Source organism: Methylorubrum rhodesianum, assembly GCF_014199985.1.
Taxonomy (GTDB): Bacteria; Pseudomonadota; Alphaproteobacteria; order Rhizobiales; family Beijerinckiaceae; genus Methylobacterium; species Methylobacterium rhodesianum.
The window spans coordinates 1-107,068 of sequence record NZ_JACHOS010000021.1; the positions used below are offsets into that span (position 1 = coordinate 1).

The window sequence follows — 107,068 nt, forward strand, 5'->3', positions numbered from 1 at the left end:
ATCACGGCCGCCGCGCGGGCATCCTCGGCGCCGATGACGATGCGGTCGGGGCGCTTGAAGTCGCCGATGGCGGCGCCCTCGCGCAGGAATTCGGGATTGGAGGCGACGCCGACATCGAGGTCGGGGCGGGCCTCGCGCAGGATGCGCTCGACCTCGTCGCCGGTGCCGACCGGCACGGTCGACTTGGTGACGACCACGGCATAGCCGGTGAGCGCCTCGGCGATCTCACGTGCCGCGGCGTAGACGTAGGAGAGGTCGGCAAAGCCGTCGCCGCGGCGGGACGGCGTGCCGACGGCGATGAACACGGCCTGGGCCTGCGCGACGGCGGGCTTGAGATCGGTGGAGAAGGCCAGCCGCCTCTGGCGGACGTTTTCGGCCACCAGGGTGTCGAGGCCGGGCTCGTAGATCGGCATGCGGCCCTCGTTGAGGGCGGCGATCTTGTCCGGATCCTTGTCGATGCAGACGACCTCGTGGCCGAAATCGGCCAGGCAGGCGCCCGAGACCAAGCCGACATAGCCCGAGCCTATCATCGCGATGCGCATCGATGTCCCCGCTCGGCCGACCGGATCAGGTCCGGTTTGTTGCGGTGCAGTGTAGCCCGGTTCGAGGCCTGCGCAAACCGGCGCCCCGCGCGGCGGTCGCGCGGTGGTCGCTGGAGGGCGATCTACAGCCGGTAATGCGCCGCGGCCCGGGAAAAATTCGGATTGTAGTACGGGTCGGCCCGCAGGACCGGCTCCCAACGCTCGCGCATCACCCGCGACTCGGCCTCGAAGCGGGCGCACTTCTCCGGGGTGTCCTCGGCGCCCCGGCTCTTCGATTCGTGGTGGACGAGGCGGGCATGCGGCGTCCAGACGATGCGGTACCCCGCCGCGCGGATCCTGAGGCACAGATCCACGTCGTTGAAGGCGACCGCCAGATGCGCGGCGTCGAAGCCGCCGACCTCGGAGAAGACGTCGGCCCGCGTCGCGAGGCAGGCGCCGGTCACCGCCGAAGCCTCCTGCGAGAGCATCATCCGCGCGAAGTAGCCCGGCGCGTCGCCCGGCAGGCCGAGATGGCTGTGGCCGGCGATGCCGCCGATGCCGAGGACGATCCCGCCGTGCTGGATCGTGCCGTCGGGGTAGAGGAGTTTCGCGCCGACCGCGCCGATCTCCGGGTCGCTCGCGATCGCGGCGAGTTCGGTGAGCCAGCCCGGCTCCAGCACCTCGATGTCGTTGTTGAGGAACAGAAGGATCGATCCCCGCGCCGCCGCCGCGCCGCGATTCGACAGATCGGAGAAGTTGAACGGACCCGGCGCGGACAGCACGCGCAGGCGCGGCTCTGCGGCGTAGCGCGCGAACAGATCCCGCGTCGCCGGCTCGGTGCTGCCGTTGTCGACGACGACGACGTCGAGCGCCGGGTAGTCGGTGCGCGCGAACAGCCCGTCGAGGACGACGCCGAGCAGTTCCGCCCGGTCGCGGGTCGGAATCACGACCGAGACGAGGGGCGGCGGTTCCGGCAGGGGGCGCACCAGCCGGTTGAATCCCTGCTCTCCGCGCTCGGCCCGGGCGCCCCGGCGCGAAGCCACCTCGGCGAGCGCCCGCAGGCGGGCATCCTCGGCCCGCGCGAGCGCCCGGTCGGAGAAGGTGCCGGAGCCGGCCGCCGCCCGCCAGTGATAGAGAACCTTGGGGAGGTGGCGCACGCGGGCGCGGTCGAGCCCCTCGGTCAGGCGCAGAAGCAGGTCGTGATCCTGGCTTCCCTCGAAGCCGGGCCGTAGGCCGCCGAGCCGGCGCAGCGTCTCCGTGCGGACCACGCAGAGATGGTTCACGTAGTTCTGGGCCCACAGCAGCTCGCGGTCGTAGCCCGCCTTGAAATGCGGCTCGAAGCGGCGGCCGCGGCCGTCGACCTTGTCCTCGTCGGTGTAGATCAGCTCCAGGTCCGGGTCGGCCCGCACCGCCGCGGCCACCTCGAACAGGGCGTTCTCGGCGAGGAGGTCGTCGTGGTCGAGGAAGGCGGCGTAGGCGCCGCTCGCGAGGCTCAGGGCCTCGTTGGTCGCGCGGGCGATGTGGCCGTTCTCCGGCCGGCGTACGCAGCGGATGCGCGGCTCCTCGCGCGCGTGGCGGGCGATCAGCCGCGGGATGCGCGGATCGGTGGAGGCGTCGTCGGCGATGCAGAGTTCCCAGGCCGGGTAGATCTGGCTGCGCACCGAGCGGATCGCCGCCTCCAGCACGCGCGGATCGGGATCGTGCACGGGCATCAGGACGGAGATGAGCGGGCGCGCCTCCCAGCCCGCGATCTCGGCGCGGATCCGCGCGCGCTCCGCCGTCGTGAGCCGGTCGAACCGCGCGATCCAGGCGGCGTAGCCGGTCTCGGCCCGGTGCGCGAGCGCGCGCGCGATCATCCCGCGGGCGCGGACCTTCAGCCCGAGGACGCGCCAGTAGACCGCTTGCGCGGTCAGGCCGGGCTGGCGCAGGCCGGCCCGCGCGACGATTCCGAGACGTCCGCGGCGGGCGATCGTGATGGCATGCAGCCGGAAGGGGTCGGTCCGCGACAGGGCCGTCAGACGCAAGGTCGCGACATCCGACGGCAGCCGGCCGGTCCAGGCGAAGGCGTCGCCGCCGAGCGGCTCCTCGACCAGCGCCACGCTCGCACCGTCGCCCGAGACCGCGCTGAGGAGGGCGCGGGCAATGCCGCCGCTGCCGGCATCGCGCCACGTCACGCTGACCCAGGCACCGCCGAGGCCGGCGCCGGCAAGATCGATGCGCAAGTCGGCTCCGTCCGCGCCCGTCGCCGGCAGCGGACGGCCTGCGAGCGTCGGCTCGAGCGGCGACGTGAGCCTCGCCTGGGGCCCGGCCCGCTCCGCCATCGCCGCTCAGGCCTCCCAGTTCTTCGAGACGGATGCCCGCACCGCGTCGCTCAGCACCGTATCGTAGACGACCATGTCGCGGGCGAACCGCATCCCGCGCAGCAGCTCGGCGAGCGCCAGCGTCTCGTTCGGGATCGGCAGCGGCAGCGGTAGCGGGGCCTCGATCCCGATATGGTGGAACACCGAGGCCATGAAGGCCTCGAAGTAGTCGCGGTGGCCGACGACGTCGATGCGCGACAGAACCTCGACGGCGATGATGGAACTGCCCGGCATCAGCCGGTCCTCCGGCACGTGGGTGCTGAGCTGGCGGGTCAGGGGGTTGTAGAGCAGGTGATAGGCCGGCTCCGGCATCATCCGGAACAGCCGCTTCAGGCTCTTCACGTCGGTGAAATCGTAATCGAGAGTGAAGGCCGCCGCCTCGACGAGGTTGCCGAGGCGCCATTGCTGGTCCGCGTTGGCGGCGATGCTCGCCCGCTCGCGCAGCCAGTACAGGCGGCTGGCCAACTCCACGAAGGGATCGTGGACGAGCAGCATGGTGAGCGCGCCGCTCTGGACGAAGTGCCCCTCGTAGCGCGGGAAGATGATCGAACCGGCCATCAGGCAGGAATCGAGCGTCACGGTGTCGAACATCGCCCGCAGGATCTCGTCCGGAAACCGGCCGATCCCGAAATACGATTGCCGGAAATAGGGGTAGAGCGCGGTCTGGATCACCGTCTCCGGGCGGATATGCCCGTTGAGCAGGATGACCTTCTTGTCGGTCAGGCCCTCGCGCGGCAGCCGCCGGTAGATCAGCACGTTGGTGTCGACGTCGTAGATCTCGAGCCGCTCGATTCCGGCCAGACCCGGCACGTCGGTCTCGCGGATCTCGAAATGGCACTGGCCGGTCGCGTGCCAGCCGAACTTGATGAAGTTCGGGTCGGAGTGGATCGCGGAGACCTCCGCCACCCGGCGGCCCTCGATGCAGACGGAGACCCGGCTGATCGCCTGCGGGTTGTCCGGCACCACCCAGCCCCGGATCACGTCGCCCTCGTCGGACGATAGGAGAAACCGCATCCTTGCTTGCCGTCCTCGGTCCCGTGCCGGTCCGTACGCTCGGTCTGTGCCACCCTGTGCGCCGGCCGCGCGCGCCTCGTCGAGACGTCATGAGGCCGCCGTGCCGGCGCCGGAGCGGCGACCCTACGTTCCGCCGCGCTGTCTTAGCCGATTTTTGCCGCTCGGGTGCAATGGGGACGCCGTCGCGCGGGCGGCGCCCCGCGCCTTTCGACGAATGGTGTCAGATTCCGCCAAGGTCCCGCTTGCGGAGCCGGCCGGCACCGGCTATAGCCGCGGCCTCGCAGGACGCCGGGGCCACCCGGAAGACCTGCCGGGGCGCGTAGCTCAGCGGGAGAGCACTACCTTGACATGGTAGGGGTCACAGGTTCGATCCCTGTCGCGCCCACCATCTCCGCCAGACGCAGATGGACGATGAGACCAAGGCTCCGGAGACGGGGCCTTTTTCTTTGTCCGAATTCTTTTCTGAACGACTCGCCGGTTCGTGCGTGGCTGCCGCGCCGACGCGGCCGAGCGCCCCGCGTCGGACGAGGGGCCCGGGCCTGAGCCCGCCGGCAGCCCGCTTCCAAAAAGGAAAGCCCCACCGTTTCCGGCGGGGCTCTCCGAACCTCGGTCTCCGGTCCCGGGGGACCGGAGGGGCATGATCAGGCGTGGGCGAGGGCCGCGTTCGGCACCGCCGCGTTGTTGTTGAGGTGGTGCTGCTTCAGCATCGGCCGCAGGACGGCCACCGCCAGCGCCGCCGCGATCAGGTCCATCGTCGCCACGGTGTAGAGCACCGTCGACCAGGTACCCGTCGCCTGCATGATCAGGTTGCCGACCGGCACGAACAGCGCGGCGAAACCCTTGGCGCAGTAGAGGACGCCGTAGATCTTGCCGATGTGCTTCGAGCCGAAGGTGTCCGCGGCGGTGGCGCTGAACAGCGAGTACACTTCGCCCCAGGCCAGGAACACGATGCCGGACAGGATCACGAAGGCCCAGGGGTTGGAGCCGAAGTAACCCAGCGCCACGATGCCGATGCCTTCCATCGCGAAGGCGATGAACATCGTCTTCTCGCGGCCGATCCGGTCGGAGATCCAGCCGAACAGCGGACGCGAGATGCCGTTCATGACGCGGTCGAGCATCAGGGCGAAGGGCAGCGCCGCCATGGCGAAGAAGTACAGGTTCACCTGGAAGTTCTTCACGCCGAGGTCGGTCGCGATGACGCCGAGCTGCGCCACGGCCATCAGGCCGCCGGTCACCGTGCAGGTGAACATGAGCAGCATGACGTAGAAGACCGGCGTGCGCAGGGCCTCACCGAGGGTGTAGTCGCGGCGGGTCTGCAGAACCTTGGTCGAGAACTTGACCTCGTCCTTGGCCGGCGAGCGCATGAACAGGGAGGCCAGGATGATGACCGAGCCCTGGATCAGGCCGAAGGTGAAGAAGGCCTGGGCGTAGCTGCCGGCATCGATCATCTTGGCGATCGGGATGATCGTCAGCGCCGAGCCCGCGCCGTAGCCGCCCGCGGTGAGACCGACGGCGAGGCCGCGCTTGTCCGGGAACCACTTCAGGGCGTTGTTGATGCAGGTGGCGTAGACGCAGCCGACGCCGATGCCGCCGAGGACGGAGCCGAGATAGAACCCGCTCAGCGAGGTCGCGTAGGAGTTCACGACCCAGGCCGCGCCGGTCATCAGACCGCCGAACATCACGACACGGCTCGGGCCGTACTTGTCGATGAAGTAGCCCTCGATCGGGGTCAGCCAGGTCTGGACGACGACGAAGATCGTGAAGGCGACCTGGATCGCGGCGCGATCCCAGCCGAAGGTTTTCTGAATTTCAGGGACGAACAGGGTCCAGGCGTACTGAATGTTGGCCGCAGCCACCATGCAGACGACACCAAGGACAATTTGAAGCCATCGGTTCGACGATACGACCGGTTGATCCGGGGCAGTAGACGATAGTGCCATGAGCGTGCTCCCTCGTGCCTGCACAGACGTGAAGGCTTGTTGTGTAGGTTAGGCGTGTTGCTCTTGAGAAGCGTCAGTGCAGGGTTGTTGCGATTCCTTCCTCTGCCGGTCGGATCCGAGGGCCGGTCTCCTCCCAGGCATTGGTATGCATTATTTGGTATGCCAGGCATGCAGGCAAGCGAAATAATGCCCAATCTGACACGAAAGTGAGGGAGCGAAAGGATGAAACGCTGGAACCCCACGGAAATCTGCCTCGACGGCCGGCGAAATCCGCCGAACGGCGGCAGGCCAACGGCGCCCTCGGTGCGGCCAAGCCGTGGCCGAGCGGAAGACCCCTTCGCGACGGCGTCTTCGGGTCGTCTTCCAGACAGCTTCGCCGGATGGTGAGGCCCGGGCACCGTTACGCTCGAACTGCGATGAAATAGTCACATCTCGAGCGATTCGTCTTCCCGGGGTTGATCGTCTCGGCGCACTCGCTCGCGCGCCCGGTCAGGCGCCGATCTTGCTTGGCCGCGCGGCGGGAGCGGACGCCAAGGCGCCGCAGCATATCGTCCCGCAGCAAATCACCTCGACAGGGCGGCCGATCCTTGCATCCTGTCGGGCGAGGCCAAGGAGCCAGTCGATGCCCTATCGCCACACCGTCGGTCCCAGAACCCACGTCTTCGCCGATCTGGCGACGCTGATGGCGAAGGCGACCCCGGTGCGCTCCGGCGACTGCCTGGCGGGCATCGCCGCCGAATCGGCCGAGGAGAACATGGCCGCGCGCTGGTGCCTCGCCGAGGTGCCGCTCAGGGAGATCCTGTCGCGTCCGCTGATTCCCTACGAGGAGGACGACGTCACCCGCCTGATTCTCGACGACCACAACGAGACGGCTTTTGCCGAGATCGCCGGTCTGACGGTCGGGGATTTCCGCGAGTTCCTGCTCACGGCCTCGTCCGAGACCCTGGCGCGTATTGCGCCGGGCGTGACGCCGGAGATCGCCGCGGCGGTGAGCAAGATCATGCGCAATCAGGATCTGATCCTGGTCGCCCGCAAGTGCCGGGTGGTCACGCGGTTTCGCAACACGATCGGCCTGCCCGGGACGCTCGCGGTGCGGCTCCAGCCCAACCATCCGACCGATGATCCGGCGGGCGTCACCGCCTCGATCCTCGACGGTCTCGCCTATGGCTGCGGCGATGCGGTGATCGGCATCAACCCGGTCTCCGATTCGATCCAGACCATGGCCAGCCTGCTCAGCCTGTTCGACAGCATCATCGGCCGACTGGAAATTCCGACCCAGGCCTGCGTGCTCACCCACGTCACCACCACGCTCGATGCGATGAATCGCGGCCTGCCGGTCGATCTGGTGTTCCAGTCGATCGCGGGGACGCAGCGGGCCAATGCCAGCTTCGGCGTCACGCTGCCGATCCTGCAGGAGGCGCATGAGGCGGCGCTCGCGCTCAAGCGCGGCACGCTCGGCGACAACGTGATGTATTTCGAGACCGGCCAGGGTTCGGCGCTCTCGGCCGACGCCCATCACGGCATCGACCAGCAGACCCTGGAGGCGCGCGCCTACGCCGTCGCCCGGCGCTACCGGCCGCTCCTGGTCAACACCGTGGTCGGCTTCATCGGCCCGGAATATCTCTACAACGGCAAGGAGATCATCCGCGCCGGGCTGGAAGATCATTTCTGCGGCAAGCTGATGGGCGTGCCGCTCGGGGTCGACGTCTGCTACACCAACCATGCCGAGGCCGATCAGGACGACATGGACACGCTGCTGACCCTGCTCGGGGCGGCGGGCTGCACCTACGTGATGGGCATTCCCGGTGCCGACGACGTGATGCTGAACTACCAGTCCACCTCCTTCCACGATCAGCTCTACATCCGTGAGGTGCTGGGCCTGAGGCGGGCGCCCGAATTCGAGGAATGGCTCGCCCGGATCGGTCTCACCGACGCGAACGGCGCGCTTCTGCCCGGCGGGGCCGAGGCCCGCCTGCTCACCGCCGCCCCGGAGCTGGCCGCATGAGCACGCAGACCGATCCCCTCTGGCAGCGGCTCGCCCGCCTCACCCCCGCCCGGATCGGCCTCGGCCGCGCCGGCGCCGGCCTGCCGACCCGCGAGGTGCTGAAGTTCGGTCTCGCCCACGCCCAGGCGCGCGACGCCGTCCACACGCCGATGGATGCCGCCGCGATCGCGGAGGCCGTCGAGGCTCTGGGCTGGCCGACCGTGACCGTGACCTCCGGCGCGGAGGACCGCGCGACCTATCTGCGCCGCCCCGATTACGGGCGCCGCCTCTCGCCGGAGAGCCTGAAGGCCCTCTCCGATTCCGCGGACGGGCCCGTCGACCTCGCTCTGGTCGTCGCCGACGGCCTCTCGGCCCGCGCGGTCCACGAGGGCGCGGCCGCGCTGCTCGCCGCCTTCAAGCCCCATGCCGAGCGGGCCGGCTGGCGCCTCGCTCCGGTGACCATCGCTACGCAGGCCCGGGTCGCGCTGGGGGACATGGCCGGGGCTGCACTGCGGGCCCGCGCGGTGGTGGTGGTGATCGGCGAGCGCCCCGGCCTGTCCTCGCCCGACAGCCTCGGCCTCTACGTCACCTTCGATCCCAGGCCCGGGCGCTCGGATGCGGAGCGAAACTGTATCTCGAACGTCCGCCCGGCGGGCCTCAGTTTCGAGCTCGCCGCGTTCAAGCTGGACTGGCTGCTGACCCAGGCCTTTTCCCGCGGGCTGACGGGCGTCAACCTGAAGGACGAGAGCGACCGCCTGATCGAGGCGAGCGTCCCCGATCCTGTGATTCCCCCGCGCTGAACCCGTTCGACGCGGCGCAACGGCCTCACTGCGATGCAAGGCATCGGTCCTGGCAATATTGCCGGCGGCGGGTCCTAGGTGTCGATCTAAGCCGTCGCCGCGGATACTGATCCGGCGCGTTGATCGTGGCCGTCGCCGCACCGGCAGATCTCGCATTGCAGGGGCGAGGACATCCGGAATTTCGGCCGGGAAAATCACCCCCTCGCGGGACCGCGGGAGGGTGAATGCACGTTGACCGTGCAAAGTCTTCCCGAAGCCGGCCTAAGCTCGGCTGTTGCGGTCCCGACACACCGCGAAAGCAACCTGACTTTGCCTTGAGCTGTGCCTTTGAGCGCCGCAATCCCACCATAAACCGGGACGACTTCCGGGGTCGCGGTAAACGCTGTCGCTCCAACGCCTTACCGCGGAGTTTCGAGGGCGTCGAAGGACGTTTTTCCGCGCGAAGCCGTAGCGGGCGGCGCGGCCTCGGGGGCGTAACGGGACCGGGGCACGAGATCAGCGATGGACGCGCGTCAGACCGATAAGTCGAAGCTGCCGAGTCGGCACGTGACGGAAGGCCCCGAGCGCGCGCCGCACCGCTCGTACCTCTACGCCATGGGCCTGACCACCGAGCAGATCCATCAGCCGCTGGTCGGCGTCGCCTCGTGCTGGAACGAGGCCGCGCCCTGCAACATCTCGCTGATGCGCCAGGCCCAGGCCGTGAAGAAGGGCGTCGCCGCCGCCCACGGCACCCCGCGCGAGTTCTGCACCATCACCGTCACCGATGGCATCGCCATGGGGCACGGCGGCATGCGCGCCTCGCTGCCGTCGCGCGAGGTCATCGCCGACTCGGTGGAGCTGACCATCCGCGGCCATTCCTACGACGCCCTGGTCGGCTTGGCCGGCTGCGACAAATCCTTGCCCGGCATGATGATGGCGATGGTGCGCCTCAACGTGCCCTCGATCTTCATCTACGGCGGCTCGATCCTGCCCGGATCCTTCCGCGGCCGGCCGGTCACCGTGCAGGACCTGTTCGAGGCGGTCGGCAAGGTCGCCGTCGGCGACATGAGCCTCGATGACCTCGACGAGCTGGAGCGGGTCGCCTGCCCCTCGGCCGGGGCCTGCGGTGCGCAGTTCACCGCCAACACCATGGCCACCGTCTCCGAGGCGATCGGCCTCGCGCTGCCCTACTCGGCCGGCGCGCCCGCCCCTTACGAGATCCGCGACCAATTCTGCGCCGCCGCCGGCGAGAAGGTGATGGAGCTGATCGCCAAGAACATCCGCCCGCGCGACATCGTCACCCGCAAGGCGCTCGAGAACGCCGCCGCGACGGTGGCGGCCTCCGGCGGCTCGACCAACGCGGCCCTGCACCTGCCGGCGATCGCGCACGAGTGCGGCATCGAGTTCACCCTGTTCGACGTCGCCGAGATCTTCCGCAAGACACCCTACATCGCCGACCTGAAGCCCGGCGGGCGGTATGTGGCCAAGGACATGTTCGAGGTCGGCGGCATCCCGCTGCTGATGAAGACCCTGCTCGACCACGGTTTTCTGCACGGCGATTGCCTGACGGTGACCGGCCGCACGATCGCGGAAAACCTCGCCAAGGTCGCCTGGAACCCGGATCAGGACGTGGTGCGCCCGGCCGATCAGCCCATCACCGTCACCGGCGGCGTGGTCGGCCTCAAGGGCAACCTCGCACCCGAGGGGGCGATCGTGAAGGTCGCCGGAATGCCGGCGGAAAGCCAGGTCTTCACCGGCCCGGCCCGCGTGTTCGACGGCGAGGAGGCCTGTTTCGAGGCGGTGCAGAACCGCACCTACAAGCCCGGTGAAGTTCTGGTCATCCGCTACGAGGGCCCGAAGGGAGGCCCCGGCATGCGCGAGATGCTCTCGACCACCGCCGCCCTCTACGGCCAGGGCATGGGCGACAAGGTGGCGCTCATCACCGACGGGCGCTTCTCCGGCGCGACCCGCGGCTTCTGCGTCGGACATGTCGGCCCCGAGGCCGCCATCGGCGGACCGATCGGTCTGCTGCGCGACGGCGACATTATCACGCTCGACGCGATCAAGGGCACGCTCGACGTGGCGCTCTCCGACGAGGAGCTCGCCCAGCGCCGGGCCGCGTGGACGCCGCGGGGCAATTCCGCGACCTCCGGTTACCTCTGGAAATATGCGCAGACCGTCGGGCCTGCGGTGAACGGCGCCGTGACCCATCCGGGCGGCGCCAGGGAGACGCAGAGCTATGCCGATATCTAGGACCGTCCCTTTCCGGCCCGAGCGGCCGGCCGGGGTCGATCTAGGTCGGCTCCGCGCGGGTCTGCTCGCTGGATTTCTGGGGTTTTCGCTCGCGATCGCCGCCGTCGATCCCGGCACGGCGCTCGACGCGACCGCGCGCACGCCGGTCCCCGAGAAGGGCTACCGATCGGGCCGCGACGCCCTGCGCTCGGGCGTGCGCGACTACAACGCGGGCGACAAGCAGGGCGCCGTCCGCGCACTCGAATACGCCGCCGACCAGGGCCAGACCCTGGCGCTGTGGAAGCTCGGCCGCATGTACGCGGACGGCGACGGCGTGCCCCACGACGACCTCAAGGCGTTCGAGTACTTCTCGCGCATCGCCGACGACAACACCGACGACTCGCCCGACACCCCGAATTCCGGCGTGGTGGCGAGCGCCTTCAACGCGCTCGGCACCTACTTCCTCGAGGGGATCAAGGGCACTTACGTGCGCCCGAACGCCGAGCGCGCCTACGACATGTTCAACTACGCGGCGTCGTATTTCGGCGACCCCAACGCGCAGTACAACCTCGCCCGGCTCTACCTCGACGGCACCGGCGTCGAGCAGGATCCGCGCAAGGCCGCGCGCTGGTTCAACCTCGCCGCCGAGAAGGGACATCGCCCGGCCCAGGCGCTACTCGGCGACATGCTCGTCAACGGCACCGGCGTGCAGCGCCAGACCGTCAAGGGTCTGACATGGCTCGCCATCGCCCGCACCGGCGCTCAGGGCGCGGCGGACAGCTGGATCGTCAATCTCTACGACAAGGCCTGGGCCTCGGCGAGCGAGGCCGACCGGGCGGACGCGATGGCGCAGGCCCAGTCGTTGCCCACGGGCTCGACCCGGCGGCGGCGCTGAGGCAACCGCCCCGACGCGGGAAATTCCCGGCACGTCTATGGTCGGCGGGCGCGCGCGGGTGTAGATTTACGCCCGTGAATCCGATGAAGAAGCGTGCTCGCACAACAGGCCGTATCCGTGCCCGCCGCCTTGCCTTAGGCGGCGGATCGCGAGAGCGTGTCCGTCGGCGTCCCGAGTATCAGGCGATCGAACAGTCCGTGCAGGACACCGGTATCGTGACGCTTGTCTCGGAACAGACTTTCGACTCCCTGCTCACACTCCTCGACAAACCGCCCGAGGTCTCGGACGAACTCCGGCGCGAGGTGGCGCAGCGGCGCTGGAAATAACTGCCGGACGGTGGATCGTCACGGCGTGCGCAGCAAGGCCGCGATCGTCGCCATCGGCACCGCCATCCGAACGGTGTCCTCACCGGCATCGCTGATCGGGACGAACCCGTAATGAGCGTAGAGCCGTCGCGCCTTCTCGCCGACGGCATCGACGCTGACGAGGGCTCCACCGCGATGCTCGTGCGCAACGACTATGCGACTGAGCGCTGCCAGCATCAAATCGCGTCCAAAGCCGCGTCCTTGAACGCGGCGATCGACGGCGAGGCGCGCGATGAGCCAAGCGGGGATGGCCAGCGGTGTTCCGTGGGGGCGGAGCCTTCGGGGCAGTTCGGCCCGGACAACGACGCTCGGAGCCAAGCCGAAGAACGCCCCCACTTGCAACGTCCCTGTCAGAGTAGCGACGAAAACCCGTGTGAGACCCTGCCGATCGTTGGCGAGCCCTCGCTCCCGCAACCATAAAGCCTGTCCGCGTTGATCGGCCGGCCCCGCATCGAAGCCGGACACCAGATGGTGTCCGCTCAGGCGTTCAAGCTCGCCGAGTTCCATCAATCATCTCCGAGAGCAAGCGCGCCGCTACCTCTGATGGGAGCTCAATCACCCGTCGCTCAGCTCAACCGTCACCGGCACGTGGTCCGACGGCTTTTCCAGCCCGCGCAGATGCCGCTGCACCGAGGCCGAGACGAGGCGGTCGGCAGCCTGGGGTGAGAGCAGCAGGTGGTCGATGCGGATGCCCTGATTCCGGGGCCAGCAGCCGGCCTGATAGTCCCAGAAGGTGTAGAGGCCGGCGCTCGGTTCACAGGCGCGTAAGCCATCGGTGAAACCTTCGGCGAGCAGCGCGCGGAAGGCCCGGCGGGTCTCGGGCAGGAACAGCGCGTCCTGCGTCCAAGCGGTCGGGTCGGCGGCGTCCTCGGGCTCGGGGATGACGTTGAAGTCGCCCGCCAGCACCAGCGCCTCCTCGGTCGCCATCAGGGCGCGAGCATGCGCCCGCAGACGGGCCATGAAGGCGAGCTTGTAGCTGTATTTCGGCCCCGGGGCCGGGTTGCCGTTGGGCAGGTAGATCGAGGCGATCCGCACCGGTGCCGTGCCCTCGCCATGCACCAGCGCCTCGATGTAGCGGGCCTGCTCGTCCTCGGCGTCGCCGGGCAGGCCGCGCAGGAGTTGCGTGTACTGAAGCGGCGCGCGCACCAGCAGGGCGACGCCGTTATAGGCCTTCTGCCCCAGCGTCTCGACCGCGTAGCCCGCCGCCTCGATCTCCGCGCGGGGAAAGGACGCGTCCTGGCATTTCAACTCCTGCAGGCAGACCACGTCGGGCTTGGCCTCGTCGAGGAAGCCCAGCAGGTGACCGACCCGCTGCTTGATCGAATTGACGTTCCAGGTGGTGATCCGCATGGGGCGCTGGGCTCGGCCGGAAGAAGGCTTCGTCATCGGGCCTTCGCGCGGCCCTGGCAAGGCGGCGGCGAGGGGAGATCACCAATGGACGCGTCGTGGTTCGAGCCGGTGCGGGCCTATTGCGAGCGCGGTGACCCTGGCTTCTGGGCCGAACCGGTCAATGCGCTGACCAACGCCGCCTTCCCCATCGCGGCCGGGCTCGCGGCACGGCGCGCCCGTGGCGACGGCGCGGTCCTGGCGCTCGCCGCCGTGACCGTCGTGGTGGGGATCGGCTCGTTCCTGTTCCACACCCTGGCCAACCGCTGGTCGATGCTGGCGGACGTGATCCCGATCGCCGTCTTCATCTATGGCTATTTTGCCCTCGCCATGGCCCGCTTCTTCGGCTTCCGGCCGGCGGCGGCGACCGCGCTCACGCTGGCTTTCGCCGCCCTCAGCTTCGGCCTGACGCCGGCCCTCGACGCCCTGACCGGGCGCTCCGTCTCGGCCCTCACCAACGGCTCGATCGATTACGCCCCGGCGATCCTGGCGCTCCTCGGCGTCGGCCTCGCGCTCCTGAGGCGGGCACCCGGCACCGCCCGTTCCGTGCTCGCCACCGCCGGGATCTTTCTCGTCTCGCTGACCTTCCGCACGGTCGATGCCGGCATCTGCGCCCGCCTGCCGCTCGGCACGCATTTCCTCTGGCACGTTCTCAACGCGTTGGTGCTCTACCGCTTGTTGCTCGCAGCGACCCGGTTCCGAGCCTGAGACGAGATCCGGGATCGCAAAGGGATCATCCCTCTGCCGGGGTGCCGGGGCGGAGCCCCGGCCTCCTTCCAGGGCTCCGCCCTGGACCCGCGAAAGGGCAAGCCCTTTCGAAACCACGATGTCAGCCGCCGATTCCGCGCGCCTTCAGGCTGTCGCCGATCTCCTCCAGGGCGGTCGGATCCTCGATGGTCGGGGGCATGGAGAAATCCTCGCCGTCGGCGATGCGCTTCATCGTGCCGCGCAGGATCTTCCCCGAGCGCGTCTTCGGCAGGCGCCCCACGGTCACCGCGAGCTTGAACGCGGCCACGGGGCCGATCTCGTCGCGCACCCGGGCGATCAGCTCGCGCTCGATCGTCTCCGCATCCCGGGCGACGCCTGCCTTCAGCACCACGAAGCCGCAGGGCGCCTCGCCCTTCAGCGAATCGCGGATGCCGATCACCGCGCATTCGGCGACGTCCGGGTGGGACGCGAGCACCGCCTCCATGCCGCCGGTGGAGAGGCGGTGGCCGGCGACGTTGATGATGTCGTCGGTGCGGCCCAGCACCGTGACGTAACCGTCCGCGTCCACCACGCCCGCATCGGAGGTGTCGTAGTAGCCGGGGAAAGTGGAGAGGTAGCTCTGGCGAAAGCGCTCATCCGAGCCCCACAGGGTCGGCAGGCAGCCCGGCGGCAGCGGCAGCTTGAGGGCGATGGTGCCCATCGTGCCGGGAGGGACCGGCTTGCCGGATTCGTCGAGCACGTGGAGGTCGTAGCCCGGCATCGGCTTGGCGGTGGAGCCGTACTTCACCGGCAACCGCTCGATACCGAGAGGATTGCCGGCGATCGCCCAGCCGGTCTCGGTCTGCCACCAATGGTCGATCACCGGCCGGTCCAGCGCCCGCTCGGCCCAGGCGACCGAATCCGGGTCGGCCCGCTCGCCGGCCAGGAACAGGGCGCGCAGCCGGGACAGATCGTAGCCGCCGATCCGCTCGGCCCGCGGGTCCTCTTTCTTGATCGCGCGCAGAGCCGTGGGCGCGGTGAACAGGGTGCTGACGCCGTGTTCACCGGCGACCCGCCAGAAGGCGCCGGCATCGGGCGTGCCGACCGGCTTGCCCTCGTAGAGCACCGTGGTGCAGCCGTGCAGGAGCGGTGCGTAGACGATGTAGGAGTGGCCCACCACCCAACCGATATCGGAGGCGCAGAAATACACCTCGCCGGGGCGTACGCCGTAGAGATTGGCCATCGACCACGCGAGCGCGACGCAGTAGCCGCCGCTGTCGCGCACCACGCCCTTGGGCCGCCCGGTCGTGCCCGAGGTATAGAGAATGTAGAGCGGGTCGGTCGCCGCCACCGGCACCGGCTCGGCCCGGTGCCCCGCCCGCCGCGCCCGCGCCACGCTCTCCGCCCAGTCCCGGTCGCGGCCCTCGACCAAGCCGGCCTCCTCTTGCGGCCGCTGCAGGATCAGGCAGGCGTCCGGCTTGTGGCTGGAGCGGGCGATGGCGGCATCGAGCAGCGGCTTGTAGGCGACGATGCGGCTCGGCTCGATGCCGCAGGAGGCGGCCAGGATCACCTTCGGTGCCGCGTCCTCGATGCGCGCGGCGAGTTCGTTGGCGGCGAAGCCTCCGAACACCACCGAGTGGATCGCCCCGATCCGGGCACAGGCCAGCATGCCGAACAGGGCTTCGGGCACCATCGGCATGTAGATCACGACGCGGTCGCCCTTGCCCACGCCGAGATCGGCGAGGATGCCGGCGAGCACGGCCACCTCGTCGTGCAGATCCCGATAGGTGATCGTGCGCTTCGTGCCGGTGACGGGCGAATCGTGAATGATCGCGGCCTGGTCGGCCCGGCCTCCCTCGGCGTGCCGGTCGACGGCATTGCGGCAGACATTGAGCCGGGCATCCGGGAACCAGCGGCCGTAGACGCCCTGCTCGGCATCGAAGGCGCGGCTCGGCGCGGCGTCCCAGTCGATGGCCGCTGCGGCCTTCAGCCAGAATCCTTCCCGGTCCGCGAGGGAGGCGGCGTGGATGGCGGCGTAGACACCGTCAGGGGGCGGGGTGACGGACATCGGCGTTTCCTCGTGCGACCGGTTGGTCCGGCCCGTTCGAGGGCGATGATAGCGCGGAATTCCTCGCCGCGCGCCGCTCCGACAGCAGAACCGCCGCGCTGGTGTCCCAGGCGGCGGTGACGTCATCGTCCGAGTCGGGAGAGGAAGTGGAGCCGGCGGCGTCTCCCGGGGCGAGGCCGGCCGGGGCGCCGCTAGTGGAGGGTGTCTCCGCGCAGGCGCTCGATTTCGTCCTTGAGGTGCAGTTTCTTACGCTTGAGTTCGGCGATGCGGAGGTCGTCGCTGGCGAGGGACTGCATCGCGTCGTGAAGCTCGCGTTCCAGGGCTTCGTGCTTGGCGGCGAGCTGGCTCAAATGCGTCTGCAAGGACATGAGGTGTCGCTCCTGTCACTGTTTCGGACGCGGGGTAGACTGGCACAGGATGGCGGGCGTGTCGAAGCCATTCGGCGGCAAAATGGATCTGTGCGTAACAAGGTGATTTCAAATCTTCAGGAGGGCGGGCGAAGTGACGGCCGGAGCTAACCTTGGCCGTCGTCAGCTCCGACAGGGCGGGAGAACCGGCCCGCGCGCCTTGCCCCGGGGTCGGGCTTGACGCATGGTCGCCCCGGTCAAGACCGGTGATGTGTTTCGAGCAATGATGGCGGACGAGGTTGCCAACGATGCGGTCGCGGATCCGGCCGGGGAACTCAGTCGGTTGCGGGAAGAGCACCGGGATCTCGACGAGGCCATCGAGGCGCTGAAGCTCAGCGTCGCCGTCGATCAGCTCCAGTTGCAGCGGCTCAAGAAGCGCAAGTTGGTTCTGCGCGACCGGATCACCCATCTCGAAGACCAGATCACGCCGGACATCATCGCATAGAAAGAGGCCGGGAAGGGTTCTCCCGCCCGACCTCGGGCCCGCGATGCTCGCCGGCGTTTATGATGTGCGACAAACTATTTGGCGAGATAGGCCGAGACGCTCGACACACGGGTTCCGACCATCCGGACCGCCTTGCGCAGGCGTTCGTCGGAGACCTGGAGCAGGTCGGCCCAGTGTTTGCGGGTGGTGCTGTCGTGAATATCGATATGGGTGGAGTTGCGGGCGCGCGTGGTCTGGTCCGCGGAGGACATTTGAGGGCTCGCTGAGGTAAGGGGTCCGGCCGTCGATGGCCGTTTCCTGCACAACGTGGTCGGTCGATTTTGGCTCCGGCCGATGAGGCGAGAATCCGAAGGATTTTTGCCCGCCGGGAGCGGCCCTCTGGACCCGTCTCAACACCTCGCGTGACGGGCTGCCTTGCCGGGGTGCTGCGGCCCCTGTTATTCGGCCCTCTCGCGGGCTGACAGGCCCGCTCCCTCGTAATGGGCCAGACGACGATGACGGGATCGCCCCCGGTCGCGATCATCATGGGAAGCCAGTCGGACTGGGGGACCATGCGCAATGCCGCCGAGACGCTCGACGCGCTCGGCATCGCCTATGACGCCCGCATCGTGTCGGCCCACCGCACCCCGGACCGGCTCGTCGCCTTCGCCAAGGGCGCCCGCGAGGCCGGCTTCAAGGTGGTGATCGCGGGCGCGGGCGGGGCGGCGCACCTGCCCGGGATGACGGCGGCGATGACGCCGCTGCCGGTCTTCGGCGTGCCGGTCGAGTCGAAGGCCCTCTCGGGGCACGACAGCCTGCTCTCCATCGTGCAGATGCCCGCCGGCATTCCCGTCGGCACGCTGGCGATCGGCCGGGCCGGTGCCGTCAACGCCGCCCTGCTCGCCGCCGCCGTCCTGGCCCTCACCGATGCGGACCTCGCCGGGCGGCTCGATGCCTGGCGCGCCCGCCAGACCGAATCCGTCGCCGAGCGTCCGGACCCCTCCCAAGCCTGACAACGACACGAATCGCCATGGCCTCTTCCCCCTCCACGCCGAACGTCCGGCCCGGCGGCACCCTCGGCATCGTCGGCGGCGGCCAGCTCGGCCGCATGATCGCGCTGGCGGCCGCCAATTACGGCCTCAAGGTCCACATCTACGCTCCCGACGCCGACAGCCCGGCCTTCGACGTGGCCCACGCCCACACGCTCGCGCCCTACGACGACGCGGCGGCGCTCGCCGCCTTCGCCGATGCCTGCGACGTGGTCACCTACGAGTTCGAGAACATCCCCCACGCCACCGCCGCTGTGCTGGCCGAGCACGCGACCCTGCATCCGAGCGCGACGGCGCTGCTCACCACGCAGGACCGTCTCTCGGAAAAGGATTTCGTCAGTTCGCTCGGCATCCCGACGGCGCCCTACCGGGCGGTCGATTCGGCCGAGGACCTCGCGCGGGCGCTGGAGGCGCTCGGCCGTCCCGCCGTGCTGAAGACGCGGCGCTTCGGTTACGACGGCAAGGGCCAGCGCATGATCCGCGAGGGCGACGACGCGGCCGCCCTGCTGGCGGAGTTCAAGGGTGTGCCCTGCATCCTCGAAGGGTTCGTGCCGTTCGAGCGCGAGATTTCCGTGGTCGCCGCCCGCGGCCCCGACGGAGCGTTCGCGGCCTACGACCCCTGCGCCAACGAGCACCGCGACCACATCCTCGCCTTCACCCGCGTGCCCGCCCCGGGGCTGACGCGCGCGACCGGCGACGCGGCGGTGGCCATCGCCCGCGCCATCGCCGAGGCTCTGGACTATGTCGGCGTGCTGGCGGTCGAGATGTTCGAGATCGCCGGGCCGGAAGGCGCCGCCCGCCTCGTCGTCAACGAGATCGCGCCGCGGGTTCACAATTCCGGGCACTGGACGATCGAGGGCGCGCTGACCTCGCAATTCGCGCAGACCGTGCGCGCCGTCTGCGGCTGGCCGCTGGGCGACACCGCCCGCACCGGCGGCATGGCGGTGGAGATGGAAAATCTCATCGGCGCCCAAGCCGATGAATGGGCCGGCCTGCTCGCCGAGCCGGGCGCCCATCTCCACCTCTACGGCAAGGCCGAGGCCCGTCCCGGCCGCAAGATGGGCCACGTCACCCGGCTCATCTCGCCCGGCTCATCTCACCCGGCCTAAGCTTGAGCATTCGATCTGTCGCCTCGCCGCAACAGCAAACCACAGTCGAGCGCCGTTCGAAGCCCTCCGTGAAAGCGTGAGGACGGGGGCCACACCTTCGCCACATCCCGAGGTTTCAGCGGAGAGGACGGGGCGTCCGCGCAAGCACCGTGCGTGTTCTCCGGCTTCCCGCCGGACGAGCCCGCCCGCGCTTTCCGGATTCGTCTCGGAAAATCTCCGCCTCGAGGCACGGCCCGCGCCGGCGAGGCGGATGTTTTGCGAGAACGTTTAAGCGCCCATTCACCGTGTTGCGGCAGCGTGCGCGACGGGATGATCCGGGCCCTTCAGGGGCCGCCGCGGAGATCCGGACGAGCGGGCGCGGGGGAGAACGTGAAGATGATCGGGATGACGCTGGACGGACGCAAGGCGAGGCGGATCGGTGCCCTCGTGCTGACCGCCGCGGCGCTAGCCGGCTGCGAGACCTACGGCAGCGCGACGGCTCCGCGCCAGTTCGCGGTGCTGGAGACCGACACCACGGGCGCCACCAACGTCAACATCGCCTCGCTCAGCGACGTGATCTCGCGCAACCCGTCGGATGCGGGCGCCTACGTCACCCGCGGCGCAGCCTATGCCCGCTCGGGCCAGTTCGGCGAGGCGATCTCCGACTTCTCGAAGGCGATCCAGCTCGACCCGAACTCGGCCTCGGCCTACAACAACCGGGCGCTGGCCTACCGCCAGACCGGCCGCAACGATGCGGCGATGCAGGATTTCTCGAAGGCGATCGCCACCGATCCGAACTTCTCCGCCGCCTATATCGGCCGAGCGAACCTGGAGCGCGCGCAGGGCGACCTCAACGGGGCGCTCAACGACCTCAACGTCGCGATACGCCTCGCCCCCGAATCGGCCGAGGCCTACCATGCCCGCGGCCTCGTGCGGCAGAAGCAGGGGCAGAACCCGGAGGCCATCGGCGACTTCGCGGCGGCCATCGACCGAAACCCCTTCGTCGCCGCGCCCTACGCCGCCCGCGGCCAGAGCCTGATCTCGCTCGGCCAGTACGACAAGGCGATCGAGGATTTCAACGCGGCGCTGAACGTCAACTCCAAGGATGCCGCGTCCTGGGCCAATCGCGGCCTCGCCTACGAGAAGACCAACCGCCGCAAGGAGGCGAGCGAGAGCTACCAGCAGGCCGCCCGCCTCGATCCCAACAACGCCGTGGCCAAGCAGGGCGTCGGCCGCATGCAGGGCGGCCTTTTCTAGGGCATCGCTTCCTCGGACATCGTCTCCAGGGCTTCTTGGGGCCGCCATCCGGCCCGCTGCGCGGGGCGGGCTGCCGGAGGGCTGGGCGCCGGGTTCCGGCGCAGGCGCAACCGCGCTCCGGTTGCGGGCAACTTGAAATCTGTGAAGAGGCTTATCCGGACGGCCTTTCCCGCACTATACTCCCAGTTCCGACGCGATCACGAACGGGTCGGGGGAGGGTAGGCCCATGCCGGATGGATCCGAACTGCTCAACGGAAGACGCGTCCTCGTCGTCGAGGACGAGTACTTCATCGCCGACGACATGCGGCGCGTGTTCGAGGAAAACGGGGCTCAGGTGATCGGCCCCGTGGGCAGCATCGACGATGCCCTGGCGATCATCGACGAGACCCCGCGCATCGACGGCGCCGTGCTCGACATCAACCTGCGCGAGGTCATGGTCTTTCCCGTCGCCGATGCGCTCAGAGCACGCGGCGTGCCGTTCGTCTTCGCCACCGGCTATGAGGAGAACGCCGTTCCCAAGCGTCTGCGGGACGCGATCCACTGCGAGAAGCCGATCGAGCCGGTTCGCCTCGCCAAGGCGCTGTTCGGCCGGCCGGTCGCCTGCTGAGGCGGACGGCGGGCCGGGGCGATCAGCCCGAGCCCGGCGCGCTCTCTAGCCGGCGGTGTTCGCAGGCGATGCGGCGGACCGTGCCGGTGTTCGAGCGGTAGACCACGGTTTCCGTCTCGATCAGGCCGGGGCGGAATCGCACGCCCGAGAGCAGCGCCCCCGTGGTCACGCCGGTGGCCGCGACGATGACGTCGCCGCGGGCCATGTCGTGCATGTCGTATTTCCGGTTCGGGTCGGTGATGCCCATCTTGGCCGCCCGCGCCCGCTTGTCGGCGGAATCGAGGATCAGCCGGCCCTGCATCTGGCCGCCGATGCAGCGTAGCGCGCTCGCCGCGATGACGCCCTCGGGGGCGGCGCCCGTGCCCATGTAGATGTCGACGCCGGTCTCGTCGGGCTTGGTGCAGTGGATGATCGCGGCGATGTCGCCGTCCGAGATCAGGCGGATGCCGGCGCCGGTATCGCGCACGGCGGCGATCAGGTCCATGTGGCGGGGCCGGTCGAGGATGATCGCGGTGATGCCCGAGGGCTCGACGCCCTTGGCGCGGGCGAGCGAGGCGATGTTCTTGGCCGGACTCCAGTCGAGATCGACCGTGCCGGGCGGGTAGCCGGGGCCGATGGCGATCTTCTGCATGTACACGTCGGGCGCCGCGAGCAGCGAGCCGCGCTCGGCCAGCGCCATCACGGCGATGGCGCCCGGCATATCCTTGGCACAGAGCGTGGTGCCCTCCAGAGGATCGACCGCGATGTCCACGGAGGGGCCGCGACCGGTGCCGACGCGCTCGCCGATGAACAGCATCGGCGCCTCGTCGCGCTCGCCCTCGCCGATCACCACGCTGCCCTCGATCGGCAGCGCCATCAGCTCCGTGCGCATGGCGTCGACGGCGGCCTGATCGGCCTCCTTCTCGCGGCCGTGCCCCCGCAGGCGGGCCGCGGCGATGGCGGCCGCCTCGGTCACCCGCACGAGTTCGAGCGTCAGGCCCCGCGCCGTGGGATCGCTGAAGATCCCGGTATTGACCGCCGACATCGCGCTCCGTTCCTTATCCCCGGGGCCCGGCCTGTTCTCGGCCGGTGCCGATTGCCGTCCATCGCCCCGGCCGCGCTCGGGAGCATGCGGGACGAGACGCGGGGTCATGACATTTCGTTCCTGCCGGAACGGTATTTCCGGCAGAATCCTGCAGGAAAAAGAGGTCGGCGCCCCGATTATTCGCGTTCGATCCGGATCAGCTGCGGCGCCTCGGCGAGCAAACCGTCGCGGTCGATGGCGGCCAGCGCCTTCCGCACGTTGCCCTCGGTGGCGGCGTAGGTGATCAGTACCAGCGGCACCGGCTGGCCGGACAGGCCCTGCGGGTCGCTGGAGGCGGCCTTGGCGGAGCGGCGCTGGACGATGCTCTCGATCGAGATGTTGGCCTCCGCCATCCGGGTGGCGACGCCGGCCGCGACGCCGGTACGGTCGTGCACGGTGAGCCGGATGTAGTAGCCGCCCTCGTGGCGCTGCATCTCGACCCGTCGGGGCGGCGCGAGGCGGGCCACCGGCTGGCCGAAGGTCGGGCGAACAAGGCCGAACGCGACATCGGTGATGTCGGCGACGACGGCCGAGGCCGTGGCCGCCCCGCCGGCGCCGGGGCCGATCAGGGTCAGTTCGCCGACGGCGTCGGCATCGACGGTGACGGCGTTGGTCACGCCCATCACCTGGGCGATCGCGGACGCCTTCGGCACCATGGTCGGGTGCACGCGCTGCTCGATACCCTCGTCGGTCGCCTGGGCGACGCCGAGGAGCTTGATGCGGTAGCCGAGTTCGTCGGCCATGGTGAGGTCGAGGGGCTGGATCGCCGAGATGCCCTCGACGGACACGCCCTCGGCGTCGATCTCCACGCCGAAGGCGAGGCTCGTGAGGATGGCGAGCTTGTGGGCTGTGTCGAATCCCTCGACGTCGAAGGTCGGGTCGGCCTCGGCATAGCCCAGCGCCTGCGCGTCCTTGAGGCAGGCCTCGAAGGTCAGCCCTTCCGCCTCCATGCGGCTGAGGATGTAGTTGCAGGTGCCGTTGAGGATTCCGTAGACGCGGCTGATCGCGTTACCGGACAGCCCCTCGCGGATCGCCTTGATCACCGGGATGCCGCCCGCCACCGACGCCTCGTAGGCGAGCGCCACGCCGCGCTCCTCGGCCATGCGGGCGAGCGCCGCGCCGTGGTGGGCGAGCAGCGCCTTGTTGGCGGTCACGACATGCTTGCCGGCGCCGAGCGCCGCCTCGACCGCCGCCTTGGCCGCGCCCTCCGAGCCGCCGACGAGTTCGACGAAGACGTCGATCTCGCCCGAGCGCGCCAACTCGACCGGGTCGTCGAACCAGTGCAGGCCGGAGAGGTCCACGCCGCGGTCGCGGCTCCGGTCGCGGGCGGAGACGGCGGTGACGGCGATCGTGCGCCCGGTCGCGGCGGTGAGCGCCTCGGCGCGGCGGGCGACCATGCGCAGGACGGAGGCACCGACCGTGCCGAGCCCCGCAATGCCGAGGCGAAGGGTCTGCGTCATGGAAGTTCGCACCGTAATGGACGTTGGCACCGGACCTGTTCCGGAACGCCGCCCGACGATCGACGCGGACCGAAGACCGCCTGGGCGGCGGTTTTGCGAGGGGCGCGGGGACACGTCCGGAACGGCGCGCACTTCTGCAACGATTTGGGGCCGGTGCGCAAGGAAACGGGGCGGAAGGACCCCTCGGCAGCCGTGGCCCGACGCCCGCCGAGGACGGTCGGCGGGATCGGTCCTGCCGAAGATCGGCCTCAAATCGCGCGCTCTTCTCTGTCGCTTGGCACCGCCACGCTCGAGCGCCGGGCTCGGCGGCGATGCCGGCAGCGATGCGATGGCGCCGTAAGGCGCGATTTTCGAGGAGATTCGACGATGAGGGGCATCCTTCTCGGCGGCGTGGTCGCGGGCGCGATGGCGCTCGGCGCGGCGCCCGCCGCCCAGGCAAGGGATGGTATCGGTCCGGGCGGCGCGGCCGCCCTCGGCGTGCTCGGCGGCCTCGCGGTCGGCGGAGCGATCGCGGCCGCCAACGATCCGTATTACCCGGGCAAGCCGGTCTACCGGGCGCCGCCGCCGCCGGTCTATGTCGAGGGCCCGATCTGCCATTTCGAGCGCCGTGAAACCATCGATCCCTACGGCGACATCTACGTCCGGCGCGTCCGCGTCTGCGAGTAACGTCGACCTCCCTCTCCGCTCCGCGGGGAGGGAGCACGAACCGCGATCTCAGCGCGGCTGCAGGCTGTCGACCACCTGGCGGAACAGCGGCAGCATCTGCTCCCGCTGGTCGGCGCGGGTGACGCCGACGGCGCGGATGTAGCCGTCCGGGTTGAAGCGGATCGTCTGCGAGACCACCACCGGCTGGCTCGACGGGATGTCGATGGCGCGGGCCACGATCTCGTGCCAGTCGACGCCGTTCTGGCGGTAGTTCTGCGAGCGCTCGATGACGAACTCCTTCATCGTCTGGTTCGCGTAGAGGGAGGCGCGGGCGAAGCCGTCGCGCTGCTCCTGAGGGGTCGCCTGCTGTACCGCCTGGGCGACGACGAGGATCGGCTGTTCCAAGTTGGAGACCTGATCGCGCGGGCCGAGCGTCAGCAGAACGGAATTGCCCGCCAGCGCCCGCACCGGGCGGAAGCCCGCGAGATCGCCGATGCGGAAGGGCAGAGCGGCGACCTGATCGTCGAGGCTCAGCGCCCCGCGGATGCGCACGCCCGTGAGCATGCCGCGCATGGTCTCGTCGGTCTCGGCGCCGACGGCGGCCTGGGCGATGATGATGCCGGTCACTTCCGTCGCGCCGACGATCAGGAGCCACTTGCGCGCGGCGGGCATGCCCTGGCCGTCGGCAGGCGTCGGCTCGCCGGTGAACAGCACGCCCTCGGCGCCGCCATCGAGCGTGACCGGTTCACGGCTCTGGACGACGAGGCCCTGCGTCTTGAGATTTTCGTCGGTGAAGCTCTGCTTGAGTTCCGGATAGGCGCCGGCCGGCAGTTCGACCACGGAGAGCATCGCGCCGCCGCCGATCCGCTCGAAGCCGGTGAAGCGCTTCGAGGGCACCATGTCCGAGGGGGGCTTGAAGCCGAAGCGGGAGCTCGGAGGAAAGACAGCCTCCTCGGCGCGCGCCGGCGATGGGGGAAGGAACACGGCCCCCGCCAGCACCGCCGCCGCGAGGAAGGCGGCACGCCCGCGGGAGAACAGACGCAACGGCATCACAGGTTGTCTCCGAAGAGCCTTTCTCGGCTGGGGCTCATTCGCGATGGGTCGTCCGCCGCGGATATCCTGTCAAGCGCGGCCGAGTGCCGAACGCCGCGCCGGGATCACCGCCCGCGCCAGCGCCGCCATTGCCGCTCGATCCAGCGGGCGGACTTCTCCATCGGCACCTTGAGGCCGGGCACGTCCTGGGCCAGCAGCGCGAGGCCGAGCGGCAGCATCCACAGGCCCAGCACCGGTAGGATCGAGAAGATGCCGCCGAGGATCAGCAGGATCGCGGCCAGCAGCCGTACGGGAAAGCGCGCCGGCTCGCGCAGCCACCGGACCGCGCGCTGCGCCCAGTCGGGCAGTTTTTCGCTGGCGCGGTCGACCCGCTCGTCCCAGTCGCGCGCCGTGACCGGCGCCGGGCCCTGGGTTTCGGCGCGCTTGCCGGTCTGTGTGACTGGCGTCTGTGTGGCTCGGACTTGTTCCATGGCGTGCGGGTTCTCCATCCTCTCAGAATGAGGATGGGGACCGAAAGGTTCGCCGGCAGTCGCTCGTCCGGTCGCTCGCCCTGCCGGTCACCCGGCGATGAACAATCCGGCGATGGCCGCGCTGGTGAGGTTCGACAGGGTGCCCGCCAGGATCGCCCGCAGGCCGAACCGGGCGATCTCGGGCCGGCGCTCGGGGGCGAGGCTGGTGAAGCTCGCCAGCTGGATCGCCACCGAGGTGAGGTTGGCGAAGCCGCACAGCGCGAAGCACAGGATCGCGCCCGTGCGCGGGTCGAGGGTGCCGGCCTTCAGGGTCGGCGAGAGGCTGGCATAGGCCAGGAACTCGTTGAAGGCGATCTTCTGGCCGATGGCCCCGCCCACGAGGGTCGCCTGCTCCCACGGCACGCCGAGGAGCCAGGCCAGCGGCGCCAGCACGATGCCGAGGATGCCCTCGATCGAGAGGCCGGTGAAGCCGAACACGCCGCCGGCCCAGCCGATCGCCGCGTTCACGAGGGCGATCAGTCCGACGAAGGCGATCAGCATCGCCCCGACGGCGACCGCGACGCCGAGGCCCTTCTGCGTGCCGTCGGCGGCGGCCTCGATCAGGTTGGCCGCGCGCGCCTCGCCGAACTCGACCTGCGTGGTGACGATCCGTGTCGGCTCGGTCGAGGGGACGAGGATCTTGGCGTAGAGCAGGCCGCCGGGGATCGCCATGAACGAGGCGGCGAGGAGATAGGGCATCGGCACGCCGAGCGCGGCGTAGCCGGCGAGGATGGAGCCGGCGGTCGAAGCCGCTCCGCTCGTCATCACGGCGAACAGTTCGGCTCCGGTGAGCGTCGCAAGGAAGGGGCGGAGCGCCACGGCGATCTCGCTCTGCCCGATGAAGATGGTGATGACCGCCGAGAACGATTCGATGGCCGAGGTGCCGAGCACCTTTCGCAGGCCGGCGCCGAGGAAGCGTGCCAGCGCCTGCATCACCCCGAGATGGTAGAGCACGCCGATCAGCGCGGAGACGTAGAGGATCTGCGGCAGGACCCTCAAGGCGAGGATGAAGCCCGAGCCGCCGAACAGCTCGAACATCCGCGGCTCGACGAGGCCGCCGAACAGGAAGGCGGTGCCCCGGTCCCCGAAGGAGAGCACGGTGGTGACGCCATCCGCCACCGCGCCGAGGGCCGCCTGCCCGGCGGGCACGAACAGCATCAGCGCGCCGATCCCGACTTGAAGCGCCAGGGCGGCGAGCACCATTCGCGGACGGATCGCCCGCCGGTTCACCGAGAACAGCCACGCCACGGCGAGCAGCAGGGCCAGGCTGGCGCCGGCATGGAACAACCTGTCGAGCATGCTTTTCGCACCGGCCGAGGAGAGAACGTGGCGCCCGGCCGGATGCGTGATCCGGGCCAGGGCGGCAAGGGAGGCCGGCCGCGGCGCCGGTTCAGGCGAAACGCCAGACCGAGGAGCGCTTGATCTCGGCATCTTCCAGCGCCCGCGTGACGGGCACTTCGTAGGTCGCGACCGCGACGAGCCGCTCGCGGGGCAGGTAGGAGCGGCCGGGATCGCCGATCAGGACGGTGCGCCCGCGTCCGTGCAGGTCGCCGAGCCAGCCGCCGACCGCGGCGGCGAGGTCGCGCTCGTAGAAGATGTCGGCGGCGAGCACGCACTCGGCGTCGGAGCCGATCAGGTCGCTGCCGTCCGCGGTGATCCGCGCGGCCACGCCGTTGGCCGCGGCGTTGAGCGGGATCGCGTGCAGCGCGAACGGGTCGAGATCGCTGGCGGTGACATGGGCCGCGCCGGCCATCGCCGCGGCGATGGCGACGAGGCCCGAGCCGGAGGCGAAATCGACCACCCGCCGCCCCGCCACCGTCGCAGGGTTGTCGAGGATGTAGCGGGCGAGCGCCTGTCCGCCGGCCCAGGCGAAGGCCCAGAACGGCGGCGGCAGTCCGATCGCCTCCAGCTCCTCCTCGGTCTTCTGCCACAGCGCGGTGGCCTCGTCGGCGACGTGCAGCACGATCTCGGGGGCGTGCGGCACCGGCCGCAGCGCCGTTTGCTCGCGGATGAAGCGGGCGGGGTCGCGCGTCGGCGCGCCGGGATTTGCCAAGTCAGGCCTCATTTGGCATTGATACTTCGTCATTCGCCGAAGATGATTGACATGGACGAAAATAATCTGATCATATTTTCCGCCCGGCCATTAAACCTCGAGGAATATAAGATTTTCCAGGAATTGTCCTGGAAAAGATATCGGGATGCGGTGGGAGCTCGACGCATTTTGCATTCGAGAACCGGAGCAATCGGAACCGGTTTCGTCATCTTGATCTGCTTGACGGTGGGAATGAGCGAGTTCTTTCTCGTCAGACCTCTTGAGCTCATCGGTTTTGATGGGAGCGTGGCTGTCAGCGGGGCATGGGTAATCGCGACGACCTTGTTCCTGTTCGTGTCCGGGGCGTCGTCGCAATGGGAGAATCTGCGCATTTTGGCCTCCCAAGCCGCCGAGACCGAGTGGGCCGCTCAAATGAGGATGGCGTGGACGGGCGCACGAATCGATCACCGCGGCATTACCGTCGAGGGCTCCCATGCCACCGTCTTCCAGGCTTGGCCGGTTCTGACGGGTGTGCACTCCGAGGGCGGATTGCTCCTTTTCGAGAGCGATGGCGCGATCCTGATCGCTCTGCCCGAAGCCGCGATACCGGCCGGCGAGCGCGATCGGATCGTCGACTATTGCGCGGCCCGCATTGATCGGACGCGTCAGGCCAGTAGCTCCGCGTAGAGCCCCGCCACCGTCTCGGCGACGGCCGCTTCCGTGTAGCCCCCCTCGAGGATCCGCGCCCGCGCCGCCGCGCCCATCCGCGCGACGAGCGCCGGATCGGCGGCGAGCCGGGTCAGCGCGGCGGCGAGCGCGGCGGCGTCGCCCGGCGGCATGAGCAGCCCCTCGATACCGTCGCGCACGAGGTCGCGGCAGCCCGGCACGTCGCTGGTGAGGATCGCCCGGCCGCAAGCCGCCGCCTCCAGCAGGGTGCGCGGCAACCCCTCGCCCCCGCGGGAGGGCAGGGCACCGACATGGTGGACGGCGAAGGCGCCGGCCACGTCCCCGGTCGGCCCGTGCCACGTCACGCCGTCGTGCGACCAATTCCGCAGGGTCGCCTCCGGGATCGCCCGGCGGTTCGAGGGGTCGGGCGCGCCGTAGAGCGAGAGTTCCACCGCCGCGCCTCCGGCGCGGGCCTGCCGCACCCCCTCGACGGCGACGTCGATGCCCTTCGACCACAGCATCCGCGCCACGATCGCGACCCTGAGCGGCGCCGGCGGCGGCAGGGGACGGGGGGCGAAGGCCTCGGGATCGACGCCCGCGCCGCCGACCAGGGTGACGGCGGTGTCGGACGGGTCGAGGCCGAGCGCGCGGGCATCGTCCGGGTTCTCGAACAGGAAGCGGGTCTGCCGGCTCGCCAGCGGGCCGCGGATCAGACCTTTCAGCGCCAGCCGCGAGAGCCGTCCGGTCGCGTCCTCGCGCGCGCCGAGCAGGCCGAGGCCGGTCAGCGCGAAGACGCGGCGGGGAATGCCGGCCATCGCCGCCGCCGTGCCGCCGACGAGGATGCCGCGCAGCGCGACGCAGTGGACGATATCGGCGCTCAGGGCCTTGAGGATGCCCGAGAGCTGGCCTGCCGCGTAGCCCGCGGCCATCGGGTTGAGGCTGGAGCGCTCCGCCTCCAGCGGCACGACGCGGATGCCGGCCGCCTCGATCACGGCGCGGTGCGCGCGCACCCGCGTCACCACCGCGACCGAGAGCCCCATCCGCAGGGCGGCGCGGGCCATCGGCAGGAAGTGCGAGGCGAAGAACCAGTCCTCGGTCACCACGAAGACGAGGCGCTTGCCGGCCAGGCTTTGGCCGGAACGGGATTGGGCTGAGGCGGTCATCCTGCGGGGCCATAGCACGGGGGGCGTTGCGGAACAGCGCCGGCTTCAATCCGGTTGTTGCCCCACGGATCAGGGAGGGCGTCATGCTGTCGGACGAGGTCGGAGCCGGCGTGGTCGATCCCCGCGAGGCCGCGCGGGAGGCCGGCCTGCGCTACGTGGACGATTCCAAGCCCGGCCTGCGGCGCAAGCGCAACGGCAAGGGCTTCCGCTACATCGATCCGAAGGGCGCCGCGGTCCGCGACCCGGACGAGATCGCGCGGCTCAAAAGCCTCGCCATCCCGCCGGCCTACACGGATGTGTGGATCTGCCCCCATCCGAACGGCCACATCCAGGCGACCGGGCGCGACGAGAAGGGGCGCAAGCAGTACCGCTACCATCCCCGCTTCCGTGAGGCGCGGGAGGCCTCGAAGTTCCATCGCATCATGGCCTTCGCCGAGGCGCTGCCCGGCATTCGTCAGCGCATCGACGCCGATATGGGCAAGCGCGGCCTGCCGCGCGAAAAGGTGCTCGCCACCGTGGTCCACCTGCTGGAGACCACGCTGATCCGCGTCGGCAACGACGATTACGCCCGCTCCAACAAGAGCTACGGCCTCACCACGCTACGCGACCCGCACGTGAAGATCGCCGGCTCCGAGATGCGCTTCCGCTTCAAGGGGAAGAGCGGCAAGGAATGGTCGGTCTCGATGCGCGACCGGCGCGTCGCCAAGATCGTCAAGGCCTGCCAGGACCTGCCGGGCCAGGAGCTGTTCCAGTATCTCGACGAGGATGGCGAGCGGCGCGACGTCACCTCCTCCGACGTCAACGCGTATCTTCGCGAGATCACGGGCGAGGATTTCACGGCGAAGGATTTCCGCACCTGGGCCGGCACGGTCCTCGCCGCCCTGGCGTTGCAGGAGTTCGAGGCGTTCGACAACGCGGCCAAGGCCAAGAAGAACCTTCGCGCGGCGATCGAGTCGGTATCGTCCCGGCTCGGCAACACGCCGACGATCTGCCGCAAGTGCTACATCCACCCGCAGATCCTCGACTGCTACCTTGAAGGCGGCATGCTCCTGCAGGTGAAGGAAGCGGTCGAGGGCGAACTCAAGAACGGCCTCGATGCGCTGCGCCCGGAGGAGGCGGCGGTGCTGAGCCTGCTGCGGGGTCGGCTGGAGCGGGCGGCGGAGGCGGCCGGGGCCGATTCCGACAGCCCGGGCGGCACGGCGCGAATCGAGCCGCCGCGTCAGACCGGAGGCCGCCGGGCGAAGGGTTCCGCCGCCAAGGCACCCGGCACGAAGCGCAGCGCCGGAGGCCGCCGGGCGGCGTGAACCGGTGTCGGGATCCGATCAGGCCCCGCTTTGGACGATGGCGCCGTACCAGCCCAGCCCGCGATAGGTCTCGTATCCCGGTGTCCGGTGGAAGGCCGTCACGGCGCCCGTCCGGGCATCGCGCACGAGACCGCTCTCCCGCCCGTGCAGGTCCGCGGTGAGCGTCTCGGTGAGGATGCCTCGACCATCGGAAGCGGCGAGGATGCGGTTCTGGGCATCCACCAGGACCACCCGGGTGCGCGCCCGGTCCTCCTGCGCGATCCGCACGCCCTCGACGATGGCCTTCGCCTGGGATTCCCAGTCGAAATGGATCGCCAGCACGCCGCAGGCCGGTCCGCCATCCGCCGCGTAGATCCCGGCGGCATAGGTCGCCACCTGGGCGCCGCCGAGCTGCCCCTCGCGGCGGACGTCGCCGGCAACGTAATCGTCGCCGCCGCGAAGACGGATCGCATCCCGGAACCACGTCTCGCCCGCGACGCTGCGCCCGCGCACGCCCGGGTAGCGGGCAGGCCGGCCATTGGCGAGGACGGTCCCGTCGCGGCCGCACAGCCAGAGATCGAGATAGACGGTGTAGGCCGACAGGATCACCCTGAGCCGCTGCGCCGCGTGGTCGGCGACGGCCGCGCCGTCCCCGTTCGGCCGGGCGGCGCAGGCCACCACGGCGGCATCGGTGGCCCACCAGCGCACGTCGCAGGTCCGCTCGTAGAGGTTGCGGTCGATCAGCTCGATGGCGTTGAGGGCGAGATCGACCAGGCGCTCCCCTTCCGCCTTCGCCGTCATCGCATCGACACCGTGCTGCAGTTCGGCGATCCGCGTCGTCAGCCCGACCTCCAGTTCCTGCGCCAGCGCCTCGATCTCGGCGCCGATGCCGCGCACCTCCTGCGCCACCACCGAGAAGCCGCGCCCGTGCTCCCCGGCGCGGGCCGCCTCGATCAGGGCGTTGAGGGCGAGCATCTTCGCCTGGGCGGTGATCTGCCGGATGCGTCCGACCCGGTCCTGGGCGATGCGCCCGACTTCCCGGGTCAGGTCCGCGATGGTCGTCGGCCCGCCATCCGGCTGTTGCGCGACCGCGCCGTGCAACGGGGAGGGAACTGGTGCTGGTGCCGTCATGGCGGTGACCCGGTCTGCGTGTGGGCCATTGTTCTGATTTCAAGATTAACATAGGTGTAATAAGGCGCTCTCCCATGTCGAAGGCACGCTCGCCGGAAAGCCGCGTCCGTCGACGAGCCACCCGCCAGGGTCCGGCGACGAACCCCGTCGCGGCGGCCGGCGCGGCCCCGTCGCGACGCGACGGCTCGCCGCGATTGCCCGGCGCCGCGAACCGCGGCCCGGAACTCCGGTTGAGGAAAGTGACCGCTGTAGCCTACGCTGCCGCGCGAGACCCGCTGCCGCGCTCGGATCGCGGCCCCTCTACGGTCAGGAAGGCGATGCGATGGAACTTGATGCCCTGATGCTCTCGCGCATCCAGTTCGGCTTCACGATGGCCTTCCACATCATCTTTCCGGCCTTCACCATCGGCCTCGCCGCCTTCCTCGTGCGGCTGGAGGCGCAGTGGCTGTGGACGCGGAACCCGATGTACCGGGTGCTCTACCGCTTCTGGGTGAAGGCCTTCGCCGTCTCCTTCGGCCTCGGCGTCGTCTCGGGGATCGTGATGAGCTACCAACTCGGCACGAACTGGTCGCGCTACTCCGACTTCACCGGCAACGTGCTCGGTCCGCTGATCCAGTACGAGGTCATCACCGCCTTCTTTCTCGAAGCAGGCTTCCTCGGAATCATGCTGTTCGGCTGGGACCGGGTCGGCGACCGGCTGCACTTCCTGGCGACCTGCATGGTGTCGCTCGGCACGCTGATCTCGGCCTTCTGGATCCTGTCCGCCAATTCCTGGATGCAGACGCCGGCGGGCTTCACGATCGAGAACGGCCGGGCGGTCGCCACCGATTGGTGGCAGGTCATCTTCAATCCGAGCTTCCCGATCCGCTACGCGCACATGGTGCTCGGCTGCTTCCTCACCACCGCCTTCGCGGTCGCCGGAATGGCCGCCTGGATGATCCTGCGCGCCCGCAAGGAGCCGCCGGCGAAGGTGCAGGGCGCGCGGGTCTCGCTCTCCATGGCCCTGTGGTTCGCGCTGATCTTCACGCCGATCCAGATCTTCGTCGGCGACACCCACGGCCTCGGGGTGCTCAAGCACCAGCCGACCAAGCTCGCGGCGATCGAGGCGAACTGGGACACCCAGGCCAACATGCCGCTGCTGCTGTTCGCGATCCCGAACATGGAGGCCGAGCGCAACGATTTCGAGATCGGCATCCCGAAGCTCGGCTCGTTCATCCTGACCCACGACTTCTCCGGCGTGGTCCCGGGCCTGAAGGACGTGACGCCGGACAAGCGCCCGCCGGTCTGGCCGGTCTTCTACTCGTTCCGCGCCATGGTCGCGATCGGCATGGCCATGCTGCTGCTGAGCCTGTGGAGCCTGTACCTGCGCTGGAAGGGAACGCTGTTCACGAATCGCGTCTTCCTCACCTGCGCCATGCTGATGACGCCGTCCGGCTTCGGCGCGGTGATCTTCGGCTGGTTCACCGCCGAGATCGGGCGCCAGCCCTACATCGTCTACGGTCAGCTCAAGACGGCGGACGCCCACTCCCCGCTCACCGCACAGGCGGTGACGACCTCGCTGATCGCCTTCATCGTCGCCTACGCGATCATCTTCGGCTTCGGCAGCTACTACCTGGCCAAGCTCCTGCGCAAAGGCCCCGAACCGTTCGAACCGTCGGTGCCGGGCGAGGATGTCGGCCGCAAGCCCAAGCGGCCACTCTCGGCGGTGGACGAGCGGCTGGAGGCGCGGACGGTCTGATCCCCGGCTCGTTCGACCCCGTCGCGATGGCGGGGGCGGGCTCGCTCAGCCGGAGATCCCGTCTCAGGCCCGGGCGGCGAGGGGGGCGTGGCGGGCGGGGCCGCGCGGCGTCTCGGTGTCGAGCACCGGAGCGAGGCCGAGCTGCCGGGCGAGCGTGACGAGATCCTTCAGGCGTCCGGTCTGCGTCTTGCGGCGCAGGTTCAGCCGGTGGGTCTCGACCGTCCGCACGCTCAGCGAGAGCCGGCGGGCAACTTCCTTGTTGCTGAAGCCGGCACTGAGGAAGCGCAGAACCTCCGCCTCGCGCGGCGTGAGGCCGACGGCCGGATCCTCGGCCGCGTCTCGGGAGGCCGCCGCCGGGGCCGGCCGTGCCCCCGTGGCGAGGGTGATCACGCTGGCGCAGACCTCTTCCGCCGGAGTGCCCGTGCCGACGAAGGCGTCGGCGCCGGCCGCGATCAGCCGGTTCATCGCCGATGCGTCGAGGGTCCGGACCACGGCCAGCACCCGCAGCCAGGGCCGTCCCTCGCGCAAGGCCGTGATCCGGGTGCAGCCGACCTCCGCCCGGGCCCCGTCCACCGGGACCAGGGCCACCGCCGGCCTCGGGCCGCCCCGAACGAGGTCGTCCTCGTCGATCGTGCGCAGGGATGGTGCGTGCTCCAGCCCCGCCCGCAACCGGTCGTCCAGCCCGGCCGGCTCATCGACGATCAACAGCTCGACGGCCCGGCCGGCGGTGTGGCTGACGGTGTGATTGACGGCTTGACTCATGCCGCTCCCCTCTCGTCCCGCCGCAGAACGGTGCGGCTCGTGCGGAGGAGGAAGAACAAGAGTCGTTCCAGCGGCTTAGGGGGCGATTCGGGTGCCGAACCGTCCCCCTGCGGCGCCGCCAGGCCGCCGGCGTCCCGCTTCGGGACGGCCGGGAGCGGGCCGTTTCCCGTTGCGGTGCGGTCGCGAGGACCGGTCGCGCGGGTCGGCGTCTCAGCCCGCCCGGGCGAGGACGAGATCGGTCATCGCCGAGACCACGCGGTTGCGCCCGGTCGTCTTGGCCTCGTACAGGGCGATGTCCGCCCGCTTCAGGAGGCCCTCGACGGTCTCGCCCTCGGACCACTCGCTGACGCCGAAGCTGCAGGTGAGCCGCACCGGCCCCTTGGGCGAGCGGATGAGGAGGTCGGAGGCCTTGAGCCGCAGGCGGGCGGCGATCGTCTCGGCATCCGCGAGGCGCTGGCCGGGAAGCGCCACCGCGAATTCCTCGCCGCCCAGGCGCCCGGCAATGCCCTCGGCCTCGAGCAGACCGGCCACCGCCTTGATCGCCGCGTCGCCGACGTCGTGCCCGTGCTCGTCGTTGATGCGCTTGAAATGGTCGATGTCGAGGAGGACGGCGCAGAGATGCCCGAAGGAGCCGGTCCTCTGGGCGGCCTCGCGCGTGCGGTGCAGGAAGGCGCGGCGGTTGAGAAGGCCGGTGAGCGGATCGGTCTCGGCGAGCCGGATCAGTTCGCCCTGCAGGGTGGTGAGGCGCTCGGCCGCCCGCAGGCGGGCCTGCAGTTCCTCGGCGCCCGGCGGCTTGTCGATGAAGTCGTCGGCGCCGCTGTCCAGCGCCTCGGCGAGGTTGCGGGCGTTGCGGGCCGAGGACATGGCGATGATCGAGAGCGGGCGGCTCGACTCGGCCAGCAGACGGGCCGACCAGCACAGCTCCAGCCCGCTGAGCGGCCGGACCTCCAGGCTGGTGATCAGGGCGCGGACCTTCGGCGTGTCGGTGACGTAGGCGAGGGCCTCGGCGGAATCGGTGAACTGCGTCACCACATGTCCGCGCGGTTCGAGCATGCCGGCCACGATCCGCAGAACGACGCGACTCGAATCCACGATGACGATGTGCACGGCGCTGGCCCCCCTGAACGAGGGAGATTGTGCGCAAGACAAGTTAAGGGGCCGTCTAGAGCGGCGGTCCGGCCGGCGGTCGCGGAGGCGCCGGCTCGCCGCCCGACCGGATTAGCGGGCGCGGGCGGGCACCCGGACCGAGACCACCTGCGCGCCGCCCTCACCCTCGGAGCGGGGGGCCGGATCGGTCCAGATTCCCTTGGGATCCTTCGACAGAACGCGGGCGCCGGGCCGCCGGAGCGCGGGGCGGGCGCCGACCGAGCCCTGGCGCTCGATCACGGTGAGCGTCGGGCGCGCGGCGGGGGCGTCACGGATGCCGGCGACGGTGGGAACGCCGTAGGTGCCGTAGCCCCAGGCCGGCGGCACGATCCGGCTCGTGCTGGGAAGCCGCGTGAACGGAGCGCCGACATAGGAGCCCTCGACCAGCGGACCGGCGAAGCGGTACCCGCCATCGCCGTACCCGTAGGTGGATGCGTAGGTGGACCCGTACGGGTCGGCGGCAGCGGCCGAGGCGCCGAGGACCATCAGGGTGGCGAGACCGGCTCGGGCGAGGATGGTATGCGGGGGGCGGCGCATGGATCGAGGCTTCTCCGGTGGCGCATTCCGAGGGGCGCGATTCGAGTCGTGAAAGCGGCCGCGCCCATGCTCGTTCCACCCGCCCTCGTCCCGCCAGCCGATGCAGAGTGCTGAGACGGGTGCCGTGCCGGCCGGTGCCGGGTCAGCGGCAGATCGTGACGCGACGGACGATCCAGCCTTCCCCCTCGATCCACAGGCGACGGCGCTGCTTGTTGCAGTTGGCGCTGTCCTCCTCGCTGTCCGAGGCCGTGGCCGTCTGGGAGACCTGGGTCGCCTCCGCCATCTGCGTGGCGCTGCGGCCGGCGGGCGGAGCGGCGAGGGCGGGCCCTGCCGTCAAGCCGATCAGGACGAGGCCGAACGCGGCCGCGGCGGTGGGATGCGCGATCATGGTATCCTGCCCGCGCGCCGTGGCGGGCGCGCTTCAACGGTTCAGCTGGAGCGGCCGGTGGCCCGCCGTGCAGGCGCCGCCGCATTTGCATCAACAATCCCCAACGTGGCCATTGGGTTTCGCGCGACCTTCCGGAAAACGGCGAAAATTTGTCAGTCGCCCGCGGTATTGCCTGCGGCGCTCGGGCGCGATCTCGCCGGCTCAGGCCGATGCTTGCGAGAAAGGTGCAAAGAGTTGTACTGGCACACCGAGCGAAAAAACGCCGCTTCGTCGCTGGGAACTGGTCCGATCTTCTTGTTAGGAACGTTTCTAAGCTGCGATTTGCATTAGAATATTAGGACGGCGTGACCAGTATTCGCGATGCTCGCGAGGAGCTGTGTCGCCGTTGAGGCAGACAATCCGCCGGGATGCCCGTCCCGCGGATCGAAACGGGAGCAATCGGATGGCGGACGGATCGACGTTCGTGCAGGCTTTCATCATCCTGTTCCGCGAGGGACTGGAAGCTCTGCTGGTGATCGCGGCGCTCGCCGCCTTCCTTCGCCGCGCGAATGCGGCGGAGCGGATCGCGCCGGTCTATATGGGCGCGCTCGCCGCCGTCGTCGCCAGCGTGGTCATGGCGTGGGTGTTCGCGACCTTCTACGACGGCAACCACAGCGACCTGTTCGAGGCCGGAGTGATGCTCGCGGCCGCGGTGCTGCTGTTCTACATGAGCGGCTGGATGTTCCTCCGCCAGGATCCGAAGGCGTGGCAGGCCGATCTCAACCGGCTCGCCGAGCGGGCCCTCGGGGCGGGCACCGTGCTGTCCCTGGCCGGCATCGCCTTCCTCGCGGTGTTCCGCGAGGGCGCCGAGACGATCCTGTTCGTCCACGCACTCGCCAAATCCGGCAGCGGATTCGACGCCTCGCTCCTGAGCGGCCTCGCGGCGGCGGCGCTGGCGCTGGTGGCGATGTTCGTGGCGATGCAGTGGCTGGCCCTGCGCCTGCCGCTGCGCCCGATGTTCATCGTCACTTCCGCCTTCCTGTTCTTCATGGGCCTGCGGATGGTCGGCGAGGCGTTCCAGGAGCTGCAGGAACAGGCGCTGATCCCCTTCACCACCGAGGGCGTGCCCGCCTTCGTGTCCGACTGGGGCCTCAGCAACGGCAGTTGGGAGGCGCTCGGCACCCAGCTCGTGATCCTGGCCGTGGCCGTGGCCGCCGCCCTGGTCAGCCTCACGCGCAAAGGCGCCAAGGAGTCCCGCGAGGGCCGTCCGGTCTCGGCCGCCTCCTGATCCGCGAACCGGCGCCCGCTCCGAAGCGGGCGCCGCGCATCGAGCGGGCGGACCGGGGCGCCCGGGCTGGGCGAGCGGTGTCCCCGGTCAGAATTCCGGCCGCTTCCCGTCGAACAGGTCGACCACGGGCTCGAAGGCCCGCGCCTCCTCCTCGATCATCCGCGAAATGATCGTCCACGAGCCGCCCGCGAGGCCTGCGCCCATCCTGCCGAAGGCGTTGCGGCCGTGAACGAGGACGCGTTCCGGAGCGGCAGAGATGGCGCCCTCGACGTAACGGATCTTCATGGCCCGCCCTCAGGTTTTGAGGCGGGACTTGATCCGGTAGGTCAGCCCGTCGCGCACGTCGCGGTAGCCGTCGAGGCGCTGCTCGCGGGTGCCGTCCTGCACCAGGGTCGGATCCGGCGTCGGCCAGTACTCGACATCCGCCGCGAGGGTGTGGGTCAGTTCGAGCGCCCGGTGGTGGGCCTCCGGCGACAGAGTGATGATCAGGTCGAAGTTCAGCCCCTCCCAATCCTCGAGCTGCTCGATGGTGCGCGGCTTGTGGCGGGAGGCGTCGATGCCGATCTCGTCCAGAGCCGCGATCATGAACGGGTCGCTCGGCTCGCCCGAACGCACGCCGGCCGACTGCACGTAGGTGGACTTGCCGAAATAGTGGCGCGCGATCGCCTCCGCCGCCAGCGAGCGCACCGCGTTGAAGTTGCACATGAACAGGACGGATTGAACCCGCCGCTTCTTCGGCCCGGCCCCCGGGATGGCGTCGTCCGTCATGCCCTGCCTGAGAGCATGGTCCCGAGGAGAGGGCGCCGGCCGGTCGGAAAAGTCGATGCAGACACCGTGCCCTCTCGCGAAACGCCCCCGCCCCCTCGCGCCGATGCACCACGGATCGGGCGTTTCGTGACGTGCTCCTGCACACGCTGATATAGGACCGCTCCGGACTTCCCGAAAGCGCATCGTTTTGCCGAGCGCATCGCCCCTCGGCAGGATGCTGCCGTACCCCTCGGCCCGCCCTCAGCGAATTCGGCGGGCCGCTGCGGGGTGGCGGATCCGGGCACGGGTCCAGGATATCGTCTCAGCGCGTTCGCGACGAACCGGCGTCCCCTTCGTCGAAAGGCGCTCTACCCCTTCCAGTGCAGAGCGAAGATCAGGGTGAACAGGCGCCGCGCCGTGTCGTGGTCGAGATCGACCTTGCCCTCGAGGCGCTGCCGCAGGAGTTCGGAGGCCTCGTTGTGCAGGCCGCGTCGGCCCATGTCGATCGCCTCGATCTGCGTCGGCGAGGCGGTGCGGATCGCGCTGTAGTAGCTCTCGCAGATCATCTCGTAGTCGCGGATCACCCGGCGGAAGGGCGTGAGCGAGAGCAGGTGGGTCATCACCGGTTCCCCCGCTTCGGTCGCGATGGCGAAGGACAGCTTGTTCTCCACGAGGCCGAGAACCAGCCCGTAGGGCCCCTCGTCGCGGTCGGGCAGGGTGAAGGAGTTCTCCTCCAGGATGTCGTAGATCGCAATGGCGCGCTCGTGCTCCTGATCGGGATTGCCTCGACCGATCGAGGCCTCGTCGAAGCGCACCGCCGCGAGCCGGTTCCTCGGCTTCTCCGGCGCTCCGTCCGCCCCCTGCTTCGGTTCGGCCTTCATCGCCGCCGCCTTCTCGCACCGGTGCCCGAATCCGGGCCCCTCTTGCCGTCACATGAGCCGCAAGCCCGTCGCACAGGCAAGCTGTGCCGTGTGGGCGGCCCGAAAAGTGATCGTCCGCCCCCGAACGGGACCGACGTCAGAGGTTGAGCCGGATCGCCACCGAGCGGGCATGTCCGTCGAGGCCCTCCGATTCACCGAGCGCGATCGCCGCCGGGCCGAGGGCCCGCAGGGCAGCCGGATCGCAGCGCAGGATCGAGGTGCGCTTCATGAAGTCGAGCACGCCGAGGCCCGAGGAGAACCGCGCCGAGCGGGCGGTCGGCAGCACGTGGTTCGGGCCGCCGACATAGTCGCCGATCGCCTCGGGGGTATGCGAGCCGAGGAAGATCGCCCCGGCGTTCCGGATCTTCCGGGAGAGGGCGTCGGCGTCCTGCGTTTCGATCTCGAGATGCTCGGGGGCGATGGCATCGACCAGCGGTACCGCCTCGTCGAAGTCCCGGACGCGGATGATCGCGCCGTAATCGCGCCAGCTGGCCCGGGCGATTCTCTCGCGCGGCAGGGTCGCCAGGGCGCGCTCCACTGCCGCCTCTGCCGCCTCGGCCAGTTCGTCCGAATCGGTGATGAGCACGGATTGCGCCGCCTCGTCGTGCTCGGCCTGGGCCAGGAGGTCGGCGGCGATCCAGTCGGGATTGGCGTGGGCATCCGCCAGGATCAGCACCTCGGAGGGGCCGGCGATCATGTCGATGCCGACCTGCCCGAACACCCGGCGCTTGGCCGCCGCCACCCACGCATTGCCGGGGCCGACGACCTTGGCCACCGGCGCGATGGTCTCCGTGCCGTAGGCGAGTGCGGCCACTGCCTGCGCCCCGCCGACACGGTAGATCTCGGTGATGCCCGAAAGCTGGGCGGCGGCGAGCACCAGCGGGTTGAGCTGGCCCTCCGGGGTCGGCACCACCATGACGATGCGCGGCACGCCGGCCACGCGGGCCGGCACCGCGTTCATCAGCACCGAGGAGGGATAGCTCGCGGTTCCGCCGGGCACGTAGAGCCCGACCGATTCCAACGCCGTCCAGCGCCAGCCGGCGGTGACGCCGAGGTCGTCGGTGGAGAGGTGATCCTCGGGAATCTGGCGGCGGTGATAGGCCTCGATCCGCTCGGCGGCGAGCGCCAGGGCGGCGCGGGCCTCGGCCGGGCAGGCGGCCACCGCCGCCTCCACCTCCTCGGCGGTGATGCGCAGGGCGGCGGCCGAGAAATCCTGGCCGAGCCGGTCGAAGCGGCGGGTGTAGTCCACCAGGGCCGCGTCGCCGCCGGCGACCACGCCGGCGATGATGCCGCGCACGGTCTCGTCCACGTCCTCCGAGATCTCGCGCTTGAGGCCGAGCAGGCGCTTGAAGGCCTCCCCGAAATCGGGGGAGCGGCTGTCGAGGCGGATCATCGGCTGATATCGGCGGTTCGGGGGAGGGGGGTCACGGGCGGCTCTCGACGAGGCTGCGCGCCGCCTCGTGATCGGGGCGGCCGTCGGCCTGCCAGACGGGGCCGAGATCCTTCAGGCGAACCTCGATGCATTCGAGTTCGAGGCGGATCGCGGCGCCGCCGGAGAAGACCAGGGTGGCGATGCCGGAGGGGGCCTCGGTCTCCTCGAAGGTGATCGCCAGGAGGCTCAGAGGATCGCCCGAGGTCGCCCCCGGCGTGATGCCCTTGGCCTTCACCGACAGCACCCGCTCGAAATGCAGGCCCGAGAGCCGGCGCCGGGGCGGCTGGCTCGGGGGCACGGACCAGTCGAAACGCCGCGCGGCCAGGGCGAAGCGATGTTCGCCCGGCAGCCATGCGAGATCCTCCGCCCGCAGGATCGCGTCCTGCAGGTGGGCGGAGATGACGGCGAGATCCTCGGCGTCGAGGGCGGCGAGCTTGAGAAGCTCCATGAGTGACGCTCCAGGCTCCCCGACCGAACGCGTGGGGAGCGGATTTTGGAGCGTAGGTAGCGAGGTGACCCGCCTGCGGCAACCGGCAGCCCGGGCGGCGAGGGGGCGCGCGCGAGCCGTTGCGTGCTCTTCACCCGCAGTTTTCGGTCCATCGGATTGGTTCGGCGCCGAGGAACGCCGCGAGGATCGCCCGCCGGGACCGGCTTTACCGTATCCGGGAATGGCGTGTGCGTGACCAGGGTTTCGAGGCTCTTTTGGGCTCATCGCGCGTTCATGAGCGCGCGGCTAAGGCTGAGCGTGACGTTCGTGAGACTTTCGGAGGGGACGAGGACGATGAAGAGCGGAGTTCTGGCCATCGGGCGCACCTTGGGGGTCGTCCTGGCCCTCGGGTGCGTGGCGAGCCCGGCAAGCGCCCAGTATTACCGCGACGGCTACGACGGCCCGCGCCGCTACGATGACGGCTACGGCCGCCGCTACCGCGAGGACGATGGCTATCGCGGCCGCCGCTACGACGACGAGGACGACCGTCCGCGCTTCCGTGGTCCCCCGCCCCCGCGCTACGGTCGCGGCGGCGGCAGCATCTGCGTGACCGCCCGCGGCAACTGCCCGACCGGATTCGCGCCGGTGAACTCGCCCTGCGCCTGCGACATCCCCGGCTTCGGCATCAAGCGCGGCGCCGTCGGACGCTGAGGTCGCGGAAAGGGTCTGGCCCTTCGGCCTGCACGATCCGGTGCAGGCCGTTTTCATCGGGAGCGGGGCGCGTCGTCCCGACCCCCCGACGCAGCCGGTGTCTCAGGCGCGCACGCGCTCGATCTGCGCGCCGCATCGGCCGAGCTTGGCCTCGAGGGCCTCGAAGCCGCGGTCGAGATGATAGACGCGGTTGATCTGCGTCTCGCCCTCGGCGGCGAGCGCGCCGATCACCAGCGAGACCGAGGCGCGCAGGTCGGTGGCCATCACCGGCGCGCCCTTCAGGCGCTCCACCCCCTCGACCACGGCGAGATCGCCGTCGAGGCGGATCCTGGCTCCCAGCCGCGCCAATTCCTGCACGTGCATGAAGCGATTCTCGAAGATCGTCTCGCGGATGCGCGATTGGCCCTTGGCCAGCGTCATCAGCGCCATGAACTGCGCCTGGAGATCGGTCGGGAAGCCGGGGAACGGGTCGGTGGTCACGTCGGCGGGGTTGATGCCGCCGCCGTTGCGGCGCACGCGGATGCCGTCGGGCAAGGCGGTGACCTCCGCGCCGGTGGCGGACAGGGTGTCGAGGGCCGACGAGAGCAGATCGGCCCGGGTGTTGACGAGGGAGACGTCGCCCCCGGTCATCGCCACCGCCATGGCGTAGGTGCCGGTCTCGATCCGGTCCGGCAGCACCTCGTGGCGGGCGCCCCCGAGGCGTGCGACGCCCTCCACGACGATGCGGGAGGTGCCCGCGCCCTCGATCCGCGCGCCCATCTTGATCAGGCACTCGGCGAGATCGACCACTTCCGGCTCGCGGGCGGCGTTGTCGATCACAGTGGTGCCGTAGGCGAGCGCCGCCGCCATCAGCGCGATGTGGGTGCCGCCGACCGTGACTTTGGGGAAGTCGATCTCGGCGCCCCGCAGGCCGTTCTTGGTCCGCGCGACCACGTAGCCGCCGTCGATCTCGATCTCGGCGCCGAGCTTTTCCAGCGCCATGAGCAGCAGGTCGACCGGGCGCGTGCCGATGGCGCAGCCGCCGGGCAGCGACACCTTGGCCTCGCCGAACCGGGCCAGGAGGGGCGCGATGACCCAGAAGCTCGCCCGCATGGTCGAGACGAGTTCGTAGGGTGCGGTGGTGTCGATGACGTTCGAGGCGGTGAGCCGGACGGTCTGGCCGGTCTCCGCCGTCTGGCCGGGCCGCTTGCCGACGACCATGTGATCGACGCCGTGATTGCCCAGGATGCGGGTCAGCGCCGCGATGTCGGCGAGCCGCGGCACGTTGATGAGCTCCAGCGTCTCCCCGGTCAGAAGGCTCGCGATCATCAGCGGCAGCGCCGCGTTCTTGGCGCCCGAGATCGGGATCGTGCCGTTGAGCGGCGTGCCGCCGGTAATGTGGATGCGGTCCATCGGGATCCTCGGAGCACCTCCGTTCCGGTCGCGGAGGTCGCCTTGCGTGCCGGGCGCGCGGGCGCCCCTCGTTCAGGGTGGAGGTATAGGCGGTATCCGGCAAAAAGAAGAAGCGTGGCCGTTCGGTTCCATCCTGCGTCCGGCGCATTCCTCCGGCGAGGCACGGCACGGGCCGGTTTGGTGCTGAGAAGGGGGGACGGGCGCTAGCCCTTGTCCGCCGGCCGCGAAGTCGGCGCGGGCTCCGGGCCGGCATCGGGACCGGATTCCGGGCCGGTATCGGGCATATCGTCGGCCCGGCCCCGGGCCTGTGCCTTCCGGCGGCGCAGGTTGTCGCGCAGGGCTGCCTTCAGCCGCGCCGCGCGCTCGTCGTCCTTGGTCGCCATCGCACCCGTTCCGACTCCAATCCCGTCTCTGGACCGCCTCGCCGTTGAGGGCGCGGGCAGCGCGCGAGGGCGTATCCCGGATTCGCAGCCTTCGCCAGCGCATGGGGCCGTCGCCCGAGCCGCCGCCTTCGTCTCGCCGGAGGCAGCGGCCGGGCCGCGATTCGCGCCGCGACCCTTCGTCACCGGAGACTCTGCCCGGACCGGAAATCGGGTTGCGGCCGCCCGCTCCTGAGGACACCAGCGGCAGCGTTGCGCCAAGGAAGGTCCCATGGTCAGGCGCGGATACGGACAAGATTGCGCCGGTGTTCGGGCCGGTGCAAAGCCGGCGCAAAGCAGGAATGTCTCGAACTCACCTTGAACCAGTTCGAAAATACCTCCTATCTTGCAGCCACAGCGGCGCCGGCGAGGGACCCGTCCCGGGAAACGGCAGGAGCCGCCGGTTGGACGATGACGCGCGGCCGAGCCGCGCCGCTCTCCGGGGGGCTGAACCTTGGGAGATCACCGCCCGGCTGCGAACGGTTCGGCAACGCTCTTCGGGGCGGCGCGAACCCGAATTCTTTACCCGAGGCGTCCCAAGAAGAACGCCCGGCCAGCCGAAAGCGTCGAGGACGGATGCCCGTGAACCTGATGCCCGTGAACGCTGCCGACAGCGCCACCCCGCCCGACGAGTCGATCGTGGGCGGCGATGGCGGCGTGGACGAGACCGGAGTAAGCAACGGCCGGGCCAGATTCGAGCGTCCGTCGGTCCGCCCCGCCGGACCGCGCACGGATTACGACGGTCATTTCCGCGCGGCCCTCGACCGGCTGCACAGCGAGCGCCGCTACCGCGTCTTCGCCGATATCGAGCGCATCTCGGGCCGCTTCCCGCAGGCGACGTGGCGGCGGCCGGAGGGCGGCAGCCGCGAGATCACGGTTTGGTGCTCCAACGACTATCTCGGCATGGGCCAGCACCCGGAGGTCGTCGGTGCCCTGACGCAGACGGCCGCCCGCTGCGGCGTCGGCGCCGGCGGTACCCGCAACATCGCCGGCAACAACTCGCCGCTGGTCGATCTGGAGCGTGAACTCGCCGACCTCCACGGCAAGGAGGCGGGCCTCGTCTTCACCTCGGGCTACGTCTCGAACCAGGCCGGCATCTCGACGATCGCCAAGCTGCTCCCGAACTGCCTGATCCTGTCGGACGCCTTCAACCACAACTCGATGATCGAGGGCGTGCGCCATTCCGGCTGCGAGAAGCGCGTCTTCCGCCACAACGACCTCGAGCATCTCGAGCAGCTGCTTGCCGAGGCCGGCGACCGTCCCAAGCTGATCGCCTTCGAGTCCGTCTACTCGATGGACGGCGACGTGGCGCCGATCGCGGCGATCTGCGACCTCGCCGACGCCTACGGTGCCATGACCTATCTCGACGAGGTCCACGCCGTCGGCCTCTACGGCGAGCGCGGCGCCGGCATCGCCGAGCGCGACGGCGTGATGCACCGGGTCGACGTGATCGAGGGCACGCTCGCCAAGGGATTCGGCTGCGTCGGCGGCTACATCACCGGCTCGGGCGTGCTGTGCGACGCGGTCCGCAGCCACGCGGCCGGCTTCATCTTCACCACCGCCCTGCCGCCGGCCGTGGCGGCGGCGGCGCGGGCCTCGGTGCGCTACCTCAAGCGCTCGAAGACCGAGCGCGAGGCGCATCAGCGCCAGGCCGCCCGCACCAAGGCGGCGTTGGAGGCCGCCGGTCTGCCGGTGCTGCACACCGAGACCCATATCGTGCCGCTGATGGTGGGCGATGCCGAGCTGTGCAAGGCGGCGGCCGACCACCTGCTGGAGCACCACGACATCTACATCCAGCCGATCAACTACCCCACCGTCCCGCGCGGCACCGAACGGCTGCGCATCACGCCCTCACCCTTCCACGACGACGAGCGCATCGGGGCGCTGACCGCGGCGCTGGTCGAGACCTGGGACACGCTGGACCTGCCGCGGGCCGGGACGGTGTTCGCGGCCGCCGCGGAATAGCCTTTTCGCCGGGGACGCGGCACCGCTACACTGGCCGCATGGCCCCGGCCTTCGATCGCACCCGTCTCCTCCAGGCCCTCGAACTCCTCGGCGCGGACCTGTCCGCGCGGGGCCTGTTCGTGGAACTGGCGGTCTACGGCGGTGGGGCGCTGATGCTGTAATTCGCTTGGCGGCGCGGCACCGATGACGTGGATGCCGTTGTCCGAGAGGGATTCGACGAGGCGGCGCTCGCGCCCTCCGTCGGTCGCGTCGCGGAGCAACTGAGCCTTCAGCCCGACTGGCTCAACAACGCCGTCGGCCGGTTCACGCCGCTGGACGAGGACGAGTCCCTCTTCACGGGGGCTGGCCTCTATCCGGCCGAGGGACCCCCCGGGCCTGCGGGCCTTTCTCGCCACGTCCCGCTACCTCCTCGCCATGAAGCTGCACGCGTTGCAGAACCTCGACCGGGGTGATCGGGATCTGCGCGACGCGCGGCAGCTTGCGGCCCATCTCGGCATCCGCGACGCGGCGGCCCTGCATGAGCTGTACCTGTCCGTCTACGACGAGGCGCCGTCCGACGAGGCCAGCCTGCGCTTCCGGTCGGTCCTTCGGGAGAGTCCGCAATGAGGCCCGCCTGCCTGCGCGAGGTGGTGGAGCGGGCGCGTGCGGACGGTGACTGGAATCACCACCTGCAGAACTTCCTCGATGCCTTCTATCGGCACGACGGTGACATCACGGTGCAGAGCGCGATGATCGCCGAGGACCCCGGCTTCCTCGGAGAGGCCCGGCCCGACGCCTTCCTCGGCGGGGTCGGCGAGCACCTCGCCCGGCGCTGGCGGTTGCCGGCCATTCCGGCCTGGGTGCGGCCCGAGGCGCGCTACCTCGACAAGGCGATGTTCGTCCCCGACGAGCGCAACCTGCGCAATTACCTGCTCTGCGTCAGTCCGGTCTCGTTCCGACCCCGCCTGATCTTCACGGGGCCGGACCCGCTCCAGCGCGCCCGCTTCCCCTACCATCGCGGCGTGATCCGGATGCCCCTGACCTTTCCGCAGGGACCAGCGGCCACGGCCCTCTTCGACGCGAAGCGGTGAGCGGCCTTCAGCGCCGCTTGCCCTCGCTCGGCCAGCCATGGGCCGCGGCCGCCTTCTCGACCTTCTCCTTGAGCTGCGGCATCAGCGTGCCCATCCATTGCTGCATGCCGGTCAGCATGGCCTGGCTCAATTGCGGCTGCGCCTTGACGAGGTTCTTGCCCGCCGGCGTGCCGTAGAAGGCCGCGACCGCCTTCAGATCCTCCTTCGAGAGCACCGAGGCGAAGCTGAGGGCCTGGACCGCCAGCAGGTCGTCGTAATGCTCGGAGAGGGTCGGCAGGACCACCTCGTTCACCATCACCTGAGCCTTCGCCGGGTCCGTGATGCCCATCTGCTGCATCACGCCAGCCATCGGCGCCTTCATCGCCGCCAGCACCGCGGCCCGGTCGCCCTGCGCGGCGGCGACGACCTCGCGGGCGGCGGCCAAACGCTCCGGATCGGCGCTCACCTGCGGCACGGCGGGTTTTCCGGGGGCCTGTGCCAGAGCCGGTGCCCCGAGCAGACCGAGACAGATGAACCCGTACAGTGCGACCGTCCGCATGATTCGCCCTTCCTTGTCGTTGCGCCGGGAAGAGGCGGCAAGCAGATCGCGATGTCCAGGCCCGATACCCGGCCCGCATCGTCAGAACGTGACGACGAGCCCATCCTCCGCCGCGATGTAGCCGTCCGGCGGATGGGCGATCATCTCCGGGCTCATATGCGTGAGCATCAGCCGCTTCGGGCCGATCTCGGGCAGGTGTCGCTTCAGCGTCGCCCAATCGAGGTGGAACTTCACCGGACGCTCGACGGTGTAGCCCTCGGCGATCAGCAGGTCCGCCCCGTGGCCCACCGCGACGATGTCCTCGACCCACTCCGTGTCGCCGGTATAGCTGACGACCTTGCCAGCAGCCTCGATCCGAAGGGCGTGTGCGGGCGCGCCGGAGGGGTGGCGCATGGCGTAGGCGGTTGCGCGCACACCCCCGGTCTCGACCGGTCGGCCGGCCTCCATCTCCTCGACCACGACCCGGAACCGGCGCTCGGCCGTGCTGGAGCCGGGAAACAACACCTCCATGGCCGCCGGAAGGCGCTCGGCCGTCCCCGGCGGCCCGACGACGGTCAGCGGCTGCGTGCGTCCGCTGACGAGCTGTCCGTCGAGGATCAGCCACGGCAGGCCGCCGAAATGATCCCCGTGCAGATGGGTCAGGAAAACGGTGTGGATGCGGTTCGGCTCGACGCCGAAGCGCCGGATCGCGATCAGCGAGGAGGCGCCGCAATCGATGAGGAAGCCGCCTGGCAAATCCTCCGACGCATCGACGTGGAAGCAGGTGTGAAAGCGCCCGCCCGAGCCGAACGCGTCTCCGCAGCCGAGAACCTGGAGCCGCATGGATCTCTCTCCTGTTACTTAATTCTTGCTCTCGCCCGTTGATCTCGGTCGCCGGGCCGGTGCGGCAATCGTCTCACACCGGATCCGGCCGGACTTGTCTCCCGTCGTCCGCGGGACGCGCCCCCGCTTCCGCCATCAGCAAGAGCGATGCCTCGAAGCCGAAGTCCATTTCCTCCGAGAAGCTGCTGTAAAAGCGGGAACTCGGGCTGCGATTTCGGGTCTAGCGGAGTAAGAGTGTTGTCGGGGTCTGGGTATGAGCGAGCACGATCCGATTTTGCGGCGAGAGTTTCGAGGTAAAATCCAACCTCTTCGCGCCGGATACGGTATCCGGCATCCGCGAAGGCCCCGGCGTCCCGGCGCATGACCGCGGATCTGCCAGGTCTCTTTCCTGATCCATGACGATCCATCCCCGCTCCATTCCCCCCATCCTCCGCTCGGCCTCGATCGAGCCGGCCGCCCTGTCGCCGCAGGGCGAGGCGTTGATCGACCGGATCTACGAGGCGGCGGCTTTGCCCGAGCTGTGGCGCGAGGTGCTGGTCGGCCTCGCCCGGTTCGCCGGGGCACAGGAGGCGGTGCTGATCGTCTCGACCGGAACGCAGTATCGCGACGTCGTGACGACTTCGCCGGAATTCGATGCGCTGGTGTCCGATCACTTGCGCTTTCCGGGCAATGTCCGCACGGAGCGGCTGCTGGAGTTGCGCCATCCCGGCTTCCTCATCGACCTCGACGTCGTGACCGAGGAGGAGATCGCGACGCTTCCGCTCTATCAGGACTTCCTGATCCCCCGGGGGTACGGCGCCGGCACCGCGACGACCGTCATGGTCCCGAGCGGCGACAGCGTGATCGTCCATTGCGAGCGCGCCCGCGCCGAGGGCGATTTCGATCCACAGACCCTGGCCACTCTCAACGGCTTGCGCCCCCATCTCGCACGGGCGGCCCTGCTCTCCGCGCGCCTGGAGATGGAGAGGGTCGCCACCACCACGCGGACGCTCGAAGCGCTCGGCCTGCCCGCCGCGGTGCTCGGGAGCGGCGGCCGGGTCATCGGCGCCAATCCGTCCCTGGTGGCGATGATGCCCCATACGCTCAGCGATCAGCCCTCGCGGCTCGCCGTGGTCGATCCGGCCGCCGACAGGCTGCTGCGCGAGGCGCTGACCCGGTCTGGCCAGGGAAGCGAGAGGGCGGTGCGCTCGATCCCGATCGCTGCCAGCGGCGAGCGCCCGCCGGTGATCCTTCACCTCGTGCCGATCCGCGGTGCGGCTCACGACGTCTTCACCGGGGCGCGCTTTGTGCTGATCGCCACGCCCGTCACGGCCCAGGATGTGCCGAGCGCCGATGTCGTTCAGGGCCTGTTCGACCTGACGCCGGGGGAGGCCCGGCTCGCCACCCTGATCGCCGCGGGCGACGCGCCGGCGCCGGCGGCCGCCAAGCTCGGCATCACCCCCAGCACCGCCCGGTCGGTGCTGAAGCGGGTCTTCCAGAAGACCGGCGTGTCGCGCCAGGCCGAGCTGGTCGGCCTGCTTGCCGGACGGGCACTGCGCGAATAGCGGCGGATGCGCGGACCGATACTCAGCTATCCAGTCGGCAAACTCGCAACTTCCAAAAAACCGCTCTATAAGCCCGGCTTCGCGCGAGGCGGGAGGGCCCGCGCGCATCACCCGAGCGGGTGAGCGGAGAGAGTATCATGGCCGAGCGGTGGACCCCGAAAACCTGGCGCAACCTGCCGATCCAGCAGGTCCCGTCCTATCCGGACGCGGGCGCTCTCCAGGCCGTCGAGGCGCAGCTTGCGAGCTTTCCGCCGCTGGTGTTTGCCGGTGAGGCGCGCAAGCTGAAATCCGCGCTGGCGCGCGTCGGCGCGGGCGAAGCCTTCCTGCTGCAGGGCGGCGACTGCGCCGAGAGCTTCGACGAGCACTCGGCCGACAACATCCGCGACTTCTTCCGCGTCTTCCTGCAGATGGCGATGGTGCTCACCTTCGCGGGCGGCTCGCCCGTGGTGAAGGTCGGACGCATCGCCGGGCAGTTCGCCAAGCCGCGTTCCTCGCCGACCGAGACGCTGGAGGGTGTGTCGCTGCCGAGCTACCGCGGCGACATCATCAACGGCCTGACCTTCACGGAAGAGGCCCGGATTCCCGATCCGAGGCGCCAGCTCGAGGCCTACCGGCAGTCGGCGGCGACGCTGAATCTGCTGCGGGCCTTCGCCACCGGCGGCTACGCCAATCTCGAGAACGCGCATCGCTGGATGCTCGGCTTCGTGAAGGATTCGCCCCAATCCTCGCGCTACCGCGATGTCGCCGAGCGGATGTCGGACGCGCTCGACTTCATGCGCGCCATCGGCATCAATCCGGAGACGCACCAGGAGGTCCGCACCACGGATTTCTACACCAGCCACGAGGCGCTGCTGCTCGGCTACGAGGAGGCGTTGACCCGCGTCGATTCGACGAGCGGCGACTGGTACGCCACCTCCGGCCACATGCTCTGGATCGGCGACCGAACCCGCCAGCCGGACCACGCCCACGTGGAGTACGCCCGCGGCATCAAGAACCCGATCGGTCTCAAGTGCGGCCCCTCGACGACCGCCGAGGGGCTGATCCGCCTGATCGACCTCCTCAACCCGGAGAACGAGGCGGGCCGGCTCAGCCTGATCTGCCGCTTCGGCGCGGACAAGGTCGGCGACCATCTCCCGGGGCTGATCCGCGCGGTGCGGCGCGAGGGCCGCAACGTCGTCTGGGTCTGCGACCCGATGCACGGCAACACCATCGCGGCGGGCCGCTACAAGACCCGGCCGTTCGAGCGGGTGATGCAGGAGATCGAGGGCTTCTTCGGCGTGCACCGCGCGGAGGGGACGATCGCCGGCGGCATCCACCTGGAGATGACCGGCAAGGACGTCACCGAATGCACCGGTGGCGCCCGGGCGCTGACGGCCGACGACCTGCAGGACCGCTACCACACCTACTGCGACCCGCGCCTCAACGCCGAGCAGGCGCTCGAAGTGGCGTTCCTCACGGCCGAGCTGGTGAAGCGCGAGCGCGCCGAGATCGAGCGCCCGCGCCTCGACGCGGCGGAGTAACCTCGGCTCCGATCGAAAGCGGACAAGGCGGGTGCGATCGTGCAGGATCGCGCCCGCCCTTCTCGTTGGGGCTCGCTCTCCTGCATGGTTTTGCATCGAGGGCTCCGCCATCGCGGCGTGGAGCCGACAAAAGAATCGGCGAAGCACCACATCGGCCCGCGTCAAGAATGTTTCTCGCGCCCAGGCTTGGTTATCATCCTCTTAAGCGATCGGCTTCGGAGGCGGCATGGCGGTATCGGCGACCAGGAAGCGTTCTCGGATTCGCAGCCTCTGGCCGGGCTGGAAGCCGGGAATGCCCGCCGCTCTCCCGCCTCCGCTCGACCGGCGAACGGTCGAGCTGCACCCGATCGAGCCGGAGGGGCGCCTGCCGCCGCGCAGCCTCACCGCCAACGAACTCATCGCCATGGCTCGCACCGCCCGCGCCCGCCGTCTCGATCCGTGAGCGAGAGCTTCAGTTCCGTCGCGGTTCGGTGACGGTGAAGAGGGCGGTGAAATCCGGGTTCTCGACGATCCGGTCCTGGTCCGCGAGCTGGTAGAGCCCCGGCTCCCCCACCTCGATCGCGTCGAGCAGGGGAGCGACCGTGAAGGGTTCGTCCCCCTCGCCGGTCCGGATGACGATGCCCGTCTCGGCATCGACCGTCTCGACGATCCCGAAGATCTGACGCCGACTGAGCAGGGCGCCCTCGGGATCGACATAGGTCAGGCCGACGAGCAGGCTCGATCCGATCAGATCGTCGGCGAGGTCCTGATCCCAGTCCTCGTCGCACCCCTCGCTGTCGATGGAGTCCATCGCTCCCAGCCGTGCTCGAATCACTGCCACTTCAACGGCGACCCGGCCGATGATTGCGCAACCTCCAACTGCCGGCAAGGCCACCCATCCCTCGCGCTCGTCGCGTCTCGGCAACGCCGCCGCACCGCGCGCCAAGGCAACGACCCCGGTAATCTGAGCCCGCAGCCTCGTCGCTGGTCTTATGCGGCGAGGCGTGTCGCGGAACGTTACTGAACGAGCGCCAGCCGGCCGCGCGCGTCGGAGGCTCCGGTGCGGATCGGCGGCTCGCTGTGGCCGGCGAAGAAGTCCTCGACCATCTCCCGCATGATCTCCGCGAGATCACCGCCGCGATCCGCCTCGACATGCACGTCGTTGCCGACCGAGCGGCCCAGGCTCGGCGCGGCGTTGCTGGCCAGGGTGAGGAGCCGCTCGTTGTACTCCGCCCCGAGGCCCGTCACCGCGATGAAGTTGCGGCCGCCGAGGACGGGGCCGTATGTCACGGTGATCCGATGTTCCTGATCGGCCCCGTTATGCAGCGTGGCGGTGAAGCCGACGAAGTCGTCGCGATCCACCTCCGGAGCCGGGCAGGTGATCCGGCCGTGCTCGATGCCGTCCTCCTCCAGCACTTCGGCCATCAGATTGAGGGCCTCGATGATCGGAGCCAGCGCCCGCGTGCCGTCCTGCAGAAGCTTGGCGCGGATGCGATGCTTCTGCGCATCGGCCGCGCGCAGGCGGGCGCGGAAGCGGTTCTTGATGTCGAAGGGGTTCGTCATGGATGGGTCCCCGCTCGAATGTTCGGTGCCCTTTTGATCGGCCCTGAAACTAGGAAGATGACTAGTAAGCGTCAAGCTGATGCACAGTATTCGTGCCTGCTTCGACGCTGAGCTATTGCATCGTTATACGGCGTGCATAATTTTTATGCAGAACAGGGCGATTCAGTCTCTGTTGCATTGCAATGATGGCGCCGGGCGCCTGACGCATCCGAGCCCGTCGCGAGCCCGTCGCGAGCCCCTCGCGGACGGTCGCATTGCACTCGCTCGCCGAATGCGCGTATCCGGACCAACCGGACTTGTCCGCCATCGTTCCCGCTTTGCGCGGCCGAGCACGGAGGGCCATCAATCCGGACGGATCAGCGGGGAGCGGCGCGTCTTGGCCAAGAGTTTCGCCGGAGGCACTTTCGTCAGCGACACCCTCGCGAGCATGGACACCCTCGCGAGCATGACGGGCTTTGCCCGCTGCGCCGGCACGACCGGTGCGGTGCAGTGGTTGTGGGAGATCCGAACCGTGAACGGGCGCGGGCTCGACATCCGCGTGCGCGTGCCGAACGGTTTCGACGCGGCGGGGGAGGCGGCCCGGGCCGCCCTGTCCCAGGCGCTCTCCCGCGGCCAGTGTCAGCTCAACCTGACGCTGACCCGGCCCGAGGCGGCCGCTCGGGTGCGCATCGACGAGACCCTGCTGGCGAGCCTCGCCGCGGCGGTCGCCCGCGTGCCGCGCCCCGCCGGCGTCGGTCCGGCGACTCTCGACGGGCTGCTCGCCGTGCGCGGCGTGGTCGAGACAGAGAGCGAGGCCGGGGCCGATCCCGACGCGCTGAACCGGGACCTCGTCGCGGGAATCGACAGCCTCGTCGCCGATCTCGTCGCCGCCCGCCGGGCGGAGGGCGCGCGGCTGCACGCGATCGTCAGCGATCAGATCGCCGACATCGCCCGCCTGACCCAGGCCGCCGAGGATTGCCCCGCCCGCCGTCCCGAGGCGGTGCGCGCCAGGCTCGCCGAGTCGGTCGCGGCGCTTGTCGGCGCCGGGGGGCTCGACCCCGACCGCCTGCATCAGGAGGCGGTGCTGCTCGCCGCCAAGGCCGACGTGCGCGAGGAGCTCGACCGCCTGCGCGCCCATCTCTCGGCCGCCGGCGAATTGCTGGCGAAAGGGGGCGCGATCGGACGGCGTCTCGATTTTCTGGCCCAGGAACTCGGCCGCGAGGCCAACACGCTCTGCGCCAAGGCCGGCGACATCAGCCTGTCGCGGATCGGACTCGACTTGAAGGCCGTGGTGGAGCAATTCCGCGAGCAGGTGCAGAACGTCGAGTGAGGACGCCGACAGTGGGCAGCGGAGTGAACGGCCGATGACGCAGGACGCCACGCATGGCAGGCCGGACATCGCCCGGCGCGGGCTGATCCTGATCCTGTCCTCGCCCTCGGGCGCGGGCAAGACCACGCTGACCCGCGCCATCGCCCAGGACGGCGGCTGGGGCCTCGACCTGTCGATCTCGGTGACGACCCGGGCGCGCCGCCCCTCGGAGATCGACGGGCGGCACTACCGCTTCATCGACCGCGAGGCGTTCGAGGATCTGCGCACCCGCGACGACCTGCTCGAATGGGCCGAGGTCCACGGCAATTTCTACGGCACGCCCCGCCGCCCGGTGGAGAAGACGCTGGCCCAAGGCCGGGACATGATCTTCGACATCGACTACCAGGGCACCCGCCAAGTCAGGCAGCGGCTGCAGGACGACGTGGTGACGGTGTTCATCCTGCCGCCGAGCTTTTCGGAATTGCGCAACCGCCTGGAGCGGCGGGCGGAGGATTCGCCCGAGACCATCGAGCGGCGGCTGGCCAATGCCCGCAACGAGATGCAGCGCTGGAGCGAGTACGACTACGTCATCGTCAACGACGACCTCGACGAGTCCTTCCGCGCGCTCCAAGCGATCCTGACGGCCGAACGCCTCAAGCGCACCCGCCGCACCGGCCTGCCGGGTTTCGTCGACGGCCTGCTGGCCGAGGCCGAGCGGGGCGCCTGAGAGAAAGTTCCCTCCCCGCAGGGGGGAGAGGGGAAACCTTCACTCCGCTGCGGTGCGCGGCGCGGTCGAAAGGGATTCTTCCACCTGCGCCGCGTGCAGGCGCCGGTAATAGCCGTCGGCGGCCAGAAGCGCGTCGTGGCGGCCCTGCTCGGCGATGCCGTTCTCGGCCACCACCACGATGCGGTCGGCGTGCCGGATCGTCGCGAGGCGGTGGGCGATGACGAGGGTCGTGCGCCCCTCCGCCAGCTCGAACAGCGAGGCCTGGATCTCCCGCTCGGTCTGGGTGTCCAGCGCCGAGGTCGCCTCGTCGAGGATCAGGATCGGCGGGTTCTTGAGGAAGGCGCGGGCGATGGCGAGCCGCTGCTTCTGCCCGCCCGAGAGCTTCACCCCGCGCTCGCCGATCACCGTGTCGAGCCCCTCGGGCAGGGCGGCGATCAGGCCGTCGAGCCGGGCCCGGGCGGCGGCGTCCAGGATCTCGGCCTCGCTCGCATCGAGGCGGCCATAGGCGATGTTCTCGCGGATCGTGCCGGCGAACAGGAACACGTCCTGCTGCACGATGCCGATCTGGCCCCGCAGCGAGGCCAGCGTCAGGTCGCGGATGTCGTGACCGTCGACGGTGATGCGCCCGCCTTCCGCCTCGTAGAAGCGCGGGATCAGGGAGAGGAGCGTCGTCTTGCCCGCGCCGGACGGGCCCACGAAGGCCACCGTCTCGCCCGCATGGATCGTGAGATCGACGCCGTCCAGCACCGGCCGGTCCGGGCTGTAGCCGAAGCGCACACCCTCGAACCGGATCTCGCCCTTGAGCGGCGGCGCGGCGAGGGCGCCCGGCCGGTCGGCGATATCGGGCTCGGTGGCGAGCAGGGCCTGGTAGCGGCGGAACCCCGCGATCCCCTTCGGATAGGTCTCGATCACCGCGCCGATCTTTTCCAGCGGGCGGTAGAACACGCCGACGAGGAGCAGGAAGCCGACGAAGCCGCCGGCCGTCAGGTCGCCGCGCACCACGAAGGCGGCGCCGCCGAGGAGCACCACGATCTGCACGAGGCGCAGGCCCAGATAATTGATCGAGAGGGCACCCGCCATCAGCCGGTAGGCTTCGAGCTTGGTCGTGCGGTATTTCAAATTGTCGGAGGCGAACAGAGCCCGCTCATGCGCCTCGTTGGCGAAGGCCTTCACCACGCGGATGCCGCCGACATTCTCCTCGATGCGGGCGTTGAAGGCGCCGACGCGCCCGTACTGCGCCTGCCAATTGCGGGTCATGCGCCCGCCGTAGCGGATGGTGACGAAGGCAATGACCGGCAGGATCGCCAGCGTCATCAGCGCCAGCGGCGGGTGGACGAGGAACATCAGCACGAAGGCGCCGACCAGCGTCATCACGGCGATGAACACGTCCTCCGGCCCGTGATGGGCGACCTCGCCGATCTCCTCCAGATCCTTGGTGACGCGGGCCACGAGATGGCCGGTCTTCTGCCCGTCGAAGAAGCGGAACGAGAGCTTCTGCAGGTGATCGAAGGCGCGCGCCCGCATCTCCGTCTCGATGTTGATGCCGAGCAGGTGCCCCCAATAGGTGACCACCACCATCAGGCCGGCATTGGTGACGTAGAGCAGCGTCAGCCCCGCCGCGGCGAGCCCGATCAGGCCCCAATCCTGCTGCGGCAGCAGCCGGTCGACGAAGGCTTTGACCGCGAGCGGAAAGCCGAGTTCGAGCAGGCCGGAGAGCACGGCGCAGCCGAAATCCACCAGGAACAGGGTCCGGTGTGGCCGGTAATAGGCGAGGAAGGCCTTCAGCATGGCGCGGCTGTGACGGCTGTCTCTGTCCGGAAGAGGGCGGATTCGATGGTCCAGCGCATAGGCGAGCCGGCCTCGATGCGCCAGACGCGCCCGCGCGGGGCGCCCCTCACGACACCGCGCGGCCGGCCGCGCGGTCGGCGATCAGCGTGCGGGCGATGGCGCCGCGCAGGAGCAGCACGGCGAGGCCGTAGAGCGGCACCGCGAGGGCGAAGTAGACGGGCCAGCCGACCGCGCCCGCGAGTGCCGGCGCCCCGACCCGCAGCGGCATGGCGGCGAAGAAGGCGGCGCCGAAAAGGAGCGCGTAGTCGGTGGCCGGCTGCGGTCCCTGGGCCCAGCGGTAGATCATGTTGAAGACCGGGACGCCGAGGCCGCCGCCGCACAGGATGCCGAGGATCGAAGCGGCGAGGCCGAGATTCGGCGCGGCGGCCGCGCTCGCCCAGAGCATCAGCAGGCCGGAGGCCGCGACGCCGGCGGCGGAGACGGTGATGAGCGGCAGCGTGCCGACCCGCCGCACGAGGACACCCGAGACCAGGGCCATGACGAGGTTGATGCCCGACGAGAGCCCGCCGGTGACGAGTCCGACTTCCGCGAGCGGAACGCCGAGATCGAGCAGGGCGAGGTTGTTCGAGCCGGTGAGCGCGAACATCGCCGCGAAGTAGAGGCCGAGCACGAGCACGCGACCGGCGAGGAGGCGCAGGCGCCCGAGTGCGAGGGCGCCGCGCTGCGCCTCCGCCGAGACCCGCCGCAGGGCCCGCTCGGGATAGCGCAGCATCGGCAAGAGGCAGAGCCCGTTCAGGACCGCCACCGCGAGCACGGCCCCGTGCCAGCCGATCCGGTCGTACTCGGCGATCAGCAGGCCTGCACCGAAGATGCCGCCGAGAGAGGCGCCGCAGAGCTTGGCGGAGGCGACGTAGGGCCGGCGTTCCGGTCCCACCGTCTCGACCACGAGGGCTTCCAGCGCGATGTCCATGGTGGCGACGCAGAAGCAGGTCGCCAGCGCGAGCCCGAACAGGGCCGACAGCGGCCACGCCTCGCCCCGGCTCAGGATCAGAAGCAGGGCGATGGCCGATCCCTGCATCAGCACGATCCAGCCGAGCCGGTGCGGCAGGCGCGGCAGGCGGATGCGGTCCACGGGCAGGGCCCAGAGGAAGGTGAGGCCGACCGGCAGGTTGATGAGCTGGAGAAAGCCGACCTCGGCGAGATCGATGCCGCGGGCCCGCAGGATCAGCGGCGCGCCGCTGATCAGGAAGCCCAGCGTGGTGCCGAAGGTGATGTAGAGGCAGAAGAACGGCGCGAGCTGCGCCGCCCAGCTGAGCCACTCTCGCGCGGGAACGGGGCCGCTCACGCGCTCTAAGCTTCCTTCAGAGAGGGGCAACGATCCTGTCCCGTGCCGTTCCTCATCCTCGGTCCCCTGCGGTGTGATGCGGTCCCGCCGTTCCATAGGCCACCCGGCGCCGTCTTGCTCACCTTTTCCGGCCCCTGCCGGGCCACGGCCGGCACTCGGCTTGGCCGAGTCCGTCCGGGCCGCTGATGATCGGTTTGACTGGTGAAATTCGAGATCGGTCCGAAACAGCACGGCGAGTCGTGCTTGCCGGAGAGGATTTGCTGCCGGACCACCGGGGGGCGCTGTTATCACGGATGCTCATCATCGGTGAGAGACAGGCATTTTCCGGCAACGGGGCTTGAGAGCTTCTTGGACCGCTGCCTCCGAGTGTTTCGATACAATCCAGCCGTGAGCGGACCTTCGCAGCCGGCGGTCGATCCCGCAGGAGATGCTGCTGCGGACGACACGGATGCAGGCGGTTTTCTCGGTGCGCTCCGAGCGGATGCTGATCGAGCCGATCGATTGCAACCCGCTGCTCGGCTGGTTTTGGGCCTGGAGATCAATGCGCCGGTCTGGCGCCAAGTCCATCCTGGTCCGGTCGGGCATCATCCCCTGCGGTGATCGCTTGCGCGAATGCAGGTTCGCGCGCGTGACCGATCAGAATCGAGCGCGCGGCGCGATCCGGCAGCTTGGATTGCTCGGAGCATCGAGCAATGGATGACCTCGTCCTTCGCATCGTCATCTTCGCAATCGTCGGCTTAGTCTCCGGCTTCATATCCGGATTGTTCGGCATCGGCGGCAGCACCGTGCGCCTGCCCATTTTCATTTATCTGCTTCCCTGGGTCGGCATTCACCATTCGGTGCTGATGCATGTGGCATCGGCAACATCCATGGCGCTGGTCATCCCCAGCGCCATCACCGCGACCCGCGAGCAATATGCACTCGGGAACCTCGATGTCGCGTTCTACAATACCTGGGTGATCGGCCTTTTCATCGGCGTCGCCTTGGGGGCGATCTTGCTTCCGTATGGATCGACCGAAATCCTGCAGACCCTCTTCGCGGTCTATATCCTTCTGGTCGGCTTCTACATCGCCTTCGGCCGTGGACGCGTTTCATCCCGAGGCGCGCCGCCGTCGGGCGGCAAGAGGATCGGTATCGCGTCGTTCGTCGGGCTCGTCGCGGCCTTGACCGGAACAAGTGGCGGTACACTGACGACGCCGATCCTGAACACCTGCGGGCTCGCTCTGGAAAAGGCGATCGCGATCGCCTCCGCCACCGGATTGGTGACCGGAACCATTGCGACGATCGGAGGCATCATCACCGGATGGCATGCCCGGGATCTGCCCTCCTATTCGCTCGGCTACGTCGACCTCGTGATCTTTATCGTGATGATGCCGACGGTGATGATCAGTGCACCCTTGGGCGTCGCCGTTGGCGGGAGGTTCAGCGAGACGACGCTGCAGCGGATCTACGCCGCTTTGCTCATTCTGGTCGGATTGGATCTCCTGCGGCGGCTGGCGTTCTGACCCGTTTGGCGTCGAGCGGCAGCCGCGGCCTACGGCCCGCCTCCGGTTGAGCTGCGGTCATCCGCCTCGGCCTCGTCGAGGAAGGCGGCGCAGCCCAGGGGCATCGCCGCGAAGCGGATCAGGCGGCGCCCGGTGCCGGGCCGCAGGCGTCGATGCAGCCCCCAGGCCCCCTCCGCCGTTTCGGGAGGAAGCGTCTCGCCGAAGCGCCGGGCGAGCAGCGCCTTCAGCACCGGCCAGGGATGATCGAGACCGCACAGGATCGCGGCGAGGGCTGTCGGCGCGGACGCGTCGAAAGCGGCCACCGTGGCGGCGAGCGGGAGGCCGGCCGCGTGGGCGATGGCGGCGAGCCCGTCCTCGATGCGGTTCAGGTTCAGCCAGCGTTCGAGTTGGGATGCGCTCGGATCGCGGCGGGAGCCGCTGGATCGGCTGCCGATGACATCGAGCGAGGCGCGAAACCGCGCGAGACGGTCTTCCGCCACTGGCTGAGCCAGGGTTTGCGCCGCGCGGTCCAGCAGGCGATCCGCCTCGGCGCGGTCGCCGGCGAGATCGGTCTCCAGCGCCTCGGCCGCCCGTCGGCGGGTCCGCTCCAGAAGCGTCGGTGCGAGACCGGGCGGCAGGTCCGGCCGACGGGCGAGGCGCAGCGTCACCGCCTCCCCCCGGTCGGCATGGGCCATCAGGCCGGAGAAGCCGGCCTCGGAGAAGGCCGCGCCGGGATTGTCGAGCAGCCGCGCTGCGGCGCGACCGTCGCCGTGGCGCAGCAGCAGGTCCGTCAGGTCCGGGGTCAAGGTCGGCCGCGCGGCGATGGCACGGCGATGCCCGTCGCTGCCCGAGACCGCGACCTCGGCCAGGATGGCGTCGCCGAGACCGGGACAGCGCGCGAGGAGCGGTGCCGCGACCTCAGCCGAGGCATCCCGGGCGAGCGCCCGGGAGGCTCGCGGCGGCCCGAGGCGCAAGGGGGCGAGCCGCTCGGCGAACGCTCGTCGCGCCGCCGTATCGATCTGGCCGCATAGGGTGACGAGCAGCCCGTCGAAGGCGGGCTTGTCCGGCGGCGGCAGGCGCGACCAGCGCTTGGTCAGCAGTTCCGCCGATTGCAGCACGAGCTTCGATTGGAGCGCCGCGTCACCGCTGCGCAGGGCGTCCTCGATGCGTCGGACGAGATCGTTGAGGCGCGCCCGCGCGTAGGGATGCTGCGTACCGGGACGGCTGCCCGGTGTCTGGTCCTGCATCGGTCTCGGCCGGGAAAGGGTGTCCATGGCGACGGATCGGTGCTCCGGAGCCGGCCGATGCCGGCCCTGAAGGCGCTCATCCCTCGGGATGCATCGTCTCCTCCAGAGAGCCGAAGGCCGCCTCTCGGGACGATGCCTAGACAGCCTGCCCCATGGTCGGCCCGGCGTCGAGCAGGCTTTCGCGCCGGAGCGCGTTGATGAGGTAGGGCTGCCACAGGCCGAAGCTCTCGTGCACCGCCTTGTCGATGTCGAAGAACTGGAACGGCTTGGGCAGGAAGCCGGATGCACCGAAAGTGGTGAGCTGGCGCTGGACGCCCTCCTCGATCCGTGGACCCGTCATCAGGATGCGGGTCTCGGGACGGCGATCGTTGATGCGGCAGGCGACTTCGAGGGCGGGATAGTCGGGCAGGCTCATCTCGATGATGGCGAGATCGACCGGGTCCCGCTCGATCAAACGGACGGCGTCCCGGCCGCCCGCGGCCTCCCGGATGCGGAACGAGAAGTGGCTCTGCCCGAGAAGCTTTCGCACGAGCGTGCGCGTCGCCTGCCCCGGATCGACGACGAGGCAGTCGAGGGAGCGCGAGAGGATCCGGCGGGCTGCCAGCAGGCGGCCGATGTGGAGGTCGCCCAGCGGCTTGAGGATCACGTCGTAGGCGCCGACACGGCGGGCCGTGGCCGACCAGCGGGGGGCGAGCATGTCGGTGACGAGGACGACGAGCCCCTGCGGATTGCCGGTCTCGCGCCAGCGTCGGATGTCGGCACCGTTGGTCTGCGGCAGCAGCACGTCGACGAACAGCAGGTCGACGGGCGAATCGGCGAGCGCGCGGTTCAGCGCGCTCCCGTCGGCCGCCTCGATCACCCTCGCCGCCGGATCGGCCCGTCCCACCGCTTCCGCGAGGGCCAGCCGGGTCTCCTCGTCCGGATCAGCGATCAGGATGGTGGGCGATGCAGTCACCGGCGGGTCCCATGGTCGTCGTGCGGGCATCCGCCGCGTCTTCCGGCGTGGCGGATGGCTGCGGCGCGATCCGCCGAGCGCTCAGCGCATCACATACACCTGCGTGCCGACCGAAACACGCTCGAACAGGTCGGCGATGTCCTGATTGTACATGCGGATACAGCCGTAGGACGCGAACGTGCCGATCGAACGCGGCCGGTTGGTGCCGTGGATGGCGTATTCGCCGCCGCGCAGGGTCATCGCCGCCACGCCCATCGGGTTGCTCGGCGAGCCGCCGCGGATGAGGCTGGGCAGGCGCGGGTGGTCGCGCTTCACCTCGGCCGGGGGCGACCAGTCGGGCTGATAGTACTTGCCGTCGATCTGGGTGGCGCCGCTCCACTGCTTGCCCGGCTTGCCGACCGCGACGGGATAGCGGATCGCCGTTCCGTCGCCGTTGACGAGATAGAGCCGGCGCTCGTTCGTGCGTACCACGATCGTGCCCGCGCCGAGCCCGTCGGCAAAGGGGACGACCTCACGGGCCTGCGCGGCACCCGCCGCGCACAGCACTGCCGCGAACGCGCCCGCGAGACGCGCCCTGTACTTGCCTGTTCCGAACATCGAAGATCGCCTTTCCGAGCTGGAGCGTAACTGGCGAAGACGATCCAACGTTCCAGCTTGCCGCTTTGCTTTACGCGCAGCGAAATGCGGACCTCATGCACGGCCTCTTGGCAGGAGGGCGAATCCTGCGCTCAGCAATTCCGGCAAATTTTAAGTAACGGGCGCGGCTTCCGGTAACGCCCTCAGCGCTCGTGCAGGTGGACCGCCTCGGGGCACCGATCCTGCCAGCCGTGGCGGACGAGTTCGGGATCGGCGTGCTCCTCGACCGGGTGGCCGACGCAGAGGTAGGCAACCAGCGTCCAAGCGGCCGGCACGTCGAGGGCCTCCGTCACGGCGGCGGGTTCGAGGATCGAGACCCACCCGACCCCGAGGCCGTGGGCCCGGGCGGCGAGCCAGAAGGCGTGGATGCAGGCCGCCACCGAGTAGCGCAGCATCTCCGGCATGGTCGCACGGCCGAGTCCGTGGCCGGCCTCCGTCGCGCCGTCGCAGAACACCGCGAGGTGGAGCGGTGCCTCGTGCAGGCCCGCGAGCTTCAGGCGGGCATAGAGCGCGCCCCGCTCGTCCGCGTAGGTCGCACGGGCGGCGGCATTGCAGCGCTCGAAGCTCGCGGTGACCGCCGCGCGCCGGCCGGCATCGGCGACCCGCACGAACCGCCAGGGCTGGCTATTGCCGACGGAGGGCGCCAGCGCCGCGAGATCCAGACAGGTCCGCAGCACGGCCTCGTCGACCGGATCACCGCGGAAGCGTCGCACGTCCCGCCGCCACGCGAAGAGATCCCCGAGGCGTGCCCGGAAGGCATCGTCGAAGACGGGCGGGCCGACCGACGGGGAAGGGAGAGGTTGAGACATCGCCGCCGCTTGTCGCGCCGGCGGGCGCGGCTGCCAAGATGATCTTCACAAGATGGTCTTTTCGCCGGTCTTCGGGACAGCGGCCTCGCTCCGATGCCCGGCATCGAGACGAAAAAAGGGCGGCGCTCCGAAGAGGCCGCCTGAAGTCCTTGGGTCTCGAAACCTCCGGGTGTCGGCTTGCCGGGATCCACGGCATTGCCCGAGGGCTGGGGAGCTCGGGTTCAGGCGCCGCCGCGGTAGACAGACCGACGAGGTTTCAGGTCACAGTGAAAGCGTTTCGCGGTGGCGATGGCAAGGCGGGATCGCGGCAAGACGGTGATGTTTGCCACCTCACCGTGCGGCGACGCACATGCGTCGCGCATCTCGCGGGGAAATTGCTCGGTGAAGGACGGCAGCGGTCGATGGCTGGCGAAGCACCTTGCGGGCGCCTCGGACGAGTCCCATCATCTCCCCTCGCCGCAGGAACGCCGGCACCGATACGGGAGCGACGATGAGTGAGGGGCAGAGCGTCGATCACCGCTCGAACGACCGAGACAGTCAGGTCATCCCGTTTCCGTCCTCGACGAGCCCGCAAGTCGCCTTCCAGCGCGACGAGCTGCGAACCATCTTCAATCTCTACGGGCGGCGCGTCGCCGAGGGCGAGTGGCGTGATTACGCCCTCGACTTCCGCCGGGACAAGGCGGTGTTCTCGATCTATCGCCGGACCTCCGAGATGCCGCTCTACCGGATCGAGAAGGATCCCAAGCTCGCCCGCCGCCAGGGCGCCTACGCGGTGATTGCGGCGAGCGGCCTCGTGATGAAGCGCGGCAACGACCTCGCCCGCGTCATCGGGGTGCTGGAGGGGCCGTTGCGGGCGGTGTGATCCCGCCTCCGGGCGGGCCCGGCGACGGGATCGATGACATCACCGCCGGGCGGTTACCAGCGCACGACGATCTGCGCCCTGACCGTGCGAGGCGCGCCGGGCAGGATGTTGTTGTTGTTGTGCGCCGTGACGATGTAGCGGCGGTCGAACAGGTTCTCGATGTTGACCTGCGCGCGCGCGTTCTCGCTGATGTTGTAGAACAGTCCCATATCGAACCGCGAGTAGCTCGGCAGCCGCACGGTGTTGTCCGAGGTCGCGAAGCTGTGGGACTGGTTGATGAACCCGACGCCGACCGAGAAGCGCGGGTCGATGTCGAACTTGTTCCACAGCGTAAAGGAATTGAGAGGGACGAGACCGACATAGTTGCCGGGAAGGATCGTATCGGAAAGCCGGTTGGTGATGCGCGCGTCGGTGAAGGCGTAGCCGCCCGCGATCGACCACCAATTCGTCACGTAGCCGTTGGCGCCGATCTCCGCGCCTTGCGTGTTGGTCTGTCCCGAGGTCAGGAAGAAGCCGGGCCGGTTCGGGTCGGCGAGGCGCTGGTTGCTGCGGTCGAGGTTGAACAGCGCGCCGGTGATCTGAAGCACGGGCGACACGTCGTACTTCACGCCCACTTCCGTGTTCTCGAACTTCTCCGGCTCGGCGATGACGAGACCCGGTGTCAGCGCGCTGAACTGGTCGCCCGAGGAGGGCAGGTAGGAGACGCTGTAGCTCGTGTAGAAGGCGAGGTTCGGCAGCGGCTTCACGACGATGCCGGCCCGTGGTGAGACCAGATCGTCGATGCGGGCATTGGTGACGTTGGTGCGCCGGTCCGTTGCGGCGAAGTCGAAATGGTCGAAGCGCAGGCCGCCGATGAGCTGGACGTACTCGTTCAGCTCGATCTGGTCCTGCACATAGGCCGCGGCGAGGCCGAGGTCGTACCGGCTGTTGGCATCGCTGGCGATGTTGCGGAAGGTGACGCCGACGCGCGAGACCGGCGCGAGCGGATTGACCACGAGGCTCTGCGGTGCACCGGGCGTCGCGAAGAAGCCGGTCTCGCGCAGGCTCAGGCCCTCCTGGTAGCCGAGCTCGAACCCGCCGAGCAGGGTGTGCTTCACCGGGCCGGTGAGGAACTGATAGGTGAAGTCGGTCTGGTTGAAATAGTTCGTCCGGTCCGTCTGGCTGTTATAGGCCGAGAGCGAGACAGCCGTGCCGGCCGCGTTCACGGCGCCGCCCGGAAAGACGTTCTGGTAGAACTTGTTGTAGTCGGCGAAGCGCGACTGGCTGCGCATCACGACGCCGTTCTCGAACACGTGGTCGAGCTGCGCTGTCGCGATATGCGCGTTGACGTAGGTCTGCGACAGGAATGGATTGCCGAAGAAGGTCGAAGTATTGTCGCGGTAGCGGTAGGGCCGGCCGAACTGCGAGGGAATCCCGCGATCGGTGGTGCGGTCGTCGTGGAAATACTCGTAGGACAGCTTGAGCGTCGTCTGCGGCCCGATGAGGAACGTCATCGTCGGGTTCACGCCGTAACGGCGGATGTCGACGAAGTCTCGGTAGGTCGCGGTGTCCTCGAACACGCCGTTCATACGGAAGAACACGTTGTCCGAGAGGCGGTCGCCGACATCGACCGCCACGCGCTTGTTCGCGAACTGCCCGCCCTGGGCCACGATCTCGCGGACAGCCACGCCGTCGGCTTCCTTGAGGACGCGGTTGACCACGCCGCCGCCGCCGCCGCGGCCGAAGATCATCGCGTTGGGGCCTTTCAAGACCTCGATGCGCTGGATGTTGTAGAGGTCGCGGTAATACTGCATGTCGTCGCGGATGCCGTTGACGAAGAAGTCGGCGTTCGAGCGCTGGCCGCGGATGATCAACTCGTCGCGGTTGCCCTCGCCCTGAGCCTGGATCACGCCCGGCACGTAGCGCGTCGCCTCGCCGATCGACTGGAAGCCCTGGTCGAGGATCTGCTCCCGCGTGATGACCGAGACGGATTGCGGGGTATCGAGCAGGGGCGTCGGCGTCTTGGTGGCGGTGCGCGTCGCCTTGCCGAGGTAGCCCACCGTAACGCCGCCCTGCGGCTCGAGGCGCGGGGCGCCGCGACCGAGTCCTTCGACGGCCAGTTCATCTAGCGCGACCACCGTCGGCACCTCCGCCGGAAGGGCGGGCTGGCCCTGTGCCGGGCTCGTCAATGCGGCAGCCGTTCCTGCCAGAAGTGCTAGAGCGACTTCGTTCGCTGCGCGACGTCTCAAGTTCAAGTCCCCGTCTTCTTGGCGATATTTGATAACGCCGTTCCGTCACCTTTGCGCTCTTGACGGCATCGTTCGACGGGGATCAAGCGGGTCAGGTATTATAACAAACGACAAAATCTATATTTTTGATTGGAATAACTCTCGAGAGACCACTAAATTATTGGGCAATACGGCGGTTTTCGCAGATTAGAATACATGTAGTCTGTAAAACACGGAAACGCTGTGGCCAAAAGGCCACGGCGTTCATGGGGGTTCTTGCGAAGGATTCACTTTCGCAACGCATCGAAGCGCGTGGAGCGGCCCACGCTCCCGACAGGTCCGATGCGATTCGTCTTCGTCATGGCGGGGCCGTGACGCCGGGGGGCGCCCGCGCACCCACCGCGGCGGTTCGGCACCGGGCGGCGTGAGCCGCGGGTCAACGCGGCGTGGAGCCGGGCGTCGAACGGGACCTCTGGCCGCACCGGAATCGGGAGAGGGGCGTCGTGACCGGCCGGTCGCCGCCGCCCGGACGGGTCCCCTAGCGGCCGGCGCGCAGCGTCGCGGCCGCCTCGGCGAGGCGTCGGATCGCCGTCGGGTCGGGCTTGCCCGCGGGCACCACCCAGCTTCCGCCGACGCAGAGCACGGCGGGGTGGGCGAGCCACTCGCCCGCGGTCGCCTCGGTGATGCCGCCCGTGGGGCAGAAGCGCACCTGGCCGAAGGGGGCGGCCAGCGCCTTCAGCGCCTTGAGCCCGCCCGCGGCCTCGGCCGGGAAGAACTTGAAGCGGTCGAGTCCGTGATCGAGGCCGCGCATGATGTCGGCGGCGGTCGCGACCCCCGGCAGGTAGGGCACGCCCGAGTTGATGGCGGCCTCCGTCAGCGGCGCCGTCAGGCCCGGGCTGACGATGAACTTGGCGCCGGCCCCGATGGCGGCATCGAGATCGCGCGCGTTCAGCACCGTGCCGGCACCGACCACCGCACCCTCGACGCTCGACATCGCCCGGATCACATCGAGCGCCGCAGGGGTGCGGAGCGTGACTTCGAGGGCAGTGAGCCCGCCGCCGACCAAGGCCTCGGCAATGGGCACCGCGTCGGAGGCATCCTCCACCACCAGGACGGGGATGACGGGAACGGAGCGCATCAGCGCGTCGATGGTGCTCATCGGGGTCTCCTCCGGTGTCGGTTCGGCGTCGGGCGGGTCGTCGGATGCCTCAGAGCCCTGCCGCCGCCAGCATCGCCGAGCCGCCGCGCTCGGCGTCGTCGGCGCCCTGGCGCATGAAGGCGAACAGTTCGCGGCCGGTGCCGAGGCCGTCCGGAGGCCGAACCGCGTCCTCGCGCCGGTCCCACTCGGCCGGATCGACCAGCACCTCCAGCAGCCCGTCCTCCGCCGAGAGGCGGATGATGTCGCCGTCGCGGATGCGGCTGATCGGACCGCCGCCGATGGCCTCGGGGCTGAGATGGATCGCCGCCGGCACCTTGCCGGAGGCGCCCGACATCCGCCCGTCGGTGACGAGCGCCACCTTGTGACCGCGGTCCTGCAGAACCCCCAGCGGCGGCGTCAGCTTGTGCAGTTCCGGCATCCCGTTGGCGCGCGGTCCCTGGAAGCGGACCACCACCACGACGTCCCGCTCCAGTTCGCCGGCCTTGAAGGCGGCGATGACCTCGTCCTGATCGGAGAAGACGCGGGCCGGGGCTTCGACGGTGCGGCGCTCGGGGTCGACCGCGCTGGTCTTGAAGGTGGCCCGTCCCAGGTTGCCCTTCACCAGCCGCATCCCCCCATCCGGCTGGAAAGGGTTCGCGGGCGGACGCAGCATCGTGTCGTCCAGCGGCTCGGCCGGTGCCTCCTCGAAGGTGAGTTCGTCCCCGTCCCCCGAGAGCTTCGGGTCGCGGGCGTGATCGCGCAGGCTGCGGCCCGCGACCGTGAGGATGTCGTCGTGCAGGAGACCCGCATCGATCAGCGCGGCGATGACGTAGGACATGCCGCCGGCCGCGTGGAAGTGGTTCACGTCGCCCGCGCCGTTGGGATAGACCCGGGCGATCAGCGGCACCACGCCGGAGAGCCGGTCGAAATCCTCCCAATCGATGACAATGCCGGCGGCCCGCGCCATGGCCGGCAGGTGGATCGCATGGTTGGTCGAGCCGCCGGTGGCGAGCAGGCCGACGATGGCGTTGACGATCGCACGCTCGTCGATGCAGCGCCCGAGCGGACGGTAATCGTTGCCGTTCCAACCGATTTCCGTCAGCCGGTGGACCGCCGCGCGCGTCACCGCCTGACGCAGCCGCGTGCCCGGATTGATGAAGGAGGCGCCGGGCATGTGCAGGCCCATCACGTCCATCATCATCTGATTGGAATTGGCCGTGCCGTAGAAGGTGCAGGTGCCGGCCCCGTGATAGGAGGCCGATTCGCTCTCCAGCAGCTCTTTACGGCCGACCTTGCCCTCGGCGTAGAGCTGACGGATGCGCTGCTTCTCCTTGTTGGCGAGCCCCGAAGGCATCGGCCCGGCCGGGATCAGGATCATCGGCAGGTGGCCGAAGCGCAGCGCCCCGATGATCAGGCCCGGCACGATCTTGTCGCAGATGCCGAGCAGGGCCGCGCCCTCGAACATGCCGTGGCTCAGGCCCACCGCGGTGGAGAGGGCGATGGTGTCGCGGGAGAACAGCGACAACTCCATGCCGCGCTGGCCTTGGGTGACGCCGTCGCACATGGCAGGCGTGCCGCCGGCCACCTGCGCGGTGGCGCCGACCTCGCGGGCGAAAATCTTGATCTGCTCCGGATAGCGCCCGTAGGGCTGATGCGCCGAGAGCATGTCGTTGTAGGCGGTGACGATGCCGATGTTCATGGCGCGGCCCGCGATGATCGCCGGCTTGTCCTCGCCGGAGGCCGCGAAGCCGTGGGCGAGGTTGCCGCAGGCGAGCGTCGGGCGGTGCACGCCCGCCTCCCTCTCGCGCTCGATCAGGTCGAGATAGGCGCGGCGACTGTCGCGGGAGCGCGCGATGACGCGTTCGGTGACCGCGGCGACCTCGGGGTGAAGCTCCGGCATGGCTCGTTCGCCTCGTTCGGATTTCGACGGCACGGCAGGCCCGCAAGATCGGGGCCCGCGCTCCCCTTAACATGGAGAGAGTCCAAACAGCATCACGCTTGTGAGAACGTTTTCATTGTCCAGCCCTGGACGTCGACAGGGGCATTTTCAGCGGCCGCCCGCGGCGCGGAGCGATCCGGATGCCGCGTGCGCATCACCCTCCGGCCGCAGCGGCGCACCGCCGCGGCGGACCGCTCCGCCGCAGGGCTGAACCGATCGATCGGAGAGGACGCACGACGCGACCGGATTGCCGGAGGCTCGGTTTCGCTCCCGTCGTTTCCACCGGTGTTGTGGACGCGGCCGTGCGCTCGTCCGATCGAATACGATCGCGTCCCGCTCCGCCGAGGGCGTCCGTGTCGGTCCTCTCACGCCCCCGGCGCGGCGGCGATCTCCCGCTCCACCTCGGCCGGATCGAGCACGTAGCGGCGTGAGCAGAACTCGCAGGTGATGGCGATGGTGCCGTCATCCGCCACCATGTCCCGACGCTCCTCGGCCGAGAACGAGCGGATCATGCCCATCACCCGCTCCTGCGAGCAGCGGCAGCGCTCGACCACGGTCTGCGCGTCGAACACCCGCACGCCGCGCTCGTGGAACAGCCGGTAGAGCAGCCGCTCGCTCGACACCGCCGGATCGACCAGTTCGTGATCCTCCACCGTTCCGACGAGGCTGCGCGCCTCGGTCCAGGCGTCGTCCTCGGCGGGTGCGCCGGTGAGGATCTCGTGGCCCTCCGGCGCGTCGCCGGGGGGCAGGTCGGCCTGGCGCATCCGGTCGGGTGAGGTGGGCAGGAACTGCACCAGCAGCCCGCCCGCCCGCCAGCGGCTCTCGCCCCCCTCCATCTGCTCGGCCACGGCGAGGCGAACCAGTGTCGGGATCTGCTCGGACTGGCGGAAATACTGGTGCGCCGCCTCCTCCAGGCTCTGGCCTTCGAGCGCGACGACGCCCTGATAGCGGCTCTGGGTCGGACCCTGGTCGATGGTCATGGCGAGGTGGCCCCGGCCCATCAGGTCGGCGGCGCGCGCCTTCGGACCGAGGGCCGCCACCGGGTCCGCGTCGAAGCGGGCGGTGGCGCGCACCCGGTCGGGCGCCTCGAAATCGACCACCAGCATGTTCACCGGCCCGTCCGTCTTGGTCTGGAGCTGGAAGCGGCCTTCGAGCTTGAGCGAGGCGCCGAGCAGCACGGTGAGCGCCGCCGCCTCGCCGATCAGCCGGGCGACGGCGTCGGGATAGCCGTGGCGGCGCAGGATCGTGTCGATCGACGGTCCGAGCCGCACCGCGCGACCGCGCAGATCCAGCGCCTCGACGGCGAAGGGCAGCACGGCGTCGTCGCCGCCCTCGAGCGAGGGCATGGGCGGCATGGAGGAAGAGGCGTGTCCGGAGCTCATGGGCTCTCCGTGTCGGGCTGAGAGAAAGGGGCGGGAGAACGGCCGGTCCGGCGGCATCACGCCAAACCGGCGGAAGCGCAAGGGCAGGGGCACGTCCTCGACAGGCCCTCATATGGGGAGCAGCGTGCCGCGGCGCGAGGGTGGTGCGAGAGCGGCGCGGGACGCTCCAGGCTCGGTATCCTTCCGCAAGCCCCGAAGGCGGTCGCAGGCCGCGAGCCGGCGATGTCCGCTCGGGCGTTGGGGGTGATGGGACGGCTCTCAGAAATCCGTGTGCAGGCGCGTCCCGAAGAAGTCGGCCGGGCCGCGGTCGCGGTTATAGGCCGGGCTCTCGACATGCTGGTAGTCGAAGGACATCGTCACCGCCTTCGTCAGGTTCAGCGCGTAGTAGACCTCGACCGCCCGTTCCGGCGCGTAGCGGTCGAGGCGCCCGTCGCCGATCAGGAGGCCCAGGCCGCCGTTGGCGAAATAGGCGCGGTGCGACGGCGAGATCCGGTTCGCCGCGGCGCCGAAGCCGATCGTGTCCTGCGGTCGGCCCCAGGCCGTACCCTTGAGCGACAGGCCGCCCGAGACCGAGCCGTCGATGTCGGTAAACGATAGGTTCTCATTGCGCCCGTCATTGACGCTCGCCCGCGCGAACAGGCCGAGATCAGGGGTGAGCGCCTGTTCGAGGTTGATGTAGGCGCCGCTCTTGCGCCGGGGCTCCCGGGTCGCCGCGACCGCCGTGTTGATGTCGGGGAACGCGCCGGCCTGGGTCAGCGCCACGACCTGGCGGAAATTCGCGGTGTTGCCGACATTCGAGAACAGGCCGAGGCGGAGGCGGCCCGGCTGGTCGAGCCCCGGCAGGACGTGGCGCTCCTCGACTTCGACGACGGCGCCGGCCCGCTCGAACACGCGCGGGTCGAGCACGTCGGACGAGGGCTCCTTGGGCACCTGCGTGTAGGCGGCGCGGACGGCGAACTCCGCCCGGTTGTACTCGACCATCACGCCCTGCGTGAAACCGGGGAGGTTGGCCGGAAAATCCCAGGCGGCCGAGGCCCACAGGCCCCAGTTCATGAAGTCGACCCGCGGGTCGTGGGCGTAGACGTTGCCGTCGAAGTAGTCGCCCAGCGCGAACTTGCCGGCGATCACCGTGATGCGCTCGACGTCGCGCGTGCCGGCGATGGAGTTCGGTCCGTCGGGCACCGCCTCGGTCTCGCCGCCGAGCCCGAAGGTCTGGCGCACGAAGTAGCGGTTCGAGCGCAGCTTCGGGAAGGGGGCGCCCGCCTTCTGCGCCTCGCCGTTGACGAAGCCGGCCACGCCCAGCGTGCGCGACAGGCCGAAGCCCTGACTGAATTCCGGATTGTAGTAGATCTCCGTGCCCTCGAAGAGCTTGAGACCGAGGAACAGCGTTGCGGTCGTCGTCGCCTGCGCCTGGTCGGGGACGAGGCTCTGCGGACCGCGATAGGGCGAGCGGAAGCCGGTCACGCCCTGGTTCACGAAGGTGGTCTGGCCGTGCAGCGAGAAGCGGGCGTCCTTCGGGGCCTCGTCCTCTTCCTCCGGCACCAGGCTGAGCGCCTGCGGGTGCCAGATCAGGCGTGCCATCATCTTGTTGGAGACGAAGCCGGTGCGGGTCGTCACCGGCCCGCCATCCGGGCCCGGCAGCGTGCCGAGGCCGAAGCGGCGGCTCTCGCCGAGGTCGCTGTAGCGGTAGTCGATCCCGAGCGAGAGATGCGGATCGACCGCGAACTGCACGCCCGCGCCGAGGGTGAAGCCGAGATAGGAGACGTCGCGCATGGCGGTCGCCGCCGGGCTCCCGGCGAGATCGGGATAGGTGGCGAGAACCCGCCCGTTGGCACCTGTGAGCCCAGCGGTCACGTAGATCAGGTTGTTGCCGAAGGCGTAACCGACCCGGGCACGGGCGGCGCCGAACACGTCCGTCTTCTCGCGGATCAGGGCGAAGGGCGGATCGATCGCCTCGTAGCCGAAGCCCGTCGCGTCGGAGCGCGCGCCGCGCTTGAGATTGGTCCCGGCGAGATCGGCCTCGATGCCGTAGACGAAGGCGCCGTCCTGCCAGGTCCAGCCGGCGAAGGCGCCGCCCGCCACCGTGGTGGCGTCGCTGCCGAGGTCGCGGCTGCCGGTGGCGTCCCCCGTCGCGATGGATCGGACCCGGCGCGGGCCGATCGTGGTCGGTCCGAAATCGTAGGTGCCGAACGAGGCGCCGGCGCTTCCCTGGAGCCCGCCATAGAAACCGGACCAGTCGAGGACGCGGGATCCGGCAGGGTCGGCGAGGTCGGCAGCCGGTGCCGCGGCAGGATGGAGGCCGAAGACAGCGACGAGGACGACCGAGGCGGCCGCCCGTGTCCGGATCTTCCCTGCGCGCCCCTTGAACACCTGCGCCAGCCCCCGCCGTGATCCCACACGCGGCCTAGCAGATGTTATTGCCGCCGCAATCCGCCCGAGCCCCGTCGAAGCAGAGGCTTCGGAACGGTGGCCCTGGCGCCACGATGGCAGGGAGAAGCCGAAACATCCGACAGGACGATGACGCTCGTGTCGGCAGGGCCGAAGGCCGGGGATGAGCGCCTGGGGATGAGGGTCTGGGGATGAGGGCCGGCGCGGGACCGATCGCGGTCGATTCGTCCCATCCTGCCCCTTGCCGGGCCGAAGCTTGGCCCTAGCTCGGAGGAGCCGTGACCCCCATCAGGTTAGGCAAACTTCAGGGCGCGTCCGCGAGGCCGCGCCCTTTTTCCATGCCCGAGGCGTCGGTTCGCGGCGCGCTTCACTCCGTCGGAGCGACGGCCGGCTTGGCCGGCTTGGCGCCCTTCGCGGGCTTGGCCAGCGCCTCGACCGGAGCCGCGGCGGCCTGCTGGTTCACGTCAGGCACGCGGGTCCAGGTCTGCGATCCGCACAGCACCTTGAGCATGCAGCCCTGCACGTTCAGCTCGGCATCGCTCTCACGCTCCAGGCTGACCTGATAGATCTTGCCCTCGTCGGCATTGTAGATCTCGCCGGCGAAGCCCGCATCGTCGGGCTTGAGGTTGTCGAGGAGCGTGAGGCCGATGATCGGCCGCACCCGCTTCTTCGGATCGGGATTCTTGACGTCGGTGCGCGGTGCGCCGGCATCGTCGGTCGGAGACTTCAGCCACACGACCTTGCCGCAGGCATTCCCGCCGCTCGGGCCGCAGCGGTCGATGCGGATCTTGGCGCGCCCGTCTCCCGTCAGCCACGTTCCGGAGAGGTCCTTGGGGGCGGCGAAGGCCGAGCTGGAGGCCAGCAGGGCGGCGAGACCGAGGGCGATGCGCATGGATTGGCTCCTGAGGCTGGACCCGGATTCGGGCCTGAGTCTTGCGGAGAAGGGATCGCCCCGGCGGCGAGCCGGGGCAGGCGGACCGTCCATCGATTCAGCCCGCGCAATCCGGCGATTTTTCGGCAGTGTTGCGCTGAAGCCATGGCAAGGCCGAAAATGGCCGCGCTTGCCCTCGGCCGGTCCGTCGCGAGGATGCCCGCTCGCCGATTGGTTGAGGAGCCTCCGCTCCGTCGCTATAAGCCCGGCGCGCCGGCAGCCTCTCGGGCGGCTTTCGAGTCCGCTCTCATCCAGCGCGTCGCGCGACCCCTTTCTCCAACGAACCGGACCGGACCATGGCCAACGAGCGCACCTTCTCCATCCTCAAGCCCGACGCGACCCGCCGCAACATCACCGGCGCCGTCAACGCCGTGATCGAGGCCGCCGGCCTGCGCATCGTCGGTCAGCGCCGCATCCGCATGACCCGCGAGCAGGCGGAAAAGTTCTACGAGGTGCACAAGGAGCGCCCGTTCTTCGGTGAGCTCGTCGAGTTCATGACCTCCGGCCCGGTGGTCGTGCAGGTGCTCGAGGGCGAGAACGCCGTCGCCAAGTACCGCGAAGTGATGGGCGCCACCAACCCGGCCCAGGCCGCCGACGGCACCATCCGCAAGCAGTTCGCCGAGTCGGTCGGCGAGAACACCGTCCACGGCTCCGACAGCGCCGAGAACGCCAAGATCGAGATCGCGCAGTTCTTCAAGGACGCCGACATCGCCGCCTAAGGCGCTCCCTCGCCGGCCCCGGATCGCGGGGCCGGCGAGAGACCGATTCAAGCTTGCGCGAGGCTGACCCCGCGGGGGCGGGAAGGGCGCAATCCGGCCGAGTGTGACTCTCCTGCCCTAGCGGCGCGGGGCGGGCGGACCGAAGAACGGAAACGATCGACGATTTCCCGTCTCTCTTCGGATTTTCGCTCCATGCGCTCCACGTTTTCGCGCACCGGCCGCCTGCTCGTCGCGGCCGGCCTCGTGTCCCTGCTCGCCGCCTGCAACTCCGCCGGCCGCTCGACGCAGTACACCTCGCTCGAAGGCTACGTGCCCGATCCGGCGCTGAAGACGGCCACGAAGAGCAATCTCACCGGCCGCGTTCGCCACGCCTGCACCGTCACCCAGGCCAAGCTGCAGAAGGTCGAGGAAGCCGCGCTCGCCGCCCCCTGCGGCTGCTATGCCGATCGCACCCTGTCCGCCCTCGACAAGGACGAGATCGCCTCCTACCGCACCACCGGCTACTTCAACGACACGGCCCGCGCGAAGGCGCTGAACGCCCTCGACAGCTGCAAGCTGCCGCGCCCGATCGTCTGATCCGGCCCTGAAAGAGGGGGCGGCGTCTGCCGTCCCCTTGCGGGCGTCCGCCCTGCCGCCCCCGAAGGCCTTTGACTCCCGGTCTCGCTCCCGCCCCGGTTATCAGGAGGCGGAGCCGAGGAAATCTAGGGTGCTGCCTTTCCCGGAACGATCGCGCTGTGCGCACGCATCGCCGAGGCTCGCGATGACCCCGCGTGGCCTTGATATGAGCCGCTTGGCCGGAGATCGGCCTACAGCTTCTCGGTCGGCGTGGGCGACTTCCCGTCGTTCGGCCTCGTCTTCTCCGGCTTTGCCTTCTCCGGTTTGGCCGGCTCCGGGCAGAGGCCCTGAAGGCTCTTCCACTCGGCCTCGGACAGGATGCCTGATCCGGTCGGCTTCTCGCCCGCCAGCGACCGGATCCGCGCAGCCCGTTCCGCCGTGAAGGGGTGGGAGCGCAGGAACGAGATCCCATCCGGCTTCTCGTCGTCCGCGTCGGTGATGCGCTCCAGAATCGCGGCCAGCGCGGCGCCGTCGCCGCCGGCCCGCTTCACGGCCGCCACCGCGTAGGCATCCGCCGCCCGCTCCGCGTCGCGCGAGTAGCCGGCCGAGATCGCCGCTTGGCCTACCGTCACCAGCACCGTCGAGCCGGTGAGGTCGCCGAGCACGAGGCTCAGCAGGAACGAGGTGCCGCCCGCCGTGATCACCGAGCGCATCGGATCGCGCGCGGCGACGTGGCCGAATTCATGGGCGAGGATGCCGGCCAGCTCATCGCCGTTCCGGGCCTTGGCGATGATGTCGGAGAGCAGGATCACCCGGCCGCCCGGCAGGGCGAGGGCATTGGCGATCTTGTGGCGACGCACGCTCACCTGAGGCGCCACCGGAAGTGCCATGCCCTCGGAGAGCCGCGCCGTCAGCCGGTCGAGGACGGCGCGTCCCGCCGCCTCGTTGCAGAGCGGTGGGTCGTCGAGCAGGGTGACGATCTGCCCATCGACGCTGCGCCCGAGCTGCGCCTCGATCGCCTGCGGCACCAGCGGTGCGAGCAGGCCGGACGCCGCCGGCACGCCGTAGATCGCGGTCAGCAGCACGGACAGGCCGGCGGCGATCGACCAGAGCACGAGGCGGGTGACGCCACTTCCGCCCTCGGTCCGGTTCAGGTCGGGGCAGCGCGCCATCAAGGCCTGTGCGAAGGCTTCATCGGCGAACTCGACGCTCTCCGGCCCCTGGGCGTGGTTCACCCGCATCAGGGGCGCGGCCGCATCGGCGGCGCGCAGATCGAGCAGGCTCCAGTCGCGGGCGACGTCCTCGCCGACGATGTCGAGCCGGAAGGTCAGCCGCAGCGTCACCGACCGGGGCCGGGCGCTGATCCCGTCGAAGAAGGTGCCCGTGGTGGTGATCGCCTCCATCGGCGCGTTAGAAACCGATTTCGAGGGCGCCACCGACATCGAGCGCGTCGGCCAATCCCTCGTTCAGGCCGCTCGCCGGCGCGCGGGTCGAGGCGAGCACCGCCTCCAGCGCCGGAAGGTTCTCGATCTGCATGGTGGTTGCCACCGCGTGCCACAGCCGCACGCTGACGATGCGGACGTAGAGCACGTTCGTGCCGAGGATCGCGCCGAGATAGAGCAGCACGGTCGAGACGATGACGAAGGCGTGGATGCCCGCATTCTCTCCGTTCGTGGCGATCAGTGGCACGAGCAGGGCCAGGATGATGCCCAGCACGAGGATGAAGCCGATCAGGGCCAGCATGTAGACGAGATAGGGAAAGTAGAACTGGCGCGCCTTGAGCGAGGAGTTCAGCCGCGCCGCGCCGAGATGGGCCGCATTGAGGAAGGTGCGGGTTTCACGGGCGCGATAGTAAGGGATCAGCAACAATGCGAGCGGGATCGACACGGAGGCGGCGATTCCGACGGCACCGGCGTAGTAGACGAGCGGCGTATCCGCGTAGTCGGGGTTGAAGATGAGCTTGCTCTTCTCGCTCGCCGGATCCTGGATCAGCAGGTCGGTCGGGACGTCGAAGCCGCTCGCCGCCAGCAGCGCCAGGACGCTCGCCAGGATCGGCAGCAGCGCGACGATATAGAACATCATCCAGGGCATCAGGATCGAGCGGCCGGTCGCTGTCGAGCGCATCCGGCTCTGGCCGACCAGGGTGTGGTCGATGCGGTAGCGCTCCAGGGCCGCGCGCATGAAGGGGAAGGCGAGGCCGAGGCTGACGATGGTCCCGAGCCACCACAGGCTGGCGAGGCCGGCATAGGCGAAGCCCGACCCGTCCTGGCCGAGGCGGATGCCGCGCCAGCGCGTGCGCGAGGCGCGGTAGCGCCGTCCGCGGAACAGCGCGTATTGCCCGAGGACGAACAGGCCGATGAAGGAGATCGGCGCGGCGAGCGTGGCCAGGATCGGGCTCAGGAGGCCGATGACGAACAAGAGGATGTAGATCGGCACGAGGATGGCGAGCGCCACCAGGAAGCCGAGGAACAGCTCCTTGCCGGTGCCGAGATACTCGGCCGGGCTGCCGGCGACGACCGTGCGACTCCAGAAGAAGCGCCGCAGGTTGGTGATGTACCAGAACCGGTAGATCGAGAAGGTGATCAGCGAGAGCAGGAAGCCTTTGACCACGATGCCGACAAGGCCCGGTGCCCTTCGATCGAACGCGATCTCTCCCGTCCGCGCCGGAGCCGGGCTCGGCACGCCCTCAGCTTGATTCATCGTCGTGGTCCCCCTCGTCGCGGCGGAGACTAGAATCCTCGGCGAGTGCGTTGCAATGGCGCAGGGGCTACAATCTTTGTTATAAGTGCGGGCGATCTGGGAGCATGCGTGGTTAGAGGCCAGCGGTGCCGTTCATGGTTAATTTCACGTGAAAATCATTTCCGGTGCCGCCCTTGGCGAGCGGTGATCCGGTCAAAGTTCAGGCTTGGGTGTTGCTCGGCTCACGTGCCGAACTTTTCCTCATACGGCTGCGGATGGACTTCGAATGACCGCTCCGCGCCGAGAGCGACCCAGCGCCGTCCGGTTGCTGGTGGCTCCGCACCGCGCGGACGCGGGTGAGATGACCCGAGGCAAGGGGCGGAAAACCGAGAGGGAGACAGCCGAGCCAAGTCGTCCGGACGGCGAAGAGCCGTATAACGCGAAGGGTTGAGCCGTCCCCCTTCGGCTGCCGCCACGATGCGCCCGGACCACGAACGAAGAACGCCGGGCCTCGATCAAGGCCCGGCGTTCTCCGGCATTTTCGTCGTCCAAGGGTGGTCAGCGTTCCGGGCAGGCTGCGGCTCAGCAGCAGCGGAAGCCCGACGTATTGCCGACCCCGAAGCGGGCGTTCTCGCGATTGCGGAAGAACTCGCGCTCCGTCATCGGCGTCTGGTCAGGATGGGTCTTGCTGATATGCGCGACATAGGTCCCGTAATCGCCCTGACCCACCATCAGCCGCGCGCCGTCGCAGACGCACTTGTTGAAGGCCCGGAGGCGATCGCGAAAGCTCTGAGACGATGCAGCGGTGCCGGTCATGTCGGCCTCACTCAGCCGGTGCGAGGTTCGGATCGGCTTCGAGCGCCGTCCAGCGGTCGGCGCGGTAGGCCTTGACGCAGGCCATCACCCCGAAGACGACGATCGCCACGACGAGGCCGACGAACATCACGGCGAGCGCCGCGTCGATGCGGTCGTTGAAGACGATCTTGTGCATGTCGTCCATGCTCTTGGCCGGTGCCAGCACCTTGCCCTCGGCGATCGCCTTCGCGAACCGGTCCGCATGGCTGAGGAAGCCGATCTTCGGGTCGGGCGAGAAGATCTTCTGCCAGCCGGCGGTGAGGGTGCAGATGCACAGCCACACGGTCGGGATGATCGTGACGAAGGCGTAGCGCTCGCGCTTCATCTTGAAGATCACCACGGTCGCCAGGGTCAGCGCCACTGCGGCCAGCATCTGGTTCGAGATGCCGAACAGGGGCCACAGGGTGTAGATGCCGCCGAGGGGATCGGTGACGCCCTGGTGGAGGAAGAAGCCCCAGGCGCCGACGCAGAGGGCGGTCGCGACCACGCTCGGCCCCCAGGACGCAGTGTCCTTGAAGGTCGGCGAGATCAGGCCGAGCAGGTCCTGCAGCATGAAGCGCCCGGCGCGGGTGCCGGCATCCACCGCGGTCAGGATGAACAACGCCTCGAACAGAATCGCGAAGTGGTACCAGAAGGCCATCATCGTCTTGCCGCCGATGGCCGACGAGATGATGTGGGCCATGCCGACCGCAAGCGTCGGGGCGCCGCCGGTGCGGGAGATGATCGAGTGCTCGCCGACATCCTTGGCGGTCTGGGCGATCACGTCCGCGCCGACGGGGAAGCCGAGCGCCGTCACCGCCGCCGCCGCGCTCTCGGGGGTGGTGCCGACGAGGCCGCCCGGCGAGTTCATGGTGAAGTAGATGCCCGGCTCGATGACGCAGGCGGCGACCAGCGCCATGATCGCCACGAAGCTCTCCATCAGCATGCCGCCGTAGCCGATGAAGCGGGTGTCGAGTTCGTTGTCGACGAGCTTGGGCGTCGTGCCCGACGAGATCAGGGCATGGAAGCCCGAGACCGCGCCGCAGGCGATGGTGATGAACAGGAACGGGAACAGGGAGCCGGCCCAGACCGGACCGGTGCCGTCCACGAACTTCGTCATCGCCGGCATCTGCATGTGCGGCGCCACGAAGACGATGCCGATGGCCAGCCCGACGATGGTGCCGATCTTGAGGAAGGTCGAGAGATAGTCGCGCGGGGCGAGCAGCAGCCAGACCGGGAGGATCGCGGCGACGAAGCCGTAGCCGATCAGCATCCAGGTGAGCTGCACGCCGGTGAAGGTGAAGGCCGGGCCCCAGTACGGGTCGGCGGCGATCTGGCCGCCGTAGACGATGGCGGCCATGAGCAGGACGAAGCCGATGATCGAGACCTCGCCGACCTTACCCGGCCTGATGTAGCGGGCATAAAGACCCATCAGCAGGGCGATCGGGATCGTCGCGCCGACGGTGAAGGTGCCCCAGGGGCTCTCGGCCAGCGCCTTGACCACCACCATCGCCAGCACGGCGAGCAGGATGACCATGATCATGAAGGTGCCGAACAGGGCGATCACGCCGGGGATCACCCCGAGTTCGGCCCGGATCAGCTCGCCGAGCGAGCGCCCGTCGCGGCGCATCGAGATGAACAGGATCATGAAATCCTGCACTGCGCCCGCGAGCACGACGCCGGCGAGGATCCACAGCATGCCGGGCAGGTAGCCCATCTGCGCCGCGAGGACCGGGCCGACCAGCGGGCCGGCACCGGCAATGGCCGCGAAGTGGTGGCCGAACAGCACCGACTTGTTGGTGGGAACGTAGTCGAGGCCGTCGTTGTGGCGATGAGCCGGCGTCTCGCGCTTCGGGTCGAGGCGCATGACGTTGTCGGCGATGTAGAGGGAGTAGTAGCGGTAGGCGATGAGGTAGACGCAGACTGCGGCGACCACGACCCACAGGGCGTTGATCGGCTCGCCCCTCTGTGTGGCGACCACCGCCAGTGCCGCGGCACCCAATGCCCCGACGAGGGCCCAAGGCCCGTGTTTCTGTATCGCGCCCATGCGACGCCTCACTCCGTCATTGGCCGCATTCTTGATGCAGGCGGCCTTACACGGTTCTGTTTGGCGCAATTTTTCCTGCGATGCCAGTTGCGGGGAACACACAGGCCCGCGTTCGATCGGCGTCCGCAGTAACATCTATGATGATGCGTCACCCCTCCCGTTGGATGAGATTGGTGCCTTGGCAGCGGCGCTGGCGAGCGTCTCAAGTGGGTGATCGACTGGCGAACGGAGCCGGTCGTTCGGAGCGCCGCCTGAGCTCTGCGCTCCGCTGCGGGTCACGGGTAGGCTTGGCGCCTCAATCGAGGACGATCACCCGGTTGGGCAGCTGGTTGTCGCTATGGGAGCCGGGCAGCTCGGCCTTCAGCACCGCCCCGACCCGTTCCACCGCCGCGACGAGTCCTTCGCCGAGCGCGTCGCGCCCGGCGGCGCTGAGCAGATCGGAGACGATGGCGCGCCACTGCGCCTCCTCGACGCGGGAGCGCACCCCCTTGTCGGCCACGACTTCGGCGTAGCGCTCGGCCAGCGCGACGTAGACCAGCACCCCGGTGCGCCCCCGCGTTCCGGTGAGACCGTGAGCGAAGAATTCCCGGCGGGCGGCAGCGTGCGCCCGCTCGCGGCGCCAGCGCCGTGGCGTCAGCGCGATGCGCAGGCTCTCGTTCAGGGTCAGCAGCAGGGTCGCGAGCACGCCGACCGCCTGGGCCAGCGCGATCTGCCCGGCGCCGAGATCGGTGAGCAGGATCAACGGCCAGGGAAGGGCGAGGGCGACCACCAGCGCGAGGGCCAGGCCGGGGGAGCGGTAGAGCCCGGCGCGGGCGGCCACGAGCACGATGATCTCGCCCGCGGTGCCGGCCTCCGCCCGGCCGATCGCCGCGGCGATCCGCTCCCGCTCGGCCATATCGAGGATTCGCGCGCTACCAGTCACCGGAGGCCCCCCCGCCGCCGAACGAACCGCCCCCGCCGGAAAAGCCGCCGCCGCCGTCCGAGAAGCCGCCGCTCCATCCGCCCGACGGTCCCGGTATGACCACGAAGCCGCCGCCGCGGCCTCCGCGTCCGCCCCCGCTCATTCGCGTCAGCACGACGACGAGGGCGATGATGACGATGATCCAGAAGATCACCGTGACGGGATCGACCGCGTCCGCCCGCACCGGCGCCCGGCGCTGCCACTCGTCGGCATCGCCCGCGAGGATCGGCAGGATGGCGTCGACCCCGGCCTCGATCCCGCCGGAAAAGTCCCCTTGGCGGAAGCGGGGCGTGATCGCGCTGGTGATGATGGTCTTCGACAGCGCGTCGGTGAGCGCCCCTTCGAGCCCGTAGCCGACCTCGATCCGGACCTTGCGCTCCTTCGGCGCCACCAGCAGCAGCACGCCGTTATTGGTCTTCTTCTGGCCGATGCCCCAGCTCCGGGCGAGACGGTTGGCGTAGTCCTCGATCGTGAGATCCTGAAGGCTCGGCACGGTGGCGACGACGAGCTGGTCGCCGGTCCTGTCCTCGTGCACCTTGATCTTGCCGTCGATCCGCGTCCGCGCCTCAGGCGAGAGGATGCCGGCCGCGTCCACCACCCGTCCCGTGAGCTTGGGGAAATCGGGATCGGCCGCGGCAGCGAGCCCGGCGAGGATGGCCCAGATCAGGCATGCGAGCGACAGGACCGGCAGCACGCCGGCCGCAGGGCGCCGAGCGATCCGGCCGGGACGTGTCATCACCACGGAGGCACGCGCCGGGGGCTAGAACTTCACGTTCGGTGCGCGCTCGGCGCCCGGCGTCGAGGTGAAGGTCTCCATCGGCTTGGCTTCGGGATAGAACCACGAGGCGATCCAGCGGCCGGGGATGGTGCGGATCTCGGTGTTGTAGGCCTGGACCGCCTGAATGTAGTCGCGCCGCGCCACGGCGATCCGGTTCTCCGTGCCCTCGAGCTGCGACTGCAGGGCCAGGAAGTTCTGGTTGGACTTGAGATCAGGATAGGCCTCGACCGAGGCGAGGAGCCGCCCGAGCGCCCCCGAGAGCTGGTTCTGAGCGTCCTGGAACTGCTTGAACTTCTCTGGGTCGTTGACCGTCGAGGCATCGACCAGCACGCTGGTCGCCTTGGCCCGGGCTTCCGTCACCCGGGTGAGCGTTTCCTGTTCCTGCTTGGCGTAGCCCTTCACGGTCTCGACGAGGTTCGGGATCAGGTCGGCCCGGCGCTGGTACTGGTTCTGCACCTCGCTCCAGGCGGATTTCGCCTGCTCCTCCAGGCTCGGCACCCGGTTGATTGCGCCGCAGCCCGAGAGACAGGTCGCCAGCCAGAGCGCGGCGAGCGCGGACATGATCCGTCCAAGCACGCTGGTGCGGGCGGGCGCCGCGGGGCTGAAGGCGAGGGACATGGCGGGCGATCTCCGGAGCGAGCTTGGCGGCAGGGGCTGCTGCGGGAGATAGGGGGCGCGGACCGCGGCGGGAAGGGTCGGATTCGGCGTGAGCGCTCCTCTTCCGTCCCTCGCTTGACAATCCGCCTCCGATTGCGGCGGCGTACCCGTCATGAACGATGCGCCCGCTCCTGCTCCCGCTCGTCCCCGCATCACCATCACCTACTGCACGCAGTGCCAGTGGCTCCTGCGTGCGGCGTGGATGGCGCAGGAGCTCCTCTCGACCTTCCGCGACGATCTCGGCGAGGTCGCCCTCCGCCCCGGGACGGGCGGAGTGTTCGTGATCGAGGTCGAGTCCGAGGTCATCTGGGAGCGCGTGCGCGACGGCGGCTTCCCCGATGTGAAGGCGCTCAAGCAGCGGGTGCGCGACCGGCTCGATCCGGGGCGGGATCTCGGTCACGTCGATCGGCCGAGGCAGGAGGACTGAGGCGGGGCAGTTGGCACGCGGCCCCGCGGTGGGGCATGATGGGCGGGCGCCACCCTCAAAATCCTTCGTGCGAAGCCGCGGGACGCCTTGATCCGACGCATGCTCTCCCGGCTCGGCCAGCGTGGCTTCTCCACGCAGTTCTACCTGATCATGCTCGTGATCGCGCTGATCGGTCCGGGCCTGATCTTCACCGCGATCCTGCTGACCCGCTACGCCGCCACCGAGCGCGCCCGCTTCGAGCAGGACGCCCGGGAGAATGTGCGCGGGATCGCCCTGTCGATCGACCGCGACACAGCCGGGCTGGTCTCGGTGCTGCAGACGCTCGCCACCTCGCCGCGGCTCAAGGACGGCGAGTTCGCCAATTTCGAGAATCAGGCCCGGTTGGTGCGCGAGGCGATCGGCCTCGATCTCGTGCTGCGCCGTCCGGACGGGCAGCAGATCGTCAACACGGCCCTGAAACCCGGGGCGCCCCTGCCGGTAACCACCTTGCCGATCGACCGCGAACTGATCGACAGCGGGCAGCGCTCGATGGTGACGGGATATCTCGCGGGGGCGATGCCGGATCAGGCGCATTACGTCGTCGCGGTGCCCGTGCGGATCGACGATGGCGTCGCGTTCATCCTCAGCTTCGCCGTGCCCTTGAATCGCATCGCGGGCATCCTCGCCCGCGAGCAGGTCCGGGGCTGGGTCACGGGCGTCTCGGACCGTGACGCCATCGTGCTCGCGCGCCTGCCCGAGATGCCGGGCGTGGTGGGGCAGCCCCGGCTCGCCACCCTGCGCCAGACGATGACGGGCACGCCCGGCGTCTGGGAGGGGCGCGACCGCAATTTCAAGCCCGTCACCGTGGTCGAGGCGCGCTCGCGGCTCAACGGCTGGACCGTGGGGGCGAGCATCCCGCGTGAGCTGGTCGATGCGCGGCTGCGGCGCTGGATCTGGGCCTTCGGCGGCTTCGGACTTCTCGTGCTCGCCACCTCCTCGGTGCTCGCCGTTCATCTCTGGTCACGGGTCTCGAAGCCGCTGCGCCAGCTCGCAGCATCGGGGCCGGCACTCGCCCGCGGGCAGGCGATCCCGCGGGTCGCCTCGCCGATCCACGAGATCCGCCGCCTCGCCGACGTGCTCTCGGAAGCCTCCCTGCGGCTGCGCACCCGCTCCGAGGAGCGCGACCGGGCGCTCGCCGAGACCCAGCGCGGCCTCGCGGCCCTGCGCGAGAGCGAGGCGCGCTTCCGCCACATGGCCGATTCGGCGCCGGCCCTGATCTGGATGACCGACGAGACCGGCGAAGTGGTCTTCGCCAACATGCATTTCGATCATCTGTTCGGCCGCCCCGCCACGGAGATGGCCGGCGGCGGCTGGGAATCGATCGTGCATCCGCCGGATCTGCCGGCCTTCCGCGCGACGTTCCAGGAGGCATTCGAGCACCGCCACCCGTTCCGGGCCGAGATGCGGGTGATCGATCGCAACGGCGAGATCCGCTGGCTGCGCTGCGAGGGCGTGCCGCGGCTCGACGATCACGGCACCTTCCTCGGCTTCACCGGGTGCAACGTCGATGTCACCGACGCCAAGCGGGCCGAGGAGCATCTGCGCCTGCTCATCAACGAGTTGAACCACCGGGTGAAAAACACGCTCGCCACCGTGCAGTCGATCGCCATGCAATCCCTGCGCGGGCTCGACGGCGAGGAGGCGCAGGTGGCCAAGGCCGCCTTCGAGGCGCGGCTGCTGGCGCTCGCCCGCGCCCACGACGTGCTGACCCGCGAGAGCTGGGAGGGCGCCGAACTGAAGACGGTGGTGGCCGACGCGATCCGCCCGCTGGAGGCCGCCGACGGCGAGGCTTCGCGCTTCGCCGTCTCGGGCCCGCGCCTGCGGCTCGCGCCGCGGCTGGCTCTGTCGATCGCCATGGCCCTGCACGAACTCGGTACCAACGCCGTGAAGTACGGAGCACTCTCCAGGGAGGGCGGACGGGTCACGATCACCTGGACCGTACAGCGCCGGCCGGAACTCTCCCTTTCCCTGCGCTGGAGCGAGAGCGGCGGCCCGCCGGTCACGCCGCCGACACGGCGCGGCTTCGGCTCGCGCCTGATCGAGCGCAGCCTCGCCCGCGAACTCGCCGGCAAGGTCGAACTGCTCTACGAGCCCGACGGCGTGGTCTGCACGATCGAGGCGCCGGTGCCGCCGCCGGGCCTGCTCGAGCGGAAGGGGGGCACGCAGCTTGCCGCCACGAAGCCGCTGCCGCTCGCGGGGTGAGGGTGATGCCCGCCGCCCGCCGCGGGCTCATCCGGAGCGTGGTCGACGGGAGCGCCCGTTACTGGAACGTCATCGGATCCGGCCCGATCCGTCCATCGGCCCGGTCGAGCCCGGCGATGGCCGCGTGATCCTCGCTGGTGAGGGCGAAACCGAACACGTCGATGTTCTCGTGCATCCGGGCCGGCGTCGCGGATTTCGGGATCGTCACGAAGCCGCTCTCGATGTGCCAGCGCAGCACCACCTGAGCCGGGCTGCGCCCGAGGCGATCGGCGATCCGGGTGATGACGGGCTCGTCCAGCACCTGGGCCTGCCCCAGCGGACTCCAGGCCTCCGTCACGATACCGAGCCGGGCATGGGCCGCGCGGAGGGTGCGCTGCTGGAAGCGGGGATGCAGTTCGATCTGGTTGAGGGCCGGGGTGACCCCGGTCTCGCTCACGAGCCGGTCGAGCTGATCCTCGGTGAAGTTCGAGACGCCGATGGAGGCCGTGCGCCCCTCCTCGCGCAGGCGGATCAGGGCACGCCAGCTGTCGAGATAGAGGCCGCGGTCGGGGCAGGGCCAGTGGATCAGATAGAGGTCGATCTGCTCCAGGCCGAGCCGGGCGAGGCTTTCATCGAAGGCGCGAAGGGTCGCGTCGTAGCCCTGGCTGTCGTTCCACAGCTTCGTCGTCACGAACACATCAGGCCGGGGGACCACGGTCTCGCGCAGGCCCCGCCCGACCCCGGCCTCATTGCCGTAGGCCGCGGCGGTGTCGATCGATCGGTAGCCGCTGCCGAGCGCCGTGCCGACCAGGGCGGGCGTCTGCGCCTGCTGCAGACGCCAGACGCCGAAGCCGAGCTGGGGGATGGACCGTCCGTCGTTGAGGGCGATCGGCGGAACGGGGTCGGGGGCTGTCATGGCGTCTTTGTTCTCATGCGCTGCCCGAGCGAAGAGCCGGGGGCGGGGCACGGAGAATCGGCATGATCTTGCCTGTCGTACAGGCATCCTTCCGGGGGGGCAGGCCTGCGCGCGCGTCAGAGCCCGCGTCAGGATGGATGAGGAAGCCCGCCTCAGATCTCGCGCTGTGAACCGATCCGCAAGCCGTTCCCGCCCGCTTCGTGGTCGGGGGGCCGGATGAGGTGCAGATAGCTTGGGTCGAAATCGCAGAACGTCCGCAGGCGGCCCACATCCGGAATGTTCAGCCGGCGGTCCTTCAGCTGGATCAGCCCGGCCAAACGAAGGTCGCGCAGGATGCGGCTCACATGGATCGTCGTGATGCCGAGGATGTCGGCGAGCATCGGCTGGGTCAGGGGCAGCGGGCAGTCGTGCTCCCCGGCAGCACCGACGAGCTGCTGGCGCAGCAGCAACTCGCAGAACAGGTGGGCGATGCGCTTGTCGGCGGAGCGCTGGCCCATGCTGGCGAGCCATTCCCGCAGGATGCTCTCATCGACGAGGGTGGCCCACCAAAGGGCCCGGGCAAGGCGGGAATCGCGGAAGACCAGGGAGTCGATCCGCTCCTGTGGGATGTCGGCGACGGTGCAGGCGGTCAAGGCGGCGATGTAGTGGTCGGAGGGGCCGAGCACTACCGATTGCAGGTCGCAGAAATCGCCCGGCAGGAGCAGGCCGATGATCTGGCGCTGCCCGTCATCAATGAGCTTGTACCGGAAGGCGAAGCCTTCGAGGATGAGGTGGACGCCCGCCGCCACGTCGCCGGCCCGCACGATATCCTGCTGCGGCTCCAGGTTGCGATTGAACTTGGAGAAGTCGGCGAGAAGGGCTCGGTCCCCGGCATCGAGGTCCGGGCCGTGACGGAGACGGAGAATCAGAGGATTGCTGCGCGAGAGCGCCACGGTCGCATCCATGGACGCTCAACGCGGAACGCTCGGTTCCGTGCCATCAAAAATGCGACGAGGCGTTACGGGCAACCGCTCTTGTTGGGGTGGTGTTCCCGCCGGCCCGGATTCCTCCGGATCTCAGGCGGCCTTCCAGCGACGGGCGGTGTGGTTGCCGAAGGCGCGGGCGTAGAGGTTGCAGTAGTTCAGAGCCGCTCCGTCCCAACCGAAGGACCGCGACATCGCGCTGCGCCGCATGGTGTTGAAGCGCTTCTTCTGGCCGAAGGTCTCGAAGGCGCGACGGATCGCCGAGGCCAGACCGCGGGGAGAGGCCTCGCCGAAGGTGAAGCCGGTCACGCCATCCTCGACCGTATCGTTGAGGCCGCCGGTGCGGCGCACGATCGGCAGGGAGCCGAAGCGCTGCGCGTACATCTGCGCCAGACCGCAGGGCTCGAAGCGCGAGGGCATCAGCAGGAAGTCGCTGCCGGCGAAGATGCGGCGCGCTTCCGTCTCGCGGAAACCGACATGGACGCCGACATTCTCGGGATGGCGCCCGGCGAGGTCGCGCAGGGCTTCCTCGAACCGGCCCTCGCCCTGGCCGATCACCACGAGCTGCCCACCCTCGGCGACGATCGATTCCGCGGCACCGATGCTGAGATCGATGCCCTTCTGATGCACGAGGCGCGAGACGATGGCGAAAAGCGGCCCGCGGGAGACCGCCATGCCGAACTGTTTGCGCACCTCGTCGGCATTCGCCCGCTTTCCCTTCCAGTCGTCGGGCTCGAACCGGGTGGCGAGGTGCGGGTCGGTGCGCGGATCCCAGCTCTCGTCGATGCCGTTGAGGATGCCGGTCAGGCGCCCCTGCGCGGCGCGGGTGCGCAGCAGACCGTCGAGGCCGCAGCCCCCCTCGGGCGTGGTGATCTCGCGCGCATAGGTCTCGCTCACCGTGGTGACGTGCGAGGCGTGGTAGATGCCGGCCTTGAGGAAGGAGAGCTGCCCGTAGAACTCCACGCCGTCCATCTGGAAGGCGTAGTCCGGCACGCCGACCCGCCCGAGATTGTCCCGGTGGAACAGGCCCTGATAGGCAAGGTTGTGGATCGTCAGCACGCTCGGGCGGCGGATGCCGAGCCAGGACATGTAGGCCGGCGCCAGCGCCGTCTGCCAATCGTTGAGGTGAAGCAGGTCGGCCGACCAGAACGGGTCGATTCCGGCGGCGAGCTCGGCCGCCGCCCGGCTGAGGCGGGCGAAGCGCAGGTCGTTGTCACCGAAATCCCCACCCGCGTCGCCATAGGGCGTGCCGTCGCGCTCGTACAGGTCGGGCGCGATGAGGACGTAGACGCCGAGGCCGTCCGGCGTGGTGCCGAAGGCCAGTTCGCAGGCCGGTACGCCGGCGAAGGCACCGAGCCGGGCGACCGTCGTCAGGGCCTCGAGACCGGCGAGCACCCGCGCATAGCCGGGGATGAGGACCCGGACGTCGTAGTGGCGGCGCAGCGCCCGGGGCAGGGCGCCCGCCACCTCGCCGAGGCCGCCGGTCTTCACGAAATCCGCCATCTCGGGGGTGGCGTAGAGGATGCGGGGAAGGAGCGCGTTGCCGAGCCTCGGATCGGGATCGAAGGCGGATATCGGTGACGGCGGCTCGGCGACCGGACGCGCACCGAGATCCACGTAAGCCATCGACTCGCCCCCACGCCACCGGCGCTGCTGGTGAAAAGCGGGAAAAGCCGCTGCTGCGCTCGGCATTGCAATGCTCCGGAAGGCAATCCGTTCCGTTGCATCGCACAATTCAGGCCATGTTCAGATCAATATTTCTGAGGCTCGGACCGCGTTTTCGGCATGGGCCGCTTGCGTTTCGCGAATATCTCGCCCCAATCGGGCTTCCATCCTTCGCCACTGAGTCGGAGATCTCTCCGTGCGATGCAGCGAGGCGACGGCGGGCGAGCCCTATCGGCCGACCGCCTGGAGGACGACCCCCTCGTCCGGACCAAGCCGTAGGCTGCCCTCGGCCCGATCCCCCGCCCGGCCCGGGCAGGTCGAGAGCAGAATCGTCCAAGTGCCTCCCCCCTCGAGTGGCACCCCCCATTCCCGGTTGCCGAAGTTGAGCAGGATGCGCAGAGTTTCATCGCCGATGAAGCGCTCGAAGCCGAAAAGCTCGGCGGCGAAATCCGCCGGCAGGGAGAGGCTGCGCCAGTGCCCGATCGACAGGGCGGCGTGATCCCGGCGCAGAGAGAGGAGACGGCGGTAGAGCGTCAGGATCGAGCGGGAATCGTCGCGCATCGCATCGACGTTGCGTCGCTCCGCATCCGCGCTGAGCGGGAGCCAGGGCGTGCCGGCGGTGAAGCCCGCATTCGGTCCGTCCTCCCACTGCATCGGCGTGCGCTCCGGGTCGCGGCCGTGGCCGGGCTCGTTGCGTCCCCAAGGGTCCTGTGCCCGTTCGGGCGGCACCGGCACGTGCCCGAGGCCGATCTCGTCGCCGTAATAGAGCGTCGGCGTGCCGCGCAGCGTCAGCAGCAGCATCGCCGCGATGCGCGCCTGCGCCTCGCCGACGCGGGCGGCGATGCGTGGCTGATCGTGGTTGCCGAGCACCCAGTTCGGCCAGCCGCCCTCGGGCAGGGCGGCCTCGTACTCCGCCACGAGAGCCGCCACCGCATCGGCGCGCCACGGCGTCTGGATGAGTTGGAAGTTGAAGGGCAGGTCCGCCCCCGTCAGCCCGGGCCCGTAATACGTCACCAGCCGCTCGATCGGCAGGTAGATCTCGCCGATCAGTACCCGCTCGCCGTAGGCGCGCAGCACCGCGCGCATCCCGGCGATGACGTCGAGCACCTCGGGCTGGTCGCAGGAATGGACCTGGTGGAAGCGGTTGATCCCCGCCTGATCCGATTGGAAGTCCGAGTTTCGCGGGTTGTCGCGAAAGCCCTCGTCCTTGATCAGGTGCCAGATCACATCGACGCGGAATCCGTCCACGCCGCGCTCCAGCCAGAAGCGCAGGGCGTCGTGCATCGCCGCCCGCACTTCGGGATTGCGCCAGTTCAGGTCCGGCTGCTCGGGCAGGAAGGCGTGATAGTAGTACTGGCCGGTCGCCGGATCGCGGGTCCAGGCCGGGCCGCCGAAATTCGAGAGCCAGTTGTTGGGCGGACCGCCGCCGGGGCCCGGGTCGCGCCAGATGTACCAATCGCGCTTCGGATTCGTGCGGCTCGCCCGGCTCTCGGCGAACCACGGATGCTCGATCGAGCTGTGGTTGGGCACGAAGTCGAGGATCACCCGCAACCGGCGCCGATGCGCCTCGCTGATCAGGGCGTCGAAATCCTCCAGCGAGCCGAACAGCGGATCGACGGCGCAGTAATCGGCCACGTCGTAGCCGAAATCGGCCATCGGCGAGCGGTAGAACGGCGAGATCCAGATCGCGTCGACGCCGAGCCAGGCGAGGTAGTCCAGCCGGGCCGCGATCCCCCGAAGATCGCCGACGCCGTCACCGTCCGTGTCCTGGAACGAGCGTGGATAGATCTGATAGACTGTCCCGCTCTGCCACCAGACCGCCGCGGAGCCGCTCATCCCGGATATCGGGCCAGATATCGGACCGCCCATCGGACCTCCCGCGACGATGCCGGCGTCGCGCGCCGTTTCAGGGATGGCCTAGGGCCGTTCAGCAAGCCTTCAAGCGTCCGCCGGCATTTCTCGCGCGGGCCGGCGGTCGATGCGAGAGCGTTGTGTCCACAGTGACACAGGCGTGCGGGCACACGACTTGCGAAAGGCATGTTTGCACGCATGTGTCGCGATGTGTCTCGACAAGTCCGGCCACCGGCAACACCATGTCGGGGCAGGGCGACAGACCATGTCGTGGATCATCGTGCCGCCGCGAGAAGCGGCCGGGTTCCGCGCTCAACCGACATCCTCGGCTGCAACGAAGGGGGATACCCAGGTGCTGAACGAAGCTCTGTCCGTTCTCGTCAGGAACGGCGAAGCGGACACCTCCGCTTCATCGGCGAAGACGGCAAAGGCCGCCGCCACCTATGTTAAACCGCGTGCGAGCGCCGGGAACGATGCCGTCGTGGCGTTGCGCGAGGACATCCGCGCCAAGCTCGTCTACGTGCTCGGCAAGACGCCCGAGGCCGCCCGCGAGCGCGACTGGTTCGCCGCCACCGCGCTCGCGCTGCGCGACCGGATCGTCGATGCCTGCTACGGGGCCCAGGCCGGCACCGTGCCGGACAAGCGGGTCTATTACCTCTCGCTCGAATTCCTGATCGGCCGACTCCTGTCGGACGCGATGAACAATCTCGGCCTCGTCGAGACCACCAGGGCCGCGCTTCGCGACCTGGGCGTCGATCTCACCGACGTCGAGGGGGCCGAGCCCGACGCGGCGCTCGGCAATGGCGGTCTCGGGCGGCTCGCCGCCTGCTTCATGGAGAGCATGGCGAGCCTGTCGATCCCGGCGATCGGCTACGGCATCCGCTACGACCACGGCATCTTCCGCCAGTCGCTTGAGGACGGCTGGCAGCGCGAGGCGCCGGAGACCTGGCTCGCGGAAGGCAATCCGTGGGAGTTCGCCCGGCCGGAAGCGACCTACAAGATCGGCTTCGGCGGAAGCGTCACCATGACGAGCCAGGGCGATCACCACATCCGCCGCCACTGGCACCCGGCCGAGACCGTGAACGCCGTGGCCTACGACGTGCCGATCGTCGGCTGGCGGGGCAAGCACGTCAACGTCCTGCGCCTGTGGAAGGCGGAGGCCGACGCCCCGGTCGAGCTCGCCCGGTTCAATGCCGGCGACCATGTCGGCGCGGTGTCGGGCCGGGCCCGGGCCGAGGCGATCTCGCGGGTGCTCTACCCGAGCGACTCCTCCGCAGAGGGCCAGGAGCTGCGCCTGCGCCAGGAGTTCTTCTTCACCTCCGCCTCGCTGCAGGATCTGGTGCGCCGGCACGTGGCCGAGCGCGGCTCCCCGCGCTCGCTGCCCGACCACGCCGCGATCCAGCTCAACGACACCCATCCGGCCATCGCCGTGCCGGAGCTGATGCGCATCCTGATGGAGGAGCACGACCTCGCCTGGGAGGATGCGTGGCAGATCACCACCAACACCCTGCATTACACCAACCACACCCTGCTGCCCGAGGCGCTGGAGACGTGGCCGGTGGAGCTGATGGAGCGGCTGCTGCCGCGCCACATGCAAATCATCTACCTGATCAACTGGCTGCACCTCGAGGAGCAGAGCAAGAACGCAAGAGGCGGGGCGTCGGGTGGGGCGTTCGACGTGTCCACCGTCTCGCTGATCGATGAGACGCACGGGCGGCGCGTGCGCATGGGGCCGCTGGCCTTCCACGGCTCGCGCCGGGTCAACGGCGTCTCGGCGCTCCACAGCGAGCTCCTGAAATCGACCGTGTTCAAGGATCTCCACGCGATCGAGCCGGAGAAGATCATCAACAAGACCAACGGCATCACCTTCCGCCGCTGGCTGCACAACGCCAATCCGGAGCTCACGGCGCTCGCCGTCGAGGCGGCGGGCGAGGGCGTGCTCGACGATCCGACCCTGCTCGAGCGGCTGGTGCCGTTCGCCGACGATCCGGAGTTCCGCAAGCGCTACGCGGCGATGCGAAAAGTCCGCAAGAAGCGCCTCGCCCAGGTCATCGCCGAGCGCACCGGCGTCACCGTCGATCCGTCGGCGCTGTTCGACGTGCAGATCAAGCGCATCCACGAGTACAAGCGCCAGCTCCTCAACCTGATCGAAACGGTGGCGCTCTATCAGGCGATCAAGCAGGCGCCGCACAAAGACTGGACCCCGCGGGTCAAGATCTTCGCCGGCAAGGCGGCGCCGAGCTACGTCCAGGCCAAGCTCATCATCAAGCTGGCGGGCGACATCGCGAACGTCGTCAACAACGATCCCGAGATCGGCGACCGGCTGAAGGTGGTGTTCCTGCCGAACTACTCGGTGAGTCTGGCCGAGGTGATCATCCCGGCCGCCGACCTCTCCGAGCAGATCTCGACCGCCGGCATGGAGGCCTCTGGCACGGGCAACATGAAGCTCGCGCTCAACGGTGCGCTCACCGTCGGCACGCTCGACGGCGCCAATATCGAGATCAAGGACCATGTCGGCGCGGACAACATCTTCATCTTCGGCCTCGACGCCGAAGGGGTGCTCGCCCGCGCGGGTGAGCCGGACTACGCCGCCAAGGCGATCGCGGCCTCGCCCCGGCTCGCGGCGGCGCTCGACGCCATCGGCGACGGCACCTTCTCGCCGGATGATCGCGGCCGCTTCGCGCCCCTCGTGGACGAGCTGCGCCACGGCGACCGCTACCTGACCACCGTCGATTTCGAGGATTACTGGCGCGTCCAGCGCGAGATCGACGCCGCCTGGAAGCGCCCGGCCCAGTGGTGGCGCGCGGCGATCCTGAACACCGCCCGCATGGCGTGGTTCTCCTCCGACCGCTCGATGCGGGAATACGCTGAGGAGATCTGGCGGGTGAAGGTGGCCTGAGGGCCGGCAAGGTCTTGAGACGAAGCGAAGGGAGCGGCCGGATCGGCCGCTCCCTTCGTCGTTCTCGGATCAGCGGGCCGAGGCGCAATCGCGCATCGTCGATAGGCTTCAGGCTGAAGAGGACGTCGTAGGCGACCTCTCCGACGCCGTCGGAGGGCGAACGTGGCGAAGGTCGATGGGATCGGCGGCTTCACGGGCCGCGTCGTTCCGGCGGGCTTCGGTCAGCGACAATCCACGATCCGATCCGCCACGGACGCTGTCGGCATCGCGGTCACCCTGTCCGTCATCGTCCCAGGGGCAAACGGAGCAGGTTTTGAATCCGCTCCCTTCGCCGAGCATGAGGCCGCGACCGCAGGGACAGCGGTCGTCCGCCATTAGAGATTGCCCGTAATTACGGTCCCCGTTCACGGACCGGCGCGCGATCACCGCTCCCGATGACGGGAGGGGCCGGGTGCTCGCGGTTTACCCCTCACGCTCCCGGCTCGAGCGGGATCGGGTAGAACCGCGCCCCCGCCGCCGCCGCTAAAACCTCAACAGCGCCCAGCGTCGAGGGGCAGCCGGAGGCGTGCACCACGTCGGTCGCCCGCAGGCTCGGGATGTGGGCGGTGAGCGGGCCGGGGCGCACGTCGGGCGCCCGCTGGCGATGGCGGTCGGCGGCCAGCGTGATGCGGGTGACGCCGGTGGCGCGCAGCCATTCGAGCGACGGGCGCATGTAGAGGTCGAGCGGATCGCGGGCGCCGATCACGAGGCAGATCTCGCGGGCCGGCTCGACGTAGCGCGCGGCGCGGGCGATCGCCCAGATGCCGGCAAATCCCGTCTCCGCCGCCACCAGCACGAGGCGACCGCCGCCGGGGCGGTAGGTGCCATTGCCGACGGGACCCTTCACCTTGACCGCGCGGCCGGGCTCGACCGCGCAACCGAACAGGGCGGTGAGATCCTCCGCACATTCGCCGCGCAGGTGGAAGACGAGCTCGTTCAGTTCCGCTCCGCCTTCGACGCCGAGCGTCGGCGTGAGCGTGACCGGGCGACCGCCTTCGAGGGTGACGACGACCTGATCGCCCGGCTCGAAGGGCAGCCGCCGCTCCAGGGTCGCGACCACCTGCACGACCCGCGGCGCCAGGGCCGTGATGGTGTCGATGCTGCCGGTGCGGCGCACGACTGGCCGGGTCACGGTGCGGGCGGGCGACTTGACCGGCCGGATCGTCGCGTCCGGATCGGGGACGGACAGCGTCACCGCCTCCGCCCGCCGGGCGCGAACCGGCAGCCGCCGCGAGGCGGGCCCGGCGCCCTGGCCGACCAGACCGGTCATCGGGGCGATCACGCCGTCCGCCAGCGCGGTCTCCAGGGAGGTGTCGCCGGGGGAGACCCGCAGGGGCTGGCCGTTCACGACAAGCGAGCAACGGGCGCTCGTGGGAGCACGCATGGCGGCAACCCGCTCCGATCGGATGAGAGGTTTCTTGAAAGGATCAGAGCGGGGCGTGGATCAGGCGCTCGACCAGGGCGGCCCAGCGCGCGCGCACGGCCCGCGCCTCCTCGCCCAGCGTCTCCACCCCTGCGAGGCCGAGGCTGCTGCGGAGCGCCTCGCTCTCCCGGCGCTCGGCGGCGAGCGCCGCCTTCATCATCGCCACCTCGAGGCGCAGACGGACGAGGTCCGCCTCCGCGGCCCCGGGCTCGGAAGTCGAGACGGCAGGGCCCTGCGCCAGTTCGTCCGCCATGTCGTCCGCGGGCGTGTCCGACACGACGTCGGGCGGCACCTCCGCGACGACCGCCCGCGGCGGCACGGTCCCGGCCAGATGGGCGTGGATCGGGCGCGTCATGAGGCGCCGCATCGCGCTGCCGGAGAGGGCCGGGCTCCTGCGTCTCGTCGCCTCGATCATCGTCCATCCTCAGGCCGTCGGGACGCCGACGGGGCGACCCGAATACTTCCGATGGACCTTCCTTCAACATGGTTAAGGGAGTTTTAAACGGATGCTAGAGAGTCCGCCTCATCGTGAGATCTGTGCCTGGCCGGGCGGTGGAATCACGCCGCCTCGGGCGCGGCGCCGACGAGCTGGCGGGCCTGGAGCACGGTCATCGGTTCGCCGAAGGCCGCCCCTTGCGCGTAATCGCAGCCGAGTTCCTGCAGCCCTTGCGCATCCTCCTCCGACTCGGCGCCCTCGGCGATGGTGGCGAGGCCCAGCTCCTGACCCATCCGCAGGACCGAGCGCAGCATGGCGGTGCGCCCCTGGCCCATCTGGCGCACGAAGCTCTGGTCGATCTTGATCGTGTCGAAGGGGAAGCGCTGGAGATAGGAGAGCGCCGAGTAGCCGGTGCCGAAATCGTCGAGGACGAGGCCGGCGCCGAGATCGTGGATGCGGGTGAGCATCTGGGCGGCGTATTCCGGATTCTCCATCACCAGCCCCTCGGCCATCTCCAGCTTGAGCGAGCCGGGGAGCACGCCGGTGCGCGCGATCACCGTCTTCACGTCGTGCAGGAGGTCGTGGCGCAGGAGCTGGCGCGAGGAGACGTTGACCGAGGCGAAGATCGGCGGCTCGACGTCCAGCGAGCGCTGCCAGGCGGCGAGTTCCAGCGCCGTGCGCTCGATGGCGAAATTGCCGAGCCCCACGATGACGCCGGTCTCCTCCGCCACCGGCATGAAGGTCGAGGGCGGGATGCGGCCGAGCTTCGGATGATCCCAGCGCAGCAGCGTCTCGAAGCCGGCGACGGTGCGGTCCTCGAGCCGGACGATCGGCTGGAACAGCACCTTGATCTCGTTGCGCTCCAGCGCCTTGCGAAGGTCGGCCTCCAGCATCAGCCGGTCGGAGCGCTCCAGCCGCATGTTGGCGCGGAACACCTCGATCCGGTCGCCGCCGCCGCGCTTGGCCTGGATCATCGCCATCTCGGCGTTCTTGAACACTTCTTCGCGCCGCGTCTGCCCCGTGCTCTGGCCGCCGGCGCCCTGCGCCGCCTCGTGCAGGGCGATGCCGATGGAGACGGTGAGGAAGACCTCGCGATCGGCGTAGGTGATCGGGGTGGCGATGGCGCGCCGGATCATCTCGGCGAACGAGAGGATGCGGTCGGGCTCGCGTTCGGAGAGCAGGATCACCGCGAACTCGTCGCCCGCGACCCGGGCCAGGGTATCCTGCGGCCGCAGCAGCCGGCCGAGCCGGCGCGAGAGGGTGAGCAGGATCGAGTCGCCGGCGGAGAGGCCGATGGCGTCGTTGATCGCCTTGAACCGGTCGATGTCCAGCGCGATCACCGCTGGCTTGAGGCGCGGATCCTGGCTCGCCAGCGCCAGCGCCGCCTCCAGCCGGTCGTGGAACAGCTCGCGGTTGGGCAGGCCGGTGAGGCTGTCATGCACCGCGTCGTGCAGCAGGCGCTCCTCGGCGGTCTTGGCCTCGGTCACGTCGCTGATCGTGCCGACGATGCGGATCACCTCGCCGTCGGTGCCGATCACCGGCCGCGCCTTCAGACGGTACCAGGCGTAGGGGCCGTCGGCCGAGCGCAGGCGGAAGTCGTGGACGATGCGCCCGCGCCGCTCCTCGATCACGGTGTCGAGGGCCGCGGAGTAGCGCTCGACGTCGAAGGGGTGGAGCAGGCCGAGCCAGTTCGCGGCCGGCCCCTCGAGGGTGCCGCGCTTGAGACCGAGCTGCGCCTCGATCTCGGGGCCGGCGAAGACGCGGTCGCCGGGGACGTCCCAGTCGAACACGATGTCGCCCGCTCCCGTCAGCGCCAGCGCCCGGCGCTCGGTGTCGGAGACGAGGCTGTGGCTCAGGCCGCCGCCGGCGAAAGCGTGCTGCATCACCGTGAAGCCGATCAGCATGACGATGAGCACGAGGCCGCCGATCAGCGCCGGCTGCACGAGGTCGGAGCCGATCTGACCCGTGATGGCGAAGCCGGCCGCCACCACCCAGACCAGCAGCAGCAGCCAGGTCGGCACCAGCAGGATCGCCCGGTCGTAGCCGTTATGAACGGCCAGATACAGGATCAGCAGCAGCCCGACGCCCGCCACCGCCGCGATCGAGATGCGCGCCACGCCCGCCGCCACCGGCGGATCGAACACCGCGAGCGCCACGAGGCCGGCGAGGAAGGTCAGCCAGAAGAAGGCGACGTGGCTGTAGCGCACGTGCCAGCGCGACAGGTTGAGATAGGCGAACAGGAAGACGAGCAGGGTCGCGCCGAGCACGGCCTCGGCCGAGGCGCGGTAGATCCGCTCGGCGAGTTCGGTGACGGGAAACACCCGCTGCAGGAAGCCGAAATCGATGCAGGCATAGGCCAGCACCGCCCAGGAGAGCGCGGCGGCGGCGGGAAAGATGATCGCGCCCTTCACCACGAAGATGATGGTGAGGAACAGCGCCAAGAGCCCGGCGATGCCGATGATGATGCCCTTGTAGAGGGTCAGCCCCGAGGTCTTCTTGCGGTAGGCGTCCTGATCCCAGAGGTAGACCTGCGGGATGTTCGGACCTTTGAGCTCGGCGACGTAGGTGACCGTGGTGCCGGGATCGATGGTGATCAGGAACTGGTCGGCGTCGAGGCTCTCGTCGCGCTCGGGGCGGATGCCCTCACTCGCGGTGATCGCGGCGATGCGCGAGCCGCCGAGATCGGGCCAGATCACGCCGGAGCCGACGAGGCGGAAATGCGGGGCGACCAGCAGGCGGTCGATCTGCTCGTCGGTGTCGTTGGTGAGGGCGAACACCATCCAGTCGGGCCGCGCGCCGGCCTCACGGGCCTTCACCGCGATGCGCCGCACGATGCCGTCCTTGCCCGGCGCGGTGGAGATCTGGATCAGGTCGCCGTCCGAGCGGTAGCGCTCGATCATCGGAGTCAGGTCGATCGCGGGCGCGTCGAGGGTGACGCGCACGGCTTCGACCGCGAGAGCGGGGCTGGTGGTCCCGAGGAGGCCGGCGAGGGTGCCCGCCACGGCCGTCAGGATCGCGAGGGCCAGGGCAAGGGCCAGGGAAAGCGTGCGCAACGGGCGATTCTTGACAGCCGGCTTGAGCGGTGGAGGCGAGCGGCCAAGTCGTATCGGCGGCATCCCGCCCCTGCAAGGCGAGCCGGCCAGGGACGCGCGGCCCGCCCACCGCTCTTTCGGAGGACCGCGTCACGCGGATCGCGTGGCTTTGCGGCCAAAACAAGTTGGGGGCGGTCGGGAGACGCCGCGACGGCCTCGCTTGTGCGGAGGAGGGCGGGTAGAGCGGGGAATATGCGAAGGATCGGAAGCCGCCGTCCCAAAACCCTGCCCCGCGGAGAGGCGAGGACTCCTTCGCGGCTTCCGGCGACCCGATGACCCTTGTCCCCCTTCTCACGGTGCCGCTGGCGGCTCTACTCTCCGCCGGCCTGATCCTGCTGCTGAAACCGCTGCTGCAGCGCTACGCCCTGGCGCGGCCGAACGCCCGTTCCAGCCACCGGGTGCCGACCCCCCAGGGCGGCGGCATCGCCATCATCGCGGCCGCGCTGTTCACGGTGGCCGTCCTGGCCGTGCCGGCCGGGGTCGCGTTCAAGGGGGCCGAGCTGCCGGTGCTGGCGCTCGCGGTCCTCGCCCTCGCCACGGTCGGCGCGGTCGACGACATCCGGCCGCTACCGGCCTCGCTCCGGCTCGTGATCCAGGCCGGGGCGGTCGCCGCCGCCGTGCTCGCCGCCGAGGGACGCATTCTGCCGGACGCGCCGCTCTGGTTGGAACGCGCCTTCGCGATCCTTGCCGGCCTCTGGTTCGTGAATCTCGTCAACTTCATGGACGGGCTCGATTGGATGACGCTGGCCGAGTTCGTGCCGCCGACCGCCTTCCTGTTCGCCCTCGGCCTCGCCGGCCGCTACGCCCCCGAGCCGACGCTGGTCGCTGGCGCCCTGCTCGGCGGCCTCCTCGGCTTCGCGCCGTTCAACCGGCCGGTGGCGCGGCTGTTCATGGGCGATGTCGGCTCGCTGCCGGTCGGGCTGATCGTGGCGTGGCTGCTGTTCCGCCTCGCGGGGGAGGGGGGGGCGGGCACCGGAGGCTTGGCCGCCGCGCTGATCCTGCCGCTCTATCCCCTGGCCGACGCCACGCTCACCCTGCTGTGGCGCCTGCAGCGGGGTGAGGCGGTCTGGCAGGCCCACCGCAGCCACTATTATCAGGTCGCCACGCTCAACGGCTTCTCCGTGCCGGAGGTGGTCGGCGCGGTCTTCGCCGTGCAGGTGGCGCTGGCCGGGCTGGCGGGCGCGACCTTGCTTTGGCCTTCTCCGCCCGTCACGCTCGCCTGCCTCGTCCTCGCGGCGGGGCTCGTCGGGTGGCTGCTGCGCCGGTTCGCGGCGCCGCGGGCCGACAGGGCGGGAGGGAAAGACCGGTGAGCGGAAAGCTGATCGCGCTGACGGGAGCCACCGGCTTCATCGGACGCCACCTGCTCCGGTCGCTCTCGGCGCGGGGCTACCGGGTGCGGGTGCTGCTGCGCCGGCCGGTCGAGGTGCCGGAGGGCGCGAGTGGCGCGGTGGTCGGGGATCTGGCGCGGCCGATGAACATGGCCGCAGCCCTCGCCGGCGTCGATGCGGTGGTGCATTCCGCCGGGCTCGCCCATGCCATGTCCGGCGCCCCGGAAGACGACTTTCGCAACTCGAACACCGAAGCGACGCGCAAGCTCGCCGAGGCCGCGCAGCGGGCGAAGGTTGGCCGCTTCGTCTTCCTGTCCTCGATCCGGGCCCAGATCGGTTCGAGCGCCCCGGCTCCCCTATCCGAGGCGGATGCCGCGGCTCCCACCGATGCCTACGGCCGTTCGAAGCTCGCAGCCGAAGAGGCGCTGGCCGGAACCGGGCTCGACTGGGTCGCCCTGCGCCCGGTCCTCGTCTACGGCACCGGCGTGAAGGGCAACATGGCGGCGCTGCTCAAGCTCGCCCGCACGCCCTATCCGCTGCCGCTGGCGAGCCTGACCGGGCGCCGGTCGCTGGTTTCGGTCGAGAGCCTTGCCGGCGCGGTCGCCACCGTGCTGGAAGCATCCAGCCCGCTCAGGCGCTCGCTGGTCGTGGCCGACCCCGATCCACTGACGCTGCCCGAGATGCTGGCCGCGCTCCGCGCCGGTCTCGGCCGCGGACCCGGCCTGCTGCCCTGCCCCGTTCCGCTGATCGGGCTGGCCTGCCGCGCCACCGGTCGCGAGGCGGCCTTCGACCGGCTCTCCGGCTCGCTCGTCGCCCGTGCCGAGGGCCTGGAGGCCCTGGGCTGGCGGCCGGCGCAAGCGTCGCGGGACGGGCTCGCGGCGCTGGCGCGGGCGGGCGGTTGAGGCTTCAGGCGGCCTCGAGCGCCGCCGCGGCGTCGAGGGCGCCGGACAGCGCCCGCTCGCGGGCCTCGGGGCCCAGGGCGATGCCCTCGGCGACGATGATCTCCGGCGCCGTGATGCCGATGAAGGCCAGCACCGTGCGCAGATAGGTCTCCGCGTGCTCGGCCGCGGCGGCCGGCGTGCCCGGTCCGTACAGTCCGCCGCGCGAGACGACGGCGATGACGCGCTTGTCGCCGGCGAGGCCCTCGGCCCCCGACGGCCCGTAGCGGAAGGTGATGCCGGCCACGAGGATGCGGTCGATCCAGGCCTTGAGCTGGCTCGACAGGGTGAAGTTGTAGAGCGGTGCGCCGATCACCACGATGTCGGCCGCCAGAAACTCCTCCAGCACCTGCCGGCCGAGCTCGACGTCGTGCTGCACGTCGGGCGTGTTGGTGGCGTTGGGCTGCGCCCCGGCGAGGACCGCGCCGGAAAGGTGCGGCAGCGGTGCCCGGGCGAGGTCGCGGTAGGCGACGTCGAGACCGGGATGCTGCGCCCGCAGGCGGTCGACGATGGCCGCGGAGACGGTCCGGCTGACAGAATGCGGGCCCAGGATGCTGCCGTCGACGTGAAGGAGCTTCATGTTTGATCCTCGGTATCACAATGGAACCGAGGCGCTATAGATAACCACCATCCGCTCTGCGCAAGGAGGCACATTCTTGGAACCCGGGCACATCGAGGGAACCGGCACGGCCGGGCAGCCTGACCATTCCGGGCAGGATTGCCGCCTCGTCGGCACCGTTCTGGCGCGGATCGGCGACAAGTGGAGCGTTCTCGTCGTCATGATGCTGGGGGACGGTCCGCGACGCTTCAACGAGCTGAAGCGGATGATCGGCGGGATCTCTCAGCGGATGCTCACCTTCACCCTGCGCGGTCTGGAGCGCGACGGACTGGTGACACGCACGATCTTCCCGACGATTCCGCCGCGGGTCGATTACGAGCTGACCGAGCTCGGGCGCTCGCTGCGGGAGCCGATCCAGGCGCTCGGCGCCTGGGCCTTCGCCCACTTGCCGGAGATTCAGGAGGCCCGCGCCCGCTTCGATCGCCGCGACGGCGACGGGGCTTGAGCCCCGGCCGGTCGAGGGGTCAGGCGGTCGCCGCGGCGGTCTGGGCGGGCGGCGCGTTGCTCTCGGGCTTCGTGTTCGGGATGGCCGCGGCCCGGTTTCGGAAGTCGGGGATCGCCTCCTCGAACACGGCATCGGCCGCCGCGCGGTCGCCCGCCGCGACCGCCGCGCGCAGGCGGAGAATCCATCTCTCTAGGACGGCGCGGTCGGCGAAGACGGGCTTGGCCGCCATCACCCCCTCGATCCCGTCCAGCGTCACGCGCGGCTCCTCCTTCGCGAAGAGGATCTCGTTGAGCCGCTCCCCCGGTCGCGCCCCGGTGACCTGGATCTCGATCTCCGCACCGGGCTCGAAGCCCGCCAGCCGGATCATCCGCTCGGCCAGGTCGCGGATGCGCACGGGCTGGCCCATTTTCAGCACGTAGACCGCCGCGCGCTGGTCGCCGGTGTCGCCGCGCCCCTCCGCGTCGGCGTGGGAGGCGGCGGTGAGCACGAGATCGGAGGCCTCGCGCACGGTCATGAAGTAGCGCACCATCTCGGCATGGGTGACCGTGACCGGTCCGCCGCGGGCGATCTGCGCCTTGAACACCGGCACCACCGAGCCCGCCGAGCCCAGCACGTTGCCGAAGCGCACGGCGATGAGCCGGGTCGCCTGCGGGCCGGAGCGCTCCGCGTCGAGCGATTGGGCCACCATCTCCGCGAAGCGCTTGGTGACGCCGAGCTGCGAGACCGGCTCGATCGCCTTGTCGGTCGAGATCATCACCAGGGCGCGGGCGCCCGCGGCCACCGTCGCTTCGGCGACGTTGATCGAGCCGAACACGTTGGTCTTGATGCCTTCCGCCCAGTCGCGCTCGAGATAGGGCACCTGCTTCAGCGCCGCGGCATGGAACACGTAGGTCGGCCGGAAGTCGCGGATGATCGCGTGCAGCCGCTCGCGGTCGCGTATATCGGCGAGCGCACCCTCGACCTCGGCCTCGGCGTGGAGCAGGGCAGGACCGTTGAGGACGGCGTGGAGCGCCGGTTCCGAGTTCTCGATGACGAGCAGCGCCGCGGCGCCGAAGGCGACGGCGCGGGCGCAGATCTCCGAGCCGATCGAGCCGCCGCCGCCGGTCACCACCACGCGGGCACCGGTCAGGAAGCGTTCGAGCCGCGGCCGGTCGATGGCGACGGTGGGCCGGAGCAGCAGATCCTCGATCTCCAGCGGCGCGAGTTCGGCGTCGCGCATCCCCTCGCCGAGGCTGGTGACGCGGGCGAGCGGAAGGCCGAGCCGCCGGGCGCGGGCGATCAGGTCGTCCGGCTCGGATTCGGGCGCCAGCGCGCTCGGCGTCGCCACGAGCCGACGCACCGGCAGGCCGCGATTGGCAAGATCCGCCACCACCTGTTCGAGGTCGCGAAACCCGCCGAGGACGGGCACGCCGCGCATCATTTGGCCCGCCTCGTCCGCCCGGGGCGAGAGGATGCCCTTCGGCGACAGGCGCTTGACCGAGCCGGATTCGATCGCCCGCAGCACGATCTCGATATCGGCGCCGCGTCCGAGCAGCAGCGTCGGCGTGGTGGCGCTCCGGGCTTGGCTCTGCCGGGAGCGGGCGTATTTCATGTAGCGGAAGGCCAGCCGCGGCCCCCCGAGCAGGAAGATCTGCAGCACCCAGTAGAGCGCGATGGCGACCTTGCCGAAGAAGTAGAACCCGTAGAGGTTCGAGGAGACCAGCACGTAGTCGAGCACGAGCAGCGTCAGCGCGGTGACGCTGGCCGCGCGCACGATGCCGGCGAGATCGGGCAGCGAGGCGAAGCGCCACTTGGTGCGGTAGAGCCGGAACCACGCGTAGACCAGCCCGGCATAGGCCAGGAACGGCGGCAGCAGGATCGGCAGCGCGTGCAGGCGCTCGGCCAAGGCGCCGTCCTGAAAGCGGAAGACGAAGGTCAGCACCACGGCCGCCGCGGTCGCGGCGAGGTCGTGGACGACCATCACCGCCGTCTTGAAGGTGCGCTTCTGCATGGTGCTTTGTGTCAGAGCATCGGCCGGAACGATGGATACCGGTTACCAGTCAAAGGCCGATGCTCCAGGCGGAGCGCGGTATCGGCGCCGGCCGGGGGGATGTCAACGCGCGGCGCGGACCGCCTTGGCGACCACCCCGTTGGCATCGCCGAGATCCGGGGCATCGATGTGGCGGTATCGGGCCTGGATCAGGCCGAACGCGCCGAACGCGAAGTGGCCGGCGGCGACGATGGCGAGAAGCAGCCAGCCGTAGGGCTGCGCCCTCAGCGCCGAGAAGGCCCCCGAAAGGCCCGTGGCCTCCGAGGAGGCTTGCGTCCAGGCCGCGGTGAGCACGAAGCCGCCGATCATCAGGAACACGAGGCCCCGCGCGGCGTAGCCGAACCGGCCGAGCCGCTCGATCCAGGTCTCGGAGCCGGCGGGCAGGGCGAGCCGTTCGCTGACATTGCCCTTCCAGGCCTTGGCGCCGTAGCCGATCCCGGCGGCCACGATGCCGAGACCGACGATTCCGACGAGCCAGGGACCGAGGGGCTGGTCGAGCAGCCACTTGGTCCAGTCGCGCACCCCGTCGCCGCCGGCGGAGGCACGGCCGATGCCGAAGGCGAGGCGGGCCGCGGTGAGGCTGAGGCCGGCATAGATCACGGCACTGATCAGATGGGCGCCGCGCACGACGAGCGCCTTGGGAGAGCGCCCACGCCGGTCGGCGTCGGTCGCACCCTCGACGACGCGCCACAGGGCGAAGCCCGCGAGGCCGAGGGCGATCAGTCCGACGATGACGGCGCCGAACGGGCCGCCGAGCACCGCCCGGATCGCGCTCTTGCTGTCACCGGCCGATCCGCCCTGGCCCAGGGCGGCGAGCACGGCCAGCGCCCCCACGACGCAGTAGACGAAGCCGCGCGCGCCGTAGCCGAAGCGGGCGAGGTGCTCCAGTGCGTTATCGTTCCGGCTCCACGCCATAACGGGTCAGTCGCGCTCGCGGTCGGGCTTGCCGGCCAGCGCCACGTAGAAGCCGAGGCCGTCGCCGGCGGGCAAGGTCTGGAGCCGCTCGATCCAGCCGCGGCGCTTGGCGTCGAGGAGCTGACGTCCGATCGGCTGGAACAGGGTCTCGCCTCCGCCTTCCGGCGGCGGGTCGAGGCGGATCGCCACGGTCTTGCCCTTGGCGAAGCGGCTGCGCTCCAGCATGTCGGTCAGCGAGGCTTCCGCGGTCGGGCGGTTGGCCCCGCGCAGATCGAGCACCGATTCCGCGTCGGTGACCCCGAGCGAGCCGCGCAGCTTGTTGGCGTAGTAGTCTTCGAAATGGGGCAAGGCCGGTCCCGCGCGGGTTCGTCGTCAGAAGGCGATGTCGTCATAGATCTCAGCAACGGCCAAGTCGCCGCCGAGTTCGGACAGGCCGATCGCGGCGCTCGGGCCGTGGGCCTCGAATGTCCAGCCGGCATCCGGACCACGACGCCACATCTCGACCCGCGGCTCGTCCTGATAGACGGCCATGAAGTGCTTGAGCGAAGCGATGCTGCGATAGAAATCGGTTTTCCGGCCGCGGTCCCGGCTCATGGTCGAGGGCGAGAGCACCTCCGCGAGGAGGATGGGATCACGGGCATAGCCGTCCTTCAGCATCGGCCCACAGCGCACCACTACGTCGGGGATCGGTGCGAAGGTGTCCATGCTGTCGCTCAGCACCGCGATGCCGGGAACGGCGCGACAGCCGCGGTCGCGGGCGGGATCGGAGAGCTTGCGGGCGAGGTTCAGCACGATCTGCTGGTGCCGCTCGCGCTGCGGCGCCATCGGGGCAGGCTCGCCGTCGAACAGCTCCCAGCGCTCCTCGTCGGGACGGTCGACGGCCCAGACCTGATACTCCGCCACCCGCATGCCGGGGTCGCGCCGAAGAGCGAGCGCCATCGAGGGGCCTCCGAGAACGGAGGCGATGCTAGCACTGCCCAGATGGCAAGCAAGCGGTACGCGGTGCAGGATCAGAGGGTGAGGCGCGCATAGATCTCCGCGACCGACAGCGCGCCGCCGAGTTCGGGCAGGTCGATGATCGCGCCGGGACCGGCGAACTGTGCCATCCCGTCCGGGATGCGGCGCCCGACCCCGACCTGTGCCCCGTCCTGATGCACGGACAGGGGCACGGCGAGGCCGTCGAGCCGCTTGACGAGGTTGGTGACGATGCGCTGATGCCGTCATGTGCTGGCGACATCTGGATCGGGACGCCGTCAATCCGCTCCCAGCGCTGGTCGTCCGGCCGGGTCGCGGCCCAATTCCGATACTCGGCGACCCGCATGCGGGTGTTGCGGCGGCCTAGCTCGGCCATCGCTCAGCCTCTGGTCCGAAGGCTGGGACGCCAACAAAAAAGGGCCGCCCCGGACAGGGCGGCCCTTGTCGTGCCTTGAGACGAAACAGCCTCAGCCGTGGACGAGAACGTTGCGGAACTGCCAGGGGTCGCTGGGGTCGATGTCCTCGGGGAACAGGCCCGGACGGTCGCTGAGCGGCGTCCAGTCGGTGTAGACGCCCAC

At 69.7% G+C, this 107,068-nt stretch carries 101 protein-coding genes, 1 tRNA gene and 1 pseudogene; 38 read left to right on the forward strand and 65 right to left on the reverse strand.

Going from position 1 to position 107,068, the window contains the following annotated elements:
• From HNR01_RS23645 to HNR01_RS23655, 3 genes are all read right to left on the reverse strand, one after another.
• Nucleotides 1–542 (reverse strand): nucleotide sugar dehydrogenase (locus tag HNR01_RS23645; RefSeq protein WP_183670236.1); only part of this gene is annotated, 542 nt, incomplete at its 3' end.
• 122 nt (nucleotides 543–664) lie between these two features.
• On the reverse strand, nucleotides 665–2,842 hold the full coding sequence (locus HNR01_RS23650) for a glycosyltransferase family 2 protein (RefSeq protein WP_183670238.1): 2,178 nt from the start codon (nucleotides 2,840–2,842) through the stop codon (nucleotides 665–667).
• Nucleotides 2,843–2,848: 6 nt separating this feature from the next.
• The gene (locus tag HNR01_RS23655; protein WP_096484897.1) at nucleotides 2,849–3,895 is read right to left on the reverse strand and encodes a hypothetical protein; all 1,047 of its coding nucleotides are present in this window, start codon (nucleotides 3,893–3,895) and stop codon (nucleotides 2,849–2,851) included.
• A gap of 313 nt (nucleotides 3,896–4,208) precedes the next feature.
• On the opposite strand from HNR01_RS23655, the gene HNR01_RS23660 reads away from it, so the two are divergent.
• Nucleotides 4,209–4,283 (forward strand) — tRNA-Val (locus HNR01_RS23660).
• Between the two features lie 253 nt (nucleotides 4,284–4,536).
• On the opposite strand, the gene oxlT is transcribed toward HNR01_RS23660, so the two are convergent.
• Nucleotides 4,537–5,835 carry an oxalate/formate MFS antiporter gene (oxlT, locus tag HNR01_RS23665; RefSeq protein ID WP_026105645.1) on the reverse strand — a complete coding sequence of 433 codons (1,299 nt, stop codon included), beginning with the start codon at nucleotides 5,833–5,835 and terminating at the stop codon, nucleotides 4,537–4,539.
• A gap of 622 nt (nucleotides 5,836–6,457) precedes the next feature.
• Between oxlT and HNR01_RS23670 the strand changes: the two genes are divergently transcribed.
• From HNR01_RS23670 to HNR01_RS23690, 5 genes are all read left to right on the forward strand, one after another.
• Nucleotides 6,458–7,840: an ethanolamine ammonia-lyase subunit EutB gene (locus HNR01_RS23670; RefSeq protein WP_183670240.1), complete on the forward strand. Its 1,383-nt coding sequence runs from the start codon at nucleotides 6,458–6,460 to the stop codon at nucleotides 7,838–7,840.
• The gene (gene eutC / locus HNR01_RS23675) at nucleotides 7,837–8,619 is read left to right on the forward strand and encodes an ethanolamine ammonia-lyase subunit EutC (RefSeq protein ID WP_153875568.1); all 783 of its coding nucleotides are present in this window, start codon (nucleotides 7,837–7,839) and stop codon (nucleotides 8,617–8,619) included. The genes HNR01_RS23670 and eutC overlap by 4 nt, the downstream gene beginning before the upstream one ends.
• Before the next feature lie 501 nt (nucleotides 8,620–9,120).
• Nucleotides 9,121–10,851, forward strand: a complete 1,731-nt coding sequence (gene ilvD, locus HNR01_RS23680) for a dihydroxy-acid dehydratase (RefSeq protein WP_017485307.1) — start codon at nucleotides 9,121–9,123, stop codon at nucleotides 10,849–10,851.
• Nucleotides 10,838–11,725 (forward strand): tetratricopeptide repeat protein, encoded by an 888-nt coding sequence (locus HNR01_RS23685; protein ID WP_017485308.1) that lies wholly within the window; start codon nucleotides 10,838–10,840, stop codon nucleotides 11,723–11,725. The genes ilvD and HNR01_RS23685 overlap by 14 nt, the downstream gene beginning before the upstream one ends.
• A gap of 74 nt (nucleotides 11,726–11,799) precedes the next feature.
• Entirely contained in the window at nucleotides 11,800–12,051 is a 252-nt protein-coding gene (locus HNR01_RS23690) for a hypothetical protein (RefSeq protein WP_183670242.1), read from the forward strand.
• 18 nt (nucleotides 12,052–12,069) lie between these two features.
• On the opposite strand, the gene HNR01_RS23695 is transcribed toward HNR01_RS23690, so the two are convergent.
• Together HNR01_RS23695 and xth are read right to left on the reverse strand one after the other, a co-directional pair.
• Nucleotides 12,070–12,597, reverse strand: coding sequence for a GNAT family N-acetyltransferase (locus HNR01_RS23695; protein ID WP_183670244.1), 528 nt, complete (start codon nucleotides 12,595–12,597; stop codon nucleotides 12,070–12,072).
• 48 nt (nucleotides 12,598–12,645) lie between these two features.
• The gene (gene xth, locus HNR01_RS23700; RefSeq protein ID WP_183670245.1) at nucleotides 12,646–13,440 is read right to left on the reverse strand and encodes an exodeoxyribonuclease III; all 795 of its coding nucleotides are present in this window, start codon (nucleotides 13,438–13,440) and stop codon (nucleotides 12,646–12,648) included.
• An 84-nt stretch (nucleotides 13,441–13,524) separates the two neighbouring features.
• Between xth and HNR01_RS23705 the strand changes: the two genes are divergently transcribed.
• Nucleotides 13,525–14,184, forward strand: coding sequence for a ceramidase domain-containing protein (locus HNR01_RS23705; protein WP_183670247.1), 660 nt, complete (start codon nucleotides 13,525–13,527; stop codon nucleotides 14,182–14,184).
• A gap of 121 nt (nucleotides 14,185–14,305) precedes the next feature.
• On the opposite strand, the gene HNR01_RS23710 is transcribed toward HNR01_RS23705, so the two are convergent.
• Together HNR01_RS23710 and HNR01_RS23715 are read right to left on the reverse strand one after the other, a co-directional pair.
• The gene (locus HNR01_RS23710; RefSeq protein WP_183670249.1) at nucleotides 14,306–16,231 is read right to left on the reverse strand and encodes a propionyl-CoA synthetase; all 1,926 of its coding nucleotides are present in this window, start codon (nucleotides 16,229–16,231) and stop codon (nucleotides 14,306–14,308) included.
• A 191-nt stretch (nucleotides 16,232–16,422) separates the two neighbouring features.
• Nucleotides 16,423–16,599 carry a YdcH family protein gene (locus HNR01_RS23715; RefSeq protein ID WP_017485312.1) on the reverse strand — a complete coding sequence of 59 codons (177 nt, stop codon included), beginning with the start codon at nucleotides 16,597–16,599 and terminating at the stop codon, nucleotides 16,423–16,425.
• 262 nt (nucleotides 16,600–16,861) lie between these two features.
• Here HNR01_RS23715 and HNR01_RS23720 point away from each other — a divergent pair, with 262 nt between their 5' ends.
• The gene (locus HNR01_RS23720; protein ID WP_017485313.1) at nucleotides 16,862–17,083 is read left to right on the forward strand and encodes a YdcH family protein; all 222 of its coding nucleotides are present in this window, start codon (nucleotides 16,862–16,864) and stop codon (nucleotides 17,081–17,083) included.
• Nucleotides 17,084–17,157: 74 nt separating this feature from the next.
• Here the strand turns inward: HNR01_RS23720 and HNR01_RS23725 are convergent, their stop codons facing one another.
• Complete coding sequence (locus HNR01_RS23725; RefSeq protein WP_017485314.1) at nucleotides 17,158–17,334, reverse strand: DUF3606 domain-containing protein; 177 nt, start codon at nucleotides 17,332–17,334, stop codon at nucleotides 17,158–17,160.
• A 243-nt stretch (nucleotides 17,335–17,577) separates the two neighbouring features.
• On the opposite strand from HNR01_RS23725, the gene purE reads away from it, so the two are divergent.
• The 4 genes from purE (at nucleotide 17,578) to HNR01_RS23745 (ending at nucleotide 21,063) form a co-directional block, all read left to right on the forward strand.
• A complete protein-coding gene (gene purE / locus HNR01_RS23730) occupies nucleotides 17,578–18,075 on the forward strand; it encodes a 5-(carboxyamino)imidazole ribonucleotide mutase (protein ID WP_183670251.1) in 498 nt (165 codons plus the stop codon).
• Between the two features lie 17 nt (nucleotides 18,076–18,092).
• Complete coding sequence (locus HNR01_RS23735; protein WP_017485316.1) at nucleotides 18,093–19,220, forward strand: 5-(carboxyamino)imidazole ribonucleotide synthase; 1,128 nt, start codon at nucleotides 18,093–18,095, stop codon at nucleotides 19,218–19,220.
• 375 nt (nucleotides 19,221–19,595) lie between these two features.
• Entirely contained in the window at nucleotides 19,596–20,456 is an 861-nt protein-coding gene (locus HNR01_RS23740) for a tetratricopeptide repeat protein (RefSeq protein ID WP_026105647.1), read from the forward strand.
• 226 nt (nucleotides 20,457–20,682) lie between these two features.
• Entirely contained in the window at nucleotides 20,683–21,063 is a 381-nt protein-coding gene (locus HNR01_RS23745) for a response regulator (protein ID WP_017485318.1), read from the forward strand.
• A gap of 22 nt (nucleotides 21,064–21,085) precedes the next feature.
• Here HNR01_RS23745 and glpX read toward each other — a convergent pair whose 3' ends face one another.
• Together glpX and HNR01_RS23755 are read right to left on the reverse strand one after the other, a co-directional pair.
• A complete protein-coding gene (gene glpX, locus HNR01_RS23750) occupies nucleotides 21,086–22,087 on the reverse strand; it encodes a class II fructose-bisphosphatase (RefSeq protein ID WP_017485319.1) in 1,002 nt (333 codons plus the stop codon).
• A 176-nt stretch (nucleotides 22,088–22,263) separates the two neighbouring features.
• A complete protein-coding gene (locus HNR01_RS23755; protein WP_183670253.1) occupies nucleotides 22,264–23,586 on the reverse strand; it encodes a homoserine dehydrogenase in 1,323 nt (440 codons plus the stop codon).
• Between the two features lie 366 nt (nucleotides 23,587–23,952).
• On the opposite strand from HNR01_RS23755, the gene HNR01_RS23760 reads away from it, so the two are divergent.
• Nucleotides 23,953–24,252 carry a hypothetical protein gene (locus HNR01_RS23760; protein WP_017485321.1) on the forward strand — a complete coding sequence of 100 codons (300 nt, stop codon included), beginning with the start codon at nucleotides 23,953–23,955 and terminating at the stop codon, nucleotides 24,250–24,252.
• A 48-nt stretch (nucleotides 24,253–24,300) separates the two neighbouring features.
• On the opposite strand, the gene HNR01_RS23765 is transcribed toward HNR01_RS23760, so the two are convergent.
• The 4 genes from HNR01_RS23765 to HNR01_RS23780 all read right to left on the reverse strand — a co-directional run bounded on the left by HNR01_RS23765 (nucleotide 24,301) and on the right by HNR01_RS23780 (nucleotide 27,846).
• Nucleotides 24,301–25,281 carry a hypothetical protein gene (locus HNR01_RS23765; RefSeq protein WP_183670255.1) on the reverse strand — a complete coding sequence of 327 codons (981 nt, stop codon included), beginning with the start codon at nucleotides 25,279–25,281 and terminating at the stop codon, nucleotides 24,301–24,303.
• Between the two features lie 107 nt (nucleotides 25,282–25,388).
• The gene (locus HNR01_RS28075) at nucleotides 25,389–25,754 is read right to left on the reverse strand and encodes a hypothetical protein (RefSeq protein WP_375373207.1); all 366 of its coding nucleotides are present in this window, start codon (nucleotides 25,752–25,754) and stop codon (nucleotides 25,389–25,391) included.
• Nucleotides 25,755–25,841: 87 nt separating this feature from the next.
• Nucleotides 25,842–27,092, reverse strand: coding sequence for a NupC/NupG family nucleoside CNT transporter (locus HNR01_RS23775; RefSeq protein WP_183670258.1), 1,251 nt, complete (start codon nucleotides 27,090–27,092; stop codon nucleotides 25,842–25,844).
• Nucleotides 27,093–27,183: 91 nt separating this feature from the next.
• Nucleotides 27,184–27,846, reverse strand: coding sequence for a class I SAM-dependent methyltransferase (locus HNR01_RS23780; protein WP_246417630.1), 663 nt, complete (start codon nucleotides 27,844–27,846; stop codon nucleotides 27,184–27,186).
• A 51-nt stretch (nucleotides 27,847–27,897) separates the two neighbouring features.
• Here HNR01_RS23780 and HNR01_RS23785 point away from each other — a divergent pair, with 51 nt between their 5' ends.
• A complete protein-coding gene (locus tag HNR01_RS23785; RefSeq protein ID WP_183670262.1) occupies nucleotides 27,898–28,512 on the forward strand; it encodes a hypothetical protein in 615 nt (204 codons plus the stop codon).
• Here HNR01_RS23785 and HNR01_RS23790 read toward each other — a convergent pair.
• Entirely contained in the window at nucleotides 28,491–29,654 is a 1,164-nt protein-coding gene (locus HNR01_RS23790; protein ID WP_183670263.1) for a glycosyltransferase, read from the reverse strand. The genes HNR01_RS23785 and HNR01_RS23790 overlap by 22 nt on opposite strands.
• Nucleotides 29,655–29,737: 83 nt before the next feature.
• Between HNR01_RS23790 and HNR01_RS23795 the strand changes: the two genes are divergently transcribed.
• Complete coding sequence (locus tag HNR01_RS23795) at nucleotides 29,738–30,958, forward strand: DNA topoisomerase IB (protein ID WP_183670265.1); 1,221 nt, start codon at nucleotides 29,738–29,740, stop codon at nucleotides 30,956–30,958.
• Nucleotides 30,959–30,976: 18 nt separating this feature from the next.
• On the opposite strand, the gene HNR01_RS23800 is transcribed toward HNR01_RS23795, so the two are convergent.
• Nucleotides 30,977–32,068: a methyl-accepting chemotaxis protein gene (locus tag HNR01_RS23800; protein WP_183670267.1), complete on the reverse strand. Its 1,092-nt coding sequence runs from the start codon at nucleotides 32,066–32,068 to the stop codon at nucleotides 30,977–30,979.
• Between the two features lie 322 nt (nucleotides 32,069–32,390).
• On the opposite strand from HNR01_RS23800, the gene HNR01_RS23805 reads away from it, so the two are divergent.
• The gene (locus tag HNR01_RS23805; protein WP_153875556.1) at nucleotides 32,391–33,806 is read left to right on the forward strand and encodes a cytochrome ubiquinol oxidase subunit I; all 1,416 of its coding nucleotides are present in this window, start codon (nucleotides 32,391–32,393) and stop codon (nucleotides 33,804–33,806) included.
• Nucleotides 33,807–33,869: 63 nt separating this feature from the next.
• Here the strand turns inward: HNR01_RS23805 and HNR01_RS23810 are convergent, their stop codons facing one another.
• From HNR01_RS23810 to HNR01_RS23825, 4 genes are all read right to left on the reverse strand, one after another.
• On the reverse strand, nucleotides 33,870–34,568 hold the full coding sequence (locus HNR01_RS23810) for a response regulator transcription factor (RefSeq protein WP_017485331.1): 699 nt from the start codon (nucleotides 34,566–34,568) through the stop codon (nucleotides 33,870–33,872).
• Nucleotides 34,569–34,778: 210 nt separating this feature from the next.
• Nucleotides 34,779–35,675 (reverse strand): GGDEF domain-containing response regulator, encoded by an 897-nt coding sequence (locus HNR01_RS23815; protein WP_017485332.1) that lies wholly within the window; start codon nucleotides 35,673–35,675, stop codon nucleotides 34,779–34,781.
• 111 nt (nucleotides 35,676–35,786) lie between these two features.
• A complete protein-coding gene (locus HNR01_RS23820; protein ID WP_183670270.1) occupies nucleotides 35,787–36,251 on the reverse strand; it encodes a hypothetical protein in 465 nt (154 codons plus the stop codon).
• A gap of 142 nt (nucleotides 36,252–36,393) precedes the next feature.
• On the reverse strand, nucleotides 36,394–36,639 hold the full coding sequence (locus HNR01_RS23825) for a hypothetical protein (protein ID WP_017485334.1): 246 nt from the start codon (nucleotides 36,637–36,639) through the stop codon (nucleotides 36,394–36,396).
• Between the two features lie 442 nt (nucleotides 36,640–37,081).
• Between HNR01_RS23825 and HNR01_RS23830 the strand changes: the two genes are divergently transcribed.
• Nucleotides 37,082–37,906: an FTR1 family iron permease gene (locus HNR01_RS23830; protein WP_183670272.1), complete on the forward strand. Its 825-nt coding sequence runs from the start codon at nucleotides 37,082–37,084 to the stop codon at nucleotides 37,904–37,906.
• Between the two features lie 87 nt (nucleotides 37,907–37,993).
• Here HNR01_RS23830 and HNR01_RS23835 read toward each other — a convergent pair whose 3' ends face one another.
• From HNR01_RS23835 to HNR01_RS23855, 5 genes are all read right to left on the reverse strand, one after another.
• Nucleotides 37,994–38,191, reverse strand: coding sequence for a macro domain-containing protein (locus HNR01_RS23835; protein ID WP_183670274.1), 198 nt, complete (start codon nucleotides 38,189–38,191; stop codon nucleotides 37,994–37,996).
• Nucleotides 38,192–38,200: 9 nt separating this feature from the next.
• Entirely contained in the window at nucleotides 38,201–38,674 is a 474-nt protein-coding gene (locus tag HNR01_RS23840) for an arsenate-mycothiol transferase ArsC (RefSeq protein ID WP_153875549.1), read from the reverse strand.
• A 347-nt stretch (nucleotides 38,675–39,021) separates the two neighbouring features.
• Nucleotides 39,022–39,534 (reverse strand): UPF0262 family protein, encoded by a 513-nt coding sequence (locus tag HNR01_RS23845; protein ID WP_017485338.1) that lies wholly within the window; start codon nucleotides 39,532–39,534, stop codon nucleotides 39,022–39,024.
• A gap of 136 nt (nucleotides 39,535–39,670) precedes the next feature.
• Complete coding sequence (gene hisD, locus HNR01_RS23850) at nucleotides 39,671–40,966, reverse strand: histidinol dehydrogenase (RefSeq protein ID WP_183670276.1); 1,296 nt, start codon at nucleotides 40,964–40,966, stop codon at nucleotides 39,671–39,673.
• Between the two features lie 31 nt (nucleotides 40,967–40,997).
• Nucleotides 40,998–41,453: a DUF2948 family protein gene (locus HNR01_RS23855; RefSeq protein WP_183670278.1), complete on the reverse strand. Its 456-nt coding sequence runs from the start codon at nucleotides 41,451–41,453 to the stop codon at nucleotides 40,998–41,000.
• A gap of 333 nt (nucleotides 41,454–41,786) precedes the next feature.
• Here HNR01_RS23855 and HNR01_RS23860 point away from each other — a divergent pair, with 333 nt between their 5' ends.
• Complete coding sequence (locus HNR01_RS23860; RefSeq protein WP_183670280.1) at nucleotides 41,787–42,143, forward strand: hypothetical protein; 357 nt, start codon at nucleotides 41,787–41,789, stop codon at nucleotides 42,141–42,143.
• Between the two features lie 102 nt (nucleotides 42,144–42,245).
• Here HNR01_RS23860 and murA read toward each other — a convergent pair whose 3' ends face one another.
• Nucleotides 42,246–43,535, reverse strand: coding sequence for a UDP-N-acetylglucosamine 1-carboxyvinyltransferase (gene murA, locus HNR01_RS23865; RefSeq protein ID WP_017485342.1), 1,290 nt, complete (start codon nucleotides 43,533–43,535; stop codon nucleotides 42,246–42,248).
• Nucleotides 43,536–43,738: 203 nt separating this feature from the next.
• Nucleotides 43,739–43,918, reverse strand: a complete 180-nt coding sequence (locus tag HNR01_RS23870) for a hypothetical protein (RefSeq protein ID WP_017485343.1) — start codon at nucleotides 43,916–43,918, stop codon at nucleotides 43,739–43,741.
• A 612-nt stretch (nucleotides 43,919–44,530) separates the two neighbouring features.
• On the opposite strand from HNR01_RS23870, the gene hemA reads away from it, so the two are divergent.
• The 4 genes from hemA to HNR01_RS23885 all read left to right on the forward strand — a co-directional run bounded on the left by hemA (nucleotide 44,531) and on the right by HNR01_RS23885 (nucleotide 46,989).
• Nucleotides 44,531–45,919: a 5-aminolevulinate synthase gene (gene hemA, locus HNR01_RS23875; protein WP_183670282.1), complete on the forward strand. Its 1,389-nt coding sequence runs from the start codon at nucleotides 44,531–44,533 to the stop codon at nucleotides 45,917–45,919.
• 38 nt (nucleotides 45,920–45,957) lie between these two features.
• Nucleotides 45,958–46,080 carry a hypothetical protein gene (locus tag HNR01_RS27970; protein ID WP_255538683.1) on the forward strand — a complete coding sequence of 41 codons (123 nt, stop codon included), beginning with the start codon at nucleotides 45,958–45,960 and terminating at the stop codon, nucleotides 46,078–46,080.
• A 253-nt stretch (nucleotides 46,081–46,333) separates the two neighbouring features.
• A complete protein-coding gene (locus tag HNR01_RS27720; RefSeq protein WP_246417631.1) occupies nucleotides 46,334–46,525 on the forward strand; it encodes a hypothetical protein in 192 nt (63 codons plus the stop codon).
• Nucleotides 46,522–46,989, forward strand: a complete 468-nt coding sequence (locus tag HNR01_RS23885) for a hypothetical protein (protein ID WP_183670284.1) — start codon at nucleotides 46,522–46,524, stop codon at nucleotides 46,987–46,989. Before HNR01_RS27720 ends, HNR01_RS23885 begins: the two co-directional genes overlap by 4 nt.
• 7 nt (nucleotides 46,990–46,996) lie before the next feature.
• Here HNR01_RS23885 and HNR01_RS23890 read toward each other — a convergent pair whose 3' ends face one another.
• Both HNR01_RS23890 and HNR01_RS23895 read right to left on the reverse strand, forming a co-directional pair.
• Nucleotides 46,997–47,527, reverse strand: a complete 531-nt coding sequence (locus tag HNR01_RS23890; protein WP_183670286.1) for a DUF2059 domain-containing protein — start codon at nucleotides 47,525–47,527, stop codon at nucleotides 46,997–46,999.
• Nucleotides 47,528–47,608: 81 nt separating this feature from the next.
• Entirely contained in the window at nucleotides 47,609–48,349 is a 741-nt protein-coding gene (locus HNR01_RS23895; protein WP_183670288.1) for an MBL fold metallo-hydrolase, read from the reverse strand.
• 395 nt (nucleotides 48,350–48,744) lie between these two features.
• Here HNR01_RS23895 and HNR01_RS23900 point away from each other — a divergent pair, with 395 nt between their 5' ends.
• The 3 genes from HNR01_RS23900 to HNR01_RS23910 all read left to right on the forward strand — a co-directional run bounded on the left by HNR01_RS23900 (nucleotide 48,745) and on the right by HNR01_RS23910 (nucleotide 51,855).
• On the forward strand, nucleotides 48,745–49,893 hold the full coding sequence (locus HNR01_RS23900) for a helix-turn-helix transcriptional regulator (protein ID WP_183670290.1): 1,149 nt from the start codon (nucleotides 48,745–48,747) through the stop codon (nucleotides 49,891–49,893).
• 137 nt (nucleotides 49,894–50,030) lie between these two features.
• Nucleotides 50,031–51,413 (forward strand): class II 3-deoxy-7-phosphoheptulonate synthase, encoded by a 1,383-nt coding sequence (locus HNR01_RS23905; RefSeq protein ID WP_017485349.1) that lies wholly within the window; start codon nucleotides 50,031–50,033, stop codon nucleotides 51,411–51,413.
• Between the two features lie 292 nt (nucleotides 51,414–51,705).
• Nucleotides 51,706–51,855, forward strand: a complete 150-nt coding sequence (locus HNR01_RS23910) for a hypothetical protein (protein WP_017485350.1) — start codon at nucleotides 51,706–51,708, stop codon at nucleotides 51,853–51,855.
• Between the two features lie 9 nt (nucleotides 51,856–51,864).
• Here the strand turns inward: HNR01_RS23910 and HNR01_RS23915 are convergent, their stop codons facing one another.
• Both HNR01_RS23915 and HNR01_RS23920 read right to left on the reverse strand, forming a co-directional pair.
• Nucleotides 51,865–52,203 carry a hypothetical protein gene (locus HNR01_RS23915; protein ID WP_017485351.1) on the reverse strand — a complete coding sequence of 113 codons (339 nt, stop codon included), beginning with the start codon at nucleotides 52,201–52,203 and terminating at the stop codon, nucleotides 51,865–51,867.
• 206 nt (nucleotides 52,204–52,409) lie between these two features.
• Nucleotides 52,410–52,955, reverse strand: coding sequence for a hypothetical protein (locus HNR01_RS23920; RefSeq protein ID WP_017485352.1), 546 nt, complete (start codon nucleotides 52,953–52,955; stop codon nucleotides 52,410–52,412).
• Between the two features lie 376 nt (nucleotides 52,956–53,331).
• On the opposite strand from HNR01_RS23920, the gene HNR01_RS23925 reads away from it, so the two are divergent.
• Entirely contained in the window at nucleotides 53,332–54,264 is a 933-nt protein-coding gene (locus HNR01_RS23925; protein ID WP_017485353.1) for a YicC/YloC family endoribonuclease, read from the forward strand.
• 34 nt (nucleotides 54,265–54,298) lie between these two features.
• Entirely contained in the window at nucleotides 54,299–54,970 is a 672-nt protein-coding gene (gmk, locus tag HNR01_RS23930; protein WP_183670292.1) for a guanylate kinase, read from the forward strand.
• A gap of 39 nt (nucleotides 54,971–55,009) precedes the next feature.
• Here the strand turns inward: gmk and HNR01_RS23935 are convergent, their stop codons facing one another.
• Nucleotides 55,010–56,758, reverse strand: a complete 1,749-nt coding sequence (locus HNR01_RS23935) for an ABC transporter ATP-binding protein (protein ID WP_153875540.1) — start codon at nucleotides 56,756–56,758, stop codon at nucleotides 55,010–55,012.
• A gap of 106 nt (nucleotides 56,759–56,864) precedes the next feature.
• Nucleotides 56,865–58,103, reverse strand: a complete 1,239-nt coding sequence (locus tag HNR01_RS23940; protein ID WP_183670294.1) for an MFS transporter — start codon at nucleotides 58,101–58,103, stop codon at nucleotides 56,865–56,867.
• Nucleotides 58,104–58,509: 406 nt separating this feature from the next.
• On the opposite strand from HNR01_RS23940, the pseudogene HNR01_RS23945 reads away from it, so the two are divergent.
• A pseudogene (locus HNR01_RS23945) lies at nucleotides 58,510–58,688 on the forward strand (transposase); the annotation flags it as partial.
• Nucleotides 58,689–58,795: 107 nt separating this feature from the next.
• On the forward strand, nucleotides 58,796–59,608 hold the full coding sequence (locus HNR01_RS23950) for a sulfite exporter TauE/SafE family protein (RefSeq protein ID WP_183670296.1): 813 nt from the start codon (nucleotides 58,796–58,798) through the stop codon (nucleotides 59,606–59,608).
• Between the two features lie 29 nt (nucleotides 59,609–59,637).
• Here the strand turns inward: HNR01_RS23950 and HNR01_RS23955 are convergent, their stop codons facing one another.
• The 4 genes from HNR01_RS23955 to bluB all read right to left on the reverse strand — a co-directional run bounded on the left by HNR01_RS23955 (nucleotide 59,638) and on the right by bluB (nucleotide 63,234).
• A complete protein-coding gene (locus tag HNR01_RS23955; protein WP_246417632.1) occupies nucleotides 59,638–60,861 on the reverse strand; it encodes a DUF2336 domain-containing protein in 1,224 nt (407 codons plus the stop codon).
• 109 nt (nucleotides 60,862–60,970) lie between these two features.
• Nucleotides 60,971–61,789, reverse strand: coding sequence for a response regulator (locus HNR01_RS23960; protein WP_183670298.1), 819 nt, complete (start codon nucleotides 61,787–61,789; stop codon nucleotides 60,971–60,973).
• 81 nt (nucleotides 61,790–61,870) lie between these two features.
• A complete protein-coding gene (locus HNR01_RS23965) occupies nucleotides 61,871–62,386 on the reverse strand; it encodes a L,D-transpeptidase (RefSeq protein ID WP_017485359.1) in 516 nt (171 codons plus the stop codon).
• Between the two features lie 182 nt (nucleotides 62,387–62,568).
• Nucleotides 62,569–63,234, reverse strand: coding sequence for a 5,6-dimethylbenzimidazole synthase (gene bluB / locus HNR01_RS23970; RefSeq protein ID WP_183670299.1), 666 nt, complete (start codon nucleotides 63,232–63,234; stop codon nucleotides 62,569–62,571).
• Nucleotides 63,235–63,724: 490 nt separating this feature from the next.
• Here bluB and HNR01_RS23975 point away from each other — a divergent pair, with 490 nt between their 5' ends.
• Nucleotides 63,725–64,096 carry a DUF2794 domain-containing protein gene (locus HNR01_RS23975; protein ID WP_096485005.1) on the forward strand — a complete coding sequence of 124 codons (372 nt, stop codon included), beginning with the start codon at nucleotides 63,725–63,727 and terminating at the stop codon, nucleotides 64,094–64,096.
• Between the two features lie 53 nt (nucleotides 64,097–64,149).
• Here the strand turns inward: HNR01_RS23975 and HNR01_RS23980 are convergent, their stop codons facing one another.
• The 6 genes from HNR01_RS23980 to HNR01_RS24005 form a co-directional block, all read right to left on the reverse strand.
• The gene (locus HNR01_RS23980; protein ID WP_183670301.1) at nucleotides 64,150–66,324 is read right to left on the reverse strand and encodes a TonB-dependent receptor; all 2,175 of its coding nucleotides are present in this window, start codon (nucleotides 66,322–66,324) and stop codon (nucleotides 64,150–64,152) included.
• Between the two features lie 517 nt (nucleotides 66,325–66,841).
• The gene (eda, locus tag HNR01_RS23985) at nucleotides 66,842–67,462 is read right to left on the reverse strand and encodes a bifunctional 4-hydroxy-2-oxoglutarate aldolase/2-dehydro-3-deoxy-phosphogluconate aldolase (protein WP_153875537.1); all 621 of its coding nucleotides are present in this window, start codon (nucleotides 67,460–67,462) and stop codon (nucleotides 66,842–66,844) included.
• Between the two features lie 49 nt (nucleotides 67,463–67,511).
• A complete protein-coding gene (gene edd, locus HNR01_RS23990; protein ID WP_183670303.1) occupies nucleotides 67,512–69,341 on the reverse strand; it encodes a phosphogluconate dehydratase in 1,830 nt (609 codons plus the stop codon).
• Nucleotides 69,342–69,745: 404 nt separating this feature from the next.
• Complete coding sequence (locus tag HNR01_RS23995; protein ID WP_183670305.1) at nucleotides 69,746–70,762, reverse strand: Hsp33 family molecular chaperone; 1,017 nt, start codon at nucleotides 70,760–70,762, stop codon at nucleotides 69,746–69,748.
• A 258-nt stretch (nucleotides 70,763–71,020) separates the two neighbouring features.
• Nucleotides 71,021–73,132 (reverse strand): carbohydrate porin, encoded by a 2,112-nt coding sequence (locus HNR01_RS24000; protein WP_183670307.1) that lies wholly within the window; start codon nucleotides 73,130–73,132, stop codon nucleotides 71,021–71,023.
• A 385-nt stretch (nucleotides 73,133–73,517) separates the two neighbouring features.
• Nucleotides 73,518–74,042: a DUF2147 domain-containing protein gene (locus HNR01_RS24005; protein WP_183670309.1), complete on the reverse strand. Its 525-nt coding sequence runs from the start codon at nucleotides 74,040–74,042 to the stop codon at nucleotides 73,518–73,520.
• A gap of 335 nt (nucleotides 74,043–74,377) precedes the next feature.
• Here HNR01_RS24005 and ndk point away from each other — a divergent pair, with 335 nt between their 5' ends.
• Both ndk and HNR01_RS24015 read left to right on the forward strand, forming a co-directional pair.
• Nucleotides 74,378–74,800 carry a nucleoside-diphosphate kinase gene (gene ndk, locus HNR01_RS24010; RefSeq protein WP_017485368.1) on the forward strand — a complete coding sequence of 141 codons (423 nt, stop codon included), beginning with the start codon at nucleotides 74,378–74,380 and terminating at the stop codon, nucleotides 74,798–74,800.
• A gap of 192 nt (nucleotides 74,801–74,992) precedes the next feature.
• Entirely contained in the window at nucleotides 74,993–75,376 is a 384-nt protein-coding gene (locus HNR01_RS24015) for a hypothetical protein (protein ID WP_017485369.1), read from the forward strand.
• Nucleotides 75,377–75,606: 230 nt separating this feature from the next.
• Here HNR01_RS24015 and HNR01_RS24020 read toward each other — a convergent pair whose 3' ends face one another.
• From HNR01_RS24020 to HNR01_RS24050, 7 genes are all read right to left on the reverse strand, one after another.
• Nucleotides 75,607–76,758, reverse strand: coding sequence for a M48 family metallopeptidase (locus HNR01_RS24020; RefSeq protein ID WP_183670311.1), 1,152 nt, complete (start codon nucleotides 76,756–76,758; stop codon nucleotides 75,607–75,609).
• 7 nt (nucleotides 76,759–76,765) lie between these two features.
• The gene (locus tag HNR01_RS24025; RefSeq protein ID WP_183670313.1) at nucleotides 76,766–78,055 is read right to left on the reverse strand and encodes a YjgN family protein; all 1,290 of its coding nucleotides are present in this window, start codon (nucleotides 78,053–78,055) and stop codon (nucleotides 76,766–76,768) included.
• A 561-nt stretch (nucleotides 78,056–78,616) separates the two neighbouring features.
• Nucleotides 78,617–78,850: a YbdD/YjiX family protein gene (locus HNR01_RS24030; RefSeq protein ID WP_183670315.1), complete on the reverse strand. Its 234-nt coding sequence runs from the start codon at nucleotides 78,848–78,850 to the stop codon at nucleotides 78,617–78,619.
• A 7-nt stretch (nucleotides 78,851–78,857) separates the two neighbouring features.
• Entirely contained in the window at nucleotides 78,858–80,915 is a 2,058-nt protein-coding gene (locus HNR01_RS24035; RefSeq protein ID WP_183670317.1) for a carbon starvation CstA family protein, read from the reverse strand.
• Nucleotides 80,916–81,210: 295 nt separating this feature from the next.
• Nucleotides 81,211–81,837: a TPM domain-containing protein gene (locus tag HNR01_RS24040; protein ID WP_183670318.1), complete on the reverse strand. Its 627-nt coding sequence runs from the start codon at nucleotides 81,835–81,837 to the stop codon at nucleotides 81,211–81,213.
• Nucleotides 81,827–82,612, reverse strand: a complete 786-nt coding sequence (locus HNR01_RS24045) for a TPM domain-containing protein (protein WP_183670350.1) — start codon at nucleotides 82,610–82,612, stop codon at nucleotides 81,827–81,829. Before HNR01_RS24045 ends, HNR01_RS24040 begins: the two co-directional genes overlap by 11 nt.
• 24 nt (nucleotides 82,613–82,636) lie before the next feature.
• A complete protein-coding gene (locus HNR01_RS24050) occupies nucleotides 82,637–83,272 on the reverse strand; it encodes a LemA family protein (RefSeq protein ID WP_183670320.1) in 636 nt (211 codons plus the stop codon).
• 151 nt (nucleotides 83,273–83,423) lie between these two features.
• Between HNR01_RS24050 and HNR01_RS24055 the strand changes: the two genes are divergently transcribed.
• Nucleotides 83,424–83,738 (forward strand): Rdx family protein, encoded by a 315-nt coding sequence (locus tag HNR01_RS24055; protein ID WP_183670322.1) that lies wholly within the window; start codon nucleotides 83,424–83,426, stop codon nucleotides 83,736–83,738.
• Between the two features lie 99 nt (nucleotides 83,739–83,837).
• Complete coding sequence (locus HNR01_RS24060) at nucleotides 83,838–85,979, forward strand: sensor histidine kinase (RefSeq protein ID WP_153875529.1); 2,142 nt, start codon at nucleotides 83,838–83,840, stop codon at nucleotides 85,977–85,979.
• A gap of 58 nt (nucleotides 85,980–86,037) precedes the next feature.
• Here HNR01_RS24060 and HNR01_RS24065 read toward each other — a convergent pair whose 3' ends face one another.
• The 4 genes from HNR01_RS24065 to HNR01_RS24080 form a co-directional block, all read right to left on the reverse strand.
• Complete coding sequence (locus HNR01_RS24065) at nucleotides 86,038–86,874, reverse strand: aldo/keto reductase (protein ID WP_017485379.1); 837 nt, start codon at nucleotides 86,872–86,874, stop codon at nucleotides 86,038–86,040.
• Nucleotides 86,875–87,026: 152 nt separating this feature from the next.
• Entirely contained in the window at nucleotides 87,027–87,818 is a 792-nt protein-coding gene (locus HNR01_RS24070) for a Crp/Fnr family transcriptional regulator (protein WP_183670324.1), read from the reverse strand.
• A gap of 111 nt (nucleotides 87,819–87,929) precedes the next feature.
• Complete coding sequence (gene glgA, locus HNR01_RS24075; RefSeq protein ID WP_183670327.1) at nucleotides 87,930–89,462, reverse strand: glycogen synthase GlgA; 1,533 nt, start codon at nucleotides 89,460–89,462, stop codon at nucleotides 87,930–87,932.
• A 267-nt stretch (nucleotides 89,463–89,729) separates the two neighbouring features.
• Complete coding sequence (locus HNR01_RS24080) at nucleotides 89,730–91,337, reverse strand: alpha-amylase family glycosyl hydrolase (protein ID WP_183670329.1); 1,608 nt, start codon at nucleotides 91,335–91,337, stop codon at nucleotides 89,730–89,732.
• A gap of 367 nt (nucleotides 91,338–91,704) precedes the next feature.
• Here HNR01_RS24080 and HNR01_RS24085 point away from each other — a divergent pair, with 367 nt between their 5' ends.
• Nucleotides 91,705–94,251: a glycogen/starch/alpha-glucan phosphorylase gene (locus tag HNR01_RS24085; protein WP_183670331.1), complete on the forward strand. Its 2,547-nt coding sequence runs from the start codon at nucleotides 91,705–91,707 to the stop codon at nucleotides 94,249–94,251.
• A 108-nt stretch (nucleotides 94,252–94,359) separates the two neighbouring features.
• On the opposite strand, the gene HNR01_RS28185 is transcribed toward HNR01_RS24085, so the two are convergent.
• From HNR01_RS28185 to HNR01_RS24105, 4 genes are all read right to left on the reverse strand, one after another.
• Nucleotides 94,360–94,626: a CPCC family cysteine-rich protein gene (locus HNR01_RS28185; RefSeq protein WP_183670333.1), complete on the reverse strand. Its 267-nt coding sequence runs from the start codon at nucleotides 94,624–94,626 to the stop codon at nucleotides 94,360–94,362.
• Between the two features lie 94 nt (nucleotides 94,627–94,720).
• On the reverse strand, nucleotides 94,721–95,674 hold the full coding sequence (locus tag HNR01_RS24095) for a ferredoxin reductase domain-containing protein (RefSeq protein ID WP_183670335.1): 954 nt from the start codon (nucleotides 95,672–95,674) through the stop codon (nucleotides 94,721–94,723).
• A 43-nt stretch (nucleotides 95,675–95,717) separates the two neighbouring features.
• On the reverse strand, nucleotides 95,718–96,128 hold the full coding sequence (locus tag HNR01_RS24100) for a hypothetical protein (protein WP_183670337.1): 411 nt from the start codon (nucleotides 96,126–96,128) through the stop codon (nucleotides 95,718–95,720).
• Nucleotides 96,129–96,271: 143 nt separating this feature from the next.
• Nucleotides 96,272–99,202, reverse strand: coding sequence for an EAL domain-containing protein (locus tag HNR01_RS24105; protein WP_017485389.1), 2,931 nt, complete (start codon nucleotides 99,200–99,202; stop codon nucleotides 96,272–96,274).
• 311 nt (nucleotides 99,203–99,513) lie between these two features.
• Between HNR01_RS24105 and HNR01_RS24110 the strand changes: the two genes are divergently transcribed.
• Together HNR01_RS24110 and HNR01_RS24115 are read left to right on the forward strand one after the other, a co-directional pair.
• Complete coding sequence (locus tag HNR01_RS24110; protein WP_183670338.1) at nucleotides 99,514–100,551, forward strand: MraY family glycosyltransferase; 1,038 nt, start codon at nucleotides 99,514–99,516, stop codon at nucleotides 100,549–100,551.
• Complete coding sequence (locus HNR01_RS24115; protein WP_017485391.1) at nucleotides 100,548–101,471, forward strand: NAD-dependent epimerase/dehydratase family protein; 924 nt, start codon at nucleotides 100,548–100,550, stop codon at nucleotides 101,469–101,471. Before HNR01_RS24110 ends, HNR01_RS24115 begins: the two co-directional genes overlap by 4 nt.
• A gap of 4 nt (nucleotides 101,472–101,475) precedes the next feature.
• On the opposite strand, the gene HNR01_RS24120 is transcribed toward HNR01_RS24115, so the two are convergent.
• The gene (locus HNR01_RS24120; protein ID WP_183670341.1) at nucleotides 101,476–102,087 is read right to left on the reverse strand and encodes an FMN-dependent NADH-azoreductase; all 612 of its coding nucleotides are present in this window, start codon (nucleotides 102,085–102,087) and stop codon (nucleotides 101,476–101,478) included.
• A gap of 76 nt (nucleotides 102,088–102,163) precedes the next feature.
• Here HNR01_RS24120 and HNR01_RS24125 point away from each other — a divergent pair, with 76 nt between their 5' ends.
• Nucleotides 102,164–102,571 carry a winged helix-turn-helix transcriptional regulator gene (locus HNR01_RS24125; protein WP_017485393.1) on the forward strand — a complete coding sequence of 136 codons (408 nt, stop codon included), beginning with the start codon at nucleotides 102,164–102,166 and terminating at the stop codon, nucleotides 102,569–102,571.
• Between the two features lie 19 nt (nucleotides 102,572–102,590).
• Here the strand turns inward: HNR01_RS24125 and HNR01_RS24130 are convergent, their stop codons facing one another.
• From HNR01_RS24130 to HNR01_RS28080, 5 genes are all read right to left on the reverse strand, one after another.
• A complete protein-coding gene (locus tag HNR01_RS24130; protein ID WP_183670344.1) occupies nucleotides 102,591–104,561 on the reverse strand; it encodes an SDR family NAD(P)-dependent oxidoreductase in 1,971 nt (656 codons plus the stop codon).
• A gap of 102 nt (nucleotides 104,562–104,663) precedes the next feature.
• Nucleotides 104,664–105,515, reverse strand: coding sequence for a DUF1206 domain-containing protein (locus HNR01_RS24135; protein ID WP_017485395.1), 852 nt, complete (start codon nucleotides 105,513–105,515; stop codon nucleotides 104,664–104,666).
• A 6-nt stretch (nucleotides 105,516–105,521) separates the two neighbouring features.
• On the reverse strand, nucleotides 105,522–105,863 hold the full coding sequence (locus tag HNR01_RS24140; RefSeq protein WP_017485396.1) for a hypothetical protein: 342 nt from the start codon (nucleotides 105,861–105,863) through the stop codon (nucleotides 105,522–105,524).
• A 24-nt stretch (nucleotides 105,864–105,887) separates the two neighbouring features.
• Nucleotides 105,888–106,454 (reverse strand): Uma2 family endonuclease, encoded by a 567-nt coding sequence (locus tag HNR01_RS24145; protein ID WP_183670346.1) that lies wholly within the window; start codon nucleotides 106,452–106,454, stop codon nucleotides 105,888–105,890.
• Between the two features lie 71 nt (nucleotides 106,455–106,525).
• The gene (locus HNR01_RS28080; protein ID WP_309236234.1) at nucleotides 106,526–106,684 is read right to left on the reverse strand and encodes a hypothetical protein; all 159 of its coding nucleotides are present in this window, start codon (nucleotides 106,682–106,684) and stop codon (nucleotides 106,526–106,528) included.
• Nucleotides 106,685–107,068: the final 384 nt, after the last annotated feature.

Excerpts from the sequence above, each read along its gene's own strand:
- HNR01_RS23910 (WP_017485350.1), top strand. The coding sequence starts at position 51,706 with ATGCCCGCCGCTCTCCCGCCTCCGCTCGACCGGCGAACGGTCGAGCTG.
- HNR01_RS24050 (WP_183670320.1), bottom strand. The coding sequence starts at position 83,272 with ATGTCCCTCGCCTTCAGCCCCGCGGCGCCCGCCCGCACCAGCGTGCTT.
- edd (WP_183670303.1), bottom strand. The coding sequence starts at position 69,341 with ATGCCGGAGCTTCACCCCGAGGTCGCCGCGGTCACCGAACGCGTCATC.
- HNR01_RS24045 (WP_183670350.1), bottom strand. The coding sequence starts at position 82,612 with ATGACACGTCCCGGCCGGATCGCTCGGCGCCCTGCGGCCGGCGTGCTG.
- HNR01_RS23670 (WP_183670240.1), top strand. The coding sequence starts at position 6,458 with ATGCCCTATCGCCACACCGTCGGTCCCAGAACCCACGTCTTCGCCGAT.
- HNR01_RS23705 (WP_183670247.1), top strand. The coding sequence starts at position 13,525 with ATGGACGCGTCGTGGTTCGAGCCGGTGCGGGCCTATTGCGAGCGCGGT.
- HNR01_RS23655 (WP_096484897.1), bottom strand. The coding sequence starts at position 3,895 with ATGCGGTTTCTCCTATCGTCCGACGAGGGCGACGTGATCCGGGGCTGG.
- HNR01_RS23800 (WP_183670267.1), bottom strand. The coding sequence starts at position 32,068 with ATGACGGCACCAGCACCAGTTCCCTCCCCGTTGCACGGCGCGGTCGCG.
- HNR01_RS28075 (WP_375373207.1), bottom strand. The coding sequence starts at position 25,754 with ATGGAACAAGTCCGAGCCACACAGACGCCAGTCACACAGACCGGCAAG.
- HNR01_RS23950 (WP_183670296.1), top strand. The coding sequence starts at position 58,796 with ATGGATGACCTCGTCCTTCGCATCGTCATCTTCGCAATCGTCGGCTTA.
- HNR01_RS24130 (WP_183670344.1), bottom strand. The coding sequence starts at position 104,561 with ATGCAGAAGCGCACCTTCAAGACGGCGGTGATGGTCGTCCACGACCTC.
- HNR01_RS23805 (WP_153875556.1), top strand. The coding sequence starts at position 32,391 with ATGGAACTTGATGCCCTGATGCTCTCGCGCATCCAGTTCGGCTTCACG.
- murA (WP_017485342.1), bottom strand. The coding sequence starts at position 43,535 with ATGGACCGCATCCACATTACCGGCGGCACGCCGCTCAACGGCACGATC.
- HNR01_RS23935 (WP_153875540.1), bottom strand. The coding sequence starts at position 56,758 with ATGCTGAAGGCCTTCCTCGCCTATTACCGGCCACACCGGACCCTGTTC.
- HNR01_RS24120 (WP_183670341.1), bottom strand. The coding sequence starts at position 102,087 with ATGAAGCTCCTTCACGTCGACGGCAGCATCCTGGGCCCGCATTCTGTC.
- HNR01_RS24030 (WP_183670315.1), bottom strand. The coding sequence starts at position 78,850 with ATGACCGGCACCGCTGCATCGTCTCAGAGCTTTCGCGATCGCCTCCGG.
- HNR01_RS23870 (WP_017485343.1), bottom strand. The coding sequence starts at position 43,918 with ATGGCGACCAAGGACGACGAGCGCGCGGCGCGGCTGAAGGCAGCCCTG.
- glgA (WP_183670327.1), bottom strand. The coding sequence starts at position 89,462 with ATGGCTTACGTGGATCTCGGTGCGCGTCCGGTCGCCGAGCCGCCGTCA.
- HNR01_RS28185 (WP_183670333.1), bottom strand. The coding sequence starts at position 94,626 with ATGGCGGACGACCGCTGTCCCTGCGGTCGCGGCCTCATGCTCGGCGAA.
- HNR01_RS24055 (WP_183670322.1), top strand. The coding sequence starts at position 83,424 with ATGAACGATGCGCCCGCTCCTGCTCCCGCTCGTCCCCGCATCACCATC.
- HNR01_RS23760 (WP_017485321.1), top strand. The coding sequence starts at position 23,953 with ATGAGGGGCATCCTTCTCGGCGGCGTGGTCGCGGGCGCGATGGCGCTC.
- HNR01_RS23755 (WP_183670253.1), bottom strand. The coding sequence starts at position 23,586 with ATGACGCAGACCCTTCGCCTCGGCATTGCGGGGCTCGGCACGGTCGGT.
- HNR01_RS24025 (WP_183670313.1), bottom strand. The coding sequence starts at position 78,055 with ATGAATCAAGCTGAGGGCGTGCCGAGCCCGGCTCCGGCGCGGACGGGA.
- purE (WP_183670251.1), top strand. The coding sequence starts at position 17,578 with ATGACGGGATCGCCCCCGGTCGCGATCATCATGGGAAGCCAGTCGGAC.
- oxlT (WP_026105645.1), bottom strand. The coding sequence starts at position 5,835 with ATGGCACTATCGTCTACTGCCCCGGATCAACCGGTCGTATCGTCGAAC.
- eda (WP_153875537.1), bottom strand. The coding sequence starts at position 67,462 with ATGAGCACCATCGACGCGCTGATGCGCTCCGTTCCCGTCATCCCCGTC.
- HNR01_RS24035 (WP_183670317.1), bottom strand. The coding sequence starts at position 80,915 with ATGGGCGCGATACAGAAACACGGGCCTTGGGCCCTCGTCGGGGCATTG.
- HNR01_RS23785 (WP_183670262.1), top strand. The coding sequence starts at position 27,898 with ATGGACGAAAATAATCTGATCATATTTTCCGCCCGGCCATTAAACCTC.
- HNR01_RS23845 (WP_017485338.1), bottom strand. The coding sequence starts at position 39,534 with ATGAAGGCCGAACCGAAGCAGGGGGCGGACGGAGCGCCGGAGAAGCCG.
- HNR01_RS24020 (WP_183670311.1), bottom strand. The coding sequence starts at position 76,758 with ATGGAGGCGATCACCACCACGGGCACCTTCTTCGACGGGATCAGCGCC.
- HNR01_RS23710 (WP_183670249.1), bottom strand. The coding sequence starts at position 16,231 with ATGTCCGTCACCCCGCCCCCTGACGGTGTCTACGCCGCCATCCACGCC.
- HNR01_RS27970 (WP_255538683.1), top strand. The coding sequence starts at position 45,958 with ATGGCCCCGGCCTTCGATCGCACCCGTCTCCTCCAGGCCCTCGAACTC.
- xth (WP_183670245.1), bottom strand. The coding sequence starts at position 13,440 with ATGCGGATCACCACCTGGAACGTCAATTCGATCAAGCAGCGGGTCGGT.
- HNR01_RS23890 (WP_183670286.1), bottom strand. The coding sequence starts at position 47,527 with ATGCGGACGGTCGCACTGTACGGGTTCATCTGTCTCGGTCTGCTCGGG.
- HNR01_RS24005 (WP_183670309.1), bottom strand. The coding sequence starts at position 74,042 with ATGCGCATCGCCCTCGGTCTCGCCGCCCTGCTGGCCTCCAGCTCGGCC.
- HNR01_RS23895 (WP_183670288.1), bottom strand. The coding sequence starts at position 48,349 with ATGCGGCTCCAGGTTCTCGGCTGCGGAGACGCGTTCGGCTCGGGCGGG.
- HNR01_RS24110 (WP_183670338.1), top strand. The coding sequence starts at position 99,514 with ATGACCCTTGTCCCCCTTCTCACGGTGCCGCTGGCGGCTCTACTCTCC.
- HNR01_RS23740 (WP_026105647.1), top strand. The coding sequence starts at position 19,596 with ATGATCGGGATGACGCTGGACGGACGCAAGGCGAGGCGGATCGGTGCC.
- HNR01_RS23735 (WP_017485316.1), top strand. The coding sequence starts at position 18,093 with ATGGCCTCTTCCCCCTCCACGCCGAACGTCCGGCCCGGCGGCACCCTC.
- HNR01_RS24080 (WP_183670329.1), bottom strand. The coding sequence starts at position 91,337 with ATGAGCGGCTCCGCGGCGGTCTGGTGGCAGAGCGGGACAGTCTATCAG.
- HNR01_RS23900 (WP_183670290.1), top strand. The coding sequence starts at position 48,745 with ATGACGATCCATCCCCGCTCCATTCCCCCCATCCTCCGCTCGGCCTCG.
- ndk (WP_017485368.1), top strand. The coding sequence starts at position 74,378 with ATGGCCAACGAGCGCACCTTCTCCATCCTCAAGCCCGACGCGACCCGC.
- HNR01_RS23830 (WP_183670272.1), top strand. The coding sequence starts at position 37,082 with ATGGCGGACGGATCGACGTTCGTGCAGGCTTTCATCATCCTGTTCCGC.
- HNR01_RS23915 (WP_017485351.1), bottom strand. The coding sequence starts at position 52,203 with ATGGACTCCATCGACAGCGAGGGGTGCGACGAGGACTGGGATCAGGAC.
- HNR01_RS23975 (WP_096485005.1), top strand. The coding sequence starts at position 63,725 with ATGAGTGAGGGGCAGAGCGTCGATCACCGCTCGAACGACCGAGACAGT.
- HNR01_RS23775 (WP_183670258.1), bottom strand. The coding sequence starts at position 27,092 with ATGCTCGACAGGTTGTTCCATGCCGGCGCCAGCCTGGCCCTGCTGCTC.
- HNR01_RS23810 (WP_017485331.1), bottom strand. The coding sequence starts at position 34,568 with ATGAGTCAAGCCGTCAATCACACCGTCAGCCACACCGCCGGCCGGGCC.
- bluB (WP_183670299.1), bottom strand. The coding sequence starts at position 63,234 with ATGTCTCAACCTCTCCCTTCCCCGTCGGTCGGCCCGCCCGTCTTCGAC.
- HNR01_RS24070 (WP_183670324.1), bottom strand. The coding sequence starts at position 87,818 with ATGGATGCGACCGTGGCGCTCTCGCGCAGCAATCCTCTGATTCTCCGT.
- HNR01_RS24015 (WP_017485369.1), top strand. The coding sequence starts at position 74,993 with ATGCGCTCCACGTTTTCGCGCACCGGCCGCCTGCTCGTCGCGGCCGGC.
- HNR01_RS23995 (WP_183670305.1), bottom strand. The coding sequence starts at position 70,762 with ATGAGCTCCGGACACGCCTCTTCCTCCATGCCGCCCATGCCCTCGCTC.
- HNR01_RS23855 (WP_183670278.1), bottom strand. The coding sequence starts at position 41,453 with ATGGAGCTTCTCAAGCTCGCCGCCCTCGACGCCGAGGATCTCGCCGTC.
- HNR01_RS24065 (WP_017485379.1), bottom strand. The coding sequence starts at position 86,874 with ATGACAGCCCCCGACCCCGTTCCGCCGATCGCCCTCAACGACGGACGG.
- HNR01_RS23885 (WP_183670284.1), top strand. The coding sequence starts at position 46,522 with ATGAGGCCCGCCTGCCTGCGCGAGGTGGTGGAGCGGGCGCGTGCGGAC.
- HNR01_RS23955 (WP_246417632.1), bottom strand. The coding sequence starts at position 60,861 with ATGGACACCCTTTCCCGGCCGAGACCGATGCAGGACCAGACACCGGGC.
- HNR01_RS24095 (WP_183670335.1), bottom strand. The coding sequence starts at position 95,674 with ATGCGTGCTCCCACGAGCGCCCGTTGCTCGCTTGTCGTGAACGGCCAG.
- HNR01_RS23650 (WP_183670238.1), bottom strand. The coding sequence starts at position 2,842 with ATGGCGGAGCGGGCCGGGCCCCAGGCGAGGCTCACGTCGCCGCTCGAG.
- HNR01_RS24135 (WP_017485395.1), bottom strand. The coding sequence starts at position 105,515 with ATGGCGTGGAGCCGGAACGATAACGCACTGGAGCACCTCGCCCGCTTC.
- hisD (WP_183670276.1), bottom strand. The coding sequence starts at position 40,966 with ATGATCCGCCTCGACAGCCGCTCCCCCGATTTCGGGGAGGCCTTCAAG.
- HNR01_RS23825 (WP_017485334.1), bottom strand. The coding sequence starts at position 36,639 with ATGATCGCGCATCCCACCGCCGCGGCCGCGTTCGGCCTCGTCCTGATC.
- ilvD (WP_017485307.1), top strand. The coding sequence starts at position 9,121 with ATGGACGCGCGTCAGACCGATAAGTCGAAGCTGCCGAGTCGGCACGTG.
- HNR01_RS27720 (WP_246417631.1), top strand. The coding sequence starts at position 46,334 with ATGAAGCTGCACGCGTTGCAGAACCTCGACCGGGGTGATCGGGATCTG.
- HNR01_RS23745 (WP_017485318.1), top strand. The coding sequence starts at position 20,683 with ATGCCGGATGGATCCGAACTGCTCAACGGAAGACGCGTCCTCGTCGTC.
- HNR01_RS23820 (WP_183670270.1), bottom strand. The coding sequence starts at position 36,251 with ATGCGCCGCCCCCCGCATACCATCCTCGCCCGAGCCGGTCTCGCCACC.
- HNR01_RS23835 (WP_183670274.1), bottom strand. The coding sequence starts at position 38,191 with ATGAAGATCCGTTACGTCGAGGGCGCCATCTCTGCCGCTCCGGAACGC.
- HNR01_RS23720 (WP_017485313.1), top strand. The coding sequence starts at position 16,862 with ATGATGGCGGACGAGGTTGCCAACGATGCGGTCGCGGATCCGGCCGGG.
- HNR01_RS23920 (WP_017485352.1), bottom strand. The coding sequence starts at position 52,955 with ATGACGAACCCCTTCGACATCAAGAACCGCTTCCGCGCCCGCCTGCGC.
- HNR01_RS23860 (WP_183670280.1), top strand. The coding sequence starts at position 41,787 with ATGAAGAGCGGAGTTCTGGCCATCGGGCGCACCTTGGGGGTCGTCCTG.
- glpX (WP_017485319.1), bottom strand. The coding sequence starts at position 22,087 with ATGTCGGCGGTCAATACCGGGATCTTCAGCGATCCCACGGCGCGGGGC.
- HNR01_RS23695 (WP_183670244.1), bottom strand. The coding sequence starts at position 12,597 with ATGGAACTCGGCGAGCTTGAACGCCTGAGCGGACACCATCTGGTGTCC.
- HNR01_RS23765 (WP_183670255.1), bottom strand. The coding sequence starts at position 25,281 with ATGCCGTTGCGTCTGTTCTCCCGCGGGCGTGCCGCCTTCCTCGCGGCG.
- HNR01_RS23790 (WP_183670263.1), bottom strand. The coding sequence starts at position 29,654 with ATGACCGCCTCAGCCCAATCCCGTTCCGGCCAAAGCCTGGCCGGCAAG.
- HNR01_RS23840 (WP_153875549.1), bottom strand. The coding sequence starts at position 38,674 with ATGACGGACGACGCCATCCCGGGGGCCGGGCCGAAGAAGCGGCGGGTT.
- HNR01_RS24145 (WP_183670346.1), bottom strand. The coding sequence starts at position 106,454 with ATGGCGCTCGCTCTTCGGCGCGACCCCGGCATGCGGGTGGCGGAGTAT.
- HNR01_RS23715 (WP_017485312.1), bottom strand. The coding sequence starts at position 16,599 with ATGTCCTTGCAGACGCATTTGAGCCAGCTCGCCGCCAAGCACGAAGCC.
- HNR01_RS23905 (WP_017485349.1), top strand. The coding sequence starts at position 50,031 with ATGGCCGAGCGGTGGACCCCGAAAACCTGGCGCAACCTGCCGATCCAG.
- HNR01_RS23795 (WP_183670265.1), top strand. The coding sequence starts at position 29,738 with ATGCTGTCGGACGAGGTCGGAGCCGGCGTGGTCGATCCCCGCGAGGCC.
- HNR01_RS23725 (WP_017485314.1), bottom strand. The coding sequence starts at position 17,334 with ATGTCCTCCGCGGACCAGACCACGCGCGCCCGCAACTCCACCCATATC.
- HNR01_RS24100 (WP_183670337.1), bottom strand. The coding sequence starts at position 96,128 with ATGATCGAGGCGACGAGACGCAGGAGCCCGGCCCTCTCCGGCAGCGCG.
- HNR01_RS24060 (WP_153875529.1), top strand. The coding sequence starts at position 83,838 with ATGCTCTCCCGGCTCGGCCAGCGTGGCTTCTCCACGCAGTTCTACCTG.
- HNR01_RS23685 (WP_017485308.1), top strand. The coding sequence starts at position 10,838 with ATGCCGATATCTAGGACCGTCCCTTTCCGGCCCGAGCGGCCGGCCGGG.
- HNR01_RS23965 (WP_017485359.1), bottom strand. The coding sequence starts at position 62,386 with ATGTTCGGAACAGGCAAGTACAGGGCGCGTCTCGCGGGCGCGTTCGCG.
- gmk (WP_183670292.1), top strand. The coding sequence starts at position 54,299 with ATGACGCAGGACGCCACGCATGGCAGGCCGGACATCGCCCGGCGCGGG.
- eutC (WP_153875568.1), top strand. The coding sequence starts at position 7,837 with ATGAGCACGCAGACCGATCCCCTCTGGCAGCGGCTCGCCCGCCTCACC.
- hemA (WP_183670282.1), top strand. The coding sequence starts at position 44,531 with ATGCCCGTGAACCTGATGCCCGTGAACGCTGCCGACAGCGCCACCCCG.